Here is a 115,343-nt window from a genome sequence, read left to right on the forward strand (position 1 = left end):
GTGGTCGTGTTGCCGGCCGTGCCGAGGAACACCAGATCCGCGCCGGCGCCGCCGGCGATGGTCTCGAGCAGCGAGGCCGTGACGGTGTTGCCGCCGGCGCCCAGCGTGATGACGTCGGTGCCGGTCTGGCCCGTCAGCGTCTCGACCGCGTTGACCAGCAGGGTGCTGCCGGTGGTGGCGATGGTGACGACGTCGCTGCCCGCGCCGCCGGTCAGCGTCTCGATCCCGCCGACCAGAACGGTGTTGCCGGCCGAGCCGATGGTGACCACGTCGGTGCCGGTCAGGCCGATGATCGTCTCGACCGCGAGGATCGAGAGCGTGCTGCCCGTGGTGCCGAGGCCGATGACGTCGCTGAAGGACGAACCGATCACCGTCTCAAGCCGGGAGGTGGCAATGGTGCCGCCGGTCGTGCCGAGGGTGATGACATCGGTGCCGGTGCCGCCGGCGATCGTCTCGAGCGCCGAGACCAGCAGGGTGTTGCCCAGGTTGCCGAGCGTGATGACGTCGGTGCCGGTCTGGCCGAACAGCGTCTCGACCGCGGTAACCGCCAGAGTGCTGCCCGCCGTGCCCAGCGTGACCACATCGCTGCCGGTCTGGCCGAACAGCGTCTCGATCCCGCCCACCAGAACGGTGTTGCCGGCCGAGCCGATGGTGACCACGTCGGTGCCGGTGCCGCCGGTGATCGTCTCGAACGCCGAAACCAGCAGGGTGTTGCCCGCGGTGCCCAGAATGACGGCGTCGGTGCCCACAGCGCCGGTCAGCGTCTCGAGAGCCGAAGCGAGCAGGGTGTTGCCGCCGGAGGCCAGCGTGATGACATCGGTGCCCGTGTCGCCGGTGATCGTCTCAAGCAGGGACACCAGCATCGTCGAGCCAGCCGTGCCGATCGAGATCACGTCGGTGCCGGCGGCACCGGTGATCGTCTCGAGCAGGGACACCAGCATCGTCGAGCCCGAGGTGCCGATCGAGATCACGTCGGTGCCGGTGGCACCGGTGATCGTCTCGAGCAGGGACACCAGCATCGTCGAGCCCGAGGTGGTCAGCGACACCACGTCCGTCGAGGTGCTGCCCACCAGGGTTTCCAGCAGAGAAACCTGCAGGGTCGAACCGGCAGTCAGGGTGATGAATTCGGTGCCAGTGGTACCGATCAGAGTTTCCAGCGTCGAGATCGACAGCGTGTTACCGGCGGTCTGAAGCGTGATGACGTCCGTACCAGCGCTACCGATGATCGTTGAAAATGTACCTAGTGTTAGAGTTGAACCCGTCGTTACGGTATAAGTTCCAGCCATACTAGTCCCCTTCAGGTTTGGTTCGCCGGCGGATGAACCATCTTTAAGGCGCGCGTCACGCTCGGCTGAAGGCAGGCAGAGTCAGTCCTAGCGCGAGCTAACACACCGTGCCCTTGTTATCCGAAGGAATGGACCCAAAGCAACGCGTTTCTACCGAAGTGGGTAGAGCGAAACTCCTGGGCGGACGGGCACTCCCACGAGGGTCGTATCCGGCTCTCGCGCAATGCCCAACAAGTGCCTGGAAATTCTACCGAAATAGCCGGTATGGCCAATCCGCAACAGGCAGGATTGAAGTTGGTGGTACCTACAGTCCCCCCGCATCCGCCGTCGGCGCATTCGGGGAGCGAGGGCTTTCCACTCGACTCGCACCGCCTCCGGCGAGCATTCGTGCAGCTTTTATAGCCATCGTCATTTCAGCCTGAACCGCCTGGCTTAAGCCTGCGCAGTCATGATCGTTACAATTTCATAACACGGACAGTATTACCGTCGCCGTCCCTGCATGGATGCCTGTGCGGCCAGGATCGCACTTGGAGAATTCGGGAACACCCGCTATTCCGTTCCGGCGGCCGCAATGGCAGGCCGCAGGGCCGACGCCGTGGAACCGACACCATAAAATCTACAGGGACGACCAGATCAAGCATGGCGACCATCCAGGAGGCACTTGCCGCGGCGGTGCGGCACCACCAAAGCGGCCAGATCTCCGCAGCCGCCCGGATCTATCGCCGCATCATCGAGATCGCGCCCGACCAGACCGACGCCTTGCATCTGATGGGGCTCGTCGTCCGGCGCGCGGGCCAAGCCGGCGCCGCAATGCGCCTGCTGAGCCGCGCGCTGCGCCTCGACCCCGCCATGGCCGAACCGCGGCTCAACCTGGGCAACATGCTGCGCGACCACGGGCACGGCGCGGCAGCGGCCGCCTACCGCAGCGCCATCGCCCTGCGGCCGGAACTGACCGTCGCCTATGAAAGCCTGGGCGCGCTGCACCGTGGGCAGGGACGCTCCGCCGAGGCCGAACGCGCCTACCGCCGCGCCATCCGCCTCACCCCCATGGCGGCGGAAGGCCACAACGGACTGGCCAACGTCCTGCAGGAACGCGACGGGCTGGACGGCGCCATCGCCTCCTATCGCCGCGGGTTGGCCATCGAACCCGCCCACACCGCCGCCTGCAACAACATGGGCATCGCATTGCGCGGGCTGCACCGGCCGGTCGAGGCGATGGCCTGCCACCGGCGCGCCGTGGCGCTCGACCCGCATTTCGCCGCCGGCCAGACCAGCCTCGGCCTCGCCCTGCAGGAACAGGGACACCTGGAAGAGGCGGCGCGCGCCCATGCCCGTGCCGTCGCCATCGATCCGGCCTTCGCTGGTGGCCATGCCAACCATGGCAACGCCCGGCTGAACCAGAACCGGCTGGACGAGGCGGTCGCCGGCTTCCGCCGCGCCGTCGCCATCGACCCGGCCGGGCCGGACGCCCGCCGCAACCTGGGCATGGCCCTGCTGGTCGCCGGCCGCTTCGAGGAAGGCTGGCGCGAATATGAATGGCGGCTGCGCTGCAAGGACGCTCCCACCCACGCCGCCATGCCCAAGCCGCGCTGGATGGGCGAGCCGCTGGACGGCCGCCGCATCCTGCTGCATGGCGAACAGGGGCTGGGCGACGCCCTGCAGTTCTGCCGCTACGTCCCCCTGGTCGCGGCGCGCGGCGGCCGGGTGATCCTGGGCCTGCCGGCACCGCTGAAGCGGGTGATGGCCGGGCTGCCCGGCGTGGAGCGCTTCGTCAGCGGCCAGCTTCCCACCGACGCCTTCGACCTGCATTTGCCGATGCTGAGCCTGGGCGAGGTGTTCGGGACACAGATGGACACCATCCCGCACCGCGTTCCCTACCTGACGGCTGAGCCCGATCTGGTTGCACGCTGGGGCGAGCGGCTGAAGGGCCTGCGCGGTTTGAAGGTCGGCATCGTCTGGGCCGGATCGCCGACCCACGGCAACGACAGGAACCGCTCCATCGGGCTGGCCCCCTTCGCCCGGCTGGCGGCCATCCCCGGCGTCAGCCTGGTCTCCATCCAGAAGGGACCGACCGAAGGGCAGGCGGCGAACCCGCCCGGCGGCTTCCCGCTGCTTAACCTGTCGCCCGACATCAGGGACTTCGCCGACACCGCCGCCATCATGGCCGGCCTCGACCTGGTGGTCTGCGTCGACACCTCCGTCGCCCATCTCGCCGGTGCCCTCGGCGTCCCGGTCTGGGTGATGGTGCCCTTCGCCCCCGACTGGCGCTGGATGCTCGACCGCGAGGACAGCCCCTGGTATCCCACCATGCGCCTGTTCCGCCAGGACCGGCCCGGCTCCTGGGACAACGCCTTGGACCGCCTGGAACGCGCCTTGCGCGGGAACGCCGCCCAATCCACCCACACCCGAACAGGACCATCCGACATGCCGATCCTGGCGCCCGTTTCCTGGGGCGAACTGCTGGACAAGATCACCATCCTCGACATCAAGGCGGAGCGCATCGCCGACGCCGACAAGCTGGCCAACGTCCGGCGTGAGCGCGAGGCGCTGGTCGCCGTGGCGGCGCAGGCCAACACTGCGCGGCCGGAGGTCGCGGCGCTGATCGACGATCTGCGCGCGGTCAACACCACCCTGTGGATGGTCGAGGACGAGATTCGCGACTGCGAGCGCGCCAAGGATTTCGGCCCGCGCTTCGTCGAGCTGGCCCGGCAGGTCTACCACACCAACGACCGCCGCGCGGCGCTGAAGCGCGACCTCAACCGGCTGCTCGGCTCCGAGCTGGTCGAGGAAAAATCCTACCAGGCCTATTGAGGCCGGACAGCCCTCATCCCCTCCAACCGAAGGGTCCTGCTCCATGACCGCCGAAACCGCAACCGGGACCGCCGGCCTCCCGACCGACCGAAGCGCCCCGGAGCATCGTGCCCTGGAACGGCGTCTGTCGCAGGTTCTGGAGCTGTGCCGGTCCGGCCGGCCGGAGGAGGCGGAGGGACCCTACGGCGAGCTGTGCGGCACGCCGCCGGGCGATGCGGCCGGTCTGCTGTCGCTGACCGAAGCCGCCCGCATCCTTGGCCGGCCGACCGACGCCGTGGCCTGGGCGCAAGCCGCGGTGCGGGCGCAGCCGGACGGAGCCGAGGGCTGGAGCGTGCTGGCGATCGCGCTCGTCGCCGCCGGCCGCGCCGACGAAGGGTTCGCGGCGGCTGCCGAGGCGCTGCGCCGGACAGGAACCGGAACAGCCAATGCCCACGCGGCGGTCCAGGCCCATCGCGCCCAGGCGCTCGCCCGGCTGCGCCGCGGGCAGTTGGCCGAGGCGGCGGCAACCTGCGACGAGGCGCTGCGCCTTGCCGGCGCCGCAGCGCAAGCCCCCCTGGCGTTGCGTCAGGCTCAGGCCGAGACGCTGGGCACCCTGGCGCTGGTCCGCATGCTGGAGGGCCGGGCCGAGGAGGCCGAGGCGCTGTTCCGCCGGGCGCTCTCCCACCGTCCGCTGCTGCCGGAGATCCTGGGCAACCATGCCTCGCTGCTGGCCCGGCTGGGCCGCGACGAGGAGGCGCTGGAACAGGCCGAACAGGCGGTGGCGCTGCGCCCGCGGCTGGCCGGGACCCTGCACCTGATCGGCACCCTGCACCACCGCGCCGGCCAGCCGGAATCCGCCATCGCCGCCTTCCACCGGGTGCTGGCGGCCGATCCCGGCCATCTCGACACCCGGCTGCGGCTGGCCGACAGCCTGCGCGTCGCCGGGCATTGGCAGGAGGCGGCCACCGTCTGCCGCGACGGGCTGACGCGCATCGCCAACCCGGACGATCCCACCCGGACGCCGCTGCTGGCCAATCTGGGTGCCGCCTTGCAGACCGGCGGCGACGCCGCGGGCGCGCTGGAGGCCTACCGCGAGGCTCTGCGTCTCTCTCCCGACCTGCCGGAAGTCCACAACAACCTCGCCCGCCTGCACCAGGAAACCGGCAACCCCGACGCCGCCATCGAGGAGTTGCGCCGCGCCACCGCCGGCCGGCCGGCCAACCAGCCGCTGCCCCTTCCGCTGCGCCGCGCCCTGCTGTCGCTGCTGATCGCCGCCGGCCGCACCGCCGAGGCGGAGGCCGAGGCCTTCGGCATCGCCCGCACCGCACCGGAGGACGCGGAGCTGTGCTTCGGCATCGCAGCCCTGTTCCTGCAGGGCGGCTGGCGCGATCAGGCCCTGCCCTATGTGCGCAAGGCGATCCGCCTCGCCCCCGATGTGCCGCGCAACTGGATCGCCTTCGTCGAGGCGCTGCGCGACGCCACGCCCCCGGAGCCTGATGACGGTTTGCGCGCCGACCTGCTGGCCGCGCTCGGCAGGCCGGAGGTGGAGGGGAGCGGGCTGGCGCGGGCCATCGCCGGCGTTCTGATGGCATTGCCCACCCTGCGCCATCTCGCCGCCCTGCCGGAGGATGCCTGCCCTGGGCTGGACGATGCCAGCCGGGCGCTGCTGGCCGACGGGTCTCTCGCCGGACTGGCGGAGGATGCGCTGCTGCTGGCCCATCTGCGCGCCGCCCCGGTCTGCGATCCCGCACTGGAGCGCGCGTTGACCCGGCTGCGCCGGGTGCTGCTGCTGGCGCTCACCGGCCCCGGACTGCCCGACCGGCCGGCCTGGCGCGCCCTGTGCGCCGCCATCGCCGAGCAGTGCTTCCTCAACGAATATGTCTTCGCCGAGACCGACGGCGAGTTCCAGGTGCTGGCGGTTCTGGTCCGCGCGGCGGAAGCGGCGCTGGACCGCGACGACCCGCCGCCGACGGTGCTGGTCGCCCTGCTCGGCGCCTACCGGCCGCTCTACCGCTGGGAGCGGGCGGGCGCCCTGCGGTCCCTGTCCTGGCCCGAGGAGATCGCCCGGCTGCTGGACCGGCAGGTCGCCGAACCGTTGGCGGAGGCGGCGATCCAGGCGGAACTGCCGGCGCTGACGCCCATCAGCAACCCGGTGTCGGTCGGCGTGCGCGCCCAGTATGAAGAGAATCCCTATCCGCGCTGGATGTCCACCGGCCTGCTGCCGGCGCCGGTGTCTCTGCCCCGTTTCCTGCACGCCCTGTTCCCGCATGCCGCCCTGCCCGCTTCCCCCGCCTGGGACGCGCCGGGCTGGGAGGCGCCGGAGGTTCTGGTCGCCGGCTGCGGCACCGGGCGCGAGGCGGTGTGGGCCGCCTCCACCCTGAAGAACGCGAAGGTGCTGGCAGTCGACCTCAGCCGCCGCAGCCTAGCCTACGCCACACGGCAGAGCCGGAGCCTGGGCCTGAACAATGTCGAGTTCGCCCAGGCCGACCTGCTGGAGCTGGGAGCGCTGGGCCGCCGCTTCGACGTGATCCACAGCGTCGGCGTGCTGCACCACATGGAGGATCCGATGGCGGGCCTGCGCGTTCTACGCGGGCTGCTGCGCCCGCATGGCGTGATGGAGGTGGGGTTCTACAGCGCCGCCGCCCGCCGACCGATCCTGGCCGCCCGCGCCTTCATCGCCGAGCGTGGCCACCCGCCGACCCTGGACGGCATCCGCCGCGTCCGCCACGACATCCTGGCCCTGCCGGACGGCCATCCGGCGCGCGCCGTCGTCCAGTCCCCGGACTTCTACGGCACCAGCGCCTGCCGCGACCTGCTGATGCATGTCCACGAGCTGCACGTCACCCTGCCCTGGCTGGCGGATGCGCTCGCCGCGTTGGACCTGGAGTTCCTGGGCTTCCGGCTGGCCGACCCCGCCGTGGCCGCTCTCTACCGCAAGCGCTTCCCCGAGGATCCGGCGATGACCTCGCTCGCCCGCTGGGACCGGCTGGAGGCCGAGCATCCGATGATCTTCGGCGGGCTGTACCAGGCCTGGGTGCGGGCGCGGTGACAAGGAAGGGGGCCGGGGAAGAGGGCCGGTTGACCCTGCCGGTTTCCGGGTGATATCGCTTCGCCGCCCAGAATAGGCGCGACGGAAAAGGACGTTATGGAACAGCTCGCGAAAGACAGGGTCTCGGTCTGCATCCCGACCCGCAACCGTCCGGGCCTGCTGCGCGAGCTGCTGGACACGGTCTTCGCCCAGACCTACGGCAATTACGAAGTCATCATCACCGACAATTCGGACAATGACGAGACGCGCGATCTCGTCGCCGGCCGCTATGCCGATCCGCGCGTCCGTTATTACAAGAACGAGACCAACCTGGGGATGGACGGCAACACGCGCCGTGCCTTCAGCTTCATCACCGGCGAGTTCTTCACCTTCACCGCCGACGACGATTTCTGGGATGCCGACAACCTGCGCCGCAAGGTCGATTTCCTGCGCCGGGTGCCGGAGGTCAACGCCTGCTTCTCCAACGCCCACCACATCCTGATGGACGGGCGCCCGCACCCGCAGCCCTTCCACAGCACGCTGCGGCCGGGAATGGAGGCGGTGATCGACGGCTATTACCTGAACCCGGTGTCGCTGCACGCTCCGCCGTCGCCGCCGTTGTTCGTCAACACCCTGACCGGCCTCTACCGCACCGTCCAGTTCCTGGCGCCGATGGTGGAATCCTGGGAATGCGGGTCGGAGGAATACGCCCACTGGTATCTCGGCCTGTCGGGCCAGAGGCTGGGCTATCTGTTCGATCCCCTCATCACCATCCGCGACGGCGAGCACAATTGGGAAATCCAGACCGGCAACGGCGCGGTGACCAACTACCGCAAGTCGCCGGAAACCCGCGCCGCCCAGTTGAACCGCATCTACGCCACGTTGCGCGCCAAGCGCGGGGCGGAGCTGACGAAGGTCGACCAGCGGGTGGAACTGGCGGTCTTCACCTTCCTGGTTGAGCAGATCGGGCAGGCGGCGGTCCAGTATATCGGCAATTTCCCGCTGATCACGGTGGCCGACTTCAACGCCTACCTGCAGGAGCGCAGCCGGCGTCGGACGGGGCAGGCATGAGCGCCGGTTCCGCCCCGCTGGTCAGTATCCTGATCCCGGCCTTCAACCGGGAACGCGAGATCGAGGAGACGGTCCGCTCCGCACTGGCCCAGACGGTGCGCGACATAGAGGTGGTGGTGGTGGACAACGCCAGCACAGACGGCACCTGGGCGATCTGCGAAAGGCTGGCGGCGGAGGACGGGCGCCTGCGCCTGTTCCGCAACGACGCCAACATCGGCCCGGTCAACAACTGGCGCCGCTGCGTCGCCGAGGCGCGGGCGCCCGTTTCCAAGATCCTGTTCTCCGACGACCGGCTGGAGCCGGCCTATCTGGAGCGCACCCTGCCCCGCCTGCAGGGACGGGTCGCCTTCGTCTTCACCCCGGCCAGGCTGATGGACGAGGCGGGGGCGCCGCACGACACCATCCACCAGTATTTCGTCGACACCTTCCCGGCCGACACCTTCGTCTTCGAATACCTGTCGAACTTCGGCGGCCTGCCGGTGTCGCCCTGCGCCGCCCTGTTCCGCACCGCCGATTTGCGCGACGGCATCGTCAGCGATCTCGGCCCCGGCCCGGGGGGAAGTTCGGCCGCGGATTTCGAGGCGCATGGCGCCGGCCCCGACTGCCTGATCTACCTGATCGCCGCCAGCCGCTATCCCTATGTCGCCTATGTCGGCGAGCCGCTGGTCAGCTTCCGGCGCGGCGGCATCACCTCCGACCTCGTCGCCAGCGGGCGCTTCTTCGCCTGCTACCACCATGCGCTGATGTGGTTCATGAAGTCGCCGATGGCCCCGTCCCCCGCCCGGCTGGCCGCCGCCGCCCTGTGGCGGCAGGAGGTGCGGGTCGCCCGCCGCGTCATTCCCTATGAGGACCACCTGCGCGCCTACGGGGTGGAACCGGTCCGTTGACCGGGTCCGTTTGCAAAGCGATGCCGGGCCACTCATTGTTTGATGGCCCGCTGTTTGACAGCCAGCTGTCAGGCGGCGAAAGTTCGGTCGGCCCTGTCGCATCGGCCGCTCTTTTGCCGAAGTCTGAAGAAAATCTCTCAGGTCACAGGGTCTCTGAATGATGGAAGCGTCAAGCCGCATCGGTCTCAGAATAACGACATACAACCGCGCTTCCTATTTAAATGACTTCTTCGCCCGGAATGAAGCTATCCTTTCATCGCCGAACGTCAACGTTCGCGTGTTCGACAACCATTCCACCGACGAGACCGAAAATATCGTTTGGAATCAGGTTTATAAGAGGAGCAATCTTTCCTATTACCGGTGGCCCGAGAATGTCGGATTCGACCGCAGCCTCGCCCTGGCAATTGAAAAGGAAGATTCGTCCAGCGATTACCTTTGGTGGTGCGCGGACGATGACATCATCGCGCACGATGCTCTGGATATGGTTCAGAAGATCATCCGGGAAATCAATCCGGACGTGATCTTCATCAATTATTCCGCATACAATGTTCTGGAAAGCGGAGTTCTGGAACTCATCGCGCAGCCACAGTACAAAGTCGCATGCAATGGACCCTATGGGACCATGTCCAATCTCGCGAACTTCTTCCGGTCCATTCTTCCAGTCGTTCCGTCCTTTGGATGCTTCGTCATCAAAAGATCCTTGGTCGATTTCATTGACACCAAATCTCATATCGGAACGCATCACGCATATATCGGGTTCGTCCTCAATGCGCTCGCGAGAAAGGCACGCGAGGTGAGCCCTGCCCGTATCGGGGTCACCCACGACCCTCTTTTCTATATCAATAAAAACGAGGGCACGAAGACCTGGAGCGGCAAGAACGATCACGTCATCGCCGGGGTCCGTCGACTCCTTTCCGAGTTCTATCCTGAATACAATGAAGCCGTTAGAGAAGTCTGGCCAGAATACGAAAAATTTTACTTCAACTATGCCTTCGGAGACCGGAGAGAATTCCTGGAAGAACTTCGATCAGCCGAGCGGTTCTTTTTTGAATAAATATCTATTGGAGTTTGAGAAATGGTCCTGGAAAATAATTCAGAAATTCATCGGATTAAGTTTGCAATATTTATAAATAGTCACACCGATCTTTTCAAGAAGAATTTGAGATACATGAACCTGTCTTTATACGACATCATCGTTGTCTCTCCAATTTCTTATGAAGAACTGAAGGAAATCCTTCAACTCAATTTTCATCACATTCACGTTCCGCCGGGGCAGGATTTCGACAGGAATTTCCTGTCTCTTTGTGAGTTTGCAAAAGACATGGAGGATAACAGTTGGATCGTCCCGCTCGCCGATGACGATATCATCCTTAACTTTCAGACCGTCAACGGAGAGCGTCTTAGCGATTTCTCAGAAGAACTAAGAAAATCCGAGAAAAGGGGATCGCGCTTTGTTCTGTTCGAGCATGCCGAATACTTTACAGATGGCCTAGAAAAAAATATGGTTATGAGAGAAAGCGCTCAATTTCTTCAGAGAGACCGAGAGGTTATTAGAATAAATTCCATGAAATCACCATACTTGATAGCTTTTCCTAGATTTTGCGGCATCGCCTATCAGGCAAAGCTGCTCAAAACTCTTGAGATTGCCAACTTTGTTGGAACGTTGCATGCCTATGCAGCCCCCATGTATCTTGGTGTCATGAATGATCTTTGGGGAGAGTTCATACCATCTCCACGATTTGCATATTATGCCCCTGAGGATAAATCGTGGTCATGGACTAATAGAACTAGGATTTATCTCGGAGTAATGCACTTTGCTAGCCTATCCATCTCTCTTGGATACGATGAAAAAGCCTTTTCAGGCTGGCCGCAGCGATTCCATATCTTATTGAACTCGCAACATAGATAGATATTGCAATTTTTTATTTATACATCAAAGTAATATCTCTCCTTTTCAACTTCATTGCGAAGGAACTCAATCGATGAACTGTGATTGAAATAACCTCTTTTATAGGAGGGCCACAGCTTTATAACCTGATTCCTGTACACATCTGGGAGCAGAGCCATGAGGCGTCGGATGCCGGCAAGAACCTGCCCATTTTGGCCGGTCCAGGTTTTCCCACTGTCTCCCAAGAAGAATCCAAATGGAGTGTTTGGATCGTCAACATAGAGGATCCTCGGCTTGACGCCTGATGCTCCACCAGAAGCTGCTATTTCAGCCAAAGCTCCTGCATATGCATGATAGGTTCCGTCATACTTCAGAAACATCTCCTGAGTCAGGATATCGTTCCTTACAATTATTCCGCAAAAAGCTGGAACAACAGGCCATGAACTCATTAGATAGGAAGGCGCATCCTCGAATACCGTTGCCGTCCTTCCTTTTTTGCATTCTTCTTTTTTATAAAAAACAACTTTCAATTCTTTTCTATAAAAATTTTCAACACTGTACTGGATGAAATCGGGCAAAGCTATATTAATAACATTGACGATATCGGTCAGACCATCAACATTAAAATAATCGTCATCAGCAAGCCAGATGGAATATTTCCCAAGATCTTTTGAATAATATCCCACCTTGGCCATGGCACGATCGAACCCCTCGTTCTTTCCGGAACGATGGTAGAAAACATTTTTATATTTCTCTATGAAATGACTGCAAACCTCTATGGTTTCATGGGAAGAACCGTTGTCGAATATATGCACGCGAAATGGAAGATCATAAGAGAGAAGATGCGAGATGATACCCTTCAGGAAGCGATGCCTGTTGTAAGTCGTTACGACAAACGATATATCTTCCACGCTTACAGGACGCATTTTATCTTCCGTAAAATCATCGAACAACGCTGACATTGAAGACTCGGGCCATCTCCGATTTTCCTTCCCGAACGGCAATCCACCCCTTACCGATGCCCCCTATACCGCCCGCGCCGCGATGTCCTGCTGGATGCGTTCCCAGATGCCGGTGAAGATGCGATCCCAGGAATGCTGTTCCAGCACTTGCCGGACGACGCCGGCGCTGCGCCGCTCATACTCCTCCTGCGGCATCGCCAGGGCGCCGGCGATGATGGCGCGGTTGGCTTCGGCGTCCTGGGTCAGCTCGATGGCATAGGGGGAGCGGAAGCCGCTTTCCGGCGTGACCATCGGCACCAGACCGCGGGCGCAGTTTTCCAGGATGGCGGTGGCCTGGGCGTCGCGCGAACTGGCGTGGATGTAGAAGGCACAGTTGTCCTTGATGAAGCGGTCCTGCTGGGCCGACGTGTTGTCGACCCAGCCGAGCGAGACGAACTCGTGACCGTTCAGGCGGACGCGCTGGTAGGGGTGGGGGCGCAGCGCGCTACTGCCGGCATGCAGGACGGCCCCGGTGCCGGCGACGCTGTTCAGCAGCAGGTCGAAGCCCTTGTGCGGGGCGAGGTCGCTCATGTGCAGCAGGCCGCGCATGCTGGCTTGCGAATAGCTGCGCGGCGGGGAGAAGCGGTGGCCTTCGCAGCCCATGTCGATGCGGACGATGCGGTCCTTGACCCGGCCCAGCATGTCGTCGGCCGGCAGGGCCTGGATGCGCTCGTACCAATAATCGCCGCAGATGCCGAAGATCAGCCGGGCCGCCTGGAGCTGGCTGTCCATGAAGGGGCTCCAGCTCTTGTGCTCCTCCACCGGTTCGGGCAGCAGCGGCAGCATCAGATAGGTATTGGGGTGGGCGGGCTGGCCGGGTTCCAGCGCGTTGTCGCGCACCCAGTCGTCGGCAAGGCCGCCGACGGAATCGAAGCTGGTGTGGCCCAGCAGGATGTCCGCCGGATTCCGCGTGACGCGCGAGGCGTTGAAGCTGTCGAGATGCACGTCGGTGAAGCGGCCGAGCACGCGGCGCGCATGCTTGCAGATCTCCGCGTTGTTCGCCTCGTACTTCTCGTAAGAGTCCCGACGGAAGACGTAGGGCGTCCAGAAGAAATGCAGCATGCGGTCCTCGAACCATCCATGAATGGGGAGCGGGACGGGGGCCGGCGACGGCTCCCCGCAATCCCCTCGCCTTTGCCTCTTACCCCTGCCCCTCAGCCTTGTGCGGCGATCCAGGCCAGCATGTCGGACACGCCGCGCCGCGCGTCGACCTTCGGCTCCCAGCCCAGCAGGCGCTGGGCCTTGGCGATGTCGGCGACGAAGATGCGCTGGTCGCTGATGCGCGGCGGCAGCCGTTCGAACCGCATCTCCACCCCGTGCAGGTCCTCCAGCAGGCGGAACAGCTCCAGCAGGGACAGGCTGTTGGCCATGCCGCCACCGATGTTGAACGCTTGGCCCGCCACCGCGTCGGCCCGTTCCACCGCGCTGAAATAGAGGGTCTTCATGTCCTCGGCATGCAACACGTCGCGAACCTGCTTGCCGGTGCCGCTGATGGTGAAGGGCTCCTTCAGCAGGCCGCGCCCGGCCTGGACGGCCAGACCGCAGAACCAGCCGACCCAGCCCTGGTCGGCGGTGGCGTATTGCCGGCCGCCATACATGGAGGAGTGGCGGAACACCACGGTGCGCAGCCCGAACACCCGGTGGTGGTCCAGCATCATCTGGTCGGCCGAGCCCTTCGAGGTGCCGTAGGGCGAATGGAAGTCGAGCGGAGCCGTCTCGTCGAAACCGTTGGGGAAGGCCGGGGCGACGTAGCGGGTTTCCGTCTCCTCGTAGGGCGTCCACTCCAGGTCGCCGTAGACCTTGTTGGTGGAGCTGTAGAGCACGAGGGCTTCCGGCGCAGAACGGCGCACGGCGTCCAGCAGGTTGAAGCTGCCCAGCGCATTGATCTCGAAATCCAGCCGCGGATCGGTCAGCGAGGTGGTCATCGCCACCTGTCCCGCCAGATGGAAGATCACGTCCGGACGCACCTCCTCCACCGCGCGCTGCACGTCGTTGGGGTTGCGGATGTCACCGTGGCGGAACTCGAACACGCCCTGGCCGCGCAGCCAGTCCAGGTTCAACGTGCTGCCCCGGCGGGATAGGTTGTCGAAGACGCACAGCTGCTCGCCGCGCTCCAGAACAGCGGCGGCGAGGTTGCTGCCGAGGAAGCCGCAGCCTCCGGTGATCAGGTAGCGCACGGGGAAACTCCGGAGTTCGGGGAGCCGGGAAACGGAAGACCGGTGATGGAAACGCACATTGCCCGCCGGGCCTCAGCCGGTCGTCCGTCCCCGGACGAAGCTGCGGACGATGTCCAGCATATAGTCGATGTGGGCGGCGGTCAGGCCGGGATAGACGCCGATCCACAGGGTGCGGGCGGTGACGATGTCGCTGTTGGGCAGTTCGCCGACGACGCGGTGCGGACGGCCCTTCATGTAGGGCTGGCGCAGCAGGTTGCCTCCGAACAGCTGGCGGGTGCCGATGCGGGCGCGGTTCAGTTCGCGCGTCAGCTCGTCGCGGCTGAAGGGGGCGTCGGCCGCCACCGTGATGGGGAAGCCGAACCAGGAGGGATCGCTGTTCGGCGTCGCTTCCGGCAGGATCAGCACATCGGCCAGCTCGGCCATCCCGGCCTTCAGCCGGGCGAAGTTCGCCTTGCGCGCCTCGATGAAGCCCTCCAGCCGGTCCATCTGGCCCAGCCCGACCGCGGCCTGCATGTCGGTGATCTTCAGGTTGTAGCCGAGATGGGAGTAAATGTACTTGTGATCGTAGCCGTGCGGCAGGTCGCCGAGCTGCCAGTTGAAGCGCTGTTTGCAGGTGTTGTCCTGGCCCGGCGCGCACCAGCAGTCGCGGCCCCAGTCGCGGAAGGATTCGAGCGAGCGCTTCAGCTTGGCATTGTCGGTGAAGACCGCCCCGCCCTCGCCCATCGTGATGTGGTGGGCCGGGTAGAAGCTGAGGGTGCCGATGTCGCCGAAGCTGCCGACCAGCTTGCCGTCATAGCGGGCGCCCAGCGCGTCGCAGCAGTCCTCGACCACCCACAGCCCGTGCTTTTCCGCGACGCGGGTGACGGCGGCGAGGTCGAAGGGGTTGCCCAGCGTGTGGGCCAGCATGATGCCGCGGGTGCGCGGGGTCACCGCCTCTTCCAGCAGCCGCATGTCCATGTTGTAGGTCGGGATGTCGACGTCCAGGAAGACCGGGACCATCCCGTTCTGCAGGATCGGGTTCACCGTGGTGGGGAAGCCGGTGGCGCAGGTGATGATCTCGTCGCCCGGCTTCAGCGCGCGGTCGCCCAGCAGCGGCGAGGTCAGCGCGGTCAGCGCCAGCAGGTTGGCGGACGAGCCGGAATTGACCGTCAGCACATTGCGGGCGCCGAGGAAGGCGCCGAGGCGCTTCTCGAAGGCATCGTTGAAGCGGCCGGTGGTCAGCCAGAAATCGAGCGCGGAGTCCACCAGCAGCGACATCTCCTCGCCGCCATAGACCTTGCCGCTGACCGGAACCGGCGAGCGTTCCGGCTCGAAGGGCTGGTCGGCATGGGCGACCTCCGCATATTCGGCCACCAGATCGAGGATCCGGCGGCGCAGATCCGCCCGGCGATCCGCGGAACCGGCCGGCGACGAGGAGGAGGCCGGCGAGGAGGGGGAGGAGGTCATGACGGGCTCACGGAAACGATGATGCGGAAAGCCATCGGCCGCCTCAGGCGGCCGGACGGGCTTGGTTATACGCAAGAAGTTGGGCGGACATAAGGGCCGGGATGTCTTCGCCCCGGCCATAGGCGCGATACCACTCGACGGTGCGGGCCAGCGTCTCCGCCAAGTCCCAACGCGGCGCCCAGCCCAGCCGCTGCCGCGCCTTGGTGCAGTCGAGCGCCAGGAAACGGTTCTCGTGCGGGCCGGCGGGGCCGCTGTTGTCGATCCAGGCTGCGCCGTCGCCCCACAGTGTGGCCAGCCGGTCGGCGACCCAGTGGACCGGGCGGGCGCTGCCCTCGGCCGGGCCGAAGTTCCAGCCCTCGGCATGGGTCGCCGGCTCGCTCCAGGCGGCCTCCGCCAGCATCAGATAGCCGCTCAGCGGATCCAGCACATGCTGCCAGGGCCGGGTGGAATGACGGTTGCGCACCACCGCCGGACGGCCGTCCAGGAAGGCGCGGATCAGGTCGGGGACCAGCCGGTCCTCCGCCCAGTCGCCGCCGCCGACGACGTTGCCGGCGCGCCCCGACACCAGGGCAACCGGGCTTTCCCCCGGCGGGAAGAAGGACTGGCGGAAGGTGGCGGTCACCAGCTCCGCGCAGCCCTTGCTGTTGCTGTAGGGGTCGCGGCCGCCCATCGGCTCGTTCTCGCGGTAACCCCAGAGCCACTCGCGGTTCTCGTAGCACTTGTCGCTGGTGACGTTGACCACGACGCGCACGCTGTCGACCCGCCGCACCGCGTCGAGCAGATGCACCGTGCCCATGACGTTGGTGGCGTAGGTCTCCACCGGATCGCGGTAGGACCGCAGAACCAGCGGCTGCGCCGCCATGTGGATGACGATGTCGGGGTTGGCGGCGGACAGCGCCGCCTCCAGCCGTTCGCGGTCGCGGATGTCGGCGATCTCGCTGCGGTGCAGCCGGTCGCGCAGGCCCGCCGCCTCGAACAGGCTGGGGCTGGTCGGCGGCTCCAGCGCATATCCGGTGACGCGCGCCCCCATGGCGGAGAGCCAGAAGCCGAGCCAGCTTCCCTTGAAGCCGGTGTGGCCGGTCAGGAAGACCGACTTGCCGGACCAGAACGACGCGTTCGCAGTCATTGGGAGGGTCACCAGCTCTTCCAGGGCGGGTTGCCGGCAGCCCATAGATCCTCCAGCAGGCGCTTGTCGCGGATGGTGTCCATGCACTGCCAGAAGCCGTCATGCTTCCAGGCATGAAGCTGGCCGTCCTCGACGAGGCCGCGCAGGGGCTCCTGCTCCCACATAGTATCGTCGCCGTCGATGTAGCGGCCGACCGTCGGCGACAGCACGAAGAAGCCGCCATTGATGCGGGCGCCGTCGCCGGGCAGCTTTTCCTGGAAGGCGGCGATGCGGTCGCCGTCCAACTCGACCACACCGTAGCGGCCGGGCGGATGCACAACGGTCATGGTGGCGGCGCGGCCGTGCGCCTTGTGGAAGGCGACGGAAGCGGAGATGTCGATGTCGCCGACGCCGTCGCCGTAGGTGAGGCAGAAGGCCTCCTCCCCCTCCAGATAGGGCAGCACCCGCTTGATGCGCCCGCCGGTCAGGGTGGTCTCGCCGGTCTCGACCAGGGTGATGCGCCAGGGCTCGGCCAGACGGCGGTGAACCTCGACCGTGTTCGTCCGCAAGTCGATGGTCACATCCGAATTGTGAAGCGAATAGCTGGAGAAATATTCCTTGATCGCATAGCCCTTGTAGCCCAGGCAAATGACGAAGTCATTGATGCCATGCGAGGAATAGATCTTCATGATGTGCCAGAGGATCGGCTTGCCCCCGATCTCCACCATCGGCTTGGGCCGCAGGTCCGTTTCCTCCGAGAGCCGCGTTCCAAGGCCGCCGGCAAGTATTACAGCTTTCATTCCCTGCAGCTCTTCCAGTTCAGGAGTGGACCAGGGCAGACTATTAATCAATTTATGAAAAAACGGTCAAGCACAGGCGCTCGGAAGCGCCCGTGGAATCCAAATGTCACGGCGGAGAGTTGCCTCACCGCCACCAATCGTGATCGTCGGTGATCTCAGGATCGGGGATGTGGATGTCGCTGCCCGGCGGCAGGGCGATGAGGTTGACGGCGCCAACCCCCTCGAAGACGTCGGTGGGGTTGCCGGCGAAATTGCCGGGATGGAACAGGCGCGCCGTGTGCCACCAGACCCGGTAGCCCATCGACCGGATCAGCCCGATCAGGGCGGGCGAGCGGTCGCGCCGGTCGTTCTCCACATACAGCACCGGCCGGTGGCGCGCGATCAGCCCGGATGCTCCGCGCAGCACCTCAGCCTCCATGCCCTCCACGTCGGCCTTGAGCAGGTGGCAGGAGGGCAGGTCGAAGCTGTCCAGCGTCACCAAGGGGACCGGCTCGCCATGTTCCCAGCCGCCGAGACCAAGGGCGCCGAAGTTGTTGGAGCGGCTCGGATCGAGCACCGGCACCCGGATGGAGCCGGCCTCGCTTCCCACCGCCATGCGCCGAGTGCGTACATTGGTGACGCCGTTCAGGGCAAGGTTGGCGGACAGGAGGTTGAACAGCATCTCCTGCGGTTCGAAGGCGATGACGGAGCCGGACGGCCCGACCATGCGGGCCAGCGGCAGGGTCTGGGCGCCGATGTTGGCCCCGACCTCGACCGCCACGTTGCCCGGACGCAGGACCGAGCGGAACACCGCCACCTCATGCTCGGCATATTCGCCGTAGAGATCGAGCGAGCGGCCGACATACTGGTCGTTGCGGTTGTAGACCATCAATCCGTGGCGGCAAGGCCGCATGCGGTTGAATCCACCCTCCAAATCCACCGGTCCGTCGATCATCCGCTTCTTTCCCGTCCTGCCCGATCCGGGCCGCCCAGCTTGCGGCTGCAGCCTATTGCACTTGCTGTAATCCAAAGCCGGAACCGGAAGCCACGACTTTCCGCCCGCGCGACCCATCATCGCAATTCGGATCGGGCACTCCGGCATCGGCATTTCACCATGGCACCGGGCCGGGCGAGACGCTACACCTAGGCCCCCGTCGCCACCTTCGGCAGTCCCTTCGGGAGAGCAGCCCCATGTGCGGTTTCGCCGGCTTCGCCGGACCCGGCGGCGAGCGCGACCTCGCCGTCATGACCAGCATCATCCGCCACCGCGGTCCCGACGACGACGGCGTCCACATCGACACCAGCGGCGCCTTGCCAGTGCATCTGGGCTTCCGCCGCCTCGCCATCATCGACATCGAGGGCGGCCACCAACCGATGGCGACGGCCGAGGGCGACCTCGTCATCGTCTACAACGGCGAGATCTACAACGCGCCCGAGCTGCGCCGCGCGCTGGAGCAGGCCGGCCACCGGTTCGTCACCGACCATTCCGACACCGAGGTGCTGCTGCACGGCTACCGGGAATGGGGCCTGGACATGCTGGAGCGGCTGAACGGCATGTTCGCCTTCTGCCTCTACGACCGCCGCCGCGGCCAATTGGTGTTCGGGCGCGACCGTTTCGGCAAGAAGCCGCTGTTCTATGCCGAGACGCCGGACGGGCTGGTCTTCGCGTCGGAGGCCACGGCGGTGCTGTCGCACCCGTCGGTGCCGGACACGCTGGACCGCACGGCGCTCGTCAAATATTTCGCCTACGGCTTCATCCCGGCACCGCTGACCGCCCACGCCGCGGTGCGCAAGCTGCCGGGCGGCTGCAGCATGGTCTACGACCTGACCAGCCGGCGGCTGTCGGTCAGCCGCTACTGGGAATACCGGATGGTGGTGGACGACCAGCCGCCGGGTGGTCCCGACCAGTGGGCCGAGGAGCTGCGCGAGCTGCTGGACCGCGCGGTGGAACGCCGGATGCTGAGCGACGTGCCGGTCGGCTTCTTCCTGTCCGGCGGCATCGACAGCGCCGCCATCGTGGCGCTCGCAGCCCGGCACCGCGACCCGGCGTCGATGAAGACCTTCACCATCGGCTTCGACGAGCCGAGCTTCGACGAGAGCGGCTATGCGGCCGACGCCGCGCGCCATTACGGCACCGACCATGCCTGCCGCACGCTGAACCTCGACACCGCGGCGGGGATGCTGCCGGAGCTGCTCGGCCGGCTGGACGACCCCATCGCCGATCCCTCCATCCTGCCGACACACCTGCTGTCGCGCTTCGCCCGCGAACGGGTGACGGTGGCGTTGACCGGCGACGGCGGCGACGAGCTGTTCGCCGGCTACGACACCTTCGACGCGCTGCGCACGGCGCGGCTCTACCATCATGCCGTTCCCCGCCCGCTGCACCGGCTGGCGGAGGCGGTGGCCCACCGGCTGCCGCGGTCGGACCGCAACATGAGCTTCGACTTCAAGCTGCGCCGGGCATTGCGCGGGCTGGGGCACCGGCCGGCGCACTGGATGCCGGCCTGGCTGGGTCCGGCGTCGGTGGAGGAGGTGTCGCGGCTGTTCGGCACCGACCTGACCGCCGACGAGCTGTATGACGAGGCCGACGCCCTATGGCGGTCGGGCGCCAGCCGGCACGACGTCGACCGCTCCATCGAGTTCTACGGCCGCTTCTATCTGGGCGAGAACCTTCTCATCAAGGCCGACCGCGCCAGCATGTTCTGTTCGCTGGAGACGCGCTCGCCCTTCCTCGACCGCGACCTCGTCGCCTTCGTCAGCCGCCTGCCGGCCTCGGTGAAGCTGCAGCCGAACGGCATTCGCGGTGGCACCCGCAAATGGATCCTGAAGAAAGCGATGGCCCCGCTGCTGCCGCCGGCGATCCTGTCGCGGCCCAAGAAGGGCTTCGGCATCCCGCTTAGCCGCTGGCTGCGCCACCTGCCCCAACCGCCGCTGGAGACCGCGGCGCGCATCGGGGTGGACGGCAAGTGGCTGGCGGCGCGCTGGGACGAGCATCGCAGCGGGCAGGCCGACCACCGCGGCCTGCTGTGGGCCTGGACCGCGCTCGCCACCGCGCTGGACCGCCCGGCCCAGCCCCCGGCCCCGACCCCGGCCCCGATGGAAAACGCCGCATGAGCTTAGACAGTCTGGATCGCCCGTTCCCCCAAACGCGCGGGGGAGCGGACATGCATGCCGTTGCCCGCTCCGATCTCCCCACCAATTCCCATGCTTCGTCCTTCCCCCGCATCCTGGTTGGGCTGCTGCTGGGGCTGGGGGGGCTGATCGTCGCCTACCAGTTCGGCATGAACATGCATGCCAGCACCGGCCTGCCCTATTGGGACGACTGGGGCTATTTCTTCGGCACCGCCCAGGGCGTGCAGCAGCCGCTGACCTTCCATTCGATCTTCGCCAAGGACAGCGACCATGTCGCGCCCTTCTTCAAGCTGCTGACCCATGGGCTGTGGCAGGCCATCGGCGTCGATTTCCTCGCCTTCCGGCTGGTCGGCTGGTTGGCCTTCGCCGCCATGCTCGCCGCTTACGCGCTGGTGCTGCTGCGGGACTGCGTGCGGTCGGCCTGGGATGCGGTGCCGGTGGCGGCGGCCGGGCTGTTCCTGACCGGCACGCTGAACAACGAGTATTTCTATTACCAGCACATGGGGCTGGCCCAACCGATCTTCTTCACCTGCCTGTTCCTGTTCCTGCACACCCTGGCCCGCGGGCGGCTGGCATTGGCGACGCTGTTCCTGCTGGCCTTCGGCTCCACCGGGGTGTTCGGCGCCAGCTATGCCCTTGGGGCGGCGGGGGCCGGGGCGGTGCTGGCGCTGCGTCAGGGGGGGAGTTGGCGCGAGCGTCTGGATGGCCGGATGCTGGTGGCGGTCGGCGGCGGGCTGCTGCTGACCGCGGCGATGCTGTGGATGACCTTCAGCGGCTCCTACGCCAACCACACCGGCCAGCCGCTGGTTCTGCCCTGGCACAGCGGCTTCTGGGCCTTCCTGCTGGGCGCCTTCGCCACCGCCGCCGGACTGCCGGTGGAGGCGGTGGGTGCGCCGCTGTCGCTGGCGGCGGGGGGGGCGGCCCTGGCGCTCTGCCTGATCCCGGCGGCGGGCCTGCTGCTGGGCCGCGCCGGACGGGAGAACCGCAACGCCGCCCTGGCCATCGCCGGGCTGATCGCCGGGGCGGTGATCGTCACCATGACCACCGCGCTGGGCCGGGCCGGGCTGTGCGGCGAGGGCATCGCCAACGCCATGCGCTGCGGCACCATCCCGCGCTACGCCTATCCGGTCCTGCTGGCCTTTCCCGCCGCGGTCGCCGGCTGGACGCTGCTGCTCGGCCGCCGGAAGCAGGCCGGGTTGGCCACCGGCACAGCCGCCGGGCTGGTGCTGGTGGCGGCGCTCGCCGTCGGCCACGGTGCGGGCACGGACGTCTTCTGGCGGCATTGGAGCGTCGCCGGCCTCAACCGCATGGTGGCGGAGCGCGATGCGGCGGCGGAGCGTTGTGTCGCCACCCACCTGCAATCGATCCGCAAGCCGGACGGGATGGACTCGGCCGGAATGGACTGGAGCCAGCCGCTGGTCTGCCCCTCCGCCTCGCCGCGCAACATCGCGCCCTTCCTCCAGGCTGCCTACGACCTGAAGGCCGGCTTCGTGCAGACGATCCTAGCCGATGCCGCGAGCCGGCCGGAGCGGGGGACACTGGCCGCCCTGCTGCGGGCCGGCCAGTTGGACGAAGCCTCGGCACGGCTGCGGCTGGACGTGCCGCCGCGCGACGCCGGTTTGCTCGGGGGCGGACTGCACGGCTCGCTCGACCGCTTCGTGCGGCTTCCCTCCGGCTCGCTGGCCGCGCTCGGCTGGGCGGTCGATGCGGCGGTGCCGGCGCCAGCCGCCTTCGTCCTGCTGGGGGTGGGCGACCGCATCGTGGCAACATCCCCGACCGGCGGCGCGCGGCCCGACGTCGCCGCCGTGCTGAAGGACGGGCGGATGGCGGACAGCGGCTTCACCCTGCCCGTTCCGCCTGAACTGGCCGGTCAGCGGGTGCGGCTGTTCGTGCTGGGCCATGACGGCGGGCTGAAGGAGCTGACGCCCCCCGGCGGGGTGGCGGCGACGCCCTGACAAACAGAAGGCCCCGCACCGGGAACGGTACGGGGCCTTTTTCTTATTGGGCCGATCAATCCCGGATGCTGCGGTCCGGCGGCGGCGGCTCGTCGAAGTTCAGCATGGTCTTGATGGAATAGTGGCTCTTGCCCTGGCTCTCGAAATAGATGCGGACCAGAAGCTCGGCCAGCAGCCCCATCAGGATGCACATCACGCCGGTGACCAGCCCCATCGTCACCAGGAGCGGCAGCGGCGTCAGGATGAAGGAGATGCCGTCGACCAGCTTCAGGTAGATGGCATAGATGCCGGCCAGCACCGACAGCCCCATGAACATCAGGCCGGCGAAGCCGAAGATGTAGATCGGCTTGGTCTCGTACTGGGTCAGGAACTTCACGACGACGAGGTCGAGCACGACCTTCAGCACCCGCTCCAGCCCGTATTTCGACTGGCCGTGGCGGCGCGGGTGGTGGCGCACCGGCATCTCGGTCAGCTTGGCGCCCTGCCAGCGGGCGTAGATCGGCACGAAGCGGTGCATCTCGCCGTAAAGCCGGTAGCCCTGCAGCATCTGGCGCCGGTAGGCCTTCAGCGTGCAGCCATAGTCGTTCAGCTTCACGCCGGAGATGGTGGAGATCAGCTTGTTGGCCATCTTGCTCGGCAGCGTGCGCAGCAGGAAGCCGTCCTGCCGGTCGGCGCGCCAGCCCGACACCACGTCGTACCCCTCGTCCAGCTTGGCGAGCAGCCCGCCGATGTCCTGCGGGTCGTTCTGCAGGTCGCCGTCCATCGGCACGATGACGTCGCCGCGGGCATGGTCGATGCCGGCCATCATCGCCGCGGTCTGGCCGACGTTGCGGCGGAAATTGATGACGCGGATGCGGTGGTCGGACGCCACGCGCTGCAGTTCCGCCTCCGTCCCGTCGGTGGAGCCGTCATTGACGAAGATGACCTCGAAGCTGCGCCCCAGCCCGTCGAGCGCCGGGATCAGCCGGCCGCACAGGGGGGCGATGTTGTCCTCCTCGTTGTAGACCGGGATCAGGACCGAGACAGAAACCGTGCCGGTGTCCATGGCGGCGGATCCGGGGGTAAGCAGGAGGGTCATCGAACGGGTCCGGAGGCTGCGGGGTCATCTGTGGAGGCGATGCCGGGCCATGGTATGGCCGCTGGATCCGGCAAGCGCAACGGATAATTGGGTCGCGTACCGCCGCCTCAGGCCGCGCGGCGCTCGCGCAGAACGGTCAGGTCGATGACGGCGCCCAGCAGGGCCACCATCACCTGGAAGGCGAGGATGCCAAAGCCGAGCGCCAGTGACTGAGCATGCGGGACGCCCACCAGATCAAGCAGGCCGACCAGAGACGCCTCGCGCAGGCCGATGCCGGCAAGGGTGACCGGCATCAGCACGATCACCGACATCAGCCCGATCACGGCGCACCAGACCGAAAAGGGCTGATCGATGCCGACGGCCAGCCCCAGGGCCTGGCTGCCGGCGACCGCCGCCAGCTGGACCGCGATCCCGCCGGCGACGGACAGCACCGCCCGCCCCGGCCGGCGCATCTGGCCGCGCCAAGCCTCCAGAAAACGGCGCAACGGTCCAAGCAGCCAGGCTTCGCGCTTTGGCCCTGCGCGCCAGCCGAGCAGAGCCAACAGAAGGGCACGGGCCGGTGCCCAGGCCAGCAGCACGGTCGCCACGGCCAACCCGGCCAGCACCAGCCCGACGGCAACCAGAAGCCCGTCGCCGAAACGCGCCGACTGCACCGCCAGACCGCCGCCGGTCAGCAGCAGCAGCCCGGCGACCCCCGTCACCTTGTCGAAGGCCACCGCCGAGACGATGCGGCCGCCGTCCCCCTCTCCCCGCCCTTCGTCGCGGCTGAGCCGGTAAGCCTTCACCGCCTCCCCCGCCAGCTGGCCCGGCAGCACCAGCGCGTAGAGCTGCGCCACCAGCGTGTAGGCGAGCAGCCGCCCCGCCCGCAGTTCCGGCAGCAGCACCCGCAGCTTCAGCGCGTTCAGCACATGCATCAGGAAGAACAGCAGGCCGGCGAGCGCCATCAGCCCCGGCGACGCCACCGCCAGCACCCGTCCGACTTCCGCCACGTCGACCCGCCACAGCAGCAGGACGACCAGCAGCGCGCTGACCAGGGCTTTCAGGCGGGGACGCATTTAAACAAGCCTTTTCATGAAGTCATGAAGTGATGTGATGGGTTTATTTGGAGAAGTGCCGCTGGATGCCCCTCTCCAACCCTTCCCTGCACTTACGACCCCGGCCGGCGGGCCAGCACGTAGATGTAGTCGCCATGCGACCAGGAGTTCAGGCGGAAGATGTGGTACAGCGCTTCGGCGAGGAAGCGCCGGCCGGGACCGTAGTCGCCCTCGGTGCCCTGGCCGCTGGCGGCCCCCAGCACGTTGCGGTAGAGCGGCGAGAAGAAGGGGAAGCCCCATTCCACCACCCGCTCGATCTCCAGCCCGACCGACTTGATCTTGGCCTGCAGCTCGCCGCGGGCATAGTTGCGGTGGTGGCCAACCGTGCGCTCGAAGTCGCGCATCCGCCCCTGCAGGGTGGAGACCAGCAGGTAGCGGCCGGTCATGGCGGCGAGGTTGCGCAGCGCCGCGACATCGTCCTCGATATGCTCGACCACGTCGGTGCAGACCACCAGATCGAAGCGGCGGTCGAGATGGCCGGCGGCGACGTCGAGCAGTCCGAACTCGGCGTTCGGCGCGCGGCGGCGGGCGACGTCGATGGCCTTGGCGGAAAAGTCGAGGCCGGTGTAGCTGGCCTGCGGCTTCAGCGGCATCAGCGTGGCGAGCAGCGAGCCCTGGCCGCAGCCGACGTCAGCCAAGCTGTCGTAGTTCAGCGGGCGCACCATCTCGGTGACGATGCGGCGCAGATGCCGGCCGGTCGGGCCGTATTTGCGCATGTCGTTCCAGCGCCGTTCCCAGCTGTCGTCGTAATCGACACCACCCGGGTGATCGGCCGCGGCAGCAGCGAGAGGAGAGGTGGCGGACTTGAATGCGTCGTCGCTCATGCGGGCCTCCGGCGCAGGATGAATTCGTTGCAGCCCGTCGGCACGCGCGGCGGGCGGACCTCCAGCATGTCGAAGCCGAGCGCGTCCATCCGCGCCCGCACCTCGTCGGCACTGGCATATTCATAGGGGTAGCCGCCGAGCCAGTCGGTGACGTCCACCCAGAACTCCATGCCGCGCTCCTTGCGCAGCGGGTTGGAGCCGGTGATCGCCCAGGTCGCCAGGAACATCAGCGATCCCAGCGTCCAGTCCCAGACTTTCCGAAGGAAGCCCGGCGACAGGTTGTAGACGATCTTGATCAGGGTCCAGATCGGCGAGGTCCAGTGACGGTTGTAGAGCGCCAGCACGAAGGTGCCGCCCGGCGCCACCAGCGGGGCCACCGTCTCGATCGCCGGCCACATGGAGCCGGTGTGGTGCAGCGAGCCCCAGGCATAGACCACGTCGAAGCGGCCGAGCGAGCCGACGAAGCCGCTGTCGAGCGCGGAGCCGCGGCGGAACTCGATGCGCTCGGACATCTCCGGCGCGAAGCGGCCCAGGTTGCGGCGCGCCACCTCGACGCCCGTGGGGTTGACGTCGAAGCCCAGCGCGCGGGCGACGCCCAGCTTGCCGGCGGCGATGGTGAACAGGCCGGAGCCGGAGCCGACGTCGCAGAAGCTGGCGTCCTTCAGCCGCTCGGTCCCGACCAGCCCCTTCAGGCTGTCGATGGCCGCCACCAGCCGCGGCTCGTCCAGCACGGTGCGCGAGTAATGGTCCCAGTTCTCGCCGAAATCGAAGGCCAGGGCGGATGTCCCGGCCGGGGTGCCGCCCCCGCCTTCCGCCGTCTTCACCGGTTCCGCCACGCTGTCCGATCCCTTGCTGTCCGAGCCCAATCTGCCGCGCCGCCATACGCTCCCGAAAGCCGCCGGATGTCAACAGCACGTCAAGCGGGGGGATGGCGGCGTGTATCCTTGGACGGGCGGAGACCGGCGGCAAGATGAACACGGATTTCACGAATTCAGACGCGGATTTCACGGATGTGGCGCTGCGAAGCTGTCGCTCCGGGGGAAGCCGAAAGCATCGCCAAGATCAGAAAAATCCGTGAAATCCGTGTTCCAATCCGTGAAATCCGTGGAGATGTTGCCAGACACCCCTGCGCTTCGCGCGGGAGCCCGACCGCCTCACTCCGCCTGCGCCGACGGAACCCGTCCCCCCACGGTGCGCCCGGCGAGCGACAGGTCGCGGTAGGCGGCGGCGACGGCGCGCCAGGAGAAATGCTCGACCACCCGGCGGCGACCGCCCTCGCCCAGGCGACGGCGCAGGGCCGTGTCATCGGCCAGACGGGCGAGCGCGGCGGCAAGGGCCGGGGTGTCGTCGGCGTCCAGCATCAGGCCGGTCTCCTCCTCCACCACCAGATCGCGGTTGCCGGCGATGCGGGTCGCCACCACGGGCAGGCCGGCGGCCATCGCCTCCAGCACCACGTTGGGCATGCCCTCGTCCCGCGAGGGGAAGACGAAGGCGTCGGCGGCGCGGTAGGCGGCGGGCAACTCGTCGCGCCCCAGCCAGCCGCGGAAGGCGATGCGCTCCGACAGGCCGAGCCGGCCGGCCTGCGCCTCCAGCTCCGGCCGGGCGGGGCCGTCGCCGACGATGGTCAGGTCGATGGCGCCCCGCGCTTCGGGAGGCAGGGAGGCGAGCGCCTCGAACAGCACGTCCAGCCCCTTCTGCCGCACCACCCGGCCGACGAACAGCAGGGACAGGCGGTCGCCGGCGGCAGCCATGTCAGGGGGCGAGAAGCGAGCGGCATCGACGCCGTTGGGGATGATGGTGATCGGCTGGTCCGGGGCGAAGCGGCGGGCGAGATCGGCCAGCCCCTCGCTGTTGGCGACGACGGCCGACGCGCGGCGCCACAGCCAGCCGATCACCGGCCCGGCCAGCCGGTGGTAGAGCGAGATGCCGTCATACTGGAATCCCGGCACGTCGCCGCCGCGCAGGCTGACGACATAGGGCACGCCGGACAGCGCCTTCACCATCCAGGCCGCCGGGCCGCAGGGCAGGCCGAAATAGGCGATGGTGGCGTCCGGGCGCCAGCGGGCGGCGATCCAGGGCGCCATCACCAGCGAACTGGCGAGGAAGGCCAGCATCTCCACCACCGAGCTGCGGTCGCGGCGGCGGCGCAGGGTGGGGATGCGGCGGATCTCCACCCCGTCGGCCCGGCGTTCCACCCGCGGCAGGTCGCCGAAGGCGGAGGTCAGCACCAGCACCTCTTCGCCCAAGGCGGCCAGTTCGCGCGCGGTGTTGTCGGTGGCGTTGGCCGCCCCGCCGCCCAGCGGCGGAAATTCGTAATTGATCAGCAGAAGCCGCGCCATGCCGCCCGCCACACTCCCCGTTCGACCAGCGCCATTGATGGGCGGTGAGCAGCGGCGATGCAAGCGGTCAACCCGACCCAGCTCCTTCTTTCCTACCCATCCTTTGCAGCACCGGCCATCTCTGCTACTGATCCCGCAGGTTCTCAATGCCATCCGAAATCAGTTCCTCAACCGGAGCGATGCGGTCTTTCATGAACATCCAGCAAGCCTTCGCCTCCGCGCTCAAGTTCCAGCAGAGCGGCAAGACCGAGGAGGCCGCCCGGCTGTATGGCGAGATCGCTGCCGCCGACCCCCAGTTCGCCCCTGCCGTCAACAATCTGGGACTGCTGCGTGCAGACGCCGGCCGCGACGCGGAGGCGGTGGCGCTGTTCCGCCGCACGCTGGGCTTGGCGCCGGGCTCGCTGAATGGGTGGATCAACCTGGGGGCGCTACTCGTCCGGCTCGGTCGGCCGGAGGAGGCGGTTCGGGCCTACAGCGCCGCAATCCGACTGAAGCCCGACCAGCCGGCCGTGCTCAATCAGATGGGGATCCAGTTGGAGCGGCTGAAACGCGCCGACGAGGCCCGCGACGTCCTCGCCCGCGCGGCGGCCTTGGCGCCCGACGATGCGGAGATCGCCAACAACCACGGCGCCCTACTGCGCATGGCCCACCGGCTGAACGAGGCGGTGGTGTGCTTTCGCCGCGCCATTGCGCTGAACCCGCAATATGCCGGGGCCTATAGCAACCTGGGATCCGCAGTGAAGGATAGGGGAGCCTTCTGGGAGGCGTTGCTAGCCTTCCGGCGGGCCACCCGGCTGGACCCCGACTTCGCCGGCGCCCATTGGAACGAGTCCCTGGTCCGGCTGCTGCTGGGCGACTTCATCCAGGGCTGGCGGGGCTATGAATGGCGCTGGAAGCATGGCCGTTTGCCCTCGCCACAGCGCAGCTTCGTCCAGCCGCGCTGGGACGGGTCGCCGCTGAAGGGCCGGCGGCTGCTGGTCTATTGGGAGCAGGGCTTCGGCGACGTGCTGCAGTTCGTCCGCTATCTGCCGCTGCTGGCACAAGCAACCGTTGGAATGGCCGGTGGACAGCCGGTCTATCTGGAATGCCAGCGGGTGCTGCTGCCGCTGCTGCGCCGCCTGCCCGGCACCATTGCGGTGGAGACCGGTGGACCGCTGCCCGACTTCGACGTGCAGATCCCGGTGCTGAGCCTGCCGGCCCTGTTCGGGACCCGGCTGGAAACCGTGCCGGCCCGCGTTCCCTACCTGACGGCGGAGCCCGATCTCGTTGCGCGCTGGGGCGAGCGGCTGCGGGGGCTGGAGGGGCTGAAGGTCGGCATCGTCTGGGCGGGATCGCCGACCCACGGCAACGACAGGAACCGCTCCATCGGGCTGGCTCCCTTCGCCCGGCTGGCCTTGCTTCCCGGCGTCAGCTTGGTTTCCATCCAGAAGGGTCCGACCGAGGGGCAGGCGGCCACCCCGCCCGGCGGCTTCCCCCTGCTGAACCTGTCGCCCGACATCAGGGACTTCGCCGACACCGCCGCCATCATGGCCAACCTCGATCTGGTGGTCTGCGTCGACACCTCCGTCGCCCATCTCGCCGGTGCCCTCGGCGTTCCGGTCTGGGTGATGGTGCCCTTCGCCCCGGACTGGCGCTGGATGCTCGACCGCGAGGACAGCCCCTGGTATCCCACCATGCGCCTGTTCCGCCAGGACCGCCCAGGATCCTGGGACGGCGCCTTGGACCGCCTCGAACACGCGCTCCGCAGCCGCGCCGCGGGATAAGGGTCAAAGCGCGGCGTAGGGTCCGTCGCGGTGGACCATCACCAGATCGACCTGCCACATCCGCTCGTCGCCGGGACGATAGAGGGGATCGACGATGTCCCAGACCTGGAAGCCATGGGCCGCCATGGCGTCGACGATGGGAAGCAGGCGGGCATCGCCGCCGGCCACGGTCGCCTCGATCGCAAAGACGGCATCCGGCCGCATCAGGGTGGCGGCACCGGCCAGCACCTCCAGTTCCAGCCCGTCGACGTCGATCTTCACCAGCATCGGCCCGGCATAGCCGCGCTCGGCGCACAGGCCGTCGAGCGAGACGGCGGGCACCATGCGCCGGCCGGGCAGGCTGCCCGCCGGCTCCGCCCCTTCCGGAACGACGGAGGAATAGAGCCGGTCCTCGGATACCGCCAGCGGGACCGTGCCATCCCGGCGGGCGGCGGCGGCGATGCGGTACTCGGCGCTGGACAGTTGGGCGCAAAGCTGCCGCAGGGCCGGTTCGTTCTCGGCCACCGGTTCGATCAGCACATGATGCGCGTCGGGAAAGACCTCATAGAGCGGTGGGGTGCCGGTCTGGGCGCCGACATCGATCACCGTGGCGGGGCGGAAGCCCCGGCTGCGCAGCAGCGACAGCGCCTTGTGCTTGCTCTGGCGGACCATCGTCCGCTGGGAGCGGATCAGCCCCAGCAGCGTCGCCGCCATCGGGTCCCCCGGGCTGACGCGGAGGATGGCGCGGTAGAATTCCTCCGCCCGTTCCAGGTCGCCGGAAAGATGGACGTCAAAGGCGATCTTCAGGCCGTCGGCAATGCTCACGACTTCTTCGGTCCCCACACCGGCTGCCGCGGGCGCGTCGCCGTTCCTGCAGGAAACCGCAAGCGGCGCTGGAAAGCGGCTGATCATAAAAGTGCCGCGCCGGACGGACCGGCGCGGCACAGTTTTGGCTGGAACCCTTTCCCGGGTCCATAGCAACAGTTGATGATATCTGCCCATTTGTTCAAGCGCCTTCTTCCGGAACGGCCATGTTTCCGCTTCGCCGGCCACGCATTTTCCGCAAGGTGGAGCCGATGACGTCTTTCCGGGCTCCACCCCAACGCGAAAGCGGCCATCCGTGGGATCGCCGGCTGCGACTCGGGATGCGTGACGGGGCGGTCCGGTTGACGGCTGGAGGCACCGCTTGCCAGGGACGGGGACGCCATGGGATGAAGCGCCGCTCCCCATTTGCCGACCGGTCCGCCCCATGCGCCTTTCCGACCACGCCACCCTTCAGGCCGCACTCGACGCCGAACGGACGGGGGACCGCGAAACCGCCCTGAGGCTCTGCCGCGGGCTGGTGGAGCGGGCACCCGCCGGCCCGCAGGCCCCGGCCGCGCATGACGCGCTCGGCCGGCTGCTGGTGGGCCACGACATGGCCGCCGCCGCCGGCCATGCGCTCGCCGCCTGGAGGCTGACGCCTGCCGACCCGACCCGCCGGTCCAACCTGTGGCAGCTGCTGACCCATCTGGGAGAGGCCGGCGACGTCGCCCGCTTCCAGGGCCGCGAGGATTGCGTCGGGCTGGTGGCGCTGGGCAACGCGCTGCGCCGCGACGGGCAGGCGCTGCGGGCGGAGCGGGCCTACCGCCGGGCGCTGGACCTGTATCCGGAGGTGTCCTTCACCCTCAGCCGGCTGGCCTGCCTGTGCGCCGAACAGCAGCGGCTGGAGGAGGCCGACGCGCTCTTCCTCCAAGCGGCCGAACGCCATGGCGGACGCGACGCCGCCACCCGCACCGCCCCCGCCTTCCTCCAGTCCCTTCGCGAGGGGCCTCCGCCCGCCGGCATCCGCGCCACCATCCAGGAGGGTGCCGGTGCCGCCGCCCGGCCGCTGGTGGTCTATGCCTGCTGCGACGCCGTCTATGCGCGCAAGTTCCTGCCGACCATGGTGCGGTCCATCGCCGAGGACAGCGGGCTCGACTGCGCCATCGCCCTGCATCTGGTCAATCCCGACGCCGAGGCCGAGGCGACGGTGGCGGCCCTGGTCGCCGCCCACGGCGCCGACCGCTTCATCATCCTGCGCGAGGCCATCGACCTCTCGCCGCTGGGCGACAATGCCAAGACCTATTACGCCTGCAGCCGCTTCCTGGTGCTGCCCGACCTGCTGATCCGCTGGCAGCGGCCGGTGCTGATGCTGGACGTCGACCTGCTGGCGATCCGCGACCTGAACCCGCTGCTGGCGACCTCCGCCCGGTCGGACCTGGGCATGATGAGCCATGCGCTGAAGCGGCTGGACATCTGGAGCCTGCTCTACGCCGACGTGCTGCACATCCGGCCGACCACGGGGGCGCTGCGTTTCCTCGACCTGACCCGGCGCTACATCCGCCATTTCCTCGACCGCGGCATGCCGGTCTGGTTCCTCGACCAGGCGGCGCTCGCCGCCGTGCATCTGGCAGGCTTCACCGCGGAGGCGGCACCGCGCCTGACCGTCTATCCGGCCGACATCCACAGCAGCACGGTGATGGTCGACGGCGAGGGCCGCTACTGGACCGACGACAGCGCCTATTTCTATTCGGTCCGCGCCACCGGCGGCGGCCAGCATGCGGTGCACCGGCTGAAGCGCCGCGCCGGCACCACCGCCGACGTGAAGCAGGGCTGAAGCCGCCGGCAGCGGTCAGGCAAGGAAGCAGGTCATGAAATCATGAATCATGATTTCATGCTTCTTCTTCATGACGTGAAACCACTTCCATCTTTCCTGATCTTGCGTGTAAATCCGCGAAGCTCCCGCTCGGGTCAGCCCGTTTTCCATCCCCTGCTACCGGGAACCACCGCATGGCTCGGATCATCAGTTTCGCCTCCACCAAGGGCGGCGTCGGCAAGACCAGTCTGGTCATGGCGCTCACCTCCGAACTGCGTCGGCGCGAGGCGAGCGTGCTGCTGCTCGACTGCGACCCCAACCGGCATCTGGCCGAATGGGCGCGGCGGCGCAACGATGCCGGCGTGCGGGTGCTGGACGAGATCACGGAATCGAACGTCCGCCAGACGGTGCAGGAGAATGCGCCGAGCTTCGACTACACGCTGATCGACCTTGCCGGCTTCGGCAACCTGACCATGCTCTACGCCTTCTCGGTCAGCGACGGGGTGCTGATCCCGACCCAACAATCCTTCATGGACGTGAAGGAGACGGTGCGCACCTTCAAGGTGGTGGCGGATTCCGTCGGCGTGCTGAAGCACACACCGGCCTCCAGCGTGGTGATCGTCCGCACCCAGGCCGCCATCGAATCCCGCGTCGACCGCCACGCCCGCGGCCTGCTGGGCGAACATGGCGTCCCGGCCTTCCGCACCGAACTGATCGAGCGCTCTCTCCTGAAGGAAATGACCTACACCGGCCACGGACCGGGCGAGGTCAACCCCGACAGCAACGCCGACCTGAACGTCCGCACCCTGACCGACGAGTTCGTCGCCTTTCTGGAGTCCTCCCCGGCCAACCCGCTGATCCCGCGGGGGTGAGGCGGGAGGGACGCTCCCCGCCGGACTTCAGGAAAGCTGGACCATAGAAGTGGCTGAAATCAGGTCTCGATATCACTTTATATTTTCATGAAATGATTTACTCTGGGCTACCGGCCGGCGCCAAGGGGGCGCCGGAGGCCCGCTTACGTTGGCGGATCACCCCCAGCGGCAGAACGCCACGCCTCCACCGGGCCACGATCGATGCCGGGGATACTCAGCACTTCCCCGGCCAGGAACTCCACCAGCAGCCTGACCCGGGCAATGTCCGCCCGTTCCGGCACGATGAGCATGTTGAGAGACACGGGCGGCGGAGCATAGTCCGGCAGGACCGGTTCGAGCCGCCCTTCGGAAAGCAGGTCGTCGACCAGCCAAAGATGCGCCGGGCCGATGCCGCGGCCGGCAAGATAGGCCTCCCGCGCCGCAAGCCCGTGATCCACCCGAAGTCTTCCATCGAAGGGGACGAGGTGGGTTTCGCCGTTCGGCCCTTCCAGCGTGAGCGCCTCGCTTCCGGCGATGTTCGACATCCGGACGCCATCGAGGCCGGCCAGGTCCCCGGGCGTCGCCGGCCGGCCACGCCGCGCCAGATACTCAGGCGAGCCGACGAGGATGCGCCTGCTCGTGCCGAGAGTCCGCAATCTCATGGAACTGTCGGCAAGCGGTCCGAGACGAACGGCAATGTCCACGCCTTCGCGCACCAGATCGACCCGCTCGTCCGTCAGGCTGAGATCGACGGTGATCCCGGGATGGCGATCCTGAAAGGCGAAGATCAGCCGGCTGATGTGCCGGACCCCGAGCGCCGCCGTACAGGATACGCGGACCGTGCCCACCGATGCGCCGCGGGCGCTGCGCGCTTCGTCGCCGGCCTGTTCGACGAGGCGCAAAATCTGGATGGCGTTGGCGTAGTAGCGGCGACCTTCCTCCGTCAGCATGACGCGTCGCGTCGTGCGGCTGAGCAGCGCCACGCCCAGGGCCTCCTCAAGCTCGCGCAGATGGCGGGTGACGCTCGACTGTCCGGTGTTGGTCTCCCGTGCGACGGCCGAGAGGTTCCCCCGTTCCGCAACGCGGACAAAGGTGCGCATCCGTTCGAGCGTTATGTCCGATTTATCCATTTTCCGGCACTATCATATCCGCACCCCGCCTGTACCGGAACAATAGGCCTGCGCCTAGCTTGGGAGAAAGCCGTCTCCACCAAGCAGGTGCCCGCCATGAACGTGCTCATCGTCTATGCCCATCCGGAACCCCGATCCCTCAACGCCTCCTTGCGCGATGTCGCCGTCGGGGAATTGAAGGCGCAAGGCCATTCGGTCGAGCTGTCGGACCTCTACGCCATGGGCTGGAAGGTCCAGGTGGATCGCACCGACTTTCCCACACTCGATCCCGGCACGCGCCTCCGGGTCGCCGCGGCATCCGCCGATGCTTTCGCGGCCGATGCGCTGACGGACGATGTGAAGGCCGAGCAGGAGAAGCTGCTGCGGGCCGACGCACTGATCCTTCAATTTCCGCTCTGGTGGTTCACCATGCCGGCGATCCTCAAAGGCTGGATCGACCGCGTCTATGCGTACGGCTTCGCCTATGGTGTCGGCGAGCACAGCGACCACCGCTGGGGCGACCGCTATGGGGAAGGCACGTTCGGCGGCAAGCGTGCCATGCTGATCGTCACGACGGGCGGCTGGGAGCAGCATTACTCGCCGCGCGGCATCAATGGCCCGATCGACGATCTTCTGTTCCCGATCAATCACGGCATCCTGCACTATCCCGGCTACGATGTGCTGCCGCCCTTCGTCATCTACAGGGTGGACCGCCTCGACGAGGCCGGCTTCGAGCGGGCGGCCGGGCAATTGCGCGAGCGGATGCGGACCCTCGAAACCACCCGGCCGATCCCGTTCCGCCGGCAGAATGGCGGCGATTACCTGATCCCCAGCCTGGAGCTTCACCCCGGACTGGAAGAGGCCGGCGTTTCCGGCTTTTCCCTGCATCTGAAATGAGAGCGCCATCGGGGAAAAGCGCTCAACCGCCGACAGGATCGGCAAGCGGTCCAGGCGAAACGCTTGGCTGTCGGTTTGGCGGAGCCCCTTCACCGCGTTCAGCCACGACGCCGAGGTCGGTGTGGCGTGAAGGATCCGGCGCGGGTGCTTTCCCAACCACGCGCGGACCTTGGGGAGCTTGTGGATGGTATGGTTGTCCGGGACGAGGCGCGCGCCACCTTACCGACCGGCACCGCCCCCCGTCGCTCGGACGGGCAGGAGCTACGGCTGATTTGCGGTCAGGATATGATGCCATGATTTATAATCATGAAAATATGGCAGGGAAGGAAAGCATCAAAGTAAGACGGTTTCCCTTCGCTGATGCCTTCATCGCTTGGCGCGCCAAAGCCAAAAGCGCGGAGGCGATACCGAAGGAACTGCCAATTTATCATTTTATGATTTACAGCATCTCCCACCCCTTGTCAGGGAATGGCGTCGATCACGATCAACTCTTCGCATGATCAAAAGCGCAAGCAGTGCAGCAGTCCCGATTCAACGACCATCTCCTTCGGGACAGGAACCGCGGTCCTGATGATGCCTCGACAGCGGGCGACCAGGGGAAGCAATCCGGAGCGCACCCGCCCCGACCTTGATGACGGTCACACCTCCAGCATTTCATAACCTGTCTTCATGTTGGCATTTCATGCGCATGCCCCCGCTCCGATCCGGCATCGCCCATCCAACCGTCTGCGGCACCCCCGTCTGCCGCGCCTGCGACCCGGCATCGGACATGCTTGCGTCCGCATGAGAAGGGCGGGGCCAACTCCAACCGTCACACCGAATGCCGGCTCTGCAGTCCGCAGAAGGCGGTTCCGAGTACGCGTGGTTTTCATTTTCCCATTTCATGTCTTTTTATGATGTCATGTTTTATAGCCCCTCCCCTGTGTTTCCCACGCCACGCCAGCCGGCTTTCCGTCGTGGCACGCTTCGCACCCTCCACATGCTGTGAAGACAGGACACCAAGTCATGATATTGCTTCATGGCTTATCCGGCCGGCTCCTCTGCCGGCGCAGTCCTTCCCGGAGTGTCCATGTCGACCGAAAGCCCTGCCAAGCCCCCCTTGAAGCCCGCCGCCAAGCCGGCCCGTCCTCCTTTGGGCGGGATCGGGATCAGCGGGCTGGGCACGGACGACATCGATCCGATCCGCCAGTACGGATTGAGCAAGGGCTTCCTGCCGACCGAGACGGAGCCGCCCACCCCAACCCAGGCCGCCATTCCCCAGCCGGCCCCGCAGCCCCAGCCGGCCCCGGCGCTCGCCCTTACCATCGTCCGTCCGGCGCCGACCCGGCCGTGGCAGGCGATGCTGCCGGACTATCTGGTGGAGGAACTGCGCCAAGCCGCCGCACGCGAAGGCACCGCCCAGAAGGTGATCGTCCTGAAAGCCTTGCGACAGGCGGGGTTCCGGATCGACGACATCGATCTGCAGGACCTGCGGCGGCGCTGAGGCACCCGGCCCGACACAGAATGCACACAGGCGTGGCCGAAGGGACGGTTTGACTCTCCAAGAGTAGCCGTCTATGCCCTGCACACGCTCCAGACCGATTGCCGACCACCAGCGACGACGAGATGAAGGCAAACATCACCCAGGCCGCCCCGGCGCCGTCCCTTGCGGCAGCTTCGCCCCTTCAGGCCTTGCCCCGTCCGGTATCGTCCGTCCCGGCGCCTGCCCAGGCGGCCGCTCCCAAGGCGGCCCCCCAACCATCCGCTCAGGCGGGATCCCACGGCCTTAGCATCGACATGCTGGAACGGATGCTGGAGCAGCAGCCGAAAGATCCCAACGTGTGGAGCGCGCTCGGTGCCCTGCTGCGGCAGGCCGGGAAGCCGGAGGCGGCGATCGCCTGCCAGCGGCGCGCCCTGGAGATCGACCAGCGCCATGTCGGCGCCTGGACCAATCTGGGCAACGTCCTGGGCGACGTGGAACGCTATGACGAGGCCATCGCCGCGCAGGAACATGCGGTGGTGCTGTCCGGCGGCAACGCCAGCCTGCTGTCCAACCTGGTGGTGGCGTTGCGGCACGGCTGCCGGTTCGACCGCGCGCTGGAAGTTCTGGACGTTGCCCTGCGCACACGGCCCAACGATCCGGGGCTACTGTGGGACCGCGCTCTGACGCTGCTGCAGGTCGGCCGCTATGCCGAAGGCTTCCGCGACTACGACTCCCGCCTGTCGCTGCCCAGCTACCAGAACCGCATTGCGGACGGCCCGATGTGGGACGGCGGGCCGCTCGACGGCAAGACCATCCTGCTGACCACCGAACAGGGTTTCGGCGACGTCCTGCTGACCGCGCGCTATGTCCCGCTGGTCAAGGCGCGGGGCGGCCGGGTCCTGCTGGAATGCCATCCGGAACTGCAGCGCCTGCTGTCCGGGCTGGAGGGCATCGACGGCTTCGTGCGCGCCGGCACCGCCTATCCGGCCTACGATGTCCATTGCCCGCTGATGAGCCTGCCGCACCGGCTGGGCACGACCGTCGAGACGGTGCCGCCGCCCACCCGCCTGAGCGTTCCGGCCGAAGCGCGCGAGAAGGCCGCCCGGCTGGTGCCCGGTCCTGACGGCACGATCAAGGTCGGCATCATCTGGTCCGGCCGCGTCACCTTCAAGGACAATGCGCGGCGCGCCACCACGCTCAGCCGCTTCCTGCGCTTCCTCGACGTGCCGAAGGTGCGGCTCTACAGCATCCAGAAGGGCCCGCCGGAAGCGGAGTTGGAGACACTCGGCACCTCGACGCTCATCACGCCGCTGGGGCCCCATTTCAACGATTTCGCCGACACTGCGGCGGTGCTGGAACGGCTCGATCTGGTGATCATGACCGACAGCTCGGTCGCGCATCTGGCCGGTTCGCTGGGCCGTCCGGTGTGGAACCTGCTGCAGTTCATGCCCTACTGGGTCTATGGCGACGGCCGGGGCGAGTGGGGCGACACCACCCCCTGGTACCCGTCGATGCGCTTGTTCCGCCAGACCACGCCCGGCGATTGGGACAGCGTCTTCGCCGCCGCCGAACAGGCCCTGCGTCAGGTGGTGGCGCTCAGGACCTGAGTGGCGGGGCTACGGGCGCAGACGACAAGGGGGGAGCGACATCGCTCGGCCTAGTGGTCTGTAAGGCGGCGACGGACACGGGCGATGGCGCGGTCGGTGTCGGCAATCAGGGCATCGAGTGCGCCGTAGTCGATCTCCAGGCGCTCCGGGCGGGCAGGCGGCGCGGGGGCAGGCAGCCGCTCGGGCGCACTCACCGGTTCGGACACCACGCTCCTGGGCGGCCGGCCGCGCCGGTGCCCGTAGCGGCGTGGCCCGGCGGTCTCGCCGCGGATGCCGGCGTGACCGAGCAGGCCGTACAGGCGGTGGGAGCCGCGTCCGGTCACCTCCACCGCCGCTCCACAATCGACCAACTCCGCCAGCATCACCCCGGCGCCGCGTAACGAGCAGCCGAGCAGGGCGGCGAGACGGACGGGGCCCAACAGCGGGGCGGCGGCGAGCAGGTCGACGGCGGCCGGCAGGCGGCTGGTGGACCGACGGGGACCAAGGGCGGCGCGGGCAGCCCGCCAGGCCTGCTCAAGACGGCGCAGCGTGACAACCCCCTCCTCCGCCTCGCGTTCCAGGCTGCGGGCAAAGGCCAGCAACCATCCCTCCTCGTCCATCGGGCTGTCCGGGTGCAGCGTGTCGGCACCGGCCAGGATGGGGAGCAGGGTACGGGTCATGCCGGTGGTCTGCAGCGCCACCGGCAGGGCAGCGCGCACCGCTCCGCGCGGACGATCGTCGGCGATCCAACCCCGCATCGCCCGGGCGAGCACCGGCAGCCGGGCGCCGGAGGAAGGCCGGGTGAGGGCCCACAGAGCCTCCTCGACAAGCCGCCGATGGTCGAGGGCGTCGGTGCCGGCGTCGAGGTCGCGCTCGGAGCGCAGGTCGGCGGCTGCTGTCATCAGACCATAGAGGGTGAGGCCGGTGTGCAGGGCATCGAGGTCGGCGCCGCGCTCGACGGCGGCCGGGCTGGCGGGCGGGCGCAGGCGCAAGCCCTCGACCAGGGCGGCGAGGCGCTGCGGTTCGACATGGGCACCATCGAAGCCGGCATGGGCGCAGGCCGCCTCCAGGCGCACGGCGTGCTGCCAGGCTGGAAGCAGCGGATGATGATCGAGGGCGGCATCGAGGCGGCCGAGCGTCAGGGCGGTGCGCTCCAGTGCGGCGGCGGGGTCGGCGGAGGTGGGCATGGGCGATCGAACTCCTCACAGCGGCGCCGACTTGGTAAAGCACAATGAATTTATTCTACAGATAGGTTCACAATGGTGAATTCTATATGGGTGCTGGTTTGGCTCCTGGGCTGGCGCCCCAGCGGGCGTGTGGGCAGGGCCTTGCCGGTTGTCGTTGTCAGGCAGTTGATGCAAAAAGCCGGATCCTGAGGGGTTGAGGGCCTCCGGTGCCTCGGTTTTGCAAACCGGTTCATGCAAAATGTAAGCGGTTCATGCAAAAAGCTGAGCAAAGCCCCTCCGCATTCGCCTCAACTCATTGAAAAGCAATAGCTTCGCCCAAGCGTTCGAGACGTGCCCAGCAAGGTGCTGCGCGTCCAGCCATCTTGGCCGGCGCTTACCGGGCGACCGTCTGGTTTGGCGTCTTGTCTCGCTGCCTGCGGAGAGGAGTAGGGCAGCCGTGGCGGTCAAATCTTTTCCGCTGATTTTCAACCCTCCGGTTATAGGCAAACGGTAGACCTGAAAATAGGGTATGCTGGGTGAGCCCGCTGGCTGGGGTGCCTTGCCCTGCTGGTTGGCAAGCCATCGTTCAGAGGAAACAGGCGCCCATGGCCCTCATCGGCTACGCACGAGTCTCAACCGAGGACCAGTCGACCGAGGCGCAGTTCCTCGATCTGAAAAAGTTCGGCTGCACCGAGATCTTCCGGGAGAATGCCTCCGGCGCCGACCGCGAGCGGCCGCAGCTCAAGGCGGTGCTGAACCGGGTCCGCAAGGGCGACACTCTGGTGGTGGTGCGCATCGACCGCTTGGCACGTTCGCTCGCTCATCTGCTCGATGTGATCGACGGTCTGGAGCGCAAGGGAGCGGCCTTCAAGTCGCTGGGTGACCCAATCGACACCGGCAGCCCGCAGGGCAAGTTCACCCTGCAGATCCTCGGAGCTGTGGCCGAGTTCGAACGCTCCTTGATCCGCGAGCGGACGAAGGCCGGTGTGCGGGCCGCAAAGGCGATCGGCAAGCAGCCGGGAAACCCGGGACTGATCGCCAAGGACCCTCTCGTCCGGCGCCGGGTGGCCCGCGCCCGGGACGACCGGCTCAGCGAGCGGGTCGCCGGGGGGGCCGGTGAATTTCTTCCCGTTGTCCAGCGGCTGCGGCCGGCACACCCGTGGGACCGCGTTGTCGACGTGTTGAACACGGCAGTGAAGAAGCGCCCAGGCGACAACCCGGCGCCCTGGACGCGCGACGCGCTGATCCGGGCCGTCCGCCGTCTGGTCGGCGACGGCCTTGCTGACCCCGACCTGTTGAAGCCCGCACCACGGCACTCCAAGAAGGCGGTGGCGCAGGACAGGCGGCTGATGGAGCTGGTTGCGACCATCCACAATGCCGCCGATGGGAAAAAGCCGACGCTCGCCCGTATCGGCCGCCAGTTGGAGCGTCAGGGCATACCGACCAAGACCGGAGCTCGAACGTGGGCGCCGTCGAGCGTCAAAGTCATCCTCGACCGAGCCCGAGAGCAGGGCTTGCTCACCCCGGCTGAAGACATCTGACGAGGCAGTCGGTCGCACACCACAGACCCGGACGGCGGTATAAGGATCCTACCATTGCTGGACTTGTGAACCGGCTCATAAGCGAGACGGCAGTCGTGAAATGCGCAAAGTCGAACGCCCGTTCTATGACGCGCCGCCGCTCGGATACTGGCCAGAAAAGACAATCATCTTCAACGGCTCGCTCCTTGGCCTATAATGTCGTCCGTCTTATGGGGTGACTCCTATAGGCTCCTCAGCGAGCGCACCGACGCGCCCATCGCCAAGCTCCGACCCACCGGTAAGGGCGACAAGGTCAAGGTGCTCTGTCGATTACGTCGCCAATGAGCCGGACTTCTGGATCCACGCTTGATCCGACACACCACAAAATTGGTCAGAGTCCAGCTCAGAGCAGTGGCATGATGGCAGCAAAGACTTCCGAACCCGGTGTATGGAAAAGGTCTGGTGTCATCCGCGTTGCCAGGCTTACGACTGAGGTCGGAACTGCGCCGACGAATTCAGCATGACGTAGCGCCGCATCTTCGCTCCGCTGCGTCAGCCCTCCGATGGCGTCGACTGCAAGCTGAACTCTGTAGCCAGAGTTCAGCGCATCCAAGGCTGTTTGCAGCACGACGCCCTCCGCTGCAAAACCTGCGATGACAAGCGTCCTGCGGCCGCTCGCGGCAATGGCATCGGCCGTACGCGCATCCATCAACGACCCGACAAAAGTCCGCTCGAAGGTATTCGCGGGAACTGCAAAAGGCTCAAGCTCGGATATCAACTGGGGCTCGCCCTGTCGCTCCGGAACGACGCTGAAGATGGATGGCAGCTTCAGGATGCGAGCGACTTTCGCTAGCGCGCCGGCGGACCGGCCGATATTTGACGGTGAGGTCGTCCGGCTTCCAGCGACCAGAGACGTCTGCAGATCAGCGAAAAGCACTTGGACGTCATTGTAATCGATGAGAGCACCGGCGATGGCGGCGTGAGAAGAACCGGCCGTGCGCTGTTCGGCGCCGCTTGCCATAGCGGGGAGCGTGATAAGGGAGGCACTGGCGATGCCACCCCGAAAAAGGGCACGTCGATCAAGTAAGGTGTTCATTCAAGTTTTTCCTGGGGCGGTACACCGCCGGTTTTTTATTCGAAGTACTGATCATTGGTGACGTGTTCCATCCACGTCACAGGGCTTCCGTCGACCATCTCGTTGATGGCGATGTGGCTCATTGCGGTGATCGCGGACGCTCCGTGCCAGTGTCTGACGTTGGCCGGAATCCAGACGATGTCGCCGGGCCTTATATCCTGCTTCGCATTGCCTTCCTGCTGCACGATACCGTGTCCCATGGTAACAATGAGCGTCTGCCCCGCGGGATGCGTGTGCCAAGCGGTACGCGCTCCGGCTTCAAACGTGTTGATGCCACCGACGATACGGGAGGAACCTGTACCTTTGAAAGCCGAGTCCCGTCTGACCGTCCCGGTGAAATTCTCCGAGGGTGCATAGGACGACGCCTGCGAGCCAGGTCTCATCACGCGGATGGCTTCGTCCGCAGATACGGGGGAGCAAAGGAGCCCGACAGAAATCGTCGATGCGCTAAGAAGCTTCATGTCGTTCCTTTCAGCCGCGCAGCCCAGCGCAACGGTTCAACTTGACCTGCAGGCTCACGCCGCCAGCAACTTCTCGGCAACTTCCTCAGGCATCGAAACCATCGCGTCATGGCCCGTCGCCAGTTCGGAATATTTCCAGCCATTCGTCCTGGCGTATCGCGCGGATGCCTCAATGTTTGGCAAAGCCGGAGTGGTGCAACGGATGAAACTTTTGGGAAGGTCGCCGCCGGGCGGGCGCCGCAATACGAGTGGAGTGTTGTAGACCTTGAGGGGCATGGGGGTCATTCGACGGTCTACCCATGCAATCTGGGCCGGATCCGAAAGTCCGAAGGTCTTGGACGAGGGAGGAGCGATCGCACGCGTGCCGTTGACGGTGACGGCCGCATCCATACGAGCCTTGCGGACATCAGACGGTGCCTCGTCGAAGACCGATGCGCCGTTTGAACCCATAGGTGCGTCGAGGTAAACAATCGATCCAATACGGTCGGCCATCTGGTCTGCGACCCCGCTGATGACATAGCCGCCGAAACTGTGTCCTACGAGAACTATCTCGTTCAATTCCTCCGCCTCGATCACGCCAGCGACATCGCTGATTAGCGTGTTTAGATCGATCGCCGGGCTCAGAAGATGCGCGCGTTCGCCTACTCCGGTGAATGTCGGCGTGAAGACCCTGTTGCCTTTCGAGCGGATGATTTCGGCGACCTGGTTCCAGCACCACCCCCCGTGGAATGCTCCGTGCACCAGCACGAATGTTCGAGCGGGCGTCGGCGCTGCCGACGTACTAACGGCCGAAGACAATACTGTCGCGAACGGAAGTGATGCGGCTAGGCCTAGGAGGCTTCTGCGTTTCATTGGGCGCTCCAAAGTCTCACGAGATGCGCGCGTTGTTGCTCTGAACAACTACCCGTGCTGTCCAGACATCTGCGCACCGCAGAAGATACAGAAAAAAATCATGTCGTTTAGTGGCGCAAAACGATATGCTCTCATAAGAAAATATAATGAATGAAGGCCCAATGAATGAAGCGGGAAGACCTCGGAGATATCATGAACCTGCTGGTGGTCGCCGAGGAGGGAAGCTTCACCCGTGCAGCGACGCGCCTTGATGTCTCCCAATCGGCTCTTAGCCAAGGAATACGGCGGCTAGAGACGAGATTGGGACTGAGACTTCTCAATCGTACGACTAGGAGCGTAGCCCCGACCGAAGCAGGAATGCGTCTGATCGAGACGATGCGACCGGCTCTCGACGAACTGTCGGAGCGACTGGCAGACGTCACTTCGATGAAAGATTCGATTGGCGGTACGATCCGCATCCTCACTCCGGAGCGGGCTGCTCGAACCATACTATGGCCGGCGATCAATGAGATCGTCTCCGAGTACCCCGGAATAAACGTTGAACTCATTGTATCGGGCCGGCTGATTGATATCGTCAGCGAGCGCTTCGATGCGGGGGTTAGAATCGGTGAGGAACTCGCGATGGATATGGTCGCGGTGCCGATCGGGCCCGATCTGCGAATGGCGGCAGTAGCGTCTCCCGACTATCTGCGCAGACACCCCGCGCCAGTGATACCGACCGACCTTGCCTCCCATTTGAGCATCGGTTACCGCAGGTCCGAAACTGGCGCGGTTTACTCGTGGGAATTCGCTAAGGACGGAGAGCGCTTCAAGGCCAGACCTCGGGGTCAACTCGTGTTTAACGACGCCAGCCTTCTTTTGGAAGCAGCTCTTTCAGGCCACGGGATTGCCTTCGTCCTGGAAAGCAGTGCCGCTCGTTATCTGGCTGATGGTTCCCTGATCCGCGTCCTGGAAGAGTGGTGTGAGCCCTTTCCCGGATTCCACCTATACTATCCCAGCCGACGCCAGAACTCGGCGGCGTTTAAACTGCTTATTGATCGCCTGAGATATCGGGAAGCTTCGTAACCATGAGCAGCGGTACGGTTCACCTGGCTAATGCCAGCTAGAGGAGAGCGCGATAGGTGTTCGCCAAACAACGCTAAGGTGAGACAGACGGAGAATACCAGCGCAGAACCTACTGTCCGTCAGCCCGTCCGGCATTCAAAATGCCTGGGAACCCTTCGAGGAAGGGTATTCCGGACGGTTCTCGAACCAGCTGCCAAACGTCGGTTTGGCGGACAGTTGGACTGGAAGGCAGGAGGCAAGCCACCATTCCGGTTCAGTTCATCCCTGGCGATGTTCAGCGAACACATATCGCGCGCCTCCGCTTCGCCGCCAAGTTCATGGCCGCCGTCCACATCGTGGCATACTGGTTATGACTTCGGACCCTAGTCCCTGTATCGCAGAGCGTTGATCAGGAGACGAAAAGCAAGTGAGTTCTGGCGGCGGCTCGGATAATAAAGGTGATAACCAGAGAATGGCGGACACCACTCAGCCAGCACTCGTACCAATGCGCCAGTGGCGAGGTCATCCTGAATTTGATCGATTGGAACCGACGCCAAGCCGTGGCCGGCGCGTACGGCCTTGCGGATCAGGCTGGACGTGTTGAAGGTGAACTGGCCATCGACCCGCACATTGATTTCACGCCCGTCTTTTTCGAACTCCCAGGCGTAGAGGCCTCCTGCAGAGGCCAAGCGCAGGTTTATACAATTGTGGCTGACGAGTTCCTGTGGAGTTTTGGGTATACCATGGGCTTCTAGATAGGCTGGCGTGGCGACGACAGCCATCTCCAGATCGGGCCCTATTCGGACCGCAATCATGTCCTTTGCGATCGCTTCGCCAATTCGCACGCCGGCGTCGTAGCGCTCTGCCACGATGTCTGACAACCCGTACTCGATTACGATTTCCAGGGTGATGTCAGGATAGGCCTTCGTGATCTTCTCCATGGCAGGCCAGAGGATCGTTTCGGCGGCATGCTCCGTTGAGGTGATGCGGAAATGGCCTGCTGGCTTGTCACGCAGGTCCCCGAGTGCGGCGAGGCCCGCCTCGATCTCATCAAGGTGGTTGCCCACTGCTTCGAGGAGGCGATCGCCAGCGTCCGTCGGCACCACGCTTCGGGTGCTGCGGGTGAGCAAGCGGATGCCTATGCGTTCTTCAAGAGCGCGGATGGTGTGGCTTAGGGCCGATTGTGAGACGCCAAGCTGCGAGGCTGCTCGCGTGAAGCTGCGCTCACGGGCGATCGCAACGAATGCGACCAAATCATTGAGATTTTCACGAGCCATGTGTGCCGGGTGCTTTCGGGCGGATTCGTGTACCGGTTTGAGTTTCATGAGCAACGCTCATAGCACCTTGCATACTTTCATGTCTAATCATGATGGGCTGAGCAGTCTATCTACACATCCAGAGAGCAGCATGGATGAGCCCGTCACGGGCCGGAAAGCGATCACGATGAAAACGCGTATTCTTGGAACCAACGGGCCGGAGGTCTCTGCAATCGGCTTGGGCTGCATGGGCCTGACCTTCGGCTACGGCCCAGCAACGGATACCTCGGAAGCAACTGCGTTGATCCGCGCCGCTTTTGAGCGCGGAATCACATTCTTCGACAGCGCCGAGGCTTACGGCGCCACCAACGAGGAGATGGTTGGTGAGGCCGTGCAGCCGTTCCGCGACAAGGTGGTGATCGCGACAAAGTTCGGCTTCAAGGACGGCAATGCCGCTGCCGGTCTGGACAGCACCCCGGCCCGCATCCGTCTTGTTGCTGAGCAGTCGCTCAAGCGCCTTAAGACTGACGTGATCGACCTGTTCTATCAGCACCGCGTCGATCCGAAGGTGCCGATGGAGGATGTTGCCGGCACGGTGAAGGACCTCATCGCCGAGGGCAAGGTTCGACACTTTGGCTTGTCCGAAGCCGGCATCGCCAACATCCGTCGAGCGCATGCGGTGCAGCCTGTAGCGGCTCTGCAGAGTGAATACTCAATGTTCACGCGCGAGCTCGAAGACGAGATCATCCCCCTCCTCGAGGAGCTGGGCATCGGCCTTGTCCCCTTCAGCCCGCTGGGTAAAGGCTTCCTGAGCGGCAAGATCGACGCGGCGACGCAGTTCGCCGAGGGGGACGTGCGCAACAACTTGCCGCGCTTCCAGGAAGCCGCGCGCGAAGCCAATGCCAACCTCGTCAAGCGCATCGGTGAAATCGCCGAGGCCAAGGGTGCGACGCCCGCACAGATCGCACTGGGCTGGCTGCTGGCACAGAAGCCCTGGATCGTGCCGATCCCCGGCACCACCAAAAAACATCGCATGGAAGAGAATGCCGGCGGCGCGGACGTGGAGCTGACCACCGAAGACCTCGGCTCGCTGGCCGATCTGCTGGCGCAGGTTCCGGTGATGGGCGAGCGTTACACGCCCGCCATGCAGGCCTCGATCGATCGTTAAGCACAGTCCTGGGCGGTGCCCTACGCGCCGCCCTTCCACTTCAGTCTGATGAGCACACAACATCATGAACACTCCGATACTGGAGGGGCGGATCGCACTCGTCACCGGCGGGAGCAAGGGCATCGGCTTTGGCTCCGCCCAGCGCCTAATTGAGGAAGGCGCCTTTGTCTACATCACCGGCCGCGGCAAGAAAGCGCTCGACGCAGCCGTCGCCAAGCTGGGCAGTTCGGCTGCCGGAATCGAGGCGGATGCCTCGAGCAAGGCCGACATGGCCGCCGTCGCCGAACAGATCAGGCAGCGGCACGGCAAACTCGACATTCTCTTCGCCAACGCCGGACTGGGCCACGCGACGCCGTTTCCCGAATTGACCGAAGCGCAGATCGACAAGGAGATCGGCGTCAACTTCAAAGGCGTTATCCTGACCGTCCAGTCGATGCTCGGTGTGCTGAGCGATGGCGCGTCAGTGATCCTCAATGCTTCGATCACCGCCGACATGGGCCTTCCTGGCTTCGGCGTCTATGCCGCCACCAAGGCCGCGGTACGCTCTCTGGCGCGTAGCTGGACCACCGACCTTAAGGACCGCGACATCCGCGTCAACACGATAAGTCCGGGCGTCGTACCGACCGAAGGCTATAGCGACGAGCAGGGTATGAGCCAAGCGGACATTGATGCCTACGTCGAGCGCGTGTCCAAGGAGATTCCCGCCGGCCGCGTCGGCACATCGCGCGAGATGGGAGATGCCCTGGTCTTTCTGGCTTCCGATGCGAGCAAGTACGTGCGCGGCATCGACCTCGTCGTCGATGGTGGCATGACCCGCGTCTACGCAGGCAAGGCTTGAGCCTTCTTACCTTCCGCAAAAGCGAAAGGTCGTTTTCATGCCGAAGCAATGGTTCATCGTGACGCTGAAGAACGGCGTTGAGATGCCCGCACTCGGCCTCGGAGTATGCCAGTCCTCGTCTGAGGACACGACATAGCCGGAATGGCGGACGGCGAACGACGCGCTCGGCATCCTGACGCAGTCATTATCACCGATCGGTGGCTCAAAGACCTACAACATCGCAGCGACAAACCCGCTGGCGGACAAGGTCGTCACTGATCTTACCGCCAAGTATGGCAAGACGCCGGATCAGGTCGTCATTCGCTGACACCCCGGCTACGCTTTCTTCGCCATCCCAAGTCGGTCAAGCCGCACCGGATCGCCGAGAAGCTCGGTGTGTTCAACTTCACTTTCAGCATCGACGAGGTCCTTGGTGATCGACGCGCTCGACACCGGCGTGCGCGGTGGTTCTACCCCGGACTTGCGCAACCCAAAAGATCCTGGCTGGGCGATCGCCGACTGAAAGCTGCATCGCGCATCGTCTGCGGTTCGTCGCGTCCCTCCGCACCATTCATCACGAAGGAGCTATCATGACCACCAGAAAGCAGGACGAAATCCACATCGTGTGCACCGTGCGCGCGCAGCCTCAACATCGCGACCGAGTGGGCGAACTGCTCCTAGAACTCGTCGATCCTGCGCGCGGCGAGGCCGGTTGCCTCTATTACGACCTCTATCACGAGCGTGACCTTCCCGACACCTTCGTGCTTCTCGACGGTTGGGCCTCGGAAGCGGCGTTGGCCGCGCATGCGGTCCATCCCAATGTCACTCGGGTGGTCGAACAGCTCACGCCGCTGCTCGCTTCCCCGCTGGAGCACTTGCACAGCCGTAGGATGACCGACCCGGCCTGACCAGAGAGGGAGTGACGCGATATGGCGAAGGTCTTCATTACCGGATCGTCGGACGGGCTTGGCCTGCTAGCTGGCAAGCAACTGGCCGCCCAGGGCCACGAAGTTGTTCTTCATGCCCGTAATGACGAACGTGCCGTCGCCACGCGCCGTTCGCTGCCGGAGTGCAAGGACGTGCTCATCGGAGATCTCTCTACGATCGCGGCAATGGAACTCGTGGCCTCGCAGGCCAATGCGCGAGGTCGGTTCGATGCGGTGATTCACAACGTCGGCACAGGCTACAACGACCGAGAGTGCTATCGCACATCGGATAACCTATCCCGCATTTTTGCGGTGAATGTGCTTGCACCCTATGTTCTGACTGCCCGGATGAGGGTGCCGGATCGGCTGATCTACCTCAGTTCAGGCATGCACACTGGCGGCAATCCCGACCTTGTGGACGCGCATTGGGAAGCCCGCCGCTGGAACGCTTCCCAAGCCTATTGCGACACCAAGCTTTACGACACCGTCCTGACGATGGCGCTAGCCGCGCGCTGGACGCAGGTCATGGTTAACGCTGTCGATCCTGGATGGGTGCCGACCAAGATGGGCGGAGCCGGTGCGCCGGATGATCTCAACCAAGGCGCTGACACTCAGGCTTGGCTTGCGGTAAGCCAGGATCCAAAGGCACGGGTCAGCGGTGAGTATTTCCATCATCGTCAGCGCCGTAAAGCCGCGCCCGCCGCGCATGACGCCGCGATACAGGATCGGCTTCTCGCATACCTTCACACCCTTTCAGGCACCCCATTGCCCTGACCCCCACCTCGTTCCCAAGCAAGGAAGACCGAGCATGACACAATCCGCAGCCGACGCGCTGGAGCAGATCAAGTCCGTCTCGCCGGCACTTGCCCGCTATAGGTCCGACACCATCGTCGAGAACTTGTGGAAGAACGACATCCTGACCGCCCGCGACCGCAGTCTGGTTACGGTCGCAGCGATGATCCAGCGCGGCCAACCGATCGAGTTGGCCTACCAGATTGGACTGGCTCTCGATAATGGCGTGACCGCCGCCGAGGTTTCCGAGACGATTGCCCATCTTTCCTTCTACTCGGGCTGGGGCAACGGCACCAACGCCGTCGACGTGGCGGCGCAGATCTTCGCAGATCGCGGAATTGACCCCGATCAGCTCGCCGACGCGAATGAAGATCTGATGCCGCTGGACGAACCCGCTGAAGCCAACCGCATCGCTGCGGTGGAGGGTCTGGTGGGCCCGGCATTCTCGCGACTGGCGGACCTCACCACGCAAGTCCTCTTCCGTGACCTGTGGCTGCGCCCTGCGCTCAGCCCACGCGACCGCAGCCTGGTGACGATGACCGCGCTGATCACCGCCAACCTGCCGGCTCAAATTGTCTTCCATATCAACAAGGCGATGGACAACGGCATGACCCAAGGCCAGGTCGCCGAAGTGATCACCCATCTCGCATTTTACGCCGGCTGGCCCAACGCCATGAACGCGGCCAACGTTGCCAAGGACGTTTTCGCCAAGCGTGAAACCTGACACGCTTTACCGGGGGGGTATAAAACCAAAACCCGGAGCCGAACCTACATCCGGCAATAGAAATTGGATGCTGGCCCGCACGCCTGTCTTCGCGAATTTGATTTGCAGTATCGCGCGTTTAGGCAGTCGATCCGCTTGAGAAGTGGCTGCTTGTGACACAAAGCGGTCCTATTCAAAGGTCTGCTTCGGATCAACAGCGGAAGGTCGTGACCTTGTCCGCCAAATCGTGGGAAAGCGGACACTCTGATCCAAGGGGATCAGAGTGTCGCGATAAGGAACCTTTTAGGTTCGATAGACCTTGGCGGCGGCAGCCCGGTTCGCTTCGGCGATCTTCAGGGTGATCTGCAGATAGACCATGGCGATGTTCCTGTCGGAGGAAGAGATGGGCTCAGGCCTGACGGTCGGCCATGACGCCGCCACCGACCGGCAGCACAGTGCCGGTGATCCAAGACCCATTTGGCGACATCAGACTAGGTAATCTGTTCCTCTGCTATTGGGCCCCCGATGACCGGTCTGGAACACAGCCTTCAGCCTGTTGAAGGCCGTCTTGATCATGAGAACCGGCTCTGAGAGCCGACCTTGAGGGAAACGCTGGGTGGATCGTCTCTGTGCTGGAATTGCCATTCCGTGGTCGCGTGGCTCATGCTAACGGCCCCCCTCGGCCTGGGAAGCTAGAAGTTTGGTGACAGCCGCTGAAAGCTTGCGCATGAGCGCACGGCGCTCGCGGGCGCGGAGCTTCTTCGGCAACGGCCCATGAGCCTCCAGAACCTGCCGGACGGCATCCACAATGTGCGGGCTGATCGTCAGGCAAGGGGCTGTCCAGTTCGGACGCGACGTGGAGGGCTGTCGGGCGCGCCGGATCGCCGTCTCCGGAAACCGCGGCAAACCCGGCCGCTTATCGAGACCAAGGTTGCGCTTGTTCCAGGCCGCTTGACGCGCGGCGTCGATCCGAGACGCGGTCCAAGTGTTGGATGCAACCGGCCGGTAATGGAAGGGTCCAACCCAAGGGAAGCGGGAAACGTGGTGAGTCCCCGTGACCAGGGATCGGTCGGCCAGCAGCGCCCTGACCCAGGCTGTGTGATTCCAATGGGCTTCAGCCAAGCGCTCCGCGTAACTGGCATGGTTGCTCCACGGCTTGGCGAGGGTCTGGGCGGTGCGCGTGGCGACCGTATCCTTCGGCGGCCACCCAATCGACAGAGCACGGCCCGTCATCGGTATCGCCAGAATCTCGCCCGGCCAGAACTCCAGGAGCATCCGGATCACGGCCATGAACTGCCCCTCATCGCGCTTGGTCTTGCGGCCGGCCTGGTTGGTCGTGCGCAGGCCGGCAAACAGGGTGGTGAAGGGCGTTGCGAGAAGCTGCCAAGCCAGGACCAGCGACACGGCCAACCCGTTGCGCTCTTCCGCGGGTAGCGGCACCGGCTGGAGGTCGGCGTCCGCGTTGTAGGCGTCCAGGATGCGGAACTCGCAGCACTCGCGCATCGTGTCGATGTCGGAGACCTCGACCCTGAGGAAGCTGTTGAGCAGGTAGACGAACCACACGAAGACGTCGACGGAGTAGGCAGGCGCTAGGCGGGTCCCAACCACTTCCTGGAACAGGGTTCGGTCGAAGGCCGCCCGATCGAGGAACCCGATGACGTGCCGCACCTGGTCGTAGAAGGCCGGCAGCGGGAGCCCGGCCACCACATCCCGTTGATCCAAGGCCGAGAGATGAAGGGGACACACCACGCGCCAAGCGGCCCGCGCGAACAACAGCTCGACCGGCCGGTCTGCGTGGCGCTCCGCCTCATAGGCACACTCCGGGCAGGGAACGTAGTAGTTTCGGCAGACCTCCTCCAGCGGGCGGTCGAGCCCTGTGAAAGTCATTCCCCGCAGTACCTCCTCGGCAATCCCCGTGTCGACCTGCAGCCGAGTCATCACGCTGGGCAGCGGCCGAAACACAAGGTCCCGGTTGATCGCCTCGGTCACCCAGCGGCGTGGTACACCGAGCCGCTCCAGATAATCGGCTCGGCTCAGGCCGTAGAGGTCGGCGATCGCCTCCACCCAGCCGCCCAGCGCCTCGCCTGGAGCTGGCGGTGGAACGACGGGCAAATCCGGGATGGACGCAAACAGCCGCATGCCGGTCACCCCATTCCTGGTCGGCCGATGAAGTCGTTGACCATGTCGGCGGTGATCCGCTCTTCGCCGACCTGAATTGCGTCGATGCCGAGGTCGATGAGCGTCTCGAAGAGCTTGGCGGTGGTTCCCCCGCAGTGGGACAGCAGCGCGCGGATCGAGCGCGTGGTGAGGGTCGAGGGCCGGCGGAGCGGCAGGGTGCGCAGGACGCTGCCGACCATCGTCTGGAACTCCTCCCCCGCCTCCCACACCGGCAGCTCGACGAAGCGGAACCGGCGGGTGAGCTGATGGTCGTGCATCAGCGCCTCGCGGGCATCCTGGGTGCCGAAGAGGACAAGCGGGATGCCCAGCACGTTGCTCAGATGGCGGATCACTGTCAGCATGATCCGCTGCTGGCGCAACGTGCCCATCAGCATGTTGTGCGCCTCATCGATCAGGATCTGGCGGACTCCAGTCAGGCGATAGAGGGTAACGACGCGGTCTGCCAGAAGCGGGATGTTGGCACGGGACTCGCTGACTGGAGCATCGATGGCCCGGAGCAACTGGGTGTAGAACCATTTGACATCGCACATCGGCGGCATTTCAAGGCCGACCGTTGCGGTGCGTCGCACCCCGGTCTTCTTATCGAACACCGCCGGGTGGTCGCGCAGGTGCTTGGCCATGATCGTGGATTTACCCTGGCCGGATTCGCCCCAGATCAGCAGGTTGGGCTTGATCGTGCCGGCCGGTTGCTCGAGCTGTTCGAGCATGAGGTCGAGGACGAACCGGCAGCGCGGGTATTCGGTGAAGCGGCGGCCCTGCATACGCACGATGCGCTCCTCCGGGGACAGGGCAATCACCTCCAGCGCCGACGGTCCGAGATGCCGGTAGGCGTCGTCAGTCATCCCAGCTCTCCGTGTCGTAATAAGGCAGGTCGAGAGGGGCGTCATCCGCGCCGTCGGGCACGACCCGATACGCCGCGTCGATGGCCGGTGGGGTCGAAACTGCCGGCAGGGCAGGGACCGACCGTGGCCCTGCGCCCCTGGCCCGTTCCATACGGGCCCGTCGGCTGCGGTTGCTGGCCTCCTCCACCAGCTTGCGCCGGGCCAGCACCATGTCGAAGATCATCGCCTCGTCGACGCCGGCGCGCCCCTGGCGGCGCAGTGCCCGTCTTGCGGCTTTGTGCTCCCACAGGGAAATGGCCGGACGTCGCAGGTTGCGGTAAGGAACCTCCAGGTACTCGCCCGACACACCGCGGATGAAGACCTTGGAGAGGTCAGCGGGGTTGTAATGGGCCGTGACCTTGCGTTTGTCGTGGAGGAAGGGCGTCAGCGCGTCGTGCCAGTAGGAGATGTTGAACAGGTGGACGCCGTCGCGCTGCACCGCCCGCTCCTCAAACGGCAGGAAATCGCGGTGGAAGGTCCGCAGGTCGGCCGGCATCCGGAAGACCTTGCCCTCGGTGTCGGCCGCCCACTTGGCGTTGGGCGACGTGCCGATGCCTTCGTGGAAGGAGGCGTGGTGCTCCAGGATAATGCTGGCCACCAGCCACTCGATCTCAGCGATGGTGAGGCAGGCGTTGCCGGCAGCGTCGTAGACGCCACGCTCCTTGATGTTGGAGAAGGTGGTGCCGGGCAACAGATGAAGTTCCTGGCTCAGATGCCCAATGCGGCGCTCGACATGGCCGCCCATGTGCGGTGTGCCAGGCGGGCGGTAGCGCAGCTCGATGCCGTAATCCTCGCAGGCCCGGGTGAAGGCTTTGGAGTGGAACTCCTTGCCATTGTCGGTATGGACGGCGTCGCACAGGCCCATGACCGGCCAGCGAGCCGGCAATCCCCGGGCCCCCAGCCACTCGCTCTTGTCCATCACCGCATGGGCAACGCAGGCGGCGACGCTGGTCGCCGAGGGCGGATCGAAGGTCAGGTAGAAGCCGCAGTACATGCGGGTCCGGATATCGACGGCCAAGGTGATGAAGGGTCGCCCGATCACCTCCAGGCTGTCGGGTTCGACGGCCTGGAGGTCGGCCGGGGTGTGGTCGATCTGGACGACCTCCAGCGCGCGTTCAACCTCGAGCGATCCCCGGATTGGGTTGAACTCGTCACGCGCCTTCTTACTGCCGTGGCGGCGCTTGGTCTGTTCCCGCTTGCTGATCGCCGCCAGCCGGGCGTCCACGGTCTGGCGAGCCGGCTTGGTCAGGCCCTCCAACGCGCATCGGGCCTGAATTCCCTTCATCAGCAACGATTTCTTGGGGCGAAGGAGGGTCAGGTAGTTGCCTCTGATCTCCTCCTCAATGATCGCCTCGACCCGGTGATCTAGGCGCTGGGCGCCACCGGCAGGTCCTGGTGTCTTCAGCAGCAGAGAGCGTGTTCGGGGATCGGCTTCGTAGGCCTTGAGCAAACGGTAGAGATAGTTGGGAGTGACATTGAGTTCGCCGGCCGCCGCCGCCATCGCTTCCGCCCGCGCGCCATAGGGGGGAGGGTTCTGCATCAAGTCACGAACGATGGGTTCGCGCTCACGGGCAAGGGCCCAGTCCTCTTCGGAGACGGTCGTCAGCGCCTGGGAGGTGTGCAGATGGCGCGGCACTTTTCACCCGATCCACTTTCTGCTTTTTGCAGCATCCTCTCTACTTTTTGCATCATTTGGATGACGATGAGACGAAGAATCCCTTACATTTGCTGAGTGACAATTTGCATGAACTACTTTACGGCGACACCGGTGAGGTGATCCGAAGAGCCGGAGCGTGGTGAGAGGGCGGGAGGTACGGCTGTGGCTTCTGCATCCATATTCATCCGGGTGGATGAGACGTACTGATATTCTGTACAAAGGGGTCCGGCGGGCGGCTCGCTGCCCGAAACCTTCTGGACACCCCGATGGCCCTCGTCGCCTATGCCCGCGTCTCCACCGAAGACCAGTCCACCGGCTCCCAGCTGCTCGCCCTGCGCCAAGCCGGCTGCACCGTCATCTTCGAGGAGCATGCCTCGGGCGGCGACCGCGACCGCCCGGTGCTGGCCAAGGCGCTCGCCAGCCTGAAGGCGGGCGACACGCTGGTGGTGGCGCGCATCGACCGGCTGGCGCGCTCGCTGTTCCACCTGCTGGAGGTGATCGACGGCCTTGGGCAGCGTGGCATCGCCTTCAAGTCGCTTGGTGATCCGATCGACACCACCAATCCGCAGGGGCGCTTCGCCCTCCAGGTGCTGGGTGCCGCCGCCGAACTGGAGCGGGCGCTGATCCGTGAACGCTCGATCGCCGGGCTGAAGGCGGCCGTGGCCAGGGGGAAGGAACCCGGCAATCCGGGACTGCGACGGCGCGACCCGGCGGCGCTGGAGAAAGCACGCCAAGGTCGCGAGGTGGCGCGGGATGAAATCGTGATCGCCCACGCCCAGGAGTTCCTGCCAACGGTGGAGGCACTGCGGCCGATGACCGCCTGGGATCAGGTGGTGCGGGCGCTGAAAGGGCAGGGCAGGAGCAGGCCCTGGGATGGCAAGCCGTGGACGCCCAACAGCCTGATACGGGCGGTACGCCGGCTGGCGGCGGCGGGACTGGTGCGTCAGGAGGTTCTCGATGCGGCGCCCAAACGGATCGACAGCGACGACCTCGTGCTGATGGTGGCAGGGCTGGCGCGCTCGGAACCCGGCGTCACGCTGGACGGCATCGCCCGCCGGCTGCAAAGCATGGGACAGCGCACGCCGCGCGGCGGCCTGCGCTGGAGCCGGTCGTCGGTGAAGAACCTGCTCGACCGCGCCAGGGAGCAGGGACTGGTCCGGGAACCGGAGACTGCGTAACGGTTGGTCAGCCGCCGACGCCGTGGGCTCTCGGGAAGACCGTCATCATGCTCGGTCTCGACCCTGACGGCCTCGGAAGAAGCCCGGGCGGTTCAGCCCCTATTCGACATAAAGTACGGTGTCGTGGTGGATCGGGCTGTGATGGCGCAGCCGATAGCGGCTGCCCGGGCGCATTGTCTCGATCATGCGGGGGATCGCCGCAAAATCCCCGATGTCGTGATAGACCGCGATCGCCAGCTTCGGCCGATGATGCCGTATGGTCCGTTCCGCCCCGCGCAGGGCGGGCAACTCGGCCCCCTCGATGTCCAGCTTGATGAAAGTCACCGGGCCCAGCCCGAGATCGTCCAGCGCCTGGACCGGAACGCTCACGTCGCCCCCTTCGTCCAGCCGGCCGCCCGGCCCGTGGCCGCTGGAGAAGTGCAATGTGTCCGCATGGCTCCACAGACCGATGGGATGAATGGTCACGCGGGGAAGGGCGGCGACGCACTCCCGCAGGCGGGGGAGGTTCGAGGGGTCCGCTTCGAACGCGTGGATGTGACGATGGGTGCCCCCTGTGGTGCCTCCTGAGCATGCGGCGAAGGCCGCCACGGTGTCGCCGTCGAACGCCCCGCCGTCCACCAGCACCTCATCCCTGCCGACGGCCAGGGCATCGGTGAAGAAATACATGTCCCGGTAGGGAAGCCGGACCGGTTCCAGCCAACGGGCGTCCCAGGTCAGGCGGTAGAGCATCACCGACAGGAAACATCGGCGGCTGGCATCGTCGTCGAAGCCTTTCCAGTCCGCCTCCCACTCCGCCAGGGCGGCGATTTGCCCGGGGGTCCCCATCATGCCGGGCGGGCACAGCCCGGCGGAGCGCATCGCCTCGAACAGCGACAGCAACGGCCGGCCGCTGGGCTGCCACAGCGCGTGGAAATGGGCGACGGCCTCGTCGGAGTTGCAGCACATGACGCCGACGGCCCGGGGGTCCCGCCGGATCAGGTCGCGAAGCCCGTCATCGCCGAGGATCGTTCCGTCCCCCAAAGGCAGGCCGGCGCGGGCGTTGTCCACGACCCCGACGACCTTCCAATGCCCGAGGGCATGCCGCACGAGGGGTTGCGCCATCACCGACCCGGCACCGAGAAGGATCAGCGGCACCTCGCCCGGATCCAAATCCCGGCGGTCTTCGGCTTGCAGCATGCGCCAGTCGCCGGGCGTCCGCACCGCCTGGTCCAACCGCTCGCGAAGCGCATGGCGGAGCGCCGGCACCTCGTCACCACCATTCCCCATGCCTCTTCCCCCTTGACCTTGCCCTCTGCCGCGCCGGATTCCGCGGAGCATAGCAGCATGCTCTCCCTCTCGGCGGGCGGAAGTTGCAGATGGGATCGGACAGGTGGCGGCCCGCCGGCCCCGTCTTTCCATCCCTCCTGTTCTTCTGCCACATCCCCCTGTCCGAACGCGCGAACTTCCCCTCGCCGCGGTGGATTTATGCTCGTCCGCGTGCCGGCGATGGCCGGACTTCGTCAACCGTGGCAGCAGTGAGAGGTCGACATGAATATGATTCGGCGCAGCTCCGCTGAGTTTCTCGGGACGTTTTGGCTGGTCTTCGGCGGCTGCGGCAGCGCCGTGCTCGCCGCCGCCTTTCCGCAGGTCGGGATCGGGCTGCTCGGCGTGTCCTTCGCCTTCGGCCTCACCGTCCTGACCATGGCCTATTCCATCGGCCACATCTCCGGCTGCCACCTGAACCCGGCGGTGACGGTCGGGCTGTGGGCCGGCGGGCGGTTTCCGGCCAAGGACATCCTGCCCTATGTGCTGGCCCAGCTGGTCGGGGCCTTCGCGGCGGCCCTGGTCCTCTATGTCATCGCCACCGGAAAGGCCGACTACAGCCTGGCCGTCAACGGGCTCGCGGCCAACGGGTACGAGGCGCATTCGCCCGGCCAGTACAGCATCACCTCGGCCCTGGTGATCGAACTGGTGCTGACCTTCTTCTTCGTGCTGGTGATCCTGGGTTCCACCGACCGGCGGGCGCCGGCCGGCTTCGCGCCGCTGGCCATCGGCATGGCGCTCGTCCTCATCCATCTGATCAGCATCCCGGTCACCAACACCTCGGTGAACCCGGCACGCAGCACCGGCCCGGCGCTGGTGGTCGGCGGATGGGCGCTGCAGCAGCTCTGGCTGTTCTGGATCGCCCCGCTGGCCGGCGGACTGATGGGCGGACTGGCCTACCGCGCACTTGCCGAGGATATGCCGGCGAAGCCCGCCATCACCGGCGAGGCGAAAAGCTCCACCTGATCCACAGCGATGGGGCCGGTTCGCCGGAACCGGCCCCCGATACCCCGACCCTGATGCCCTGCCCCTATGCCCTGCCGATGTCGCAACGCCACCGCGCCGCCTACTGTTATTGAGGCAGGACAGACGGCGCAGAAGGCGTATCCATGCGGCAGTTCGACCCCGATTCCAACCCGATGACCGAAGCCGATTACGGCATCGTGCTGGGCCTGTTCATCGGCATCTATCTCGGCCTCCTGGTGGTGTCGGCCCTGCCATAGGGCGCCTCTCAAGAGCGCCTCTCACGCCCGCCGTTCATAGCCCCGTCCCTGGCCGCTCCGGCAGCATCAGGCAGCGGTTGACCAGGTTCATCAGTTCGCTCTGGCGGGTGGTTCCGGTCTTGGTGAAGATGCTGCGCAGCTGGCTGCGCACCGTGCTGATCGCGACGCCGCGGCGGTCGCCGCTTTCCGCCGGGGTCATGTCGGCCAGCAAGTCGGCGACCAGCCGGGCTTCCACAGGCGTCAGGCCGAACAGGGCGCCCAGCCGTGCCTCCAGCCCCGGCACCACGGCGGCCGGGTCGACGATGTAGACCGCAGTCCGGATCCGCTCCCCATCCCCTCCACCGGCCCCGCCGTACGGCCCCGCCGCCTCGTATGACAGCGGAAGGACGGTCAGCAGATAGGGCGCCCGACCGGAGGGGCGCGACACCCGGAGGTCGGCCCCCTGCAGGCCGGCCCCCTGCAGGCCGGGCAGTGAATGCGCCGCTCCGGCCGCTCTTCCGCCGCCCGACAGCGACGCCTCCAGCATATGCGCCAGCCGGCGCGCCTCGCCCCCCTGTTCGGCATGCAGGCGGCCCTGCACGATCCGCAGCCCGTCGCGCGCGTCGATCATCGCCTGCATGGCCCGGTTCACGGCGACCGTCCGCCCGGCGGCGTCGAGCAGGACGACCCCCATCGGCAGGCGGTCGATCATGCGGGCGCTCCAGGCGGTCTCCTCCTCCCGGCCGTCCCGGCGGGCCCACAGCCGGACGCGCAGCCGCATCGCGCGCTGAAGATGGGGCGCGCAATCCTGCAGGAGCCGCAGCGTCTCCTCGGGGAAGGGCGGCCTGTCGGCGGGGCGGAACAGGCTCAGCACCGGCTGCATCGGCGTCAGTTCCCCGCCGTCGGCCAGCGAGACGGAGCACAGCCGCCCCATCCCCTCCCGTTTCAGCATGTCGTTGAAGATCATCGAGCGGTGGAGGTCCGCCTCGGCCACCAACTCCTCGCCGCGGCGAACCACGCAGCGGTCCAGCAGGCCCTGCGTCGCCGCCGCGTTGGCCCAGAGGTCGCGATGGCGGAAATGGGTCGCATAATCGCCGAGCAGCGCATCGGAGATGTTGTGGCGCGCCCACAGCGCCATGGTCCGGGCATCCTGGTTGAGCGCCGCCGTGAACAGGAAGCCATGCGTGGCGTCGGCCGACGCGCAGAGCCGCTCCAGGACTCCTCCCCAGCGCTCCGGGAAAGTCACCGTGTCGTAGATGTCCTCGATCAGCCGGTCAGCCGCTTGCCCCATGGGAGAACTCCTCCGCCTCGGGACAATTTTTCGTTTGCAACCGTCGGCCCTCAAGACCGATCAGTTGCGTATATCCATCGGACGAAGGTTCGCCCGTCATGTGAAGGATGCGCGTCGGCGGGATTTTCCTCAAAAGTCGATGACACGGGAGCCCCCGCCAAAAACAGGAGCCTCCGAGCCGGAGCCACCGCCATGACCTCCTGCATGACCGTCACAATGACCGATCACCGCACGCCGTCATCCCCCACCGCAAGGCCGGCCACCCGCTCGGAAGGCCGGGTGCGCTGGGCGTTGGTCGCCGACCGCAACCCCCTGCTGCGCGAGGGGCTGCGGCTTTACCTGGAGACACTGGGATGGCGGGCCGTGGCGGCCGGTACGGTGGACGAGGGGCTGGGCTTGCTGGCGCCCACGACCATCCCATCCCCGAAGATCGTTCCCGACCTGATCGTGCTGGGGGAGCCGGAGCGCCGGGGGGCGGCTACACCCTGGCAGTCCGTTCTCGACCGGCTGGCGGCGATCCGGGGCACGGCACGCCCGGTCCTGCTGTCCATCGCGGCGTCGAACCACGACCTGATGCTCCGGGCGCGCGACCGCGGCTTCGACACCATCCACATCGACTTGGCGCCTTTGAACCTGGACGTTCTGCTGCTGGACTGCGTGCGCCGGATCGAAGGAGGGCGGAGCTGATATGGCAGCAATGGACCTCATATGTTTTCATGAAACCATATCATAGTGTTTTGTGCTGTTCTGATGATTGTTCAGGCTGACAAGACGCGGGTTGACAAGAGACCCGCCCCAGCGGCTTTTCGACCCGGCCGGATCGCCGGACCGACTGTTTTTGCGAGGAGATGCGCATGCCCGACGACTTCGCCCCGGCCCAGACCGCCGCCGCCGGCGACGGCCGCCGCAGGGCCGCCTTCTTCGACCGCGACGGCGTGCTGAACGAGGACGTCGGCTTCGCGCACCGCCCCGACCAGATCGCCTGGATGCCGGGGGCCAGGGAGGCGGTGAAACGGCTGAACGATGCCGGCTTCCTGGTGTTCGTCGTGACCAACCAGGGCGGGGTCGCCCGCGGCCTCTACAGCGAGGAGCATGTGCGCACGCTGCATCGCTGGATGCAGGAGGAGCTGCGCGCCGTCGGCGCCCATGTCGACGCCTTCTATCACTGCCCGCACCATCCCGATCATGGCGAGCCGCCCTACCGCGCCGACTGCCGCTGCCGCAAGCCGGAGCCTGGGATGCTGCTGCAGGCGATGGCGGAGTGGCCGGTGGAGCCGCAGGGCAGCTTCCTGATCGGCGACCGCGAAACCGACGTCCAGGCGGCGCAGCGGGCGGGCATCGAGGGCACGCTCTACCGCGGCGGCGACCTCGACGCGCTGGTCGCCGACATTCTGGCCCGCTCCGGGATCGGTGCGGAGGTCGAGGCCGTCCGCTAAGGCAGCCACGCCTCAAGCCAGGGGGCCAGCCACAGCCAGAGCAGGACGGCGGCGGCCAGCCAAAGGGCGACCATCACCGCGGCGGCGGCGACGCTGACCGGCCGTGCGGCTTGGCGCGCCGCGGCGGCGGCCCGGTGTTCGGCCAGAAGCTGCGGCGGGATCAGGCGGACGACCAGCAGGATGCCGAGCGGCACGATCAGCAGATCGTCCAGATAGCCCAGCACCGGGATGAAGTCCGGGATCAGGTCGATCGGACTCAGCGCATAGGCGGCAACCGCCATCGCCAGCAGACGGACATGCCGGGGCGTCCGCGGGTCGCGCGCCGCCAGATAGACGGCAAGCACGTCGCGCTTGAGCCCGCGTGCCCATGTCTTCGCACGCATCTTTGCGCGTGCCACTGCCGATGCTTGCGCGTTCGACGTCATGCCGCTGATGTCCGGTTGTGGTCCCTCCCATCCGCTGAACGGCAGGCCGGGTGAAAGGCTGTAACCCAACCCCCGGCCGTCCGTCGAGCCCGGCCCCCTTCGGGACCACAGCTCTGACACCACCCGAACGAGAGGGGAGCGTGATCTCGGCCGCCTTGGGTAGGCACGGCGATCCTTTGGAATAAACCTCCCGCGTCCTTCCGGTCATGCGCAATCAGTCGTAGGTTTTGCTGCCCCTACAAACAGGTTTTCCAAGAAGCGCCTTTGACCAAAAACCCGGAGGCTCCTTATGCGGTTCCCGGTACTCGACGGATGGCGCGGTCTGTGCGCGTTATGCGTGGCCCTATATCATTTGCACACGCTCGATCATTTTCATCTGTTCGGCTTCGTGCGCGGCAGTTACCTTTTTGTCGATTTTTTCTTTGTTTTGAGCGGTTTTGTCATCACCCACGCCTATTCCGCCCGCATCGGCGGGGGCGCATCGGCCGGATCCTTCCTGGTCCGCCGTTTCGGCCGGGTCTGGCCGCTGCATGCGGCGGTGCTGCTGGCCTTCGTGGCGCTGGAAAGCGTGAAGGCACTCTCCGGGCCGGCGGCGGGAAATGCCGCCTTCACCGGCGCCTTCGCCCCGTCGGCCCTGGTCAGCAACCTGGCGCTGGTCCATGCGCTGGGGGTGGAGGACCAATGGACCTGGAACATTCCGAGCTGGTCGATCAGCGCGGAGTTCTTCGTCTACATCACCTTCGCCATCCTCTTCCTGACCGTGCGGCGGACCAGGATGCTGATCGCGGCGATGGTGGCGCTTGCCGCCCTCGGCGCCGGCGTGGTGATGGGGTTCTCCGCCAACCACATCGACACCAGCATCGACTACGGCTATTTCCGCTGCCTGTACGGCTTCTTCACCGGCTGTCTCGTCTATCGGCTGTATCAGGCGATCGGCGACAGGCGGATGTCCCGCCCTGCCGGCGGGCTGGCCGAGGCGGGAGCGCTGCTGGCGGTGATCGCCTTCGTCTCGGCCGCGGGGGGCAATGCCCTGTCGCTGGCGGCGCCGCTGCTGTTCGGGCTGGTGGTGCTGGTGTTCGCCTTCGAAGCCGGGCCGGTCTCCCGTCTGCTGGCGACATCCCCCTTCCAGCGGCTGGGCGCCTGGTCCTACTCGATCTACATGGTGCATGCCCTCGTGATCGCCGTGCTGCAGAAGGGCACGATGGTGGCGCAAGGGGCCCTCGGCCGGCCGCTGTTCGTCGAACGCCAGATCGACGGCGAGACCGACCGGCTGATCGCCTTCGGCGATGCCTGGATGATGGATCTGGTCGGCGTCGGTTATCTGCTGGCGGTGATCGGCCTGTCGGCCCTGACCTACCGCTTCGTCGAGCTGCCGGGGCAGGCCATGGTCAACGGCCTGCTGGTCCGCTCGCGCAAGGCCGCTCCGGCCAGCCCGGTGGCCGAGGCGGCGTGATCGCCGCGGTCGTTGGGGCGGCGTGATCGCCGCCCCTTCTTGGCCCTGCCGGCATCAATGGCGGGCGAAGACCTGCGGCCCGCCGGCACCGCCGAACAGCACGACCTGATAGGGCTGCCCGGTGCCCATATCCATGCCGGGGGCGTCCTGCGGCATGCCGGGCGCCGACAGCCCGCGGGCCTGGGGCCGTTCGGTCAGCAGGCGCGTCACGTCGGCGGCCGGCACATGGCCTTCCAGCACATAGCCGCCGACCCGCGCGGTGTGGCAGGAGCCCAGTTCGTCCGGCACCCCGGCGGCCTGCTTCACCGGCGTCATGTCGTCGACGGTGTGGACGGTGACGTCGAAGCCGGCCGCGCGCATGTGCCGCACCCAGCCGTCGCAGCATTCGCAGCCCGCGGACTTCCAGACCTCCACCGCCGCACCGGCGGAGGGAGCTGCGGCGCGGACCATGTCCGGCAGCGCCACGGCCCCGAGGCCAAGCGTCAGGACGGCGGCAGCCGCCCCCCACACCATCGTCCGCCGCGTCATCCTCATCGGAACTCTCCAAATCAAATCAGTGTCTTGCCTCATCCGTTCAGGACCGGACGGACAGAAGCCTCAAAGCATTGGCGGTGACCAGCACGGTGGCGCCGGTGTCCGCCAGGATCGCGGGCCACAGCCCGGTGACGCCAAGAACGGTGGTCACCAGGAACACCGCCTTCAAGCCCAGGGCCAGTGCGATGTTTTGCCGTATGTTGGCCATGGTGCGGCGTGACAACGCCACCATCGCCGCCACGTCGCCGACCCGGCCGTGCAGGATGGCGGCGTCGGCCGTCTCCAGCGCCACGTCGGTGCCGCCGCCCATCGCGATGCCGACATCGGCGGCGGCGAGCGCCGGGGCGTCGTTGATGCCGTCGCCGACCTTCGCCACCCGCTGCCCGCCGGCCTGAAGGTCGCGGACGATGCGCAGCTTGTCCTCCGGCAGCAGCTGGGCATGCGCCTCCACCCCCAGCATGCCGGCGACCGCCCCGGCGGTCTGCACGGTGTCGCCGGTCACCATCAGCGAGCGGATGCCGGCGCGGTCCAGCGCCTCGATGCCCTGGCGGGCGTCGGCGCGCGGCTCGTCGCGCAGCGCGATCAGCCCGGCGGCCTGCCTCTCGACCAGCAGGACCGAGACCGTCTTGCCGGCCTGCGCCAGGGCAGCGACCCGCTCCGCCTGTTCCGCGGTCAGCGACGGGGCGGCGGCCTTCGGCGACAGCAGCGCCACCGCAAGCCCCCCGACCCGGCCCTGCAGCCCGGCGCCGGGCAGGGCGGTGACCTCGTCCGCCGCCGGCGGAGCGATGCCGCGCTCTGCCGCCGCGGCCAGGATGGCGCGGGCCAGCGGGTGGCTCGACCCGGCCTCCAGCGCCGCGGCGGCGGCCAGCAGTTCCGCCTCGCTCCCGCCGGCCTCGCTTACGACGCCCCCGCTTGCGCCGAAGGGGATCAAGTCGGTGACGCGGGGCCTGCCCTCCGTCAGGGTGCCGGTCTTGTCGAAGGCGACGGTGGTGATGCGGCCGAGCGCCTCCAGCACCGCGCCGCCCTTCAGCAGCAGGCCGCGCCGGGCGCCGTTGGACAGGCCGGCCGCGATGGCCGCCGGGGTGGAGATCACCAGCGCGCAGGGGCAGCCGATCAGCAGGACCGCCAGGGCGCGGTAGATCCACTCGGTCCAGCCGCCGCCAAATACCAGCGGCGGCACCACGGCGACCAGGGCCGCCACCGCGACGATGCCCGGCGTGTAGAGGCGGGCGAAACGGTCGATCAGCCGCTCGGTCGGGGCCTTGCTCTCCTGCGCCTCCTCGACCAGCCGGACGATGCGGGCGATGGTGTTGTCGCGCGCCGCGGCGGTGACGCGGACGCGCAGCGCACCGTCGGCGTTGATGGTGCCGGCGAAGACGGGATCGCCGGCACCCTTGGGCTTCGGCATGCTCTCCCCGGTGACGGGGGATTCGTCGACGGCGCTGCTGCCGGACAGCACGATCCCGTCGGCCGCCACCCGGTCGCCGGGGCGGACCAGGATGACGGAGCCGACCGCCAGCCCGGCGGCGGGAACGGCCCGCGGGGCGGCGCCGTCCTCTTCCAGCAGGGCGGTGTCGGGAACCAGTGCCGTCAGGCCGCGGATGCCGGCCCGCGCCCGGCCGGCCGCCACGCCTTCCAGCAATTCGCCGACCAGGAAGAGGACCAGGACCGTCGCCGCCTCCTCCACCGCGCCGATGACGAGCGCACCGACGGCGGCGACCGTCATCAGCGTCTCGATGGAAAAGGGCGTGCCGGCCCGCGCCGCCGCCAGGGCGCGGCGCGCCACCGGCACCAACCCGACCGTCAGCGCCAGCGGAAAGGCCCAAGGCTCCGTCTCCGGCACCAGCAGGCCGAGAAGCGTCGCGGCGGCGAGCGCGGCGCCGGCCGCCAGCGTCAGCACCGCCTTGCGCCCGCGCCACCAGGGCGCCTCGGCCGGATCGGCGTGGGAATGGGCAGCGTGGGAGTGGGCGGCATCGGAGTGGGCAGGCCCGCAGCAGCCCCCGCCGCAGGTGGGCACCGCGGCCTCCGCCACCGGATCGGCGGGGGCGGCGCCATAGCCGAGGGCGGCCAGCGGCCGGACGACGGCGTCCGCGCCCAGAGCCGCCTCGTGCGAGACGGTCACCGTTCCGCCCGGCACCGACACCCGCACCTCCCGGATGCCCGGCACCCGGCGCAAGGCGGTCTCGATCTTGGCGGCGCAGGACCCGCAATCCATGCCGGAGACCCGGTAGCGGCTGGTGCGCAAGGCGATGTCCCCGGCCCGGACCCCGTCCTCCATTCCATGCATGGTCAAGCTCCTCGTCGTGACGCGCTGTGGGCAGCGTCCTGGGAGCCTAAATTCTCCAGCGACTGGAGGATCAAGCGGAAAACGGCAGCCGGATGGCCAGACGGTCAGGCGGTGGCGGCAGGCCCCGCGTCGCCGGCATCCATGTCCGCTTCGTCGTACTCGGGCGAATGCTCCGGAAGCCCTGTGAAAGGTTGGTCCCTGGTGATGACGGGATGGATTTCCGACCCGACGACATGCGCCCAGCGGGGCGAGCCGTGCTTCACCTCCAGGAAGGAGCCATGGTCCAGGACCGGCTTGTAGACCCGGAAGGTCTTCATGATCGACAGGATACCCGCGGAATCGAGCGGGCTCAGGAAGGATTCATCCATGTCGAGGAAGGACGGATGCGAGATCCAGCGTTCCAACTGGGCCGCGTTGAGGAAGAAGCTCCCGGCCGCCGGGTAGGAGGTGCGTTCGAAGCGGACCGGTTCCCCGATGAAGTCCAGGCTCAGTTCCGGCTGGTCGGACAGGTCCTGATGTTCGGTCGTCCAGGGCCGGCCGAGCACGTAATCCGGATAGACCTTGTAGCCGAAGGGCGAAATGTTCTCGAAGCGGTTGGGCTGCAGCAGCGCTTCCGGCCCGAATTTCGCATCGAACAACGCCCGCTTGCGGAAGAACAGCGGGTCGGTCATGACGATGTCATCTTCGACATAGCAGTACCAGTCATACTGCCCCGCCAATTCCCGCATCACCATATGGGCGCCGAACCCAAGGCGGGTCGGCGGGTAGTCGTCGTTTATCTTTGCCCGCCGGTAGAGGACCGGGCTGATCTGCAACGAATTCAGCAGATGGTCGTCACCGATGGTGCAGACCAGAACGTCGATCTCGGCACGATGCGGCGATGCGGCCTGCCATGCGACCTTGCGCCAATGATCGAGCCCGGCCAGCCGGCTTCCATAGAGTTGATGGAAGGCGGAGATGGTTTCGCCAAGAACCGCGATGCGTTCGGCTTTCCGGTTGATGTTGCTGGAGTTGTTTCCGCCGGGGGCATGATCGGCCTTCGGGCGGTAGAAATGCGGGATCACGCACAGGATCTTCACGATGACGCCCCTGCCGAACGGGTCCAAGACTAAGGGGCAGGGTGATAGCCGTTGTGAACCGTGCGAACAAGCCGAAATGGAAGGGCTGAAAACCTGGGGTTGCTTGGTCTTTCCGCCCCCATGGCCTCCCTGGCGCCCTCTATCCCGAAAGGCGGAGGCGTTGCCGGCACCACCCAGAGCGCTTAGAATCTCCAGCGACTGGAGGATTGAGGAGAAATGACCGCCATGCCCACCTCTACCCTGGCCATCGGCGCACTCGCCAAGCGGACCGGCGTGAAGATCCCGACCATCCGCTATTACGAGAGCATCGGCCTGCTGCCGGAGGCGCCGCGCACCGGCAGCAACCGGCGCAGCTACGACGAGGCGTCGGTCCGCCGCCTGCGCTTCATCCGCCATGCCCGCGAGCTGGGCTTCGAGGTGGAGGCGATCCGCCAGCTCCTGACCCTGGCCGACGATCCAGGCCGGCCCTGCCGCGAGGCCGACGTGCTGGCCCGCGCCCATCTGGCCGAGATCGAGTCCAGGATCACCCGGCTGGAGGCCCTGCGCGACGAGGTGCGGCGCATGGTGGAGGGCTGCGCCCAGGATCAGGTGCGCAGCTGCCACGTGATCGAGGTGCTGGCCGACCACGCCCACTGCCTGCATGACCGCCACTGAGAGCGGGGAGCGGGTGCAGCCGGGGCAAAGCGCCGCAGCATCCGGCGGCCCCTATGACCCGGAGCCGGTTGCCCGGCCGACGGGGGTGTTTATAGTCGGGTCGTGCAGTGTCGAAACCTTCCGTGCCTCCGGCCAGGCGGGCGCCGGGTCCCGCATAGGGACGGCACGGGGGAATCCATCGCCATGGCGACGGTAAGGGCCGGGAAACAGGGCTGGGACAGGGGTGCGGGAACGGTGGTGAAGGCGGATTGGACGTGGGCGTCATGCTGCGGCTTCTGAGGACCAGCCGTCCGCTCCAGCGGATCGTGGCGCTCGGCGGGGTGGTGCTGGCGGGACTGTGCGGCGGCACCGTGGCGATCCTGGACCGGCTGCACGACGAGACGGTGGCGGAGGCCACGCTGGGCCTGCGCACGCTCAACGCCTCGCTGGCCGAGCAGACGGCGCGCACCATCGAAGGCATCGCGCTGACCGTCGACGGGATCGCCGAGCAGATCCCGGCCGAGTACCGGCGCAGCCCCGAAGCTTTCAAGCGACTGCAGGGGGACCGGCAGGTCTACGAGATCCTGCAGGCCAAGGCGTCCAGCCTGCCGCAGGTGGAGGCGCTGAGCTTGGTCGCCGCCGACGGCAGCCTGATCAACTTCACCCGCCAGTTCCCGGCCCCGGCGCTCGACCTGTCGCAGCGCGACTATTTCCGCGCGCTCAAGGACAAGGATCCCGGTCGGGTCCATGTCAGCCGGCCGGCGAAGAGCCTGGCCACCGGGGAATGGACGCTCTACATCGCCCGCCGCGTCAACGGCCCCGACGGCGGGCTGTCGGGTCTGGCGGTCGGCGCCATCCGGCTGTCCTATTTCGAGCAGTTCTACCGCAGTCTCCATGTCACGCCGGGCAGCGGCTTCAGCCTGTGGTGGCGCGACGGCATGCTGCTGGCGCGCTTCCCGGCGGTGCCGGACAAGGTCGGGACCATCGCCACCAGCCCCGAGGTCACCGAACGGATCGCCCGGCATGAGGCCGGCACCTATGCGTCTCCCCGTTCGGTCGACGGCGAGGATCGCATCCTGTCCTTCCAGGTGCTGCGCAACTATCCGCTGGTGGTCGGGGTCAGCCGGACGCGGCCGGAGATCCTCGCCCGTTGGGAAAGCCAGGCGATGATCATCGCCGCCGCCGGGCTGGTCAGCGCGGTGGCGCTCGCCCTGATGCTGTGGGCGATGGCGCGCCAGTTCCTCGCCTACGAGACCGCGAACCGCGCGCTCAGCGAACGCCGGCAGGCGGTGGAGGCCCGCGACGAGGCGGAGGAGCATGTCCGCCAGCTGCAGAAGATGGAGGCGCTGGGCCAGTTGACCGGCGGGGTGGCTCACGATTTCAACAACCTGCTGCAGGCGGTGCGCTCCAGCCTGCATCTGCTGGAGACCGGCGGCGAGCTGCGCGCGGCGGAGAGCCGCCGGGCGCTGGAGGTCGCAGGCCAGGCGGTCGACCGCGGCGCCACCCTGACCCAGCATCTGCTGGCCTTCGCCCGCCGCCAGCGGCTGGCCCCGGCGCCGGTCGACCTCGGCGCCCAGGTGGCGGGAATGGCGACGCTGCTGGAACGCACACTGGGCGGTGCCATCCGCATCCGCATCGACCGGGACGCCGCCATGCCGCCCGCCGTGCCGCCGGCCCTGGTCGATCCCCACCAGTTCGACATCGCCCTGCTGAACCTCGCCATCAACGCCCGCGACGCCATGCCGGACGGCGGCACCCTGACCATCGCCGTCACCAGCCTGTCGGTGGAGAACAAGGTGGCGGAGGACAAGGCGGCGGAGGAGGGGATTTCACCCGCCCTGGCGCCCGGCGGCTATGTCGCCGTGACCGTGCGCGACAGCGGGACCGGCATGCCGCCGGACGTGCTGGCGCGGGCCTGCGAGCCCTTCTTCACCACCAAGCCGGTGGGGCAGGGCAGCGGGCTGGGGCTGAGCATGGTGCATGGCCTGACCGCCCAGTCCGGCGGCGGGATGCGCCTGGAAAGCCATCTCGGGCTTGGCACCGCCGTCACCCTGTACCTGCCCCATGCTCCGGTTGATCCTCCGGCTCATCCCGCGGCCTGTACCTCGGCCGGGACGCCCGCCGATGCCGATGCCGCCGATGCCGCTTCCGCCGTCGCCGAACCGCCGCCCCTGCCGGCCGCCCCCGCCCGCGTCCTGCTGGTGGAGGACGACGCCCTGGTCCGCATGGCGAACGCCGCGGTGCTGGCCGAGGCCGGAATGACAGTGACGGAGGCCGCCACCGGCGAGGAAGCCCTGGCCCTGCTGGAGGCGGATGACGGGATCGGCATCCTGGTCACCGATTTCGCCATGCCCGGCATGACCGGGGCCGATCTGAGCCGCCTCGCCCGCCATCACCGCCCCGATCTGCCGGTCCTGATCGTCACCGGCTATGCCGAGAAGGCGGAGCTGCAGGATTTGGGCACCGAACCCGGCATCCGCATCCTGTCCAAGCCCATCCCGCCCTCGGCGCTGATCGGGCACATCGCGGCGGTGCTGTAGGGGACACGATCCGGTCGGCGGCGCCCCGCGATGGATTACCGCCCCTCCACCGCGAAGCAGCCATGGCCGGCAGCCTTCAGGGCGGCGCAGGCGGCGTCGGCGTTCGCGGCAGGGAAGCCGGTCAGCCGGGCCTTGTAGAGGCCGCCGGAGCGGACGATCTCGGGGCTGGCGCCGGCGGCGAGCGCGCCTAAGCGCTTGGCGGTGTCGCCGGCGCTGCGCGCCGCGGCGGCACGGTTGGCGAAGGCGCCGACCTGGATGGACCAGGGTCCGCCGGCGGACCCGGTGGACGGTTTGGCGGAGGGCACGGCGACGCTCACCGCCGTGCTGCGTTCGGCGGCCGTCGAACTCTTCCTGGTGATCACCAGATCCGGGGTGGCGGGCGCCGGCCTGGCCGGGCTGGTCGGGCGCTTGAAGCCGATGTCCAGCAGGTCGGCGACGCGGTCGTCGCGGGTGGCGGCGCTGTGGCCGCCCATCACCACGGCGATCAGGCGGCGCCCGTCCCGCACCGCCGACGCGGCGAGGTTGAAGCCGGATGCGGCGATGTAGCCGGTCTTGATGCCGTCCATGCCGGGATAGCGCGCCATCAGGCGGTTGTGGCCATGGACCGTCGTGCCCTGCCAGTCGAAGCTGCGGCGCTGGAAATAGGCGTAGTGGCCGGCGTGGCGGCGGATCAGCGCGCGGGACAGGATCGCCATGTCGCGCGCCGTCGTCCGCTGCAGCCGGTCGGGCAGGCCGGACGCGTTGCGGAACACCGTGCGGCGCATGCCGAGCGCGCGGGCACGGGCGGTCATCTTGCCGGCGAAGGCCGGTTCGCTGCCGCCCAGCGCCTCCGCCAGCACCACCGCGGCGTCGTTGGCCGAGCGGGTGACCAGGGCGAGGATCGCCTGCTCCACCGTGATGGTGCTGCCGGGCGCCAGCCACAGCCGCGAGGGCGGCATCGAGGCTGCATGCCGCGACACCACCAGCCGCTGGTCCGGCCGCAGCGTGCCGCGGTCCAGCGCCTCGAAGGTCAGCATCAGCGTCATCATCTTGGTCAGCGACGCCGGGTAGGTCGGGGTGTCGGCGTTGCGCGCCTGCAGGACCTTGCCGCTGCCCGCCTCCATCAGGATCTCCGCCGCCACCGGCGCCCAATCCGCCTTGCGGCTGCCCTTGGCCCAGGCCGGCTGCGAAACCAGCAGGATCGCGGCCAACAGGACCGCGCCCAACAGGACCGCGAAGGCGGTCAGGGAGAGCGGTGGCGTCGAAGCACGGGCGAGCAGGGGCATCGTCTCAGGTCCGGCGGTTGGCGCAGCCCCGCTGCGGCACGGGCGCTGTCGGCTTTGTGGTTTCCCCCATGGGGTGGAGAGGGCGGGCGGAACAGGGCGGAGCGGAGTGGAGCGGGGCTGTCCTCCGGCGGGCGTCAGCGGCCGGACAGCATGGAGCCGACCATGGCACGGAAAGCGTCGACCGCCACCGGCTTGACCAGCACCCGCGTGTTGCGGCCCAGCCCATCGGCGCCGTCGCCGGGCCGGTCGTCCAATGCCTGGAAGGCATAGCCGGTCAGGAACAGCACCCTCAGGTCGGGATCGCGCGCCTGCGCCATCTCCGCCAGCTGGCGGCCGTTCAGGCCGGGCAGCCCGACATCGGTCACCAGAAGGTCGACCGCTCCGGCTTCGCCCAGCCAGGCGAGCGCCTCGGTGCCGTCGGCGGCCTCCAGCGTGGTGTAGCCGTCGCCCTCCAGCACCTCGACCAGCAGCATGCGGACCAGCTCCTCGTCCTCCACCACCAGCACGGTGCCCCGGCCGGCCCCGGCCCGTCCCGGCGGCGGGACGGGGATTTCGGCCGGTGCGGTTCCCTCGTCGGAGACGGGGGCGGAAGCGGCATGATCGCGCGGCAGGCACAGATGCACCGCCGTGCCCCGGCCGACCGCGCTGTCGATGCGGACGAAGCCCTCGGACTGGCGGGCGAAGCCGTAGAGCTGGCTCAGCCCCAGGCCGGTGCCCTGGCCGATCGGCTTGGTGGTGAAGAAGGGCTCGAAGACGCGGGCCAGCACGTCCGGCGGCATGCCGGTCCCGCTGTCGCGCACGGTCATCGCCACATAATCGCCGGGCGCCACCCCGGGATCGTTGACGAGGTCGGCTGCGGCGAAGCTGGCATTGGCGGTCTCCACCGTCACGGTTCCGCCGCCGGGCATGGCGTCGCGGGCGTTGATGACCAGGTTCAGCAGGGCGCTTTCGATCTGGTTCACGTCAGCATGGACCGGCCACAGCGGCTCCTCCAGCCGGCGCTCCAGCCGGATCGTCTCGCCGACCGACCGACGCAGCAGGTCCCACAGCCCCGCCACCAGCGCGTTCAGGTCGGCGCGCTCCGGCTTCAGCGGCTGGCGCCGGGCAAAGGCCAGCAGGCGCCGGGTCAGGGTGGAGGCACGATCCACCGCGGCGCGCGCGGTGGCGGCGAAGGGCGCGATGTCGGTGCGGCCGGCTTCCAGCCGCTGTTCGATCAGTTCCAGGCTGCTGCTGATCGCCTGCAGCAGGTTGTTGAAATCGTGGGCGACGCCGCCGGTCAGCTGGCCGACCGCCTCCATCTTCTGCGCCTGGGCCAGGGCCTCGCGCGCCTCGTCCAGCGCCTCCTGGGCCTTGCGGCGTTCGGTGATGTCGCGGGTGATCTTGGCGAAGCCGCGCAGGACCCCGCTCTCGTCGCGGATGGCGTCGATGACGACGCTGGCCCAGAAACGGGTGCCGTCCTTGCGGACGCGCCAGCCTTCCGCCTCGAAGCGGCCTTCGTTCAAGGCGGTGGCGAGCGCCCGCTGCGGCATTCCGGCGGCGCGGTCCTCGTCCGTGTAGAAGCTGGAGAAATGCCGGCCGATGATCTCGTCGGCGCCGTAGCCCTTCATCCGCGCCGCGCCCGCATTCCAGCTGCTGATGCGGCCGGTGGTGTCGAGCATGAAGATCGCGTAGTCGACCACGCCCTGCACCAGCAGGCGGAACTGCTCCTCGCTGCGCCGCAGTGCCTCCTCGGCGATCCTGCGTTCGGTGATGTCGCGGGTGACCTTGGCGAAGCCCATCAGCGTGCCGGTCTCGTCGCGAACGGCGCGAATCACCACGCTGGCCCAGAAGCGGGTGCCGTCCTTGCGGACGCGCCAGCCCTCCGCCTCGAAGCGGCCCTCGTTCAAGGCGGTGGCGAGCGCCCGCTGCGGCACCCCGGCGGCGCGGTCCTCGTCCGTGTAGAAGCTGGAGAAATGCCGGCCGATGATCTCGTCGGCGGTATAGCCCTTGAAGCGCGCGGCCCCGGAATTCCAGCTGCTGACGATCCCGTTCGGATCGAGCAGATAGATCGCGTAATCGCCGACGCTGTCGACCAGCAGCTGGAACCGCCGCTCACCGGAGATGGGCTCCCAGGCGGACGTGGCGTGTTCAACCTTCATAACAACGACTTTCCGGGACACGGGAGGGGAGAGGAAACAAGGCTCCCGATGATCCGCGGTCGATGCCGACAGGGTCAATAACCCAATGCGAATAGTCAGGTATTATTCCGCCGCATCACGCGAAATATTCCTGAAAGAGCCCTCGGGCAATCCGAGAAGGGATTTTCAATCGTCGGGACCGGGGCCGGTCGGAAAAGGGTCCGGCAACGGGAAAAGAGAGGGAAAGGAGGTGGGAAAAAGGGGCGGGGCGGCGGACCGCCCCGCATGGTCCCCTTGGCAAGGACCGGACCCGCGCTCAGCGCGGGGCCAGCACCATGACCATCATGCGGCCTTCGACCCGGGGCATCTGCTCGACCTTGGCGATGTCCTGGAGCTGGTCGCGCACGCGGACGAGCACGTTCAGACCGAGATCCTGGTGCGCCATCTCGCGACCGCGGAAGCGCATGGTCATCTTGACCTTGTCGCCTTCCTCGATGAAGCGGATGGCGGAGCGCATCTTCACGTCGTAATCGTGATCGTCGATGTTCGGCCGAAGTTTGATTTCCTTCAGCTCGATGATCTTCTGCTTCTTCCGCGCCTCGTTGGCCTTCTTCTGCTCCTCGAAGCGGAACTTGCCGTAATCGAGGATCTTGCAGACAGGCGGATCCGCCTGGGGCGCCACTTCGACGAGGTCGAGGTCGGCATCTGCGGCGGCTTCCAGCGCTTGGCGGAGCGGCACCACGCCGACCATCTCGCCGTCGGCGCCGACGAGGCGGACCATCCGGGCGGTGATTTCACGGTTGAGGCGCGGGCCTTCGCGGACGGGGTCCGCGTCGTAGAGCTTGGCTATGGTGATCTCCTATGGCTGTGGAGGGGTAGAAAGGGACGAGCCCGGGCCGAGAGTCTCAGCCCAGGATGTCGAGCACAATCTGCCGCAGTTCGCCCCGGGTCAAGCCGGACGGCTCCGGATTGGAGCGGAAATCCGACTTTTTGCCGTCAACTGCGGCGAAATGGCCGGCAGAGGAGTGGGTGGAACGGCGGGTGGCGGCCAGATGAGCCGGCGCAAGCGCGGACTGGGCGGCGAAATGGCCGGTGGAATGGGAAGCGGTCGACAGGATCGGGGTCGTCATGAAAATCCTCCAGGCCGGATGGGCGGACCGATGGACTCGGGGGCCGGCCGGCTCTTTGTGAGTGTGGCGTCTTGAAACGGGAGCCGTTGCGGCGGACACCGCCCGGCAAGGCTCCGATAAGCGGGACCGGCCCCGGAACGGGCATGCCCCCAAAAGACCGGCGTTCCCCGAGGAAAGCTCCCCCTCGATGAACCGGAGGGGGCAGGGAAGCGCACCGCGAATGCGGTGTCGGCCATGTCCCGAGATGGGGGTGGGGAGAGGTTTTTTCAAGTTGCTCCGCTCATCTCCTCCTTCTGGCTCTCCTTCTGGCTAAGGAGCCTCCAGGGAACGCGCGGGCGGCCCCATGGTTTCGTCTCCACCGGTCCATCACGAAGGATGGCCGGAAGGAGGGCGGCGATGCGGTGGCAGGGCGGACGGGAAAGCGAGAATGTCGAGGACCGGCGCGGCCAGGGAGGGGGAGGTTTCGGCGGGGGAGGCCGGGGCGGCATCCGCATCGGCAAGGGCGGGCTGGGCATCGGCGGGGTCGTCGTGCTGCTGCTGGTGTCGGTGGTGCTGGGCGTCGACCCGACGGTCCTGCTCAACGGCGGCGACCCGGCGGACCGGAGCACGGCCGGGCGGACGCAGATCGGCGAGGCCGCCCCGCGCAGCCAAGCCGACGACGAGTTGAAGCGCTTCGTCTCCGTCGTGCTGGCGGACACCGAGGACACCTGGCGGGGCCTGTTCCAGCAGATGGGGCGCCAGTACCAGGACCCGACGCTGGTGCTGTTCACCGGCACGGTGTCGTCGGGCTGCGGCCGGGCCCAGGCGGCGATGGGGCCCTTCTACTGCCCGATGGACCAGAAGCTCTACATCGACCTCGGCTTCTACCGCGAGCTGCGCGACCGCTTCCAGGCGCCGGGCGACTTCGCCCAGGCCTATGTCATCGCCCATGAGGTCGGCCACCATGTGCAGACCCTGCTGGGCATTTCCGAGCAGGTGCAGGCGGCGCAGCAGCGGGCACGCAACCCGGCCGACGCCAACGCCCTGTCGGTGCGGCTGGAACTGCAGGCCGACTGCTTCGCCGGACTCTGGGGCAACCACGCCAACCGCGACCGCCGCATGCTGGAGCCCGGCGACGTCGAAGAGGCGCTGACCGCCGCCAGTGCCATCGGCGACGACCGCCTGCAACGTCAGGCGAGCGGCACCGTCAGCCCCGACAGCTTCACCCACGGCAGCTCCGCCCAGCGCGTCCGCTGGTTCCGCACCGGCCTGGAAAGCGGCCGGATCGAGGCCTGCGACACCTTCGGCACGGACCGGCTGTAAAGGGAGCAGGCTTGAGGGCGGGGGAGGGACTTAACTCCCCGCCCCGCGCATGAGCCGCAGATAGTCGAGCACGCGGGCGGTGCGCCAGTCGGGGTCGGCCCAGCAGGCGGCTTCCCGCGCGCGGCGGCAGGCGGCCACCGCCTCCAGCCGGGGCTGGCCGGTCAGCGGACGCAGGTCGGCGGGGATGGTGGCGAGACAGGCGGCGGCGAGTTCCGCGGGCGGGGCGGGGGCGGTCTCCAGCCAGCGTTCGGCACCCCGGAAGCGGTCGCGGCACATCAGCCCGATCATGTAGTCGCAGGCCGATTGCAGGCCGGGCGCCAGCCGGCCGGGGCTGACCGACAGGACCGGCAGCAGGGGAGCCAGGGTCGGGGCCAGATGGTTGGCGTAGAGCGTCGCCCCCCAATAGCGCTCCGCCGTCTGCCGGAAATGGTCGAGGTCGCGCACCGGCACCAGGCCGGAGGACTCGATGGGCAGGATCTCCACCTTCGGCTTGGTAACCACCACCGTGTCGTTCGACACGTCGACATAGAGCGCGCCGATCTGCAGCGCGTTCTGGAAATACTGCTCGCGCAGGACGCCCCAGACGCTTTGCAGCACGCCGCCCTCCTCGACGAAGGCGCGCAGCGCGCGCTCCACCGGGCCGGCCGGCTGGGCCAGACGCTGCAACAGGCGGGCGAAGAGGTCGCGGGTGATCTCCTCGCAGCGGCCATAGGGATAGGGCTTGCCGCCGGCCGGCGGCAGGCCGGCGAGCGCCCGGTCGCTCTCCTCGCGGAGCGCCATGAAGTAACCGTAGAGCACCGCGGGATCGCCGCCCAGGTGGCGGGCGGTCAGCGCCGACTGGCGCTCGTCCACCGGGGCGATCTGCTGGGGCAGGAGGGGCGGGAAATGCTGCGTCATGGCGGGCGGGATCCGTCGTTTCCCGGCAAATTGGCACCCTTCGCCATCCCGGTGCCAGAGTTTCCGATCCCCGCACCCCATACGGAACGGAGGGTTGCGCAAAGCCGTGCCGGCCGTCACACATTCGGCTGCTGCAGACGGGATGCCCGTCCGGGCGGCCCAGTCCTTTCAAACGGAACGGCATGATGAGCACAGCGGACACCGCACCCGACATCCGGTCTCTGGAAAGCGCCTATCGCGGCCGCAGCGCGCGGGTGGCGGTGATCGGGCTCGGCTATGTCGGGCTGCCGCTGGCCCTGGCGCTGACGGGCGCCGGCTTCACGGTCACCGGCTTCGACATCGACCCGGCCAAGGCGGCGGCGCTGAACGGCGGGCGCTCCTACATCCGGCAGATCGCCGACGGGCGCATCGCCGGGGCGGTGGCGACCGGGCGGTTCCGGGCGACGACCGATGCCGACGCATTCGCCGCCTGCGACGCCGTGATCGTCTGCGTCCCCACCCCGCTGTCGCCGCAGCGCGAACCGGACCTGAGCTTCGTCGAGGCTTCCACCCGCCTGATCCGCGACAGGCTGCGGCCGGGCCAGCTGGTGGTGCTGGAATCGACCACCTGGCCCGGCACCACCGACGAGGTGATGCGGCCGATCCTGGAGGAGACCGGGCTGGCCAGCGGGCGGGATTTCTTCCTGGCCTATTCGCCCGAGCGCGAGGATCCCGGCAACATCACCTTCACCACCAGCACCATCCCCAAGGTGGTCGGCGGCGACGACGAGGGGGCGCGGCGGCTGGCGGTGGCGCTCTACGAGCAGGTGGTGCCGCAGGTGGTCCCCGTCTCCGGCACGCGGGCGGCGGAGGCGACCAAGCTGACCGAGAACATCTTCCGCTCCGTCAACATCGCCCTGGTGAACGAGCTGAAGATCGTCTTCGAGCCGATGGGCATCGACATCTGGGAGGTGATCGAGGCGGCGAAGACCAAGCCCTTCGGCTTCATGCCCTTCTATCCCGGCCCAGGCCTGGGCGGCCACTGCATCCCGATCGACCCCTTCTACCTGACCTGGAAGGCGCGCGAGTACCAGATCTCCACCCGCTTCATCGAACTGGCGGGCGAGGTCAACACGATGATGCCGCGCCATGTGGTGGACCGCCTCGCCCTGGCGCTCGACCGCCGCTCCGGCATCGGGCTCAGCCGGTCGCGCATCCTGCTGGTCGGCATGGCCTACAAGAAGAACGTCGACGACAGCCGTGAGTCGCCGGGGCTGCGGCTGATGGAGATGCTGCTGGAGCGCGGGGCGGCGGTCGACTACCACGACCCCTTCATCCCGGTGCTGCCGGTCACCCGCGAGCATGCGGCGCTCGCCGGCCGGACCTCCATCGCCTGGGAACCGGAAACGCTAGCGAGGTTCGACGCGGCGGTGATCGTCACCGACCATGACGGCATCGACTATCCAAGCCTCGCCGCCCATTGCCCGCTGGTGGTCGACACCCGCAACGCGATGCGGACCGTGGAGGGCATCGAGGGCTTCGCCGACCGCATCGTGAAGGCCTGAGAAAACCGGGCGCCTGAAGAAACCCGGGCCGCGGAAGGAGGGCGGGCCGCCTCCCTCCCGCGGGCCTTCTCCCGCGAACCGGTGCGGGGCTCAGAGCTCCTCTTCGCCGCCGAAATCGCCCCAGCCGCTGTCCTCGACCGTCTGTTCGACATGGTCGGTGGCGGCGGTGGCCGCATCGGTGGCGGCGGTCGCGGCCTCAGCCGCCACCGCCTCGCCGCCGGAGAACATGCTGGACAGCGCGCTGCCGATCAGCATGCCGCCGGCGACGCCGGCCGCCGTCTGCATGGCGCCGGCCATGAAGCCGCCGCCGGCCCGCGGCTGCTGGGCATAGCCGGCGACGCGCGGGTCGCCGTAGACGGGAGTGCCGGGAGCAGCCGGCGGACGGCCCCAGGGCGAACCGGCCGGCGAACCGGACGGCATGGCGGCGGCAGCCGGGGCCGCCGCCGGATATGACGGCTGCGGAGCGGGACGGCTGGCGCCGCCGAACAGGCTGCCGAACAGACCGCCACCGCCGGACTGGGCCGGGGCGGCGGCAGGGGCGGGACGCTCGCGCAGCTGACGCTCCAGCTCCTCGTTGCGGCCCTGGGAGGCGGCGAGCGCCTGCTCCATCATCACGATGGCCTGCGCCATCAGATAGGGGGCGGCCGGCTGGCGGGCGATCCGTTCGCGGATCAGCGCCTCGGCCTCGGGATCGCGCGGGCCGGATTGCGCCTCGGCCTGATGCAGCTTGGCGAACAAGTCGTCGATGATCTGGCGTTCGGTGTGGTCCATGGCGATGCTCGTCTTCATGAAGAGGTTGAAAGAAAGGTTCCGCTGCCGGCGCCGACTGCCCGAAGCGGCGCAAGGGTGCGGCCGCGCGCCGGAGGGGCAGCGCGCGTCGGGGAAGCGGCGGGAGCGGGAAGGGCCGGAAGCCGGGGGCGGCATCTCAGCGATGCTCCAAGGGGTGAGGACATCAGTCCCTCCAAGTGCGGTCACGCCCGTCGGCGCAAAAGCAGGTGAAGAGATCCGACATCGCGACCACGTCTAAGTCGCCAGAGGGGCCCGGATCCAGGTGATGAGCACGTGGCCCTGTCCCGCTTTCCTGTCAAGACGGCACCCGCACAATTTGCGCCCCAAGGGGGCCGGGCCTGGACGGGGCCTGGACCGGCGATTTCCCCCATCCTATAAGAGGCCATGGCAACATTGCAGGAAGCGCTGATCGCAGCGCTGGATCATCAGGAGGCCGGGCGCTTCGACGAAGCCGATATCCTGTATCGCCGCATCCTCGATGCCGCCCCCGGCCATCCCCATGCGCTTCACCTATGGGGCATCCTGGCAGCGCTGACCGGCCGGCCGGAGGACGCCGCAGGCCGGATCGCGCAGGCCATCGCCGTCACTCCCGACGTCGCCGATTTCCATGTCAATCTGGCGCGGATCCAGGCCGCGCTGAACCGGCCCGACCGGGCCGCCCGGCATTACGCCCATGCCGTCACCCTGCGGCCGGACGAGGCGGGGACACGCTTCCAACTGGCGGGATTGCTCCAGGATCTGGGACGGCTGGCCGAGGCCAAGGAGCAGTATGAGGCACTGCTGACGGCGGCGCCGCTCCATGCCGACCTCCACCTGAACCGTGCGCTGCTGTGCGAGGCGCAGGGGCAGGCTTCGAGGGCGCGGGACGGCTTCCGCACGGTGCTGATGCTGGAGCCGGCGTCCCCCAAGGCGCTGCTGCGGCTTGCCGCCATGGAGCAGGGGGCGGGGCGAAATGGCGCCGCCCTGGCCATCCACCGTCGCGGCATGATCGCCCTGGGAAACCTGTCGGATGCCTGGTCGTTCACCACCCTGGCCACGCTGCTGGCGGGGGAGGGGCTGCCGGAGCGGGCGGCGGAGGCCGCACGCATCGCCGTGACGCTCGCGCCCCACGACCCCGTCCTGTGGAACGAGCTTGCCAACCGACTGAAGGGCCTGGGGCGGCAGGGGGACTCCCTTGCGGAGTCGGTGGCCGGCTATGGCCGCGGGCTGGTCCTGCTGCCGGGAAATCCCGTGCTGCTGAACAACCGCGCCGACGGCTGGCTGAAGCTGGGAAGGCTGGAGCGGGCGGAGCAGGACGCGCGGGCCGCGGTCGCGGCGGACGCCGGCTTCGCCACGGGCTGGAACACGCTGGGCTCCGCCCTGATGGCGCGGGGAGATGCCGGGAACGCGCTGGACGCCTATGACCAGGCGATGCAGGCCGACCCGGCCAACCACGCTCAGGCCCGCTTCAACCGCTCCATCGCCCTGCTGACGCTCGGCCGGCTGGCGGAGGGGTGGGACGAGTATGAACAGGGTTGGGCCGTGGCCTCCGGCCGGTTCCCGCGGGTCGGATTTCCCCAGCCGCTTTGGGACGGGCAGCCCTTGGCCGATGGCGGGCGGGGCGACGGCAGCCTGCTGGTGTGGGGCGAACAGGGGCTGGGCGACGAGGTGATGTTCGCCAGCCTGATCCCACAGCTGGCCGGGGAAGGCATGCGGGTGGTGCTGGACTGCGACGCGCGGCTGGCCCCGCTGTTTGCCCGCGGCCTGCCCGGTGTCACCGTGGTTGCGCGCAGCGAACCGTTGAGCCGCCGGCTGACCGCGCCGGACGTGGTCGCGCAAATCCCGGCCGGCAGCCTGCCGCGCCTGATGCGCCGGCGGATGGAGGATTTCGCCGGCCGCCAGCCTCCCTTCCTGAAGGCCGATCCCGGGCGGGTGGCGGAACTGCGGCAGCGGATCGGGGACGGCCATGGACATGGATATCGGCTGGTCGGGCTTTCCTGGAGCAGCAAGAACGCCTCGGTCGGGCATCTGCGCTCCATCCCGCTCGACCGGCTGGCCGGGGCACTGGACGGGACGGATGTCAAACTGGTCAGCCTGCAATATGGCGACGTCGCCGCGGAGGCCGCCGCCGCCGGCATCGCCGATCCGGGGCTGGATGCCTGGGCCGACATCGACGGGCTGGCGGCGCTGATCACCGCCATGGATCTGGTGGTGTCGGTGGACAACTCGACCGTCCATCTCGCCGGCGGGTTGGGGCACCCGACCTGGGCGTTGCTTCCCCACGCCGCCGACTGGCGCTGGATGCAGGGGCGCCGCGACACGGTCTGGTATCCGTCGGTCCGGCTGTTCCAGCAGGGCGCGCCGGGCGACTGGGACGGCGTGCTGCGGGAGCTGGGCGAGGCGATGCGGCAGGGCTGAAGGGACGGGCCGGAGGCGCGATTTTGCCCCCGCCATTCGGCTTGCCTTTTGCTTTCAAAAGAACATATTGCGAACATCTTCAAGAGAGAGGGAAGCCTCCACGGTGAACGACGCGCTGCTCGAAAAGCTCGGGATTCTGGCCGACGCGGCGAAGTACGACGCCTCCTGCGCGTCCTCGGGCGCCAAGCGGCGGACGGGCGGGCCGGACGGCATCGGCTCGACCACCGGGGCCGGCATCTGCCACGCCTATACGCCGGACGGGCGCTGCGTCTCGCTGCTCAAGATCCTGCTGACCAACTACTGCCTGTTCGACTGCGCCTACTGCATCAACCGCCGCTCCTCCAACGTGCGCCGCGCGCGGTTCAGCGTCGATGAGGTGGTCCGGCTGACGCTGGGCTTCTACAAGCGCAACTGCATCGAAGGGCTGTTCCTGTCCTCCGGCATCATCCGCTCGCCCGATTACACGATGGAGCAGCTGATGCTGGTGGCGCGCACGCTGCGGCGCGACCATGGCTTCGCCGGCTACATCCACCTGAAGACGATCCCGGAGGCCAGCCCCTGGCTGATCGAGCAGGCCGGGCTGTGGGCCGATCGGCTGTCGATCAACCTGGAACTGGCCTCCGACCGCAGCCTGAAGGAGTTCGCGCCGGAGAAGGACGGCGGCGCGATCAAGGCGGTGATGGGGCAGGTGGGCGAGCGCATCCTGGAGGCCAAGGAGGAAAAGCGCCGCTTCTCCCCTGCCGGGCAGAGCACCCAGATGATCGTCGGCGCCGATGCCTCCACCGATCTGTCGGTGCTGGAGACCAGCGACACGCTCTATCGCCGCTATGGGCTGCGCCGGGTCTATTATTCGGCCTTCAGCCCGATCCCGGAGGCCAGCTCCGCCCTGCCGGCCAAGCCGCCGCCGCTGCAGCGCGAGAACCGGCTGTACCAGGCCGACTGGCTGCTGCGCTATTACGGCTTCACGGTGGAGGAGATCGCCGCCGGGGGCGAGGGCGGGATGCTGGACCTCGGCATCGACCCCAAGCTGGCCTGGGCCCTGAAGAACCGCGAGCGCTTCCCGGTCGACGTCAACAGTGCCGACCGCGAGATGCTGTTGCGCGTGCCGGGGCTGGGGGCGCGGGCGGTCGACAAGATCGTCGAGGCGCGGCGCCACACCACCTTGCGGCTGGAGGATGTGGCGCGGCTGTCGTCGGGGCTGAAGCGGGCGCGCGCCTTCCTGATCGCCGCCGACCACCATCCGGGCGGGCTGACCGACCGCGCCGACCTGCGGCAAAGGCTGGTGGCGCCGCCCAAGCAGCTCAGCCTGTTCTGAGGTTCTGAATCATGCATCGCGTCGAACTGAAGGGCGGCGCCGACCTGGACGGCTTCCGCCGTACGCTGCGCGGGCTGGTCGCCCTGGGCGTGGAGCCTGATGAGGTGGATTGGAGCGGCGGGGAGGCACCGTCGCTGTTCGGGGATGCCGCCCCCTTGCCGGCGGACGCGCCGCCGGTTCCGCTGCCGCGCCCGGTGGGAGCGCTGATCGAAAGCGTGGTCTGCCACCGTGATCCGGAACGCTACGCCCTGCTCCACCGGCTGGTCCGGCGGGTGCTGCGGGGGGAGCGCGACATGCTCGACCACCATGCCGACCCGCTGGTGCACCGGCTGGCGCTGCTGGACAAGGCGGTGCGGCGCGACCTGCACAAGATGCACGCCTTCCTGCGCTTCCGCGAGGTGCGCGACCCCAATGGGGCGGAACGTTACGTCGCGTGGTTCGAGCCCGACCATTTCATCGTCGAGGCCACCGCCCCCTTCTTCGTCGAGCGCTTCGAGAGTCTGGTCTGGACCATCCTGACGCCGGTGGGATCGCTGCATTGGGACCGGCGGTCGCTGACAATCGGGCCGGCGGCTTTGAGGCCGGAGGGGCTCGACCGCGACGACCGCTTCGCCGAGGGCTGGCAGCGCTATTACGAGAGCACCTTCAACCCGGCGCGGGTGAACCCCACCGCGATGCGGGCGGAGATGCCGCGGAAATACTGGGCCAACCTGCCGGAAGCCGCCGCCATTCCGGCCATGATCCGCTCCGCCCCCGCCCGCGTCCAGGCGATGATCGAGGCGGAGGCCGCGGCCCCGCGCCGCCGCAACCCCGACAAGGCCGTCGCCGCCATGGCCCGGCAGGAGCCGGCGACGCTGGCGGAACTGAACCGCATCATCCGGGCCGCCGATCCTCTGGTGCCGGGGGCGACGCAGGCGGTGCTGGGCGAGGGGCCGGAGGGGGCCGTCATCGCCATCGTCGGCGAGCAGCCGGGCGACCAGGAGGATTTGGAGGGCCGGCCCTTCGTCGGTCCGGCCGGCCAGCTGCTGAGCCGCGCGCTGGAGGAGGCCGGGATCGAGCGCCGCGCCGCCTACCTGACCAACGCGGTGAAGCATTTCAAGTTCGTCGCCCGCGGCAAGCGCCGCCTGCACCAGTCGCCGACCGCCGGCGAGGTGAAGCATTACCGCTGGTGGCTGATGAAGGAGCTGTCCTTCGTCCGTCCGCGGCTGGTGGTGACGCTGGGCGCCACCGCGGCCCTCGCGCTGACCGGGCGCAGCGTCTCGGTCCTGCGGGAGCGCGGCCCGATGGGGTTCGGCCAAAGGGGATTGGGGGATTGGAACGGCTTCGTCACCGTCCACCCGTCCTACCTGCTGCGCCTGCCGGCCGGGGAGGCGGCGGAGCAGGCCTATCGCGACTTCGTCATCGACCTGCGGCGGGCGCGGGAGATGGTGGAAGGGGTGGGTTGACGGTCTCGATAAGTATGATCAAGTATGATCAAGTATTCCATGAGGAGTCGTCATGGCCGAGATCGAACGTCTGACCATCACATTGCCGGCCGCCATGGCGGCAGCCGTGAAGGGCGCCGTTGCTGGCGGCGACTATGCGTCGAGCAGTGAGGTCATCCGCGAGGCGCTGCGCGACTGGGCCGTGAAGCGCGCCCTGCAGCGCCAGGAGTTCGCGTCGCTAAAGGCGGACATCGACCGGGGCATGGCCGATCTTGCCGAAGGGCGCCTGACGGACTTCGATGCCGACCGGATCGCCGAACGGGGAAAAGCATTATCCGCCCGCTCCCGCTCCGCCTGACGGAGGCGGCGGAAGCCGATCTCGCCGAACTCTGGGCCCATGTGGCGGCAGAGTCCTCCGAAACGGTGGCAACCGGTTTCATCCGGGCCATCGAAGCCACGCTTCAGCCCTTGTGTCGCTTCCCTTTATCGGGGGCCGCCCGCGACGAGCTCGCTGCCGGTCTGCGGGTGAGCTTCCATCGTGCCTACGCGATCTATTATCGGCCGCTGCCGGATGCGGTGGTCATCGTCCGCGTCCTCCATGACGCGCGGGACGCCGCGGCACTCGCCAGCCGTGGCGAGTTCGAGGAATAGGGAACGGGAGATGGTGGAGGAGGCGGGTTGAGCGTTCCCGCCCCGGTATCGTCGCAGGTCAGGCGGCGCGGATGCCGCTCAGGAAGGTTTCCACCTCCTGGCGCAGCAGTTCCGACTGGCGCGCCAGTTCGCCCGAGGCGCCCAGCACCTGGCTGGCCGCGGCGCCGGTCTGGGCCGCCGCCTCGCTGACGCCGCCGATGTTGGCGCTGACCGACGCGGTGCCGCTGGAGGCCTCCTGAACGTTGCGGGCGATCTCGGCCGTCGCCGCGCCCTGTTCCTCGATGGCGGAGGCGATGGAGGTGGCGACCTCGCTGATCGTCGCGATGGTCCGGCTGATGCCGCCGATCGCCTGGGCCGCGCCGTTGGTGGCGCCCTGCATCGAGGCGATCTGGGTGCCGATGTCCTCCGTCGCCTTGGCCGTCTGGTTGGCGAGGCTCTTCACCTCCGAGGCCACCACTGCGAAGCCCTTGCCAGCCTCACCGGCGCGCGCCGCCTCGATGGTGGCGTTGAGGGCGAGAAGGTTGGTCTGGGTGGCGATGTTGTTGATCATCTGCACGATCTCGCCGATGCGCTGCGCCTGCTCGACCAGCCCCTGGACCTGGGCGTTGGTCTGCTGCGCCTCGCCCACCGCCTGGTCGGCGATGGCGGTGGAGCGCGACACCTGTCCGCTGATCTCGGTGATGGAGGCGGTCAGCTCCTCCGTCGCCGCCGCGACGGCCTGGACGTTGGACGAGGCCTCGACCGCCGTTCCGGCAGCGGCGGACGCGCGGGCATTGGTCTGTTCGGCGATGCCCGACATGCTGTGCGCCGTCTGGCTCAGCTCGGTGGCGGCGGAGGACAGCGTGCGCAGGATGCCGCCCACGGTCGCTTCAAAATGGCGGACGAGGCGCTCGACCTCGGCGGTGCGGCGCTCCTTGGCGGCGCGGTCGGCCGCCTGCTCCGCCTCCAGCCGGTCGGCGGTCTGCAGCGCGTCGCGGAAGGTGACGACAGCGGTGGCCATGGCCCCGACCTCGTCGCTGCGCGCCGCATCCGACAGGTCGACACCATAGTCCTTGCGGGCAAGGCGTCCCATGCTCGCCGTCAGGCGGGCCAGCGGCTCCACGACGCTGCGGCGGGCGATCACCAGGGACAGCAGGGCGCCGATGAGGATGCCGATCAGCCCGACCGCCACGACGGCGGTCTTCACGAAGCTCTCGGTTGCCTCCACCTCGTCGGTGAGTTGGGCGATCCGCTCCGTTCCCGTCTCGATGATGGGGTCGGTCAGGGCGGAGGCCGCACGCTCGCTGCTGCGCACCTCGCTGCGGAACAGAGCGGCGGCGGCATCGTCCTGCCCCGCCAGGGTGAGGTCGCGCGTCCTGGTCAGCGCGTCCATGACCTTGACCTGCAGCGGGCCGACCCGGCCGGCGGCCGGATTGCCCGAGGCGGCGAGAAGCTGGTCGAGCCGGCGGTTCTTTTCCGCCATTTCGGCGATGCGCGCGCCGAACCGCTCGCCGGTGGCCGCCTGCGCCGCGGCGTCTTCGGAAATGAGGTTCAGGGCATCGCGCTGCAGGGCGCGGCTGATCGACCGCAGTTCCGACGCGGTCAGGACCATCCGGTCCATCTGGATCAGGGCCTGATTGGCGGAAGCGATGCGGTTCAGCCCCCACACGGATGTGCCGCCGATGGCCGCGGAGACGGTGGACAGGACCAGGACCGGCAGCAGGATCTTGCTGGAAAGTTTCATCGTACTCTCGTGGGGGCGGAACGAGCGGCCGGAAGGTCACTCCGCCGGCGCCAAAAGAATGAATTGCCACGGTCACGTTAACAAAACGTAATACCAGAATATGCAAGATATAAGGGAAATCACCGACTTCCCGACAGATCTCAAGCCTATGAAACTTGAATTTCAACTTTTGCGATTACACGGAGGTTTCTTGTCTTTCTTATTGTGGGATAATATTGGATATGCTTCCGCAATAAAGTGGATGCTGGCGCGAAATTCTTCATTGCTGCCGTTCGTTCTACGGCTCCCGTTCAAGCATGATCCTGTGCGGCACGGCGAAGAGCCGGGGCCGGGAAAAGAAAAAGGGCGGCCTGAAGCCGCCCTTTGAAATCGCCATGGAAAGAGGATCAGATCACCCCCCGGCGCCGCAGCTCCCCGATCACCTGGGCGACCATCTCGTCGGTGCCGTGTTCGCCACCCTTCAGCGTGATCTCCGGCGCTTCCGGCGGCTGGTAGGCGCTGTCGATGCCGGTGAAGTGGGGGAGCTGGCCGGCACGCGCCTTCCTGTACAGCCCCTTGGGGTCGCGGGCCTCGCAGACCTCCAGCGGCGTGTCCATGAAGATCTCCAGGAACTCGCCGTCCTCCAACAGGGAGCGCGCCATGCGGCGCTCCTCGCGGAAGGGGGAGATGAAGCTGACCAGCACGATCAGCCCGGCTTCCACCATCAGCTTCGACACCTCGGCGACGCGGCGGATGTTCTCCACCCGGTCCTCGTCGGTGAAGCCCAGATCCTTGTTCAGGCCGTGGCGGACATTGTCGCCGTCCAGGATCATGGTGCGGCGGCCGAGACGGTGCAGTTCCTGCTCCAACCGGTCGGCGACGCTGGACTTGCCGGAGCCGGACAGGCCGGTGAACCACAGCACGCAGGGCTTCTGCAAGTCCCCCGCCCGCGCCGCCTTGTCCACCTTCGAGGCGTGGCGGTGGATGTTGGAGGCCCGGCGCAGGGGGAAGCGGATCATGCCGCAGCCGGCGGTGGCGTTGGTCAGCCGGTCGATCAGGATGAAGCTGCCGGTCTCGCGGCTGTCGGCATAGGCGTCGAACGGGATCGGCCGGTCGAGCGCCAGGTTGCAGAAGCCGACGTCGTTGAGATCCAGATGCTTGGCGGCGGCATGCTCCTGGGTGTTGACGTTGATGGTGTGCTTCAGCTCCGTCACCTGGGCGCCGACCGTCGCCGTGCCGGCCCGCAGCAGGTAGGAGCGGCCGGGCAGCAGCGGCTGCTCGTCCATCCACACCACATGGGCCGCGAACTGGTCGGCCACCTCCGGCCGGCCGGCGGCGGCGACGATCATGTCGCCGCGGCTGGCGTCGACCTCGTCGGCCAGCACCAGGGTGATGGCCTGTCCGGGAAGCGCCGTCTCCAGATCGCCGTCCATGGTGACGATCCGCGCCACCCGGCTGGTCCGCCCGCCGGGCAGGATGGCGACCTCGTCGCCGACGCGCACTGCGCCGCCCACCACCGTGCCGCTGAAGCCGCGGAAATCCTGGTTCGGCCGGTTCACCCATTGCACCGCCATGCGGAAGGAGCCGAGCTTCTCCTCCGCAGCGGCATCGACGCTCTCCAGATGGCCGAGCAGGGTGGGGCCGCCGTACCAGGCCATGGCGTCCGACGGCTTGGTGACGTTGTCGCCGGTCAGCGCCGAGACCGGGATGCAGGTGACATCGGTGATGCCGATGCGCTGGGCGAAGACGCGGTAGTCGGCGGCGATGCGCTCGAAGGTCTCGCGGTCCCAGCCGACGGCGTCCATCTTGTTGACCGCCAGCACGACATGGCGCACGCCCAGCAGCGAGACGATGGTGCTGTGGCGCCGGGTCTGGGTCAGCACGCCCTTGCGCGCGTCGACCAGCAGAACCGCGGCGTCAGCGGTCGAGGCGCCGGTGACCATGTTGCGGGTGTACTGCTCGTGGCCCGGCGTGTCGGCGACGATGAACTTGCGGCGGTCGGTGGTGAAGAAGCGGTAGGCGACGTCGATGGTGATGCCCTGCTCGCGCTCCGCCGCCAGCCCGTCGACCAGCAGGGCGAGGTCGAGCTGGCCTGCCCCGGTGGTGCCGAAGCGGCCGGAATCCGCCTCCAGACTGGCCAGCTGGTCCTCGAACAGGCATTTGCAGTCGTAGAGCAGCCGGCCGATCAGCGTCGACTTGCCGTCGTCCACCGAGCCGCAGGTGATGAAGCGCAGCAGATCCTTGCCGTTCTGGCGGGCCAGATACTCCTGCACCTCGTTGACGGCATCCATGGGGGCGGCATTGGCGGGGAAGGTGCCGGCGGGAGCGGTGACGGGATCGAGGTCCTTCAGCATCAGAAGTAGCCTTCCTGCTTCTTCGCCTCCATGGAGGCGGCGGCGTCCTGGTCGATCACGCGGCCCTGCCGTTCCGAACTGGTGGACAGCAGCATCTCGCGGATGATCTCGGGCAGGGTGGCGGCGGTGCTGCGCACGGCCCCGGTCAGCGGATAGCAGCCGAGCGTGCGGAAGCGCACCCAGGCCATCTCCGGCACCTCGCCGGGCCGCAGGGGCAGCCGGTCGTCATCGACCATGATGAGGGTGCCGTCGCGCTCCACCACCGGGCGGGGCTTGGCGAAATAGAGCGGCACCACCGGGATGTTCTCCTGGTGGATGTATTGCCAGATGTCGAGCTCGGTCCAGTTCGACAGCGGGAAGACGCGGATGCTCTCGCCCTTGTGGATGCGCCCGTTGTAGAGGCTCCACAGCTCCGGCCGCTGGTTCTTCGGCTCCCAGCGGTGGGTGGCCGTGCGGAAGGAGAAGATGCGCTCCTTGGCGCGGCTCTTCTCCTCGTCGCGGCGCGCCCCGCCGAAGGCGGCGTCGAAGCCGTGGGCGTCGAGCGCCTGCTTCAGCCCTTGCGTCTTCATCACGTCGGTGTGGACGGCCGAGCCGTGGGTGAAGGGGCCGATGCCCTGGCGCACGCCCTCCCGGTTGATGTGGACCATCAGGTCGACGCCGAGATCCTGCGCCGTGCGGTCGCGGAATTCGATCATCTCCCGGAACTTCCAGGTCGTGTCGACATGCAGCAGCGGGAAGGGCGGCTTGGACGGATAAAAGGCCTTCATCGCCAGATGCAGCAGCACCGAGCTGTCCTTGCCCACCGAATAGAGCATGACCGGCTTGTGGAACTGGGCCGCCACCTCGCGCATGATGTGGATGCTCTCCGCCTCCAGCCTTTGCAGGTGGGTGAGGCGGGCGGGCGTGGTCAGGATCTCGGGCAAGCCGTTTCCGGGATCGGTGGCGGGGCCGGGCTCGGGAAGCTCCCTCGCCGCGGGGCGGGTGTCGAGCAGCGGATCAAGAAGCATAGCCGGCCTTCTTCTGCATGTCTCCGGCCACGGCATCGAACACCGTCCGACGCTTGCGCGACCATTCGATCGGGCGCTTCGACGGATCGAAGCCCTTGGGTTTCTCGACGGGCGCCCAGCTGACCTCGCCATTGCTGCGCGAGGCGCGGGACGATCCCAGGATGGGCAGGTCGCCGATCCGCTCGAACGGATAGCGCCCCTCCTCCAGCTCCAGAAAGCGCATAACGTCGCGGACCGTACCGTCGGGGGCGGCCACCGCATCCTCGAAGCGGACCAGCCGGCAGGCATCGGCGCTCATGCGGCTCTGCGCCTCCAGCGCCGCCTCGGTGCCGAAGCTCCATTCGCGGCAGACGTCGGCGAAGGTCCGGCCCAGGAAGCGCAGCGGCCAGGTGTCGATGGTGGACTGCACAGCGCGCTTGCCGTCGCGCAGCACGATCAGGCAGCGCTCCGCCGGGAACAGGTAGGGGAAATACCGCATCATCCGGGTGTGGGGCGACTTGATCACCACCGTCTTGTCCGCTGGAAACTCGGCTTCGATGCGGCGCAGGAAGCCGCTCACCATATAGCAGAAAGTCTCCAGGTCGCGGAACGATTCCCGGTTGCGCCGGTAGAGGCGCAGGAAGCGCCCCTCATAGGCGCGCGCGTCCTCCACCGTGTTCAGGAAGGGCAGTTCCCGGATGCCGAAGGGGTTGACCACCACGTCGGGGTGCAACTCCAGCAGGCTCTGGAGATAGTTGGTGCCGCTGCGCGGCATCACCCCCTGCAGGAAGACGATCCGCGGCGCGCGGCGCGGGGCGGTGTCGCCGGTGGCAGTGGCCATGGCAACGTCCTGCGGGAGCCCGCGGACCGACTGCGCCACCACCCTCAGATGACGGGCGTTCTCTTCCCCGAACCAGGGATCGAAGAAACTCGACCGTTCCGTGCTGGGGAGTCGAAGAAGCCGTTTTCCGACAAAGCCGATCTCCTTCTGAAGTCGATGAACCGCTCCGTCTCCGAAATGATTTCGAAAAGACGCGGCATAGTGATCGGCTGTCAGGGTCTTCGCATTCCGAAACACAACGGCCTCCTTTTGCGTCACCTCTGCGCTGGGCATCTCGGATTTTCCTGTTTTTTGACGGTCGATGCGTCACTTCTGCAAATTCGGCAATCGCCGTCTCCCACACCTTGTTATGGTCCTATCGGTTTGGCTTTTTTAGTTCTAATCCGGATCTAACCCCATGGTCTTACAAGTATGCGGGTGCGATCTCCAATGGTGGGAGGCGGATGACACAGACTCGCCATTGAATTCAATGTCTCTATCTTGCAAGTAGAGAAGACGCGTTTGATCGTCACTTGGTCTTTATTGATACGTATGCGAGATGGGCTCCCTGCGTATTCTGTAGAATTAGCCCATGGAATTCAAAAGTTCTGACTATTTATTCTAATGTTTCCCCTCTGGATAACAGGCCATCCTGAGTGGAATCGCCGGCACTCCGATCTTTCGGGTAAACGGGTGGGACCGAAGGTTTGTGCCCCCGCCCGTTCTTTTTTCCGGGAGGATGGCAGGACGGGTACCCTGCCGCTTGGCCGGGATGCTTTCGCTTGAACGCTGCCGGAGCGGGGGTTATGGTCGGCCCGCCGCAGACGGGGAATACTCTAAATTGTTTAACTCTCAGTCGGGAAACCCCAAGGTGGCGGGTTTCGGCGCCGGTCCCTTTGCCCTTTTCCAGACCGCCTGGCACCACAGGTCGCTGATCCTGCGGCTGGCCCGGCGCGAGATCGACGCCCGCTACCGCGGGTCGATGCTGGGCATCGTCTGGGCGGTGCTGAACCCGATCCTGATGCTGGCGGTCTACACCTTCGTCTTCTCGGTGGTGTTCCAGGCGCGCTGGGGGACGCCCAGCGGCGCAGCGGGGGAGAGCAACACCGAATTCGCCCTGCTGCTGTTCTCCGGCCTGATCCTGTTCAACGTGCTGGGCGAATGCCTGAACCGGGCGCCCGGCCTGCTGCTGGAGAATGTCAGCTACATCAAGAAGGTGGTCTTCCCGCTGGAGATCCTGCCGCTGGTGTCGCTGGCCGTGGCGCTGTTCAACGCCGGCATCGGCTTCGTCATCCTGGTGGTCTTCCATTTGGCAGTCGCCGGGCTGCCGCCGCTGACGGCGCTGCTGCTGCCGCTGGTGCTGGTGCCCTTGTGCCTGACCACGCTGGGGCTCAGCTGGTTCTTCGCCGCCGCCGGCGTGTTCCTGCGCGACATCCGGCAGGTGGTGGGGGTGGGCGTCACCGTGCTGATGTTCCTCAGCCCCATCTTCTATCCGATGACCGCGATCCCCGAGCGCTTCCGCGCCATCCTGCACCTGAACCCGATGACCGCGATCCTGGAGCAGTCGAAGGACCTGCTGTTCTGGGGCCGCATCCCGTCGCCGGTGGACTGGGGGCTGGCGACGCTGGGCGCCTGGGTGGTGGCGTGGCTCGGCTATCTCTGGTTCATGAAGACCCGCCGGGGGTTCGCCGATGTCGTCTGAGACCGATACCCCCGCCAATCCCTCCACGGAGACCCCTGTCGTCATCCGCGCCGAAGGGCTGGGCAAGGCCTACGCCATCTTCAAGCGCCCGCAGGACCGGCTGAAGCAGATGCTGGTGCGCGGCCGGCGCAAATATTACGACGAGTATTGGGCGCTGCGCGGCGTCGACCTGGAGGTCCGCCGCGGCGAGACGGTCGGGCTGATCGGGCGCAACGGCTCGGGGAAGTCGACCTTCCTGCAGCTGCTCTGCGGCACATTGACGCCAACCTCCGGCCGCATCGCGGTCGATGGCCGCATCGCGGCCCTGCTGGAGCTGGGCGCCGGCTTCAACCCGGAATTCACCGGCCGCGAGAACGTCTATCTCGCCGCCTCGGTCCTTGGCCTGTCGAACGCGCAGATCGCCGAGCGCTACCAGTCCATCGCCGAGTTCGCGGGCATCGGCGACTTCATCGAACAGCCGGTGAAGCTCTATTCCAGCGGCATGTACGCCCGCCTCGCCTTCGCGGTGGCGGCACATGTCGATGCCGACATCATGATCGTCGACGAGATCCTGGCGGTCGGCGACGCCTCCTTCACCCAGAAATGCATGCGCTTCATCCACCGCTTCAAGGAGCGCGGCACCCTGTTCTTCGTTTCACACGACACCGGACAGGTGGTGAACCTGTGCGACCGGGTGGTGTGGCTGGACAACGGGTCGGTACGGGCGATCGGCCCGGCACGGGAGGTCTGCCACGACTATCTGGCGGCGCTCTACAGCGACCAGGATACCTCGCGCGGCTTCCGCATCGGCGGGGCGCGGCAGGCGCTGCCCCAGGCCAAGCGCGAGGAGCCGGTGGAGGACGCCCGCGCCGAGCTGCTGAAGGCCTCGCAGCACCGCAACGCCATCGAGCTGTTCGACTTCAACGACAGCGGCCCCTGGTTCGGCAACCGCGGCGCCACCATCACCAACGTCTCGATCCTCGATGCCGAGGAGCAGCCGCTCAGCGTGCTGGAGGGCGGCGAGGTGATCGTGCTGAAGGTGGATTGCCGGGCCGAGCAGCAGGTCCATCGCCCCATCGTCGGCTTCTACGTCAAGGACAAGCTTGGCCAGAACCTGTTCGGCGACAACACCTTCCTGAGCTACCAGCTGGATCCCGTGACGATCCCGGCCGGGCAGGACTTCGCCGCCCGCTTCCGCTTCCAGATGCCCTATCTGCCCAGCGGCGACTTCTCCATCACCGTGGCGCTCGCCGAGGGCACGCAGGAGGACCACATCCAGCACCATTGGGTCGAGGACGCGCTGTTCTTCAAGGTCCACGCCAGCCACGTCGTGCGCGGGCTGGTCGGCATGCCGATGCTGGCGATCACGCTGGAGGCGGAAGGGGCGTCGGCGCCCCGGGCGGCACCCCAGCCGACGGCCCGGGCGGCACCTGCGACAAAATAAGGCCAGGGCGCGGATAAGCCCGCAGTGAGGCAGGAAAACCGCAGTTCAGGGCATTGTTGGGCACCGCAAAGCGGGTTCCGGTCAGCGGCTTGCATTCCGGCGGGGTGTCAGCGTATGTGTGTCGGCGGCTGTGACGGGGCCGTCCGACGGGCCTGAAAAATGGTGCCCGATGGGCCGCACCCCGCCGCGGAGCCAGGCAAAAGAAGAGGCGCAGGTGGATTCGTTTTTGAAGGACCAGGGATCGGACACTCTCCGTCGCATCTGCCGGCCGATCACGCTCCTGACCCCGGATCTCGTCACGGCGCCGGCCTCCTGGCTCGGCCATGTGCCCTTCGCCTTCTGGATCGTCGACGCACTGCGGCCGGACAGCCTGGTCGAGCTGGGAACGCACACCGGCAACTCCTACGCCGCCTTCTGCCAGGCGGTCCGCCATGTCGGGCTGCCGACCTCCTGCTATGCCGTCGACACCTGGGCCGGCGACCCGCAGGCGGGCTTCTACGGCGACGACATCTACAACAAGCTCGCCGCCTACCATGACCCGCGCTATGCCGGCTTCTCGCGCCTGCTGCGCATGACCTTCGACGACGCGCTGGTCCATTTCGCCGACGGCAGCGTCGACCTGCTGCACATCGACGGGCTGCACACCTACGAGGCGGTGCGCCACGATTTCGAGACGTGGCTACCGAAGATGAGCCGCCGCGGCGTGGTGCTGTTCCACGACATCAACGTGCGCAAGGGCGATTTCGGCGTCTGGCGCCTGTGGGACGAGATCACCCGCGATCGCCCGTCCTTCACCTTCCTGCATTCCAACGGCCTGGGCGTTCTGGGCGTCGGCGAGGATCTGCCCGACGCGGTGCGCGAGCTGTTCGCCGTGCAAGCCACCGGCGGCGAAGGGCTGCGGGCCGTCCGCAGCTGGTTCGACCGGCTGGGCGACGCCGCCATCGAGGCCGAGACCATCCAGCGCCTGGAAGAGCAGGAGAAGCACCTGCGCACCGAGGTGGCGATGGTCCGCAAGGTGCTGGACGACCAGATCGCCCACAGCGAAGATCTCAAGGGGATGATCGCGACGCGCGACCGCGACATCGCCCTGATCCAGGGCTGGCTCACCGACCATCAGGCCGAAATCCGCCGCCAGGGCGACGCGCTCGCCGAAATGGCAGAGGATCTGGCCGACCGCGAACGCAACCTCGCCGCCCATGCCCGCGAGCTGACGGCGCGCGAGCAGGCCATCGCCCACCTGCACGGCGTGGTGGCCAGCCGCGACCAGCATATCCACAGCTTGGTCAATTCGACCTCCTGGAAGCTGTCGGCGCCGGTGCGCAAGCTGGGCCGCCTGACCCAGAAGGCCGGCCGCTTCTATCGCCGCCGCCTGCACAGCATCACGCTGGAGCCGCTGCACGACGTGGTGCCGAGCCCGCAGGGCGGCTACGAGGCGACCGGCAGCGACCCCGCCTTCCTGCTGCGCTCCGACCGCGGCCGGCTGCCCGGCCACTGGTGCGTGATCTCCTACCGGGTGGTCCGCGCCTCGGCCCCGCTGGTGCCGGTGATCTATGTCGATGCCGGCGACGGCTTCGACGAGCGGACGATGATCCGCCTGCCGGTCGACACGGTGGGCGAGTTCCGCCAGCTGGCCCTGCTGCCGCCGACGGTCAAGGCGCTGCGCTTCGACCCGGCCACCCGCCCGGTGTCCTTCGAGATCGCCGACTTCACCATCCGCGAGATCGGCAAGACCAACATCCTGCTCGACTATGTCCGGCAGAACCAGCCGGCACGCGTGCTGGACTATCTGCGCCGCCACGGCTGGCAGGCGACCAAGCAGCGCGTCCTGCAGGAACTGCAGCCGAACCGCTGGTCGGCCGACTACAAGTCGTGGGTGCGGATGTACGACAGCCTGACGCCGGAGGACGGGGCGGCGATCAAGGCCGACATCGCCCGGCTGCCGGTGCGCCCGCGCTTCTCGGTGGTCATGCCGGTCTACAACACGCCGGAGCCCTACCTGCGCGAGGCGCTGGATTCCGTGCTGGCCCAGTTCTACCCGGACTGGGAACTGTGCATCGCCGACGACGCCTCCACCGCGCCGCACGTGACGAAGGTGCTGGCCGAGTACAAGGCGCGCGACAACCGGATCAAGGTGATCCGGCGCGAGACCAACGGCCACATCTCCGCCGCCAGCAACAGCGCGCTGGATCTGGCGACCGGCGATTTCGTGGCATTGATGGACCATGACGACCGGCTGCCGCCGCACGCGCTCTACATGGTCGCGGCCGAGCTGGCGCGCCATCCCGACACCGACATCCTCTATTCCGACGAGGACAAGATCGATGCCGACGGCGAGCGCTACGACCCGCATTTCAAGTCGGACTTCAATCTGGACCTGCTGCACGGCCAGAACATGGTCAACCACCTGGGTGTCTTCCGCCGCTCGCTGATCGAGCAGGCCGGACGCTTCCGCCTGGGCTTCGAGGGCAGCCAGGACTACGACCTGACCCTGCGCGCGGTCGAGCAGACGGTGCCCGAGCGCATCCGCCACATCCCGGCGATCCTCTATCACTGGCGCGTATTCCCGGACTCCTCGGCCTTCTCCACGGTCGATCTGCCGCGCGCCACCGCCGCCGCCCACAAGGCGCTGACCGAGCATTTCCAGCGCCGCGGCGTGGAGGCCACGGTGGAGACCTCGCCGGCGACCAACCGCTTCACCCGCATCCGCTACGCCCTGCCTGCCAGGCTGCCGCGGGTGTCGCTGATCGTGCCGACGCGCGACAAGGTGGAACTGCTGAAGGGCTGCATCGACGGGCTTCTGCACCGCACCGACTATCCGGATCTGGAAATCCTGATCGTCGACAACAACAGCGAGGAAGCGGCGACCTTCGCCTATTTCGACACGCTGAAGGACGAGCCGCGGGTGCGGGTGCTGACCTACAAGGCGCCCTTCAACTACTCCTCGATCAACAACTTCGCCGCCGCCGAGGCGACCGGCGAGGTTCTGGGCCTGATCAACAACGACATCGAGGTGATGGAGCCGGGCTGGCTGGCCGAGATGGTCTCCCACGCCCTGCGGCCGGAGGTCGGCGCGGTCGGTGCCAAGCTCTATTACGCCGACGGCACCATCCAGCATGCCGGCGTCGTCACCGGCATCTGCGGCGTGGCCGGCCATGTCCACAAGGGGCTGACCCGCGACGCCTACGGCTATTTCAGCCGGGCCCAGCTGACCCAGGATCTGTCCTGCGTCACCGCCGCCTGCCTGATCCTGCGCAAGGAGATCTTCGACGAGGTCGGCGGGCTGAACTCCGAGCATCTCGCCGTCGCCTTCAACGACGTCGATTTCTGCCTGCGCATCCGCGAGAAGGGCTATCTGGTCGTCTGGACGCCCTTCGCCGAGCTGTACCATCTGGAATCGGCCTCGCGCGGGCCGGACACCGCCCCCGACAAGGTCAAGCGCTTCATGGGCGAGGTGGCCTACATGCAGGAGCGCTGGGGCGACAGCCTGCTGGCCGACCCCTATTACAACCCGAACCTGACGCTGGACGCCGAGAATTTCGGGCTGGCCTTCCCGCCGCGCACGGTCAAGCCGTGGCTGCGCAAGGCTTGCCCCGAGCTGCGCAAAGAGCGCCTGAAGGAAAGCATCTGAACCATGGACGTCGCCTCCCTCGACATTCCCGACGTTAAGATCATCCGCCCGAAGAAGTTCGGCGACCATCGCGGCTTCTTCTCGGAGACCTACACCAAGAAGACGTTCGAGGCGGCCGGGCTGCATTACGACTTCGTCCAGGACAACCACTCGCTGTCGGCCGAGGTCGGCACGGTGCGCGGCCTGCATTTCCAGCTGCCGCCCTTCGCCCAGGACAAGCTGGTGCGGGTGGTGCGCGGCGCCATCCTGGATGTGGCGGTCGACATCCGGAAAGGCTCGCCCACCTTCGGTCGGCATGTCAGCGCGGTGATCAGCGCCGCCGACTGGAACCAGATCCTGGTGCCGATCGGCTTCGCCCACGGCTTCTGCACGCTGGAGCCGGACACCGAGGTCATCTACAAGGTGACCAACTATTATTCGCCCGAACATGACCGCGGCCTCTTGTGGAACGATCCGGAGCTGGGGATCGACTGGCCGGTGTCGGCCGACAAGGCACAGCTTTCGGACAAGGATCATAAGCATCCGACCTTCGCCCAGCTTGGCGACTGGTTCTGACGGCGCTATTGGGTTTCGGCTCTTTTTTGCCCTGTGGGGCTTTGGGCCCCGTTTTTGGCGGTAAGGTGGTTTGATGACGCGCATTCTCGTCACCGGCGGCGCCGGTTTCATCGGCTCGGCGGTGGTCCGCCAGCTTCTCGCCGAAACCGACGCCTTCGTCGTCAATGTCGACAAGCTGACCTACGCGGCCAACCTGTCCTCCCTGCCGGGCGCCGAGGGCAACCCGCGCTACGCCTTCGAGAAGGTCGACATCTGCGACGCCGCCGAGCTGCGCCGGGTCTTCGACACCCACCAGCCCGACGCGGTGATGCATCTGGCCGCCGAATCCCATGTCGACCGTTCGATCGACGGGCCGGGCGAGTTCATCCAGACCAACGTCGTCGGCACCTTCCGCCTGCTGGAAGCGGCGCGCGGCTACTGGTCGGCCCTGCCGGCGGAGCGCAAGGAGCGCTTCCGCTTCCACCACATCTCGACCGACGAGGTGTTCGGCACGCTGGGCGACGACGGCTTCTTCACCGAGACCACCGCCTACAGCCCCAACTCGCCCTATTCGGCCAGCAAGGCGTCGAGCGACCACCTGGTCCGCGCCTGGCACGAGACCTACGGGCTGCCGGTGGTGCTGACCAACTGCTCCAACAATTACGGCCCCTACCATTTCCCGGAGAAGCTGATCCCGCTGATGATCCTCAAGGGTCTGGCGGGCGAGAAGCTGCCGGTCTACGGCAAGGGCGACAACATCCGCGACTGGCTCTATGTCGAGGACCATGCCCGCGCGCTGCGGCTGGTGCTGGAGAAGGGCAAAATCGGCGAGAGCTACAACATCGGCGGCCACAACGAGCGCACCAACCTGGAGGTCGTCCGCGCCATCTGCGCGCATCTGGACGAGATGAACCCGGCCGGCGCCCCGCACGACCGCCTGATCAGCTTCGTCACCGACCGCCCCGGCCACGACAAGCGCTATGCCATCGACGCCGGCAAGATCGAGCGCGAGCTGGGCTGGACGCCGCAGGAGACCTTCGAGAGCGGCCTGCGCAAGACGGTCGCCTGGTATCTGGAGAACCGCGACTGGTGGCAGGCCATCCTGAACGGCTCCTACCAGGGCGAGCGGCTCGGCCTGAAGGAAGAGGGAGCCGCCCAATGAAGGTTCCCATGAAAGTCCTGGTTCTCGGCAGCAACGGCCAGCTCGGCTTCGAGCTGATGCGGGCCAACTGGGCGCCCGGCACCGATGTGGTGGGCCTGCCCTATCCCGAGTTCGACGTGACCCGGCCGGGCGACGTGGAAAAGGCGGTCGCCACCCACGCGCCCGACCTGCTGGTCAACGCCACCGCCCACACCGCCGTCGACAAGGCCGAGAGCGAGGTCGACCTCTCCTTCGCCGTCAACCGCGACGGGCCGGGCGCCATGGCGGCGGCCTGCGCCGCGCGCGGCATCCCCTTCATCCATGTGTCGACCGACTATGTGTTCGACGGGACGAAGGACGGCCTCTACACCGAGGACGACCCGATCAACCCGCTGGGCGTCTATGGCGCCAGCAAGGCGGCGGGCGAGGAGACGGTGCGCGCGGCGACCCCTCGCCATGTCATCCTGCGCACCTCCTGGGTCTACAGCGCCTACGGCAACAACTTCGTCAAGACGATGCTGCGCTTCGGCAAGGAGCGCGAGGAGATGCGGGTGGTCGCCGACCAGCACGGCTCCCCCACCGCCGCCGCCGACCTCGCCGCCGCCATCGTGCGGATCGCCGGAACGATTGAGAAGACCGGCGCCGCCGCCTGGGGCACCTACCACCTGACCGGCAGCGGCTACACCACCTGGCACGATTTCGCCGAGCATATCTTCCGGCGGCTGGAAGAGCGCACCGGCAAGCGGCCGCGCCTGACCGCCATCGGCACGGCCGACTATCCGACCCCGGCGCGCCGCCCGGCCAACTCGCGGCTGGACTGCTCCCGCGCCAAGGAGCGGTTGGGCGTGACCTGCCCGCCGTGGCAGGAGAGCGTTGACCGCGTGATCGACGAGCTGTTCACCAACCCGCCGCAGGCGTGAGGACGAAGACCATGAAGGGCATCATCCTGGCCGGCGGCTCCGGCACCCGGCTCTACCCGGTGACCCGGGCGATCAGCAAGCAGCTGCTGCCGATCTACGACAAGCCGATGATCTATTTCCCGCTCAGCACCCTGATGCTGGCGGGCATCCGCGACATCCTGGTCATCACCACGCCGCACGACCAGCCGCTGTTCCAGACGGTGCTGGGCGACGGGTCGCAGTGGGGCCTGAACCTGACCTATGCCATCCAGCCCTCGCCCGACGGGCTGGCCCAGGCCTTCATCATCGGCCGCGAGTTCGTCGGCAACGATCCTTGTGCGCTCGTTCTCGGCGACAACATCTTCTACGGCCACGGCCTGACCAACCTGCTGCGCGCGGCCGGCGAGAAGACCGACGGCGCCAGCGTCTTCGCCTATGGCGTGCGCGACCCCGAACGCTACGGCGTGGTGGAGTTCGACGGCCAGGGCCGGGCGCTGAGCATCGAGGAGAAGCCGGTTGCCCCGCGCTCCAAATGGGCGGTGACCGGCCTCTATTTCTACGACAACGACGTGCTGGACATCGCCGCCGCGGTGAAGCCGTCGGCGCGCGGCGAGCTGGAGATCACGTCCGTCAACGCCGCCTATCTCGACATGGGCAAGCTGTCGGTCGAGCAGATGGGCCGCGGCTATGGCTGGTTCGACACCGGCACCCACGACAGCCTGCTGGAGGCGGCGGAGTTCGTCCGCACCATCCAGCACCGCCAGGGCCTGCAGATCGCCTGCCCGGAGGAGATCGCCTACACCTCCGGCTGGATCGATGCCGAGCAGGTCCGCCGCTTGGCCGAGCCGTTGAAAAAGAACGACTACGGGCGCTACCTGCTCGGGCTGCTAAGCTGAAGGATCAAGCGGCCCTCCTGCCGCGTTGTCCCTTCGCGGTTTGCCGGCGGTCCGCCTTGTGACGGCCGCCGGATACCGCCATTGCCAACAGCCAAGACAGGAAGGCAGCCCTTGCCGGCCCTTACCAACCGAAAGCGTGTCCTCGTCACCGGCGGCGCCGGATTCCTGGGATCCCACCTGTGCGAACGGCTGCTGGCGGCCGGGAACGACGTGCTGTGCGTCGACAACTTCTTCACCGGCAGCCGCGACAACGTCCTGCACCTGCTGGACAACCCGCATTTCGAGCTGATGCGCCACGACGTGACGTTTCCGCTCTATGTCGAGGTGGACGAGATCTACAACCTGGCCTGTCCGGCCTCGCCGATCCATTACCAGCACGACCCCGTGCAGACGACCAAAACCAGCGTGCACGGCGCCATCAACATGCTGGGGCTGGCCAAGCGGGTGGGGGCGCGGATCATGCAGGCCTCGACCTCGGAGGTCTACGGCGACCCGGCGGTGCATCCGCAGCCCGAGGAATATTGGGGCAACGTGAACACCATCGGCCCGCGCGCCTGCTATGACGAGGGCAAGCGCTGCGCCGAGACGCTGTTCTTCGACTATCACCGCCAGCACAAGCTGGACATCAAGGTCATCCGCATCTTCAACACCTACGGCCCGCGCATGCACCCCAACGACGGGCGCGTGGTGTCGAACTTCATCATCCAGGCGCTGAAGGGCGAGCCGATCACCATCTACGGCGACGGCCAGCAGACGCGGTCCTTCTGCTATGTCGACGACCTGATCGAAGGCTTCCTGCGCTTCATGGACACGCCGGCGGGCGTCACCGGCCCGATCAACCTGGGCAACCCCGGCGAGTTCACCATGCTGGAACTGGCCGAGAAGGTGATCCGCCTGACCCGCTCGGCCTCCAAGATCGAGCACAAGCCGCTGCCGCAGGACGACCCCAAGCAGCGCCAGCCCGACATCGCCAAGGCCCGCGCCCTGATGGACTGGGAACCGGTCGTGCCCCTGGAAGAGGGGCTGGACCGCACGATCGCCTATTTCCGCGGGCGCTTCTTCGGCTGAGGGGGGACTATCCCCCTCTCCCCCCCGGGGAGAGGGTCGGGGTGAGGGGGATGCACAGCGTGGATTCTTGGGTGAGGGCCGCCGCGCGCCCCCCTCACCCTAACCCTCTCCCCGGGGGGGAGAGGGGATCATGAGCCGCTCCTCCCAGGCGAGCGCCGAGGCGACGATGGTCTCCAGGTCGGCGTGGCGCGGGGTCCAGTCGAGCGTGCGGCCGATGCGCTCGACGCCCGCCACCAGGGCCGGGGGATCGCCGGCGCGGCGCGGACCGATGCGCATCGGCAGCGGCTTGCCGGTCACCCGCTCCACCATCGCCAGAACCTCGCGCACCGAATAGCCGCGGCCGTAGCCGCAGTTCAGCACCTCCGACGCGCCACCCGCCTCCAGATGGCGGAGCGCGGCGACATGGGCGTCGGCGAGGTCGCTGACATGGATGTAGTCGCGCACGCAAGTGCCGTCCGCCGTGTCGTAGTCGTCGCCGAAGATCTGCAGCTCCGCCCGCTGGCCGGTGACGGTCTGGGCGGCGATCTTGATCAGGTGGGTGGCGACCCGCGACACCTGGCCGGAGCGGCCCTGCGGGTCGGCCCCGGCGACGTTGAAATAGCGCAGCGCGACATATCGCAAGTCATGCGCCGCCGCGCTGTCGCGCAGCATCCACTCCGTCATCAGCTTGGAGGAGCCGTAGGGGTTGATCGGCTTGGTCGGCGTCTGCTCGTCGATCGGCAGGCGGTCGGGCATGCCGTAGACCGCGGCGGTGGAGGAGAAGATGAAGCGGCCGATCCCGGCCTCGACGCAGGCCTCGACCAGGGCGTGGCTCTTCACCGTGTTGTTGCGGTAGTAGGCGAGCGGCCGTTCCACCGATTCCGGCACGACGATGCTGCCGGCGAAATGCATCACGGTGCCGATGCCGTGGCGGGCGAAGGTCTCAGCCAGCAGCGCCTTGTCGCCGACGTCGCCCTCGACCAGCGGAACGCCGTCGGGCAGGGCGGAGCGCCGGCCGGTCGACAGATCGTCCAGCACCACGACGGCGCGCCCCTGGTCGCGCAGCGCCAGCACCACATGGGAGCCGATATAGCCGGCGCCGCCGGTCACCAGCACGGTCGCGTTGTCGCTCGTGGTCATGTCCGCTCTTCGTCTTTGCCTTGGGGGCGATTGGATCAGAGTCGGAAGATAGTCGTCCGCCCATGCTGCACTGCGGGCTTTTCCGCCGAACGGACGACATCATTCGAACGACCTCCAACGCCCCGGCCCGATCCCGATCTCCGGCCGGATGGGGAGGGAGCCGGAAAGAGCGGCTTAGTCGAGGTAGTAGCGCAGGATGACCGTCCGCTGGAGCACCAGGATGCTGACGATCGGGAAGAGCCACACCATCCAGGTCAGGCCGCGCCCGAGCACGGGCGCCCAGCCCGAAGCCCCGCCGGAAACCGGTTCCTGCCGGCCGCTCGCGAAGGCCAGCGGCAGCAGGGCCGCCAGCGGCAGGAAATAGCGCCCCTGCACGCCGTCGACCCACAGCTGGCCGACCGGCGTCCACACCATGTAGAGCGCTCCGAACAGCAGCGCCCCGGTCGCCAGCACGACGGCCAGCGTCACCGCCGAGGCGCGGGCCGGCCCCCCGGAATACCAGTCAGCCAGCCGGCGGCCGAGCAGCATCGGCAGGAAGGACAGCAGCAGGACGAGGTAGGCGGCATCGTAATAGGGCTTGGGCAGCCGGGTATCGACCCAGCCGAGAATGCCGACGAACTGCTGGTAATACTCGTGGCCCCAGACCTGGAAGGTCTTCACGGCGATGGTGAAGACGGCCAGCGGGTTCTCCAGCAGGAAGCGGAGCTGGCCCATGGCGTCGGTGGGAGCGTCCTGGCGGATCAGCGGCGTCTGCACGGCGAGCGCCATCCACACCGCCCAGCCGACGGCGGCGGCCAGCGAGGCGGCGACGGCGAGGCGCTTCACCGCCGCCCGCTCGGCCGGGACCGCCAGCGGCATCAGGCAGAGCAGGACGTAGGGCTGCTTGGTCATGCCCACCAGGGCGAAGCAGGCGGCACTGGCCCAGACCTCCGCATTGCGCAGCGGCCGGCCTTCGGACAGTGCCCGGGCCAGGAAGGCGATGCCCAGCGCGGTGACGGTGATGACCAGCCCGTCCTGGCTCATCGACGCGTAGAGGGAGACCGACATCGGCAGCAGCAGCACCGCGAACAGCGGCAGATGCGCCCGCCCGGCCAGCAGCAGGGCGAAGAAGCCGACGAGGATGCAGGTCAGCGCGTTAGCCGCCCGTGCCAGATACAGCGTCTGCACCACCGGCAGGTCGAGGGCCTTGCCGAGCGCGATGGCGGCGGCCTGCGGCAGGTAGAAGAAGGGCGGGTAGGGGGCGGTGTTCTCCGCCGCGACGTTGAAGACCCGGCCGTCCCAGCGGGCGGTGAAGGCCTTGGCGTAATCCTCCAGGTTCGCCCTCTCGTCCGGCTTGAAGGGGACATGGTGGAAGGGGAAATAGGCCTCGATGATCGCGACATCGGACGGGCCGCCCGCCGCGATCCGCCCGTCGGTCGGAACCCTGGCGGCCACCCAGTAGCCGTGGGTGATCATGTTGGCCCGGTAGATGTGGGCGGGCTCGTCGGCGGTCTGGAAGGGCGGAAGGCTCCAGACCAGAAAGAATGCCGAGATGGTTGCCAGAACGGCGAAGAGAAAAGGACCAATCCGCTGCATCACCAGACCTGTCGCTGAATGGGCTGGTGGTGGGTACTCCATCCGCCGGGCGGGCGCCACTTGGAAACTGTGACGCAGCAGGAGGCGGGGAGGGCGGGGCGGACGATACTCCCTGGAAAATGCCGGCTTTCCTCAAACAAGAACAAAGGACACGGGAGCCGCAGTCCTGTCCCTGAAGGGTGAGAAGATTGACAACCCTTATCCTTGGATCGATATTCCTCCCGTGGCCACAAGGCACGAGCCCAAGCGCCCAAAGGGTACCAGCCGCATCACCGGCGACAGCCGGTGCCTGGACCCGGAGTAAGAGGGCCGGCCGTGCGGAAGCCGGTGATTGCTGTTCGCATCAATCCTGCGTGCCTCGTGGCCACCAACTCCCACCCTGTCCTTCGATGCCGCTGTTCCGGAAGTCATCTCTCCCAGATCAGCTTGGCGCCGCGTTTGTTGAAATCGGGCAGACGGACGAGGGGATAGCCGGTTATCACCTTATATTGCGCCGCTGGGATCCCGATCGGGAGAACATGGCTGTATTCGGCAACCACCACCGTCTTGACGACACCGTTGAACTTCAGAAGCCAGAGCCTGCCATCCCGCTCCAGGTAAAGCTTCTGGTAACCGCTTGCCGCGATCTGCACATACTGCTCGACCCGCATGTTCCGGTAATAGTGCTCGATCTTTGCCTTGTGCTTCCATTCGATATGGGTGAAGCCGAAAGACTTGTCGCCGACCGGCAGGATCACCGTGCCGGCTTGACATAAAACGCTGCCGCGATGATCTGCCACATGCGGAATGTTCCCAAAGGAAAACGACCCGTCCGGCGCCATGACCGGGGTTTCCTTTGACGGCACCAGCATCGATTCCTGCCTTACCAAGCACACGGAACGGGGGATCGGCCATCCTACAGGCGGTTCCCACCCTTCCTTATACTACCTTTTCAAGAGGGAAGCCCAACACCCGCATCTTCCGGGAGAGCCATCATCCCTTACGGCTCGCGGATGCTTTCGTCGAGCACGCGGATGACGGGGTAGAGGAAGTAGGACAGCACCGAGCGGGTGCCGACCCGGATCTCGGCCGAGGCGACCATGCCGGGGCTGAGGTTGGTGCCGGCGGGCACCGCCTCCAGCCGGGTGTCGGTCAGGCGGATGCGGGTGCGGAAGACGGCGCCGGCAGTCGGCCGGGGAGCGTCGGGGTTGGCGACGCCCCCTTGGGCGCCCTGGGGATCGTGGGTGAAGGCGTCGGCGCTGATGGTGCGGATTTCGCCGGGCAGGGTGCCGTGGCGCTGGAAGGGGAAGGCGTCCAGCTTCACCCGCACGAAATCGCCGACCCGGACCAGACCGATGTCGCGCGACGGGATCTCGGCCTCCACCTCCAGCGGCACGTCGGCAGGCACCAGGGTGACCAGCGGTTCGGCCTCGCGGACCACGGAGCCGACGGAGCGCTTGGCCACCTCCAGCACCACCGCGTCGACCGGGGCGGTCAGGGTGACCAGCGAGCGGCGGCGCTCGGCCTTGGCGATCTGTTCCACCAGGGTGGCCCGCTGGCGGGTCTGCTCCACCAGTTCCTCCGCCGTCTTGCGCCGCCATTCGTCGATGAAGGCGGCACGGTCGGCCTGGATGCCGCGCAGTTCGTGCGCGCTCGCCTGCTCGCGGTCCTGCAAGGCGGTCAGCTCGTCGCGCATGCGCAGCCGCTCGACCCGCGCCTCCAGCCAGGTCAGGCGGGAGCCGGTCTGGCGTTCCTGAAGCTGGCGGCGGATGTCCTCCACCTCGCCCACCACGGCGAGCCGCTCGGCAAGGCCGGCCTGGGCGCGGCGGCTGGCGGCGATGGCGCTGTCCAGTTGCCCGGCCTTCTCGTCCAGCGAGGCGAGACGGGAGCGGTATTCGGCGCGGCGGCGCTCCAGGATGGCGGCCTGAACCGCGGCATCGGGGTTGTTGGCGGGGGTGAAGTCGCTGCCGTCCAGTTCGGCGCGCAGCCGGCCGATCTGGGCCTCGACGCCGGCGAGCTTGCCGGTCAGGTCGGCCAGATCGGCCGCGGCGAAGGTGGGGTCGAGCGTCGCCAGACGGTCGCCGGCCCGCACCCGGTCGCCGACCTGGACGTCGACGCCGCGCACCACCGCGGTCTCCAGCGGCTGGGCCACCACCAGCGGCGCCGTGGTCACCAGCCGGCCGCCGGCGGTGACGATGCGGTCGACCTGGGCGAAGCCGGCCCACAGCACCAGCGCCACCAGCAGCCCGGCCAGCACATAGAGGGTGGAGCGCGCCAACCAGGGCAGCGGCGCATGTTCGATGGCCGCCCCGTCCGGCAGATACTCCAGCGCGAAGCCCGGCGGTGGGGCCGACGGGGCGGGCAGGGCGGTACTGCGGCGGGCTGGGGACGGGGGAGCTTCAGCCTTGGCCGGGACGACCTCTCGGCCGGTATCGGCCTGTGTTGCGTCCTGCTCCATCTCGGGCATCGGTGCATCCGGCATGGCTCAGCGCCCCCGGTTCTGCTGCTGCCACAGATGCCGGTATTCGGCACAGCGGTCGAGCAGGATTGGGTGGGGGGCGAGGTCGAGCAGGCGGCCCTGCTCCAGCACGGCGATGGTGTCGCAGCCCGTCAGGGTGGACAGCCGGTGGGTGACGATCAGCACGGTGCGGCCATGGGCGATGCGCCGCAGGTTGGCCATGACGATGGACTCGCTGTCGGGGTCGAGCGCGCTGGTCGCCTCGTCCAGGATCAGCAGGCGCGGCTGGGGCAGCAGGGCGCGGGCGATGGCGATGCGCTGCTTCTGGCCGCCGGACAGGTTGCTCGCCCCCTCCTCCACCAGCGTGTCGTAGCCGTCGGGCAGGCGGTGGATGAACTCGTCGGCGCCGGCCAGCCGGGCGGCCTCGACGATCTCCTCGCGGCTGGCCTCAGGCATGGTCATGGCGATGTTGTCGCGGATGGTGCCGCGGAACAGGAAATTCTCCTGCAGCACCACGCCGATGGAACGCCGCAGATGGGCCAGATCCAGTTCGCGGATGTCGAGCCCGTCATAGCGGATGGTGCCGTCCTGCACCGGGTAGAAGCCCTGGAGCAGCCGCATCAGCGTGCTCTTGCCCGAGCCGCTGCGCCCGACCAGCCCGACGACGGAGCCGGCCGGCACGGTCAGGGTGACGCCGTCCAAGGCCGGCGGCCGGTTGCGGTCGTAGCGGAAACCGAGCCCCTCGATCTCGATGCGGCCGACCAGGGCGGGGCAGGCGCCGCTGCCCTCGCGCCTGGGTTCGGCCGGGTGGTTCATCACCTCGCCCAGCATGCGCACCGACAGCGCGGTTTCCTGGTACTGGTGGATCAGCGAGACGATCTGGACCAGCGGCGTCACCACCCGGCCCGACAGCATCTGGAAGGCGATCAGGGCGCCGACCGACAGCTGGCGATCGAAGACGTCGAAGGCGCCGACGGCAACCACCGCCACCATCATCGCCTTCTCCAGGAACTCCGTCACCGTGCGGGCGGCGATGGAGATGCGGCCGACCCGGTAATGGCTGGTCACCGCGCGCGCCGCCTTGCGGTCCCAGCTGCGGCGCTGCTGCGGCTCCAGGGCCGACGACTTGACGGTGCGCATGCCGTGGATGGTCTCCACCAGCATGGCCTGCCGCTCGGCGTCGGCGTTGTAGAGCTCGCCGAGCCGGCTGCGGTAGATCGGCACCAGGGCGACCATCACGCCGGCGATCAGGGCTGCGAACAGCAGCGCCACCAGCGTCAGCTTGACCGAATAGAAGAACAGCACCGGCAGGAAGACCAGCAGAACCAGGCTGTCCAGCACGGTGGACAGCAGGTTGCCGGTCAGGAACTCGCGGATGCGCTCCACCTGCTGCATGTGGCGCACGGTGACGCCGGCCGAATGCCCGTCGAAGAAGGTGATCGGCAGGTCGAGCAGATGGCCGAAGGTGCGGTTCAAGAGGCGGATGTCGATGCGGTTGGCCGCCGCCAGCAGGATGAACTGGCGCAGGAAACGGAAAGCCGCCTCGAACAGCAGGGCGCCCAGCACGCCGATGGTCAGCACCTGCAGCGTGGCGATGGTCTCGTTCACCAGCACCTTGTCGATCACGATCTGGAAATAGACCGGGACGGCAAGGGCGAGCGCGTGCAGGACCAGCGCCGCCGCCACCACGTCGCGGAAGGCGGATTTCTGGCGCAGGATCTCCGGCACGAACCAGCGCAGGCCGAAGGGCTGGCGCGGGTCGGCGAGGCCGTGGCGCGGCTTGAGGAAGATGAGTTCGCCGTCCCAGCGCTCCAGGAAGCGGTCACGCGGCACGTCAATCGGCTCCAGCCGGTCGGCCAGCGGATCGACGACGCCGACCATCGGTTCCTCGTCGGGACGGGACGGACGCGCCAGTCCGATCAGGATGACGGTGTTGCCGTTGGTCAGCCGCGCCAGCAGCGGGAAGACCGGGGGCAGGGCCTGCAGGGCCTTCCAGTCCAGCCGGCGGGCGGTCGCCTTGAAGCCGGTGGCGGCGGCGATGCGCAGCAGATCGGCGGTGGACGGCTCGCCGTTTGGTCCGCTGGGGCCGGGAGCGACGCGGGGGCGCAGGGCGGCCGGCGAGGCCGACAGGCCGTGATGGCGCGCCACCAGCGTCAGGCAGCGCAGCGCGGTGCTCCCGTCCGGGTCGCGTCCGGGATCATGCGCGGGTTCGTGATCCGACCCACGACCGGCACCGGAAGCCGCGGCGGGCGGCGTCGAACCTGCGTCGGGCATGGCGATCAGCCGAAGTTCGGCGAGCGCGGCGGGCCGGGCCGGACGGGCGGAGAGGCCGGTGCCTGCACCGCCGACTGGGCCGCCGACTGGGCCGCCGGATGGCCGGCGGAGGAGGCGCCGTGGGGAAGCGGGGGGACGGAACCGGAAGCCGCCGTACCGGCGCCGGGCACCAGCACGCCGGCGGCCTCCAGCCGCTGGCGCATGCCTTCCAGCGCGGAAAGGCTGGCGAGGAAGCCCGGCAGGCTCATCACCAGCCGCTGGCGGATGGCGGGCAGCGGCTGGCCGTTGTCGTCCTTGCGCAGGGCCGACAGGCTGAACAGGTCGATGCGGACCATGCCGTTGCCGAAGCCGATGTCGAAGACCCCGTCGGCATAGAGTTCGGGGATGCGGTCGTCCGGCGGCGGCTCGATGGTCATGCGTGTCTCGGTGGGGAATGGTGTCAAAGCAAAAAAAACCGGGGCGGAAAAGCCCGGGGGCGCTCCGACCGTTTTACCCGAAAGACGGGAAAACCACCAAGTCGGAGCGCCCGCAGGACAGTCCCGGCGCTTAGAAGTCACAACAGGGTTAAGCCCCCTCTCCAAAGGGGGAGGGGAACCCTGCCGGTGGGACGGCGATCAGCCGAGCTGCGTCACCGACAGCGTGTAGCTGCCATAGCGGGAGCCGACGCCCGCCACCTGGAGGGTGTGGTTGCCGGTCGTGGTCGGGGTGAAGGTCAGCTGCGAATTGAGGCCGACACCCGAATCGTCGTCGTAGCGGAGCAGCGAACCACTGCCGTCGAAGACGCGCAGGTAGGGGTTGGTCAGGGTGCCGCGGCCGGTGTCCGCCCCCTCCAAGTCGATCTGGTAGCGGACGCCGCGGGTCAGGGCGACGTTGACGCTGTCGCGCTCGTACGGGAACGACAGGACGTCGGACACCGGCGGGAAGACCTCGGTCAGGCTGGGCTGGCTGACGCTGACCTGATAGGTACCCGCGCCGCCGCTGGCGAAGCTGCCGGCGGACAGGTAGTAGGTCCCGGTCTGGGTCGGACGGAACTGGATCAGCGCATCGCGTCCGGTGCCGCCGTCGTCATCCTGGGCCAGCAGGCTCCGGTTGCTGTCGAACAGGCGCAGATAAGGGTCGTTCAGCGTGCCGTTGCTGGAGCTGGAGCCGTTCTGGCGCAGCGTATAGAGGATACCCCGCTGCAGGGTCACGGCATAGGTGTCGGTTTCACCGGCGATGCTGAGCGTGTCGGTGTGCGGAGTGCCGGTGGTCGAAAGCGTCGGGATCGTGGGGCCGCTGTTCACGGGCTGCATCGGAACGATGCGGCGCCCTTCGAAAATTCCGAAGTTCCGGTAGTGCTCCAGGGCCGCGCGGTAACGGTCGTTGCTGCTGCTGCCGCCGATGGCCGACTGCAGATCGGCGTTGGCCGCAAAGTAGGACGCGATGTCGACGCTGGAGAAATCGTAGCTGGTGGTGCGGTTCTCCCGATAGCCGAAGGAGATGAAGTGCTGAACCGCCAGCGAAGCCGAGGAGAAGCCGAGGTCGGTGTTCGCGGCCATGTACCCCGACGCGTCGAAGCTCGTGGTCCGGGTCTCGCGATAGCCGACGGAGATGTAGTGCTGGACCGCCGTGCTCGTGTTCAACCCCACCTGGAGCAGGTCGGCGTTGGCAGCCAGATAGCTCGACGAGTCGAAGGTCGTGGAACGGCTTTCGGTGCGGCCCGCAGCGAGATAATGGCTCTCGGCACTGCTCAGGCTCACACCGGCCCGAATGAGATCGGGGTTCGCAGCCAAATAGCTTGCAGCATCAAATCCGGCGATAGGCATTCTTCTACCCCCCAATAAAATCTATGCCGCGAGCCCATCAGGCAAACGGCGTTCAGAATTTTATTTTTAGGTAATTACCGCGGATCAATGCTGCATTATGGCGCGCTTATGCATTCCTTTAATACTATGTCTATATTTTACCAGACGAATTTTCATCAACGCATACGCTTGTATCTTCATTATTTTTCCGATTCCGGTTGCTTGTGTATGTTTTTTGCCGGCTTCACAAGAGCCACAGTGTGGATTTGCTCATTGAATGCAAATTGAGAGGGCGGGTTTCGAAAGACTTCCCGAATCATTTGCACTCAAAAAGAAACAGCCCCTGATGGAGAACCATCAAGGGCTGCAAGCCGAAAAAGCCGGGCAGGATGCCGGAAATCCGGAGCGACCGCTCAGTTGCGGCCGTAGACGTCCTCAAGCCGGACGATGTCGTCCTCGCCCAGGTAGGAGCCGGACTGCACCTCGATGATGGTCAGCGGCACCTTGCCGGGGTTCTCCAGCCGGTGGACCGTGCCGATCGGGATGTAGATCGACTGGTTTTCGTAGACCATCACCTGCTCCTCGCCGCGGGTGACCAGCGCGGTGCCGTTGACCACCACCCAATGCTCGGCACGGTGATGGTGCTTCTGCAAGGACAGGCGCGAGCCGGGGGCGATGGTCAGGCTCTTCACCTGGAAGCGGTCGCCGGTGTGCAGCGACTGGTAGGAGCCCCAGGGGCGGTGGACCCGGCGGTGACTGACGGACTCGCTGCGCCCCTCCGCCTTCAGCCGGTCGACGATGCGCTTGACGTCCTGGGCCTGGGAGCGGTCGGCGACCAGAACGGCGTCGTCCACCACCACCACCACGGCGTTCTCCACCCCGACCACGGCGGTCAGGTGGTTGTCGCTGCGGACGTAGCAGTCGCGGGCGCCCTCCAGCAGCACGTCGCCGACGACGACATTGCCTTCCCCGTCCTTGCTCCCGACGTCCCACAGCGCCGACCAGGCTCCGACATCGGTCCAGCCGATCTCGCAGGGGACGACGGCGGCGCGGTCGGTGCGCTCCATCACCGCATAGTCGATGGAGATGCTGGGCGCCTTGGCGAAGGCGGCGGCATCCAGGCGGAAGAAGTCGAGGTCCTTGGACCCCTGCTCCAGCGCCTCGCGGCAGGCGGCCAGCACCGCCGGGGCGTGGCGCTCCAGCTCTGCCAGCAGGCGGGCGGCCGGGAACAGGAACATGCCGCTGTTCCAGGCATAGGTGCCCTCGGCGAGATAGCGCTCGGCCACCTCCAGCGACGGCTTCTCGACGAAGGCGGCGACGTTGTAGGCGCCGTCGGCCTCGTCCATCGAATGGCCGCGGCGGATATAGCCGTAGCCGGTCTCCGGCCGGGTCGGGGTGATGCCGAAGGTGACGAGGCGCCCGGCCTGGGCCGCGCGGGCGGCGATGGCGACGGCCCGGCGGAAGGCGTCGGCGTCGCGGATCTCGTGGTCGGCCGGCAGGATCAGCAGAAGCGCATCCGGATCGTCGGCCGTCACCGCGAGCGCCGCGAGCGCGCAGGCGGCGGCGGTGTTGCGGCCGGCCGGCTCCAGGATGATGCCGCGCGGGGTGCAGCGCGACTGGCGCAGCTGCTCGGCGGCGAGGAAGCGGTGTTCCTGGTTGCAGATCACCAGGGGGGCCGAGAAGACGGCCTCCACGGCCGCGCCGGGCTGCGTGGAACCGGGTTGCGCGCTGACCCGCAAGGCGGTGTCCTGCAGCATCGTCCGGTCGGAGCAGAGCGGCAGGAACTGCTTGGGATACAGTTCGCGCGACAAGGGCCACAAACGGGACCCCGTACCGCCGGACAGCAGCACCGGGACGATCTTCTGCGCGGAATTGCCGTTCATCCTGCCGCCATCTGTTGTGTGAGCATGTGTTCGGGCGCCGGGACACCCGAGGTCGGAACCGAGGGCCGGCGCCATGGCGGTTCGTTATAGACCGCGCTTTCCGCGCTCCACAAGCACCCCTCCGAGACCCATCCGACCGGGGCGCCCCTTCCGGGAGGAGGCGAGACAAGACTCCAAACGGGACGGCTCCGCCATCCGGAAACCAGGCCAACGGCCAGGTCCGAGGTTGGAGTCTTGTCGCGCCCCCCTGCCCGGCGGTCCCCGCAGACCGCGATCGGACGGGCGATCGGGGAGAACCCAAGGGGACAGGGGCGCGACAGAACTCCAAACCGGCCCCCGGACCGGACCGATGCGGAGCCGTGAAACAAGAGCGGGTCACGGCCGATTCGCCTTCGCGACTCGGAAACGAGCGAATCGGAAGCGATTCGGGGTCGAATCGAAATGTCCCGCCTGGAGTCTTGTCGCGTCGGCCGAAAAATCCACAGGCAATGCGGACTATCCGCTGGAGTCTTGTCGCGGGAGTTCTGGAGTTTTGTCGCGCGACTCGCGATTCTCTACTGGAGTCTTGTCGCGCAAACTATTAACTGAATCAAATAACCGTACAAATAGTTTGAGCGACAAGACTCCAAATTGCTGGCACTAACCGGCCGTGATATAGGGTTCCTCGCAAAGTCGTGCCAAGGTCAGCTCGCTATGGGACAGATACATACCCTGATCACCCAGCTTGGACGCGACCAGGCGAAGGCGCTCCAAACCGATCCGGATCAGCGTTCGCTAGTCGACGTCGCCGCTGCCGTCCTCGAAGAGGAGCGGCAGGAGCTTGGCATCACCTATTCGGGTTTTGCGCTGACCGCGCTTCCGCATCGTCGTCTTCCCGACGACCAGCCGTGGGAGCGTCGCGGACATAAGATCCGCTTGCTGATCGAGCCTGGACGACTGCCGATCCGCAACGGCGGTTTTAAGCTTTACGGCGTTCCCTACGGCAGCCGCGCGCGGATGATCCTGCTGTATCTGCAGACCCGCGCGATCCAGACCGACAGCCGCGAGGTCGAGCTGGGCCGCAGCATGCACGAATGGCTGGACCGCATGGGCCTGTCGGTGGGCGGCCAGACCTATCGCGACATCCGCGAACAGGCCTCGCGCATCGCCGCCTGCAACCTGACCTTCGCCTGGGAGGACGCCCACAGCATCGGCTTCGAGAAGGGCTCGATCGTCAAGGGCGGCATCCATTTCTCGGCCAATGCCGGGGCGGAGCCGGGCCAGGGATCGCTGTGGGAGGACCGCGTCCTGCTGTCGGAGGCCTTCTTCCGCGAGCTGAAGGCCCACCCGGTGCCGATCTGGGAACCGGCGCTGCGCCACATCCAGAACAACAGCACCAGCATCGACATCTATATCTGGCTGGCCTACCGGCTCCACAGCCTGAACCGCTCCACCCCGATCACCTGGCCTGCGGTGTTCGAACAGTTCGGCGCCGGCTACAGCCGCCTGCGCGATTTCCGCAAACGCTTCATCGAGGCCTTGCAGCTGGCGCTCGCCGTCTATCCCGACGCGCGGGTGGATGTGGAGGAGCAGGGGCTGATGCTGCACCCCTCGCCGCCGCCGATCCCGGAGCGCAAGTTCGCCCAGCTCTGCCGGTGAAACTGCGGGGCTGTCATAAGACGCTTTCAGCACCCGATCCGTGCGACCGTCATCCCCGCGAAGGCGGGGATCCAGCTTTCCTGTATAAGCCCTTGAAATAACTGGATTCCTGCTTTCGCGGGAATGACATCTTGCAAACGTTCGAGACTGGAGCGGGGGCGTCCCACCCCCTGCGACAAGACTCCAAACTCCGCCCCCTCAGGGGTTGGCGCGCAACGCCTTCGCCAGCGGGTCGAGCAGGCGGCGGAGCGTTGAATCCAAAAGGCTTTCGTCCAGGTTGCCGGACAATGCCAGGGCCTGGGGCGGCGTCATGAAGAAAGGCGCGCCGGCGGCGGATCCGCTGCGCTGAAGGGTCGCCGCGAGCGCGAGAAGCCGGTTTCCGCCTTCCGGCCGCAGGGTGGCGTGGACCAGCAGCAGCAGGGTGCCGGGATCGGCGATGCGGGCGTCGTTGGGGGAGAGCGCCGCAACCGCCGGGCCGAAAGCCAACAGCCCCGACAGCACCGCGGCGGCGCGGCCGCACAGCGCCTCGTCGCCCAAATCCGGAACAGGCCCGCCGTCGGCGTCCACCGCGCAGAGCAGGCCGACGCGC

95 protein-coding genes and 2 pseudogenes (1 of these 97 running past the window's edge) are annotated in these 115,343 nt (G+C 67.2%); 46 read left to right on the plus strand and 51 right to left on the minus strand.

Annotation, left to right across the window (positions count from 1 at the left end; genetic code table 11):
* Positions 1–1,286 (minus strand): beta strand repeat-containing protein (locus J2Y49_RS23945; protein WP_409017899.1); only part of this gene is annotated, 1,286 nt, incomplete at its 3' end.
* A 639-nt stretch (positions 1,287–1,925) separates the two neighbouring features.
* On the opposite strand from J2Y49_RS23945, the gene J2Y49_RS23950 reads away from it, so the two are divergent.
* From J2Y49_RS23950 to J2Y49_RS23975, 6 genes are all read left to right on the plus strand, one after another.
* Complete coding sequence (locus J2Y49_RS23950) at positions 1,926–4,097, plus strand: tetratricopeptide repeat protein (RefSeq protein ID WP_310117485.1); 2,172 nt, start codon at positions 1,926–1,928, stop codon at positions 4,095–4,097.
* Between the two features lie 43 nt (positions 4,098–4,140).
* Positions 4,141–7,125, plus strand: coding sequence for a tetratricopeptide repeat protein (locus J2Y49_RS23955; protein WP_310117486.1), 2,985 nt, complete (start codon positions 4,141–4,143; stop codon positions 7,123–7,125).
* A 96-nt stretch (positions 7,126–7,221) separates the two neighbouring features.
* The gene (locus J2Y49_RS23960) at positions 7,222–8,175 is read left to right on the plus strand and encodes a glycosyltransferase family 2 protein (RefSeq protein WP_310117487.1); all 954 of its coding nucleotides are present in this window, start codon (positions 7,222–7,224) and stop codon (positions 8,173–8,175) included.
* Positions 8,172–9,062, plus strand: a complete 891-nt coding sequence (locus J2Y49_RS23965; RefSeq protein ID WP_310117488.1) for a glycosyltransferase family 2 protein — start codon at positions 8,172–8,174, stop codon at positions 9,060–9,062. Before J2Y49_RS23960 ends, J2Y49_RS23965 begins: the two co-directional genes overlap by 4 nt.
* Before the next feature lie 157 nt (positions 9,063–9,219).
* Entirely contained in the window at positions 9,220–10,116 is an 897-nt protein-coding gene (locus J2Y49_RS23970; protein WP_310117489.1) for a glycosyltransferase, read from the plus strand.
* A gap of 21 nt (positions 10,117–10,137) precedes the next feature.
* Positions 10,138–10,971, plus strand: a complete 834-nt coding sequence (locus J2Y49_RS23975; RefSeq protein ID WP_310117490.1) for a hypothetical protein — start codon at positions 10,138–10,140, stop codon at positions 10,969–10,971.
* Positions 10,972–10,988: 17 nt separating this feature from the next.
* Here J2Y49_RS23975 and J2Y49_RS23980 read toward each other — a convergent pair whose 3' ends face one another.
* From J2Y49_RS23980 to J2Y49_RS24010, 7 genes are all read right to left on the minus strand, one after another.
* Positions 10,989–11,912, minus strand: a complete 924-nt coding sequence (locus tag J2Y49_RS23980; RefSeq protein WP_310117492.1) for a glycosyltransferase — start codon at positions 11,910–11,912, stop codon at positions 10,989–10,991.
* Positions 11,913–11,975: 63 nt separating this feature from the next.
* Entirely contained in the window at positions 11,976–13,013 is a 1,038-nt protein-coding gene (locus J2Y49_RS23985; protein ID WP_310117493.1) for a hypothetical protein, read from the minus strand.
* A gap of 92 nt (positions 13,014–13,105) precedes the next feature.
* Complete coding sequence (locus J2Y49_RS23990; protein WP_310117494.1) at positions 13,106–14,128, minus strand: GDP-mannose 4,6-dehydratase; 1,023 nt, start codon at positions 14,126–14,128, stop codon at positions 13,106–13,108.
* A gap of 72 nt (positions 14,129–14,200) precedes the next feature.
* Positions 14,201–15,574: a lipopolysaccharide biosynthesis protein RfbH gene (gene rfbH, locus J2Y49_RS23995; protein WP_310117495.1), complete on the minus strand. Its 1,374-nt coding sequence runs from the start codon at positions 15,572–15,574 to the stop codon at positions 14,201–14,203.
* A 43-nt stretch (positions 15,575–15,617) separates the two neighbouring features.
* On the minus strand, positions 15,618–16,700 hold the full coding sequence (gene rfbG, locus J2Y49_RS24000) for a CDP-glucose 4,6-dehydratase (RefSeq protein ID WP_310117496.1): 1,083 nt from the start codon (positions 16,698–16,700) through the stop codon (positions 15,618–15,620).
* A gap of 8 nt (positions 16,701–16,708) precedes the next feature.
* Complete coding sequence (gene rfbF, locus J2Y49_RS24005) at positions 16,709–17,479, minus strand: glucose-1-phosphate cytidylyltransferase (protein WP_310117497.1); 771 nt, start codon at positions 17,477–17,479, stop codon at positions 16,709–16,711.
* Positions 17,480–17,603: 124 nt separating this feature from the next.
* Positions 17,604–18,413: an FkbM family methyltransferase gene (locus J2Y49_RS24010; RefSeq protein ID WP_310117498.1), complete on the minus strand. Its 810-nt coding sequence runs from the start codon at positions 18,411–18,413 to the stop codon at positions 17,604–17,606.
* Between the two features lie 236 nt (positions 18,414–18,649).
* Between J2Y49_RS24010 and asnB the strand changes: the two genes are divergently transcribed.
* Together asnB and J2Y49_RS24020 are read left to right on the plus strand one after the other, a co-directional pair.
* Positions 18,650–20,572: an asparagine synthase (glutamine-hydrolyzing) gene (gene asnB, locus J2Y49_RS24015; RefSeq protein ID WP_310117499.1), complete on the plus strand. Its 1,923-nt coding sequence runs from the start codon at positions 18,650–18,652 to the stop codon at positions 20,570–20,572.
* Between the two features lie 50 nt (positions 20,573–20,622).
* A complete protein-coding gene (locus J2Y49_RS24020; RefSeq protein WP_310117500.1) occupies positions 20,623–22,545 on the plus strand; it encodes a hypothetical protein in 1,923 nt (640 codons plus the stop codon).
* A 55-nt stretch (positions 22,546–22,600) separates the two neighbouring features.
* Here the strand turns inward: J2Y49_RS24020 and J2Y49_RS24025 are convergent, their stop codons facing one another.
* The 5 genes from J2Y49_RS24025 to J2Y49_RS24045 form a co-directional block, all read right to left on the minus strand.
* Complete coding sequence (locus J2Y49_RS24025; protein ID WP_310117501.1) at positions 22,601–23,623, minus strand: glycosyltransferase family 2 protein; 1,023 nt, start codon at positions 23,621–23,623, stop codon at positions 22,601–22,603.
* Between the two features lie 107 nt (positions 23,624–23,730).
* Complete coding sequence (locus tag J2Y49_RS24030) at positions 23,731–24,678, minus strand: lysylphosphatidylglycerol synthase transmembrane domain-containing protein (RefSeq protein ID WP_310117502.1); 948 nt, start codon at positions 24,676–24,678, stop codon at positions 23,731–23,733.
* Positions 24,679–24,770: 92 nt separating this feature from the next.
* Positions 24,771–25,541, minus strand: a complete 771-nt coding sequence (locus tag J2Y49_RS24035) for a class I SAM-dependent methyltransferase (RefSeq protein WP_310117503.1) — start codon at positions 25,539–25,541, stop codon at positions 24,771–24,773.
* Positions 25,538–26,377 carry a class I SAM-dependent methyltransferase gene (locus J2Y49_RS24040; protein WP_310117504.1) on the minus strand — a complete coding sequence of 280 codons (840 nt, stop codon included), beginning with the start codon at positions 26,375–26,377 and terminating at the stop codon, positions 25,538–25,540. Before J2Y49_RS24040 ends, J2Y49_RS24035 begins: the two co-directional genes overlap by 4 nt.
* A 318-nt stretch (positions 26,378–26,695) precedes the next feature.
* On the minus strand, positions 26,696–27,880 hold the full coding sequence (locus tag J2Y49_RS24045) for a glycosyltransferase family 4 protein (protein WP_310117505.1): 1,185 nt from the start codon (positions 27,878–27,880) through the stop codon (positions 26,696–26,698).
* A 191-nt stretch (positions 27,881–28,071) separates the two neighbouring features.
* Here J2Y49_RS24045 and J2Y49_RS24050 point away from each other — a divergent pair, with 191 nt between their 5' ends.
* Positions 28,072–29,643, plus strand: a complete 1,572-nt coding sequence (locus J2Y49_RS24050; RefSeq protein WP_310117506.1) for a tetratricopeptide repeat-containing glycosyltransferase family protein — start codon at positions 28,072–28,074, stop codon at positions 29,641–29,643.
* Between the two features lie 3 nt (positions 29,644–29,646).
* Here J2Y49_RS24050 and J2Y49_RS24055 read toward each other — a convergent pair whose 3' ends face one another.
* Entirely contained in the window at positions 29,647–30,447 is an 801-nt protein-coding gene (locus J2Y49_RS24055) for an FkbM family methyltransferase (protein WP_310117507.1), read from the minus strand.
* A 424-nt stretch (positions 30,448–30,871) separates the two neighbouring features.
* On the opposite strand from J2Y49_RS24055, the gene J2Y49_RS24060 reads away from it, so the two are divergent.
* Positions 30,872–32,260, plus strand: a complete 1,389-nt coding sequence (locus tag J2Y49_RS24060; protein ID WP_310117508.1) for a tetratricopeptide repeat protein — start codon at positions 30,872–30,874, stop codon at positions 32,258–32,260.
* 173 nt (positions 32,261–32,433) lie between these two features.
* On the plus strand, positions 32,434–33,111 hold the full coding sequence (locus J2Y49_RS24065) for a ParA family protein (protein WP_310117509.1): 678 nt from the start codon (positions 32,434–32,436) through the stop codon (positions 33,109–33,111).
* Positions 33,112–33,254: 143 nt separating this feature from the next.
* On the opposite strand, the gene J2Y49_RS24070 is transcribed toward J2Y49_RS24065, so the two are convergent.
* Positions 33,255–34,220, minus strand: a complete 966-nt coding sequence (locus tag J2Y49_RS24070) for a LysR family transcriptional regulator (protein ID WP_310117510.1) — start codon at positions 34,218–34,220, stop codon at positions 33,255–33,257.
* 96 nt (positions 34,221–34,316) lie between these two features.
* Here J2Y49_RS24070 and J2Y49_RS24075 point away from each other — a divergent pair, with 96 nt between their 5' ends.
* Entirely contained in the window at positions 34,317–35,096 is a 780-nt protein-coding gene (locus tag J2Y49_RS24075; protein ID WP_310117511.1) for an NAD(P)H-dependent oxidoreductase, read from the plus strand.
* Between the two features lie 84 nt (positions 35,097–35,180).
* On the opposite strand, the pseudogene J2Y49_RS24080 reads toward J2Y49_RS24075, so the two are convergent.
* Positions 35,181–35,294: pseudogene (locus J2Y49_RS24080) on the minus strand (IS630 family transposase); the annotation flags it as partial.
* Between the two features lie 95 nt (positions 35,295–35,389).
* Here J2Y49_RS24080 and J2Y49_RS24085 point away from each other — a divergent pair.
* The 3 genes from J2Y49_RS24085 (at position 35,390) to J2Y49_RS24095 (ending at position 38,165) form a co-directional block, all read left to right on the plus strand.
* Positions 35,390–35,596 carry a hypothetical protein gene (locus J2Y49_RS24085; protein ID WP_310117512.1) on the plus strand — a complete coding sequence of 69 codons (207 nt, stop codon included), beginning with the start codon at positions 35,390–35,392 and terminating at the stop codon, positions 35,594–35,596.
* Between the two features lie 569 nt (positions 35,597–36,165).
* Positions 36,166–36,579, plus strand: a complete 414-nt coding sequence (locus J2Y49_RS24090; RefSeq protein ID WP_310117513.1) for a hypothetical protein — start codon at positions 36,166–36,168, stop codon at positions 36,577–36,579.
* A 122-nt stretch (positions 36,580–36,701) separates the two neighbouring features.
* Positions 36,702–38,165, plus strand: coding sequence for a tetratricopeptide repeat-containing glycosyltransferase family protein (locus J2Y49_RS24095; RefSeq protein ID WP_310117514.1), 1,464 nt, complete (start codon positions 36,702–36,704; stop codon positions 38,163–38,165).
* A 50-nt stretch (positions 38,166–38,215) separates the two neighbouring features.
* On the opposite strand, the gene J2Y49_RS24100 is transcribed toward J2Y49_RS24095, so the two are convergent.
* Positions 38,216–39,331, minus strand: coding sequence for a hypothetical protein (locus J2Y49_RS24100; protein WP_310117515.1), 1,116 nt, complete (start codon positions 39,329–39,331; stop codon positions 38,216–38,218).
* Between the two features lie 584 nt (positions 39,332–39,915).
* Here J2Y49_RS24100 and J2Y49_RS24105 point away from each other — a divergent pair.
* The gene (locus tag J2Y49_RS24105; protein WP_310117516.1) at positions 39,916–40,851 is read left to right on the plus strand and encodes a recombinase family protein; all 936 of its coding nucleotides are present in this window, start codon (positions 39,916–39,918) and stop codon (positions 40,849–40,851) included.
* A 382-nt stretch (positions 40,852–41,233) separates the two neighbouring features.
* Here J2Y49_RS24105 and J2Y49_RS24110 read toward each other — a convergent pair whose 3' ends face one another.
* From J2Y49_RS24110 to J2Y49_RS24120, 3 genes are read right to left on the minus strand one after another with little or no spacing between them, the layout of a single operon-like run.
* Positions 41,234–41,926: an isochorismatase family protein gene (locus tag J2Y49_RS24110; protein ID WP_310117517.1), complete on the minus strand. Its 693-nt coding sequence runs from the start codon at positions 41,924–41,926 to the stop codon at positions 41,234–41,236.
* A 35-nt stretch (positions 41,927–41,961) separates the two neighbouring features.
* Positions 41,962–42,426, minus strand: a complete 465-nt coding sequence (locus J2Y49_RS24115; RefSeq protein WP_310117518.1) for a cupin domain-containing protein — start codon at positions 42,424–42,426, stop codon at positions 41,962–41,964.
* Between the two features lie 54 nt (positions 42,427–42,480).
* The gene (locus tag J2Y49_RS24120) at positions 42,481–43,173 is read right to left on the minus strand and encodes an alpha/beta hydrolase (protein ID WP_310117519.1); all 693 of its coding nucleotides are present in this window, start codon (positions 43,171–43,173) and stop codon (positions 42,481–42,483) included.
* Positions 43,174–43,470: 297 nt separating this feature from the next.
* Here J2Y49_RS24120 and J2Y49_RS24125 point away from each other — a divergent pair.
* Both J2Y49_RS24125 and J2Y49_RS24130 read left to right on the plus strand, forming a co-directional pair.
* A pseudogene (locus tag J2Y49_RS24125) lies at positions 43,471–43,623 on the plus strand (LysR family transcriptional regulator); the annotation flags it as partial.
* 12 nt (positions 43,624–43,635) lie between these two features.
* The gene (locus J2Y49_RS24130; protein WP_310117718.1) at positions 43,636–44,343 is read left to right on the plus strand and encodes a LysR substrate-binding domain-containing protein; all 708 of its coding nucleotides are present in this window, start codon (positions 43,636–43,638) and stop codon (positions 44,341–44,343) included.
* Between the two features lie 362 nt (positions 44,344–44,705).
* Here J2Y49_RS24130 and J2Y49_RS24135 read toward each other — a convergent pair whose 3' ends face one another.
* Positions 44,706–45,647 (minus strand): LysR family transcriptional regulator, encoded by a 942-nt coding sequence (locus J2Y49_RS24135; RefSeq protein WP_310117520.1) that lies wholly within the window; start codon positions 45,645–45,647, stop codon positions 44,706–44,708.
* 118 nt (positions 45,648–45,765) lie between these two features.
* On the opposite strand from J2Y49_RS24135, the gene J2Y49_RS24140 reads away from it, so the two are divergent.
* Positions 45,766–46,746, plus strand: a complete 981-nt coding sequence (locus J2Y49_RS24140) for an aldo/keto reductase (protein WP_310117720.1) — start codon at positions 45,766–45,768, stop codon at positions 46,744–46,746.
* Positions 46,747–46,810: 64 nt separating this feature from the next.
* Complete coding sequence (locus J2Y49_RS24145; protein WP_310117521.1) at positions 46,811–47,584, plus strand: SDR family oxidoreductase; 774 nt, start codon at positions 46,811–46,813, stop codon at positions 47,582–47,584.
* Between the two features lie 315 nt (positions 47,585–47,899).
* Here J2Y49_RS24145 and J2Y49_RS24150 read toward each other — a convergent pair whose 3' ends face one another.
* Positions 47,900–48,052, minus strand: coding sequence for a hypothetical protein (locus tag J2Y49_RS24150; RefSeq protein WP_310117522.1), 153 nt, complete (start codon positions 48,050–48,052; stop codon positions 47,900–47,902).
* A 101-nt stretch (positions 48,053–48,153) separates the two neighbouring features.
* Here J2Y49_RS24150 and J2Y49_RS24155 point away from each other — a divergent pair, with 101 nt between their 5' ends.
* The 3 genes from J2Y49_RS24155 to J2Y49_RS24165 are packed head-to-tail and all read left to right on the plus strand — an operon-like array spanning position 48,154 to position 50,005.
* Positions 48,154–48,471, plus strand: a complete 318-nt coding sequence (locus J2Y49_RS24155; RefSeq protein ID WP_310117523.1) for an antibiotic biosynthesis monooxygenase — start codon at positions 48,154–48,156, stop codon at positions 48,469–48,471.
* A 21-nt stretch (positions 48,472–48,492) separates the two neighbouring features.
* The gene (locus tag J2Y49_RS24160; RefSeq protein ID WP_310117524.1) at positions 48,493–49,263 is read left to right on the plus strand and encodes an SDR family NAD(P)-dependent oxidoreductase; all 771 of its coding nucleotides are present in this window, start codon (positions 48,493–48,495) and stop codon (positions 49,261–49,263) included.
* A gap of 34 nt (positions 49,264–49,297) precedes the next feature.
* Positions 49,298–50,005 (plus strand): carboxymuconolactone decarboxylase family protein, encoded by a 708-nt coding sequence (locus J2Y49_RS24165; RefSeq protein ID WP_310117525.1) that lies wholly within the window; start codon positions 49,298–49,300, stop codon positions 50,003–50,005.
* A 282-nt stretch (positions 50,006–50,287) separates the two neighbouring features.
* Here the strand turns inward: J2Y49_RS24165 and J2Y49_RS24170 are convergent, their stop codons facing one another.
* From J2Y49_RS24170 to J2Y49_RS24185, 4 genes are all read right to left on the minus strand, one after another.
* Entirely contained in the window at positions 50,288–50,461 is a 174-nt protein-coding gene (locus J2Y49_RS24170) for a hypothetical protein (RefSeq protein ID WP_310117526.1), read from the minus strand.
* 189 nt (positions 50,462–50,650) lie between these two features.
* Complete coding sequence (locus J2Y49_RS24175) at positions 50,651–52,123, minus strand: TniQ family protein (protein ID WP_310117527.1); 1,473 nt, start codon at positions 52,121–52,123, stop codon at positions 50,651–50,653.
* Between the two features lie 5 nt (positions 52,124–52,128).
* Complete coding sequence (locus tag J2Y49_RS24180; RefSeq protein WP_310117528.1) at positions 52,129–53,004, minus strand: TniB family NTP-binding protein; 876 nt, start codon at positions 53,002–53,004, stop codon at positions 52,129–52,131.
* Entirely contained in the window at positions 52,997–54,679 is a 1,683-nt protein-coding gene (locus tag J2Y49_RS24185; protein ID WP_310117529.1) for a Mu transposase C-terminal domain-containing protein, read from the minus strand. Before J2Y49_RS24185 ends, J2Y49_RS24180 begins: the two co-directional genes overlap by 8 nt.
* A 287-nt stretch (positions 54,680–54,966) precedes the next feature.
* Here J2Y49_RS24185 and J2Y49_RS24190 point away from each other — a divergent pair, with 287 nt between their 5' ends.
* The gene (locus tag J2Y49_RS24190) at positions 54,967–55,878 is read left to right on the plus strand and encodes a recombinase family protein (protein WP_310117531.1); all 912 of its coding nucleotides are present in this window, start codon (positions 54,967–54,969) and stop codon (positions 55,876–55,878) included.
* 99 nt (positions 55,879–55,977) lie between these two features.
* On the opposite strand, the gene J2Y49_RS24195 is transcribed toward J2Y49_RS24190, so the two are convergent.
* Positions 55,978–57,144, minus strand: coding sequence for an FkbM family methyltransferase (locus tag J2Y49_RS24195; RefSeq protein WP_310117533.1), 1,167 nt, complete (start codon positions 57,142–57,144; stop codon positions 55,978–55,980).
* 261 nt (positions 57,145–57,405) lie between these two features.
* On the opposite strand from J2Y49_RS24195, the gene aqpZ reads away from it, so the two are divergent.
* Entirely contained in the window at positions 57,406–58,146 is a 741-nt protein-coding gene (gene aqpZ, locus J2Y49_RS24200) for an aquaporin Z (RefSeq protein WP_310117534.1), read from the plus strand.
* A gap of 291 nt (positions 58,147–58,437) precedes the next feature.
* Here aqpZ and J2Y49_RS24205 read toward each other — a convergent pair whose 3' ends face one another.
* Positions 58,438–59,673 (minus strand): helix-turn-helix transcriptional regulator, encoded by a 1,236-nt coding sequence (locus tag J2Y49_RS24205; protein ID WP_310117536.1) that lies wholly within the window; start codon positions 59,671–59,673, stop codon positions 58,438–58,440.
* Positions 59,674–59,865: 192 nt separating this feature from the next.
* Between J2Y49_RS24205 and J2Y49_RS24210 the strand changes: the two genes are divergently transcribed.
* Positions 59,866–60,360, plus strand: a complete 495-nt coding sequence (locus J2Y49_RS24210) for a hypothetical protein (protein ID WP_310117537.1) — start codon at positions 59,866–59,868, stop codon at positions 60,358–60,360.
* 167 nt (positions 60,361–60,527) lie between these two features.
* Complete coding sequence (locus J2Y49_RS24215) at positions 60,528–61,109, plus strand: HAD family hydrolase (RefSeq protein ID WP_310117538.1); 582 nt, start codon at positions 60,528–60,530, stop codon at positions 61,107–61,109.
* Here the strand turns inward: J2Y49_RS24215 and J2Y49_RS24220 are convergent.
* Complete coding sequence (locus J2Y49_RS24220) at positions 61,106–61,492, minus strand: YkvA family protein (RefSeq protein WP_310117539.1); 387 nt, start codon at positions 61,490–61,492, stop codon at positions 61,106–61,108. The two genes, J2Y49_RS24215 and J2Y49_RS24220, sit on opposite strands and share 4 nt — an antisense overlap.
* A gap of 331 nt (positions 61,493–61,823) precedes the next feature.
* Here J2Y49_RS24220 and J2Y49_RS24225 point away from each other — a divergent pair, with 331 nt between their 5' ends.
* Positions 61,824–62,987, plus strand: a complete 1,164-nt coding sequence (locus tag J2Y49_RS24225; RefSeq protein ID WP_310117540.1) for an acyltransferase — start codon at positions 61,824–61,826, stop codon at positions 62,985–62,987.
* A 54-nt stretch (positions 62,988–63,041) separates the two neighbouring features.
* Here the strand turns inward: J2Y49_RS24225 and J2Y49_RS24230 are convergent, their stop codons facing one another.
* The 3 genes from J2Y49_RS24230 to J2Y49_RS24240 all read right to left on the minus strand — a co-directional run bounded on the left by J2Y49_RS24230 (position 63,042) and on the right by J2Y49_RS24240 (position 66,887).
* The gene (locus tag J2Y49_RS24230) at positions 63,042–63,521 is read right to left on the minus strand and encodes a DUF411 domain-containing protein (protein WP_310117541.1); all 480 of its coding nucleotides are present in this window, start codon (positions 63,519–63,521) and stop codon (positions 63,042–63,044) included.
* A 40-nt stretch (positions 63,522–63,561) separates the two neighbouring features.
* On the minus strand, positions 63,562–65,808 hold the full coding sequence (locus J2Y49_RS24235) for a heavy metal translocating P-type ATPase (protein ID WP_310117542.1): 2,247 nt from the start codon (positions 65,806–65,808) through the stop codon (positions 63,562–63,564).
* 104 nt (positions 65,809–65,912) lie between these two features.
* Positions 65,913–66,887 carry a hypothetical protein gene (locus tag J2Y49_RS24240; protein ID WP_310117544.1) on the minus strand — a complete coding sequence of 325 codons (975 nt, stop codon included), beginning with the start codon at positions 66,885–66,887 and terminating at the stop codon, positions 65,913–65,915.
* A gap of 225 nt (positions 66,888–67,112) precedes the next feature.
* Between J2Y49_RS24240 and J2Y49_RS24245 the strand changes: the two genes are divergently transcribed.
* Together J2Y49_RS24245 and J2Y49_RS24250 are read left to right on the plus strand one after the other, a co-directional pair.
* On the plus strand, positions 67,113–67,541 hold the full coding sequence (locus J2Y49_RS24245) for a helix-turn-helix domain-containing protein (protein WP_255542333.1): 429 nt from the start codon (positions 67,113–67,115) through the stop codon (positions 67,539–67,541).
* A gap of 263 nt (positions 67,542–67,804) precedes the next feature.
* The gene (locus J2Y49_RS24250; RefSeq protein WP_310117546.1) at positions 67,805–70,060 is read left to right on the plus strand and encodes a response regulator; all 2,256 of its coding nucleotides are present in this window, start codon (positions 67,805–67,807) and stop codon (positions 70,058–70,060) included.
* Positions 70,061–70,095: 35 nt separating this feature from the next.
* On the opposite strand, the gene J2Y49_RS24255 is transcribed toward J2Y49_RS24250, so the two are convergent.
* The 4 genes from J2Y49_RS24255 to J2Y49_RS24270 form a co-directional block, all read right to left on the minus strand.
* The gene (locus J2Y49_RS24255; RefSeq protein ID WP_310117548.1) at positions 70,096–71,325 is read right to left on the minus strand and encodes a D-alanyl-D-alanine carboxypeptidase family protein; all 1,230 of its coding nucleotides are present in this window, start codon (positions 71,323–71,325) and stop codon (positions 70,096–70,098) included.
* A 134-nt stretch (positions 71,326–71,459) separates the two neighbouring features.
* On the minus strand, positions 71,460–73,463 hold the full coding sequence (locus tag J2Y49_RS24260; protein ID WP_310117549.1) for a PAS domain S-box protein: 2,004 nt from the start codon (positions 73,461–73,463) through the stop codon (positions 71,460–71,462).
* Between the two features lie 295 nt (positions 73,464–73,758).
* Positions 73,759–74,292, minus strand: coding sequence for a translation initiation factor IF-3 (gene infC / locus J2Y49_RS24265; RefSeq protein WP_081506050.1), 534 nt, complete (start codon positions 74,290–74,292; stop codon positions 73,759–73,761).
* Between the two features lie 55 nt (positions 74,293–74,347).
* Entirely contained in the window at positions 74,348–74,572 is a 225-nt protein-coding gene (locus J2Y49_RS24270; protein ID WP_310117552.1) for a hypothetical protein, read from the minus strand.
* 396 nt (positions 74,573–74,968) lie between these two features.
* On the opposite strand from J2Y49_RS24270, the gene J2Y49_RS24275 reads away from it, so the two are divergent.
* A complete protein-coding gene (locus J2Y49_RS24275) occupies positions 74,969–75,874 on the plus strand; it encodes a neutral zinc metallopeptidase (RefSeq protein ID WP_310117554.1) in 906 nt (301 codons plus the stop codon).
* A gap of 30 nt (positions 75,875–75,904) precedes the next feature.
* Here J2Y49_RS24275 and J2Y49_RS24280 read toward each other — a convergent pair whose 3' ends face one another.
* Entirely contained in the window at positions 75,905–76,771 is an 867-nt protein-coding gene (locus J2Y49_RS24280) for a hypothetical protein (protein WP_310117556.1), read from the minus strand.
* Positions 76,772–76,956: 185 nt separating this feature from the next.
* Between J2Y49_RS24280 and J2Y49_RS24285 the strand changes: the two genes are divergently transcribed.
* On the plus strand, positions 76,957–78,315 hold the full coding sequence (locus tag J2Y49_RS24285; RefSeq protein WP_310117558.1) for a nucleotide sugar dehydrogenase: 1,359 nt from the start codon (positions 76,957–76,959) through the stop codon (positions 78,313–78,315).
* Between the two features lie 90 nt (positions 78,316–78,405).
* On the opposite strand, the gene J2Y49_RS24290 is transcribed toward J2Y49_RS24285, so the two are convergent.
* Complete coding sequence (locus J2Y49_RS24290; protein WP_310117560.1) at positions 78,406–79,086, minus strand: DUF2076 domain-containing protein; 681 nt, start codon at positions 79,084–79,086, stop codon at positions 78,406–78,408.
* A 402-nt stretch (positions 79,087–79,488) separates the two neighbouring features.
* Between J2Y49_RS24290 and J2Y49_RS24295 the strand changes: the two genes are divergently transcribed.
* The 5 genes from J2Y49_RS24295 to J2Y49_RS24315 all read left to right on the plus strand — a co-directional run bounded on the left by J2Y49_RS24295 (position 79,489) and on the right by J2Y49_RS24315 (position 84,891).
* Positions 79,489–81,501, plus strand: coding sequence for a tetratricopeptide repeat protein (locus J2Y49_RS24295; RefSeq protein ID WP_310117561.1), 2,013 nt, complete (start codon positions 79,489–79,491; stop codon positions 81,499–81,501).
* Between the two features lie 103 nt (positions 81,502–81,604).
* Complete coding sequence (locus J2Y49_RS24300; RefSeq protein ID WP_310117563.1) at positions 81,605–82,816, plus strand: putative DNA modification/repair radical SAM protein; 1,212 nt, start codon at positions 81,605–81,607, stop codon at positions 82,814–82,816.
* Positions 82,817–82,827: 11 nt separating this feature from the next.
* Positions 82,828–84,261 carry a UdgX family uracil-DNA binding protein gene (locus tag J2Y49_RS24305; RefSeq protein WP_310117565.1) on the plus strand — a complete coding sequence of 478 codons (1,434 nt, stop codon included), beginning with the start codon at positions 82,828–82,830 and terminating at the stop codon, positions 84,259–84,261.
* Positions 84,262–84,313: 52 nt separating this feature from the next.
* Positions 84,314–84,598 carry a ribbon-helix-helix protein, CopG family gene (locus J2Y49_RS24310; RefSeq protein ID WP_194910543.1) on the plus strand — a complete coding sequence of 95 codons (285 nt, stop codon included), beginning with the start codon at positions 84,314–84,316 and terminating at the stop codon, positions 84,596–84,598.
* A 41-nt stretch (positions 84,599–84,639) separates the two neighbouring features.
* Entirely contained in the window at positions 84,640–84,891 is a 252-nt protein-coding gene (locus tag J2Y49_RS24315; protein ID WP_310117566.1) for a type II toxin-antitoxin system RelE/ParE family toxin, read from the plus strand.
* 58 nt (positions 84,892–84,949) lie between these two features.
* Here J2Y49_RS24315 and J2Y49_RS24320 read toward each other — a convergent pair whose 3' ends face one another.
* The 4 genes from J2Y49_RS24320 to J2Y49_RS24335 all read right to left on the minus strand — a co-directional run bounded on the left by J2Y49_RS24320 (position 84,950) and on the right by J2Y49_RS24335 (position 90,774).
* The gene (locus tag J2Y49_RS24320) at positions 84,950–86,614 is read right to left on the minus strand and encodes a methyl-accepting chemotaxis protein (protein ID WP_194910533.1); all 1,665 of its coding nucleotides are present in this window, start codon (positions 86,612–86,614) and stop codon (positions 84,950–84,952) included.
* Between the two features lie 386 nt (positions 86,615–87,000).
* A complete protein-coding gene (gene cysN / locus J2Y49_RS24325) occupies positions 87,001–88,884 on the minus strand; it encodes a sulfate adenylyltransferase subunit CysN (RefSeq protein ID WP_409017904.1) in 1,884 nt (627 codons plus the stop codon).
* Between the two features lie 62 nt (positions 88,885–88,946).
* Positions 88,947–89,954, minus strand: a complete 1,008-nt coding sequence (gene cysD, locus J2Y49_RS24330; RefSeq protein WP_310117570.1) for a sulfate adenylyltransferase subunit CysD — start codon at positions 89,952–89,954, stop codon at positions 88,947–88,949.
* On the minus strand, positions 89,944–90,774 hold the full coding sequence (locus tag J2Y49_RS24335) for a sulfotransferase (RefSeq protein WP_310117573.1): 831 nt from the start codon (positions 90,772–90,774) through the stop codon (positions 89,944–89,946). The genes cysD and J2Y49_RS24335 overlap by 11 nt, the downstream gene beginning before the upstream one ends.
* 850 nt (positions 90,775–91,624) lie before the next feature.
* Between J2Y49_RS24335 and J2Y49_RS24340 the strand changes: the two genes are divergently transcribed.
* The 8 genes from J2Y49_RS24340 (at position 91,625) to J2Y49_RS24375 (ending at position 102,044) form a co-directional block, all read left to right on the plus strand.
* Positions 91,625–92,455 (plus strand): ABC transporter permease, encoded by an 831-nt coding sequence (locus J2Y49_RS24340; RefSeq protein WP_194910530.1) that lies wholly within the window; start codon positions 91,625–91,627, stop codon positions 92,453–92,455.
* Positions 92,445–93,878, plus strand: coding sequence for an ABC transporter ATP-binding protein (locus J2Y49_RS24345; protein ID WP_310117574.1), 1,434 nt, complete (start codon positions 92,445–92,447; stop codon positions 93,876–93,878). The genes J2Y49_RS24340 and J2Y49_RS24345 overlap by 11 nt, the downstream gene beginning before the upstream one ends.
* 214 nt (positions 93,879–94,092) lie before the next feature.
* The gene (locus J2Y49_RS24350) at positions 94,093–97,506 is read left to right on the plus strand and encodes a glycosyltransferase (RefSeq protein ID WP_310117575.1); all 3,414 of its coding nucleotides are present in this window, start codon (positions 94,093–94,095) and stop codon (positions 97,504–97,506) included.
* 3 nt (positions 97,507–97,509) lie between these two features.
* The gene (gene rfbC / locus J2Y49_RS24355; protein ID WP_194910528.1) at positions 97,510–98,061 is read left to right on the plus strand and encodes a dTDP-4-dehydrorhamnose 3,5-epimerase; all 552 of its coding nucleotides are present in this window, start codon (positions 97,510–97,512) and stop codon (positions 98,059–98,061) included.
* Between the two features lie 73 nt (positions 98,062–98,134).
* Positions 98,135–99,202, plus strand: coding sequence for a dTDP-glucose 4,6-dehydratase (gene rfbB, locus J2Y49_RS24360; protein WP_310117579.1), 1,068 nt, complete (start codon positions 98,135–98,137; stop codon positions 99,200–99,202).
* Positions 99,199–100,101: a dTDP-4-dehydrorhamnose reductase gene (gene rfbD / locus J2Y49_RS24365; RefSeq protein ID WP_310117581.1), complete on the plus strand. Its 903-nt coding sequence runs from the start codon at positions 99,199–99,201 to the stop codon at positions 100,099–100,101. The genes rfbB and rfbD overlap by 4 nt, the downstream gene beginning before the upstream one ends.
* Positions 100,102–100,112: 11 nt before the next feature.
* The gene (rfbA, locus tag J2Y49_RS24370; RefSeq protein ID WP_194910525.1) at positions 100,113–100,976 is read left to right on the plus strand and encodes a glucose-1-phosphate thymidylyltransferase RfbA; all 864 of its coding nucleotides are present in this window, start codon (positions 100,113–100,115) and stop codon (positions 100,974–100,976) included.
* 111 nt (positions 100,977–101,087) lie between these two features.
* Positions 101,088–102,044 carry an SDR family oxidoreductase gene (locus J2Y49_RS24375; protein WP_310117584.1) on the plus strand — a complete coding sequence of 319 codons (957 nt, stop codon included), beginning with the start codon at positions 101,088–101,090 and terminating at the stop codon, positions 102,042–102,044.
* A 99-nt stretch (positions 102,045–102,143) separates the two neighbouring features.
* Here J2Y49_RS24375 and galE read toward each other — a convergent pair whose 3' ends face one another.
* From galE to J2Y49_RS24415, 8 genes are all read right to left on the minus strand, one after another.
* On the minus strand, positions 102,144–103,163 hold the full coding sequence (galE, locus tag J2Y49_RS24380) for a UDP-glucose 4-epimerase GalE (protein ID WP_310117586.1): 1,020 nt from the start codon (positions 103,161–103,163) through the stop codon (positions 102,144–102,146).
* Between the two features lie 174 nt (positions 103,164–103,337).
* Positions 103,338–104,738, minus strand: a complete 1,401-nt coding sequence (locus tag J2Y49_RS24385) for a DUF2142 domain-containing protein (RefSeq protein WP_310117588.1) — start codon at positions 104,736–104,738, stop codon at positions 103,338–103,340.
* A 407-nt stretch (positions 104,739–105,145) separates the two neighbouring features.
* The gene (locus tag J2Y49_RS24390; RefSeq protein ID WP_194910518.1) at positions 105,146–105,589 is read right to left on the minus strand and encodes a hypothetical protein; all 444 of its coding nucleotides are present in this window, start codon (positions 105,587–105,589) and stop codon (positions 105,146–105,148) included.
* A gap of 128 nt (positions 105,590–105,717) precedes the next feature.
* Positions 105,718–107,184, minus strand: coding sequence for an HlyD family type I secretion periplasmic adaptor subunit (locus J2Y49_RS24395; RefSeq protein ID WP_310117589.1), 1,467 nt, complete (start codon positions 107,182–107,184; stop codon positions 105,718–105,720).
* An 18-nt stretch (positions 107,185–107,202) separates the two neighbouring features.
* A complete protein-coding gene (locus J2Y49_RS24400; protein ID WP_310117591.1) occupies positions 107,203–109,449 on the minus strand; it encodes a peptidase domain-containing ABC transporter in 2,247 nt (748 codons plus the stop codon).
* A gap of 5 nt (positions 109,450–109,454) precedes the next feature.
* Complete coding sequence (locus tag J2Y49_RS24405; RefSeq protein ID WP_310117593.1) at positions 109,455–109,865, minus strand: hypothetical protein; 411 nt, start codon at positions 109,863–109,865, stop codon at positions 109,455–109,457.
* Between the two features lie 198 nt (positions 109,866–110,063).
* The gene (locus J2Y49_RS24410) at positions 110,064–111,188 is read right to left on the minus strand and encodes a pre-peptidase C-terminal domain-containing protein (protein ID WP_310117595.1); all 1,125 of its coding nucleotides are present in this window, start codon (positions 111,186–111,188) and stop codon (positions 110,064–110,066) included.
* Between the two features lie 458 nt (positions 111,189–111,646).
* A complete protein-coding gene (locus tag J2Y49_RS24415) occupies positions 111,647–113,116 on the minus strand; it encodes a mannose-1-phosphate guanylyltransferase/mannose-6-phosphate isomerase (protein ID WP_194910512.1) in 1,470 nt (489 codons plus the stop codon).
* A gap of 693 nt (positions 113,117–113,809) precedes the next feature.
* Here J2Y49_RS24415 and J2Y49_RS24420 point away from each other — a divergent pair.
* Positions 113,810–114,754, plus strand: coding sequence for a replication protein RepA (locus J2Y49_RS24420; protein WP_012978551.1), 945 nt, complete (start codon positions 113,810–113,812; stop codon positions 114,752–114,754).
* Positions 114,755–114,952: 198 nt separating this feature from the next.
* On the opposite strand, the gene J2Y49_RS24425 is transcribed toward J2Y49_RS24420, so the two are convergent.
* On the minus strand, positions 114,953–115,343 hold the 3' portion of the coding sequence (locus tag J2Y49_RS24425; RefSeq protein WP_310117604.1) for a hypothetical protein. Its footprint extends 101 nt past the window's final position; only the last 391 of its 492 coding nucleotides appear in the window; its start codon lies off the right edge, out of view; the stop codon is at positions 114,953–114,955.

The organism is Azospirillum sp. BE72, assembly GCF_031455875.1.
Taxonomy (GTDB): Bacteria; Pseudomonadota; Alphaproteobacteria; order Azospirillales; family Azospirillaceae; genus Azospirillum.

Bases quoted from the DNA above. Each gene is read 5' to 3' on its own strand.
- J2Y49_RS23950 (WP_310117485.1), top strand. From the start codon at position 1,926: ATGGCGACCATCCAGGAGGCACTTGCCGCGGCGGTGCGGCACCACCAA.
- J2Y49_RS23955 (WP_310117486.1), top strand. From the start codon at position 4,141: ATGACCGCCGAAACCGCAACCGGGACCGCCGGCCTCCCGACCGACCGA.
- J2Y49_RS23960 (WP_310117487.1), top strand. From the start codon at position 7,222: ATGGAACAGCTCGCGAAAGACAGGGTCTCGGTCTGCATCCCGACCCGC.
- J2Y49_RS23965 (WP_310117488.1), top strand. From the start codon at position 8,172: ATGAGCGCCGGTTCCGCCCCGCTGGTCAGTATCCTGATCCCGGCCTTC.
- J2Y49_RS23970 (WP_310117489.1), top strand. From the start codon at position 9,220: ATGATGGAAGCGTCAAGCCGCATCGGTCTCAGAATAACGACATACAAC.
- J2Y49_RS23975 (WP_310117490.1), top strand. From the start codon at position 10,138: ATGGTCCTGGAAAATAATTCAGAAATTCATCGGATTAAGTTTGCAATA.
- J2Y49_RS23980 (WP_310117492.1), bottom strand. From the start codon at position 11,912: ATGTCAGCGTTGTTCGATGATTTTACGGAAGATAAAATGCGTCCTGTA.
- J2Y49_RS23985 (WP_310117493.1), bottom strand. From the start codon at position 13,013: ATGCTGCATTTCTTCTGGACGCCCTACGTCTTCCGTCGGGACTCTTAC.
- rfbH (WP_310117495.1), bottom strand. From the start codon at position 15,574: ATGACCTCCTCCCCCTCCTCGCCGGCCTCCTCCTCGTCGCCGGCCGGT.
- rfbG (WP_310117496.1), bottom strand. From the start codon at position 16,700: ATGACTGCGAACGCGTCGTTCTGGTCCGGCAAGTCGGTCTTCCTGACC.
- rfbF (WP_310117497.1), bottom strand. From the start codon at position 17,479: ATGAAAGCTGTAATACTTGCCGGCGGCCTTGGAACGCGGCTCTCGGAG.
- J2Y49_RS24010 (WP_310117498.1), bottom strand. From the start codon at position 18,413: ATGATCGACGGACCGGTGGATTTGGAGGGTGGATTCAACCGCATGCGG.
- asnB (WP_310117499.1), top strand. From the start codon at position 18,650: ATGTGCGGTTTCGCCGGCTTCGCCGGACCCGGCGGCGAGCGCGACCTC.
- J2Y49_RS24020 (WP_310117500.1), top strand. From the start codon at position 20,623: ATGCATGCCGTTGCCCGCTCCGATCTCCCCACCAATTCCCATGCTTCG.
- J2Y49_RS24025 (WP_310117501.1), bottom strand. From the start codon at position 23,623: ATGACCCTCCTGCTTACCCCCGGATCCGCCGCCATGGACACCGGCACG.
- J2Y49_RS24030 (WP_310117502.1), bottom strand. From the start codon at position 24,678: ATGCGTCCCCGCCTGAAAGCCCTGGTCAGCGCGCTGCTGGTCGTCCTG.
- J2Y49_RS24035 (WP_310117503.1), bottom strand. From the start codon at position 25,541: ATGAGCGACGACGCATTCAAGTCCGCCACCTCTCCTCTCGCTGCTGCC.
- J2Y49_RS24045 (WP_310117505.1), bottom strand. From the start codon at position 27,880: ATGGCGCGGCTTCTGCTGATCAATTACGAATTTCCGCCGCTGGGCGGC.
- J2Y49_RS24050 (WP_310117506.1), top strand. From the start codon at position 28,072: ATGAACATCCAGCAAGCCTTCGCCTCCGCGCTCAAGTTCCAGCAGAGC.
- J2Y49_RS24060 (WP_310117508.1), top strand. From the start codon at position 30,872: ATGCGCCTTTCCGACCACGCCACCCTTCAGGCCGCACTCGACGCCGAA.
- J2Y49_RS24065 (WP_310117509.1), top strand. From the start codon at position 32,434: ATGGCTCGGATCATCAGTTTCGCCTCCACCAAGGGCGGCGTCGGCAAG.
- J2Y49_RS24070 (WP_310117510.1), bottom strand. From the start codon at position 34,220: ATGGATAAATCGGACATAACGCTCGAACGGATGCGCACCTTTGTCCGC.
- J2Y49_RS24075 (WP_310117511.1), top strand. From the start codon at position 34,317: ATGAACGTGCTCATCGTCTATGCCCATCCGGAACCCCGATCCCTCAAC.
- J2Y49_RS24085 (WP_310117512.1), top strand. From the start codon at position 35,390: ATGATTTATAATCATGAAAATATGGCAGGGAAGGAAAGCATCAAAGTA.
- J2Y49_RS24090 (WP_310117513.1), top strand. From the start codon at position 36,166: ATGTCGACCGAAAGCCCTGCCAAGCCCCCCTTGAAGCCCGCCGCCAAG.
- J2Y49_RS24095 (WP_310117514.1), top strand. From the start codon at position 36,702: ATGAAGGCAAACATCACCCAGGCCGCCCCGGCGCCGTCCCTTGCGGCA.
- J2Y49_RS24100 (WP_310117515.1), bottom strand. From the start codon at position 39,331: ATGCCCACCTCCGCCGACCCCGCCGCCGCACTGGAGCGCACCGCCCTG.
- J2Y49_RS24105 (WP_310117516.1), top strand. From the start codon at position 39,916: ATGGCCCTCATCGGCTACGCACGAGTCTCAACCGAGGACCAGTCGACC.
- J2Y49_RS24110 (WP_310117517.1), bottom strand. From the start codon at position 41,926: ATGAACACCTTACTTGATCGACGTGCCCTTTTTCGGGGTGGCATCGCC.
- J2Y49_RS24115 (WP_310117518.1), bottom strand. From the start codon at position 42,426: ATGAAGCTTCTTAGCGCATCGACGATTTCTGTCGGGCTCCTTTGCTCC.
- J2Y49_RS24130 (WP_310117718.1), top strand. From the start codon at position 43,636: ATGCGTCTGATCGAGACGATGCGACCGGCTCTCGACGAACTGTCGGAG.
- J2Y49_RS24135 (WP_310117520.1), bottom strand. From the start codon at position 45,647: ATGAAACTCAAACCGGTACACGAATCCGCCCGAAAGCACCCGGCACAC.
- J2Y49_RS24140 (WP_310117720.1), top strand. From the start codon at position 45,766: ATGAAAACGCGTATTCTTGGAACCAACGGGCCGGAGGTCTCTGCAATC.
- J2Y49_RS24145 (WP_310117521.1), top strand. From the start codon at position 46,811: ATGAACACTCCGATACTGGAGGGGCGGATCGCACTCGTCACCGGCGGG.
- J2Y49_RS24155 (WP_310117523.1), top strand. From the start codon at position 48,154: ATGACCACCAGAAAGCAGGACGAAATCCACATCGTGTGCACCGTGCGC.
- J2Y49_RS24160 (WP_310117524.1), top strand. From the start codon at position 48,493: ATGGCGAAGGTCTTCATTACCGGATCGTCGGACGGGCTTGGCCTGCTA.
- J2Y49_RS24165 (WP_310117525.1), top strand. From the start codon at position 49,298: ATGACACAATCCGCAGCCGACGCGCTGGAGCAGATCAAGTCCGTCTCG.
- J2Y49_RS24170 (WP_310117526.1), bottom strand. From the start codon at position 50,461: ATGGGTCTTGGATCACCGGCACTGTGCTGCCGGTCGGTGGCGGCGTCA.
- J2Y49_RS24175 (WP_310117527.1), bottom strand. From the start codon at position 52,123: ATGCGGCTGTTTGCGTCCATCCCGGATTTGCCCGTCGTTCCACCGCCA.
- J2Y49_RS24180 (WP_310117528.1), bottom strand. From the start codon at position 53,004: ATGACTGACGACGCCTACCGGCATCTCGGACCGTCGGCGCTGGAGGTG.
- J2Y49_RS24190 (WP_310117531.1), top strand. From the start codon at position 54,967: ATGGCCCTCGTCGCCTATGCCCGCGTCTCCACCGAAGACCAGTCCACC.
- J2Y49_RS24195 (WP_310117533.1), bottom strand. From the start codon at position 57,144: ATGGGGAATGGTGGTGACGAGGTGCCGGCGCTCCGCCATGCGCTTCGC.
- aqpZ (WP_310117534.1), top strand. From the start codon at position 57,406: ATGAATATGATTCGGCGCAGCTCCGCTGAGTTTCTCGGGACGTTTTGG.
- J2Y49_RS24205 (WP_310117536.1), bottom strand. From the start codon at position 59,673: ATGGGGCAAGCGGCTGACCGGCTGATCGAGGACATCTACGACACGGTG.
- J2Y49_RS24210 (WP_310117537.1), top strand. From the start codon at position 59,866: ATGACCTCCTGCATGACCGTCACAATGACCGATCACCGCACGCCGTCA.
- J2Y49_RS24215 (WP_310117538.1), top strand. From the start codon at position 60,528: ATGCCCGACGACTTCGCCCCGGCCCAGACCGCCGCCGCCGGCGACGGC.
- J2Y49_RS24220 (WP_310117539.1), bottom strand. From the start codon at position 61,492: ATGCGTGCGAAGACATGGGCACGCGGGCTCAAGCGCGACGTGCTTGCC.
- J2Y49_RS24225 (WP_310117540.1), top strand. From the start codon at position 61,824: ATGCGGTTCCCGGTACTCGACGGATGGCGCGGTCTGTGCGCGTTATGC.
- J2Y49_RS24230 (WP_310117541.1), bottom strand. From the start codon at position 63,521: ATGAGGATGACGCGGCGGACGATGGTGTGGGGGGCGGCTGCCGCCGTC.
- J2Y49_RS24235 (WP_310117542.1), bottom strand. From the start codon at position 65,808: ATGCATGGAATGGAGGACGGGGTCCGGGCCGGGGACATCGCCTTGCGC.
- J2Y49_RS24245 (WP_255542333.1), top strand. From the start codon at position 67,113: ATGCCCACCTCTACCCTGGCCATCGGCGCACTCGCCAAGCGGACCGGC.
- J2Y49_RS24250 (WP_310117546.1), top strand. From the start codon at position 67,805: ATGCTGCGGCTTCTGAGGACCAGCCGTCCGCTCCAGCGGATCGTGGCG.
- J2Y49_RS24255 (WP_310117548.1), bottom strand. From the start codon at position 71,325: ATGCCCCTGCTCGCCCGTGCTTCGACGCCACCGCTCTCCCTGACCGCC.
- J2Y49_RS24260 (WP_310117549.1), bottom strand. From the start codon at position 73,463: ATGAAGGTTGAACACGCCACGTCCGCCTGGGAGCCCATCTCCGGTGAG.
- J2Y49_RS24270 (WP_310117552.1), bottom strand. From the start codon at position 74,572: ATGACGACCCCGATCCTGTCGACCGCTTCCCATTCCACCGGCCATTTC.
- J2Y49_RS24275 (WP_310117554.1), top strand. From the start codon at position 74,969: ATGCGGTGGCAGGGCGGACGGGAAAGCGAGAATGTCGAGGACCGGCGC.
- J2Y49_RS24280 (WP_310117556.1), bottom strand. From the start codon at position 76,771: ATGACGCAGCATTTCCCGCCCCTCCTGCCCCAGCAGATCGCCCCGGTG.
- J2Y49_RS24285 (WP_310117558.1), top strand. From the start codon at position 76,957: ATGAGCACAGCGGACACCGCACCCGACATCCGGTCTCTGGAAAGCGCC.
- J2Y49_RS24290 (WP_310117560.1), bottom strand. From the start codon at position 79,086: ATGGACCACACCGAACGCCAGATCATCGACGACTTGTTCGCCAAGCTG.
- J2Y49_RS24295 (WP_310117561.1), top strand. From the start codon at position 79,489: ATGGCAACATTGCAGGAAGCGCTGATCGCAGCGCTGGATCATCAGGAG.
- J2Y49_RS24305 (WP_310117565.1), top strand. From the start codon at position 82,828: ATGCATCGCGTCGAACTGAAGGGCGGCGCCGACCTGGACGGCTTCCGC.
- J2Y49_RS24310 (WP_194910543.1), top strand. From the start codon at position 84,314: ATGGCCGAGATCGAACGTCTGACCATCACATTGCCGGCCGCCATGGCG.
- J2Y49_RS24320 (WP_194910533.1), bottom strand. From the start codon at position 86,614: ATGAAACTTTCCAGCAAGATCCTGCTGCCGGTCCTGGTCCTGTCCACC.
- cysN (WP_409017904.1), bottom strand. From the start codon at position 88,884: ATGGATGCCGTCAACGAGGTGCAGGAGTATCTGGCCCGCCAGAACGGC.
- cysD (WP_310117570.1), bottom strand. From the start codon at position 89,954: ATGCTTCTTGATCCGCTGCTCGACACCCGCCCCGCGGCGAGGGAGCTT.
- J2Y49_RS24335 (WP_310117573.1), bottom strand. From the start codon at position 90,774: ATGGCCACTGCCACCGGCGACACCGCCCCGCGCCGCGCGCCGCGGATC.
- J2Y49_RS24345 (WP_310117574.1), top strand. From the start codon at position 92,445: ATGTCGTCTGAGACCGATACCCCCGCCAATCCCTCCACGGAGACCCCT.
- rfbC (WP_194910528.1), top strand. From the start codon at position 97,510: ATGGACGTCGCCTCCCTCGACATTCCCGACGTTAAGATCATCCGCCCG.
- rfbB (WP_310117579.1), top strand. From the start codon at position 98,135: ATGACGCGCATTCTCGTCACCGGCGGCGCCGGTTTCATCGGCTCGGCG.
- rfbD (WP_310117581.1), top strand. From the start codon at position 99,199: ATGAAGGTTCCCATGAAAGTCCTGGTTCTCGGCAGCAACGGCCAGCTC.
- rfbA (WP_194910525.1), top strand. From the start codon at position 100,113: ATGAAGGGCATCATCCTGGCCGGCGGCTCCGGCACCCGGCTCTACCCG.
- galE (WP_310117586.1), bottom strand. From the start codon at position 103,163: ATGACCACGAGCGACAACGCGACCGTGCTGGTGACCGGCGGCGCCGGC.
- J2Y49_RS24385 (WP_310117588.1), bottom strand. From the start codon at position 104,738: ATGCAGCGGATTGGTCCTTTTCTCTTCGCCGTTCTGGCAACCATCTCG.
- J2Y49_RS24390 (WP_194910518.1), bottom strand. From the start codon at position 105,589: ATGCTGGTGCCGTCAAAGGAAACCCCGGTCATGGCGCCGGACGGGTCG.
- J2Y49_RS24395 (WP_310117589.1), bottom strand. From the start codon at position 107,184: ATGCCCGAGATGGAGCAGGACGCAACACAGGCCGATACCGGCCGAGAG.
- J2Y49_RS24400 (WP_310117591.1), bottom strand. From the start codon at position 109,449: ATGCCCGACGCAGGTTCGACGCCGCCCGCCGCGGCTTCCGGTGCCGGT.
- J2Y49_RS24405 (WP_310117593.1), bottom strand. From the start codon at position 109,865: ATGACCATCGAGCCGCCGCCGGACGACCGCATCCCCGAACTCTATGCC.
- J2Y49_RS24415 (WP_194910512.1), bottom strand. From the start codon at position 113,116: ATGAACGGCAATTCCGCGCAGAAGATCGTCCCGGTGCTGCTGTCCGGC.
- J2Y49_RS24420 (WP_012978551.1), top strand. From the start codon at position 113,810: ATGGGACAGATACATACCCTGATCACCCAGCTTGGACGCGACCAGGCG.